The 115,343-nt window shown below is 43.6% G+C and carries 105 protein-coding genes and 1 pseudogene (2 of these 106 cut by a window edge); 50 read left to right on the top strand and 56 right to left on the bottom strand.

What is annotated here, in order from left to right:
• Window positions 1-1,009 carry the 3' end of a TonB-dependent hemoglobin/transferrin/lactoferrin family receptor gene (locus tag R7Z78_RS18530; RefSeq protein ID WP_104976090.1) on the top strand. Its footprint begins 1,130 nt before the window's first position, so the window shows 1,009 of its 2,139 coding nt (coding positions 1,131-2,139); its start codon lies off the left edge, out of view; the stop codon is at window positions 1,007-1,009.
• A 335-nt stretch (window positions 1,010-1,344) separates the two neighbouring features.
• Here the strand turns inward: R7Z78_RS18530 and galE are convergent, their stop codons facing one another.
• Together galE and R7Z78_RS18520 are read right to left on the bottom strand one after the other, a co-directional pair.
• Window positions 1,345-2,361, bottom strand: a complete 1,017-nt coding sequence (galE, locus tag R7Z78_RS18525; RefSeq protein ID WP_005376309.1) for a UDP-glucose 4-epimerase GalE — start codon at window positions 2,359-2,361, stop codon at window positions 1,345-1,347.
• A gap of 54 nt (window positions 2,362-2,415) precedes the next feature.
• Entirely contained in the window at window positions 2,416-4,374 is a 1,959-nt protein-coding gene (locus tag R7Z78_RS18520; RefSeq protein WP_017634155.1) for a diguanylate cyclase domain-containing protein, read from the bottom strand.
• Between the two features lie 319 nt (window positions 4,375-4,693).
• On the opposite strand from R7Z78_RS18520, the gene R7Z78_RS18515 reads away from it, so the two are divergent.
• From R7Z78_RS18515 to R7Z78_RS18505, 3 genes are read left to right on the top strand one after another with little or no spacing between them, the layout of a single operon-like run.
• A complete protein-coding gene (locus R7Z78_RS18515; protein WP_005386314.1) occupies window positions 4,694-5,449 on the top strand; it encodes a 5-oxoprolinase subunit PxpA in 756 nt (251 codons plus the stop codon).
• Window positions 5,449-6,132 carry a 5-oxoprolinase subunit B family protein gene (locus tag R7Z78_RS18510; protein WP_005386313.1) on the top strand — a complete coding sequence of 228 codons (684 nt, stop codon included), beginning with the start codon at window positions 5,449-5,451 and terminating at the stop codon, window positions 6,130-6,132. Before R7Z78_RS18515 ends, R7Z78_RS18510 begins: the two co-directional genes overlap by 1 nt.
• Window positions 6,129-7,064, top strand: coding sequence for a biotin-dependent carboxyltransferase family protein (locus tag R7Z78_RS18505; RefSeq protein ID WP_104976091.1), 936 nt, complete (start codon window positions 6,129-6,131; stop codon window positions 7,062-7,064). The genes R7Z78_RS18510 and R7Z78_RS18505 overlap by 4 nt, the downstream gene beginning before the upstream one ends.
• A gap of 28 nt (window positions 7,065-7,092) precedes the next feature.
• On the opposite strand, the gene R7Z78_RS18500 is transcribed toward R7Z78_RS18505, so the two are convergent.
• The 3 genes from R7Z78_RS18500 to R7Z78_RS18490 all read right to left on the bottom strand — a co-directional run bounded on the left by R7Z78_RS18500 (window position 7,093) and on the right by R7Z78_RS18490 (window position 12,033).
• Entirely contained in the window at window positions 7,093-8,532 is a 1,440-nt protein-coding gene (locus tag R7Z78_RS18500) for an FAD-dependent oxidoreductase (RefSeq protein ID WP_017634160.1), read from the bottom strand.
• A gap of 352 nt (window positions 8,533-8,884) precedes the next feature.
• Window positions 8,885-11,341, bottom strand: a complete 2,457-nt coding sequence (locus tag R7Z78_RS18495) for an ABC transporter permease (RefSeq protein WP_017634161.1) — start codon at window positions 11,339-11,341, stop codon at window positions 8,885-8,887.
• Complete coding sequence (locus tag R7Z78_RS18490; RefSeq protein WP_005376323.1) at window positions 11,341-12,033, bottom strand: ABC transporter ATP-binding protein; 693 nt, start codon at window positions 12,031-12,033, stop codon at window positions 11,341-11,343. Before R7Z78_RS18490 ends, R7Z78_RS18495 begins: the two co-directional genes overlap by 1 nt.
• Between R7Z78_RS18490 and tesA the strand changes: the two genes are divergently transcribed.
• The 4 genes from tesA to R7Z78_RS18470 all read left to right on the top strand — a co-directional run bounded on the left by tesA (window position 12,032) and on the right by R7Z78_RS18470 (window position 17,738).
• Complete coding sequence (gene tesA, locus R7Z78_RS18485) at window positions 12,032-12,634, top strand: multifunctional acyl-CoA thioesterase I/protease I/lysophospholipase L1 (RefSeq protein WP_005376324.1); 603 nt, start codon at window positions 12,032-12,034, stop codon at window positions 12,632-12,634. The two genes, R7Z78_RS18490 and tesA, sit on opposite strands and share 2 nt — an antisense overlap.
• A gap of 82 nt (window positions 12,635-12,716) precedes the next feature.
• Window positions 12,717-13,916, top strand: coding sequence for an enoyl-ACP reductase FabV (fabV, locus tag R7Z78_RS18480; protein WP_104976092.1), 1,200 nt, complete (start codon window positions 12,717-12,719; stop codon window positions 13,914-13,916).
• A 181-nt stretch (window positions 13,917-14,097) separates the two neighbouring features.
• Window positions 14,098-16,011: a sensor domain-containing phosphodiesterase gene (locus tag R7Z78_RS18475; protein ID WP_017821934.1), complete on the top strand. Its 1,914-nt coding sequence runs from the start codon at window positions 14,098-14,100 to the stop codon at window positions 16,009-16,011.
• 71 nt (window positions 16,012-16,082) lie between these two features.
• Window positions 16,083-17,738: an ABC-ATPase domain-containing protein gene (locus R7Z78_RS18470; RefSeq protein WP_104976093.1), complete on the top strand. Its 1,656-nt coding sequence runs from the start codon at window positions 16,083-16,085 to the stop codon at window positions 17,736-17,738.
• 79 nt (window positions 17,739-17,817) lie between these two features.
• Here the strand turns inward: R7Z78_RS18470 and R7Z78_RS18465 are convergent, their stop codons facing one another.
• Both R7Z78_RS18465 and R7Z78_RS18460 read right to left on the bottom strand, forming a co-directional pair.
• Window positions 17,818-18,438, bottom strand: coding sequence for a DNA-J related domain-containing protein (locus R7Z78_RS18465; RefSeq protein WP_005376328.1), 621 nt, complete (start codon window positions 18,436-18,438; stop codon window positions 17,818-17,820).
• A gap of 128 nt (window positions 18,439-18,566) precedes the next feature.
• The gene (locus tag R7Z78_RS18460; RefSeq protein ID WP_005376329.1) at window positions 18,567-19,406 is read right to left on the bottom strand and encodes an isopenicillin N synthase family dioxygenase; all 840 of its coding nucleotides are present in this window, start codon (window positions 19,404-19,406) and stop codon (window positions 18,567-18,569) included.
• Between the two features lie 242 nt (window positions 19,407-19,648).
• On the opposite strand from R7Z78_RS18460, the gene R7Z78_RS18455 reads away from it, so the two are divergent.
• A complete protein-coding gene (locus R7Z78_RS18455) occupies window positions 19,649-20,245 on the top strand; it encodes a DUF2238 domain-containing protein (protein WP_005376330.1) in 597 nt (198 codons plus the stop codon).
• Here the strand turns inward: R7Z78_RS18455 and cutA are convergent.
• The 5 genes from cutA to R7Z78_RS18430 form a co-directional block, all read right to left on the bottom strand.
• Window positions 20,207-20,539, bottom strand: coding sequence for a divalent-cation tolerance protein CutA (gene cutA, locus R7Z78_RS18450; protein ID WP_005376332.1), 333 nt, complete (start codon window positions 20,537-20,539; stop codon window positions 20,207-20,209). The genes R7Z78_RS18455 and cutA overlap by 39 nt on opposite strands.
• A gap of 14 nt (window positions 20,540-20,553) precedes the next feature.
• Window positions 20,554-20,805 carry a hypothetical protein gene (locus R7Z78_RS18445; protein ID WP_005376334.1) on the bottom strand — a complete coding sequence of 84 codons (252 nt, stop codon included), beginning with the start codon at window positions 20,803-20,805 and terminating at the stop codon, window positions 20,554-20,556.
• Window positions 20,789-22,498, bottom strand: coding sequence for an SgrR family transcriptional regulator (locus R7Z78_RS18440; protein WP_054575176.1), 1,710 nt, complete (start codon window positions 22,496-22,498; stop codon window positions 20,789-20,791). Before R7Z78_RS18440 ends, R7Z78_RS18445 begins: the two co-directional genes overlap by 17 nt.
• Before the next feature lie 79 nt (window positions 22,499-22,577).
• Window positions 22,578-22,811, bottom strand: a complete 234-nt coding sequence (locus R7Z78_RS18435; RefSeq protein ID WP_054575175.1) for a DUF3389 domain-containing protein — start codon at window positions 22,809-22,811, stop codon at window positions 22,578-22,580.
• Window positions 22,812-22,817: 6 nt separating this feature from the next.
• Window positions 22,818-23,252: a hotdog fold thioesterase gene (locus R7Z78_RS18430; protein ID WP_054575174.1), complete on the bottom strand. Its 435-nt coding sequence runs from the start codon at window positions 23,250-23,252 to the stop codon at window positions 22,818-22,820.
• A 201-nt stretch (window positions 23,253-23,453) separates the two neighbouring features.
• Between R7Z78_RS18430 and R7Z78_RS18425 the strand changes: the two genes are divergently transcribed.
• Window positions 23,454-24,242, top strand: a complete 789-nt coding sequence (locus R7Z78_RS18425; protein WP_017634168.1) for a M48 family metallopeptidase — start codon at window positions 23,454-23,456, stop codon at window positions 24,240-24,242.
• Between the two features lie 82 nt (window positions 24,243-24,324).
• Here the strand turns inward: R7Z78_RS18425 and R7Z78_RS18420 are convergent, their stop codons facing one another.
• Entirely contained in the window at window positions 24,325-25,353 is a 1,029-nt protein-coding gene (locus R7Z78_RS18420; protein WP_225452562.1) for a site-2 protease family protein, read from the bottom strand.
• Window positions 25,354-25,775: 422 nt separating this feature from the next.
• Here R7Z78_RS18420 and R7Z78_RS18415 point away from each other — a divergent pair, with 422 nt between their 5' ends.
• The 4 genes from R7Z78_RS18415 to R7Z78_RS18400 all read left to right on the top strand — a co-directional run bounded on the left by R7Z78_RS18415 (window position 25,776) and on the right by R7Z78_RS18400 (window position 30,633).
• Entirely contained in the window at window positions 25,776-27,011 is a 1,236-nt protein-coding gene (locus tag R7Z78_RS18415; RefSeq protein ID WP_005376347.1) for an outer membrane protein transport protein, read from the top strand.
• 20 nt (window positions 27,012-27,031) lie between these two features.
• Window positions 27,032-29,440, top strand: a complete 2,409-nt coding sequence (locus R7Z78_RS18410; protein WP_104976095.1) for a VolA/Pla-1 family phospholipase — start codon at window positions 27,032-27,034, stop codon at window positions 29,438-29,440.
• Between the two features lie 136 nt (window positions 29,441-29,576).
• Window positions 29,577-29,786 (top strand): YgdI/YgdR family lipoprotein, encoded by a 210-nt coding sequence (locus tag R7Z78_RS18405; RefSeq protein ID WP_005376349.1) that lies wholly within the window; start codon window positions 29,577-29,579, stop codon window positions 29,784-29,786.
• 289 nt (window positions 29,787-30,075) lie between these two features.
• On the top strand, window positions 30,076-30,633 hold the full coding sequence (locus tag R7Z78_RS18400; RefSeq protein ID WP_005376350.1) for a PhnA domain-containing protein: 558 nt from the start codon (window positions 30,076-30,078) through the stop codon (window positions 30,631-30,633).
• 186 nt (window positions 30,634-30,819) lie between these two features.
• Here R7Z78_RS18400 and R7Z78_RS18395 read toward each other — a convergent pair whose 3' ends face one another.
• From R7Z78_RS18395 to R7Z78_RS18385, 3 genes are all read right to left on the bottom strand, one after another.
• On the bottom strand, window positions 30,820-31,011 hold the full coding sequence (locus R7Z78_RS18395; protein WP_169644080.1) for a hypothetical protein: 192 nt from the start codon (window positions 31,009-31,011) through the stop codon (window positions 30,820-30,822).
• Between the two features lie 279 nt (window positions 31,012-31,290).
• The gene (locus R7Z78_RS18390; protein WP_104976096.1) at window positions 31,291-32,310 is read right to left on the bottom strand and encodes a TerC/Alx family metal homeostasis membrane protein; all 1,020 of its coding nucleotides are present in this window, start codon (window positions 32,308-32,310) and stop codon (window positions 31,291-31,293) included.
• A 622-nt stretch (window positions 32,311-32,932) separates the two neighbouring features.
• Window positions 32,933-34,675: a bifunctional metallophosphatase/5'-nucleotidase gene (locus R7Z78_RS18385; RefSeq protein WP_025767787.1), complete on the bottom strand. Its 1,743-nt coding sequence runs from the start codon at window positions 34,673-34,675 to the stop codon at window positions 32,933-32,935.
• Window positions 34,676-34,943: 268 nt separating this feature from the next.
• On the opposite strand from R7Z78_RS18385, the gene R7Z78_RS18380 reads away from it, so the two are divergent.
• Complete coding sequence (locus R7Z78_RS18380) at window positions 34,944-36,578, top strand: ATP-dependent endonuclease (RefSeq protein WP_005376365.1); 1,635 nt, start codon at window positions 34,944-34,946, stop codon at window positions 36,576-36,578.
• 154 nt (window positions 36,579-36,732) lie between these two features.
• Here the strand turns inward: R7Z78_RS18380 and R7Z78_RS18375 are convergent, their stop codons facing one another.
• A complete protein-coding gene (locus tag R7Z78_RS18375; protein WP_017634175.1) occupies window positions 36,733-37,215 on the bottom strand; it encodes a DUF1097 domain-containing protein in 483 nt (160 codons plus the stop codon).
• Window positions 37,216-37,442: 227 nt separating this feature from the next.
• Window positions 37,443-38,348, bottom strand: coding sequence for a LysR substrate-binding domain-containing protein (locus tag R7Z78_RS18370; RefSeq protein ID WP_005376369.1), 906 nt, complete (start codon window positions 38,346-38,348; stop codon window positions 37,443-37,445).
• Window positions 38,349-38,649: 301 nt separating this feature from the next.
• Here R7Z78_RS18370 and focA point away from each other — a divergent pair, with 301 nt between their 5' ends.
• Entirely contained in the window at window positions 38,650-40,101 is a 1,452-nt protein-coding gene (gene focA, locus R7Z78_RS18365; RefSeq protein ID WP_064369261.1) for a formate transporter FocA, read from the top strand.
• A 137-nt stretch (window positions 40,102-40,238) separates the two neighbouring features.
• Here the strand turns inward: focA and R7Z78_RS18360 are convergent, their stop codons facing one another.
• From R7Z78_RS18360 to R7Z78_RS18350, 3 genes are all read right to left on the bottom strand, one after another.
• Window positions 40,239-40,808, bottom strand: a complete 570-nt coding sequence (locus R7Z78_RS18360; RefSeq protein ID WP_017634178.1) for a YceI family protein — start codon at window positions 40,806-40,808, stop codon at window positions 40,239-40,241.
• Window positions 40,805-41,344 (bottom strand): cytochrome b, encoded by a 540-nt coding sequence (locus R7Z78_RS18355; protein ID WP_104976098.1) that lies wholly within the window; start codon window positions 41,342-41,344, stop codon window positions 40,805-40,807. Before R7Z78_RS18355 ends, R7Z78_RS18360 begins: the two co-directional genes overlap by 4 nt.
• 174 nt (window positions 41,345-41,518) lie before the next feature.
• Window positions 41,519-41,761 carry a DUF2164 domain-containing protein gene (locus R7Z78_RS18350; RefSeq protein WP_042520836.1) on the bottom strand — a complete coding sequence of 81 codons (243 nt, stop codon included), beginning with the start codon at window positions 41,759-41,761 and terminating at the stop codon, window positions 41,519-41,521.
• 182 nt (window positions 41,762-41,943) lie between these two features.
• Here R7Z78_RS18350 and R7Z78_RS18345 point away from each other — a divergent pair, with 182 nt between their 5' ends.
• Together R7Z78_RS18345 and R7Z78_RS18340 are read left to right on the top strand one after the other, a co-directional pair.
• The gene (locus R7Z78_RS18345) at window positions 41,944-42,576 is read left to right on the top strand and encodes a hypothetical protein (RefSeq protein WP_005376385.1); all 633 of its coding nucleotides are present in this window, start codon (window positions 41,944-41,946) and stop codon (window positions 42,574-42,576) included.
• 187 nt (window positions 42,577-42,763) lie between these two features.
• Entirely contained in the window at window positions 42,764-43,552 is a 789-nt protein-coding gene (locus R7Z78_RS18340) for an EAL domain-containing protein (protein ID WP_104976099.1), read from the top strand.
• Window positions 43,553-43,579: 27 nt separating this feature from the next.
• Here the strand turns inward: R7Z78_RS18340 and R7Z78_RS18335 are convergent, their stop codons facing one another.
• The 3 genes from R7Z78_RS18335 to R7Z78_RS18325 all read right to left on the bottom strand — a co-directional run bounded on the left by R7Z78_RS18335 (window position 43,580) and on the right by R7Z78_RS18325 (window position 45,764).
• Window positions 43,580-44,839 carry a DEAD/DEAH box helicase gene (locus R7Z78_RS18335; RefSeq protein WP_169644078.1) on the bottom strand — a complete coding sequence of 420 codons (1,260 nt, stop codon included), beginning with the start codon at window positions 44,837-44,839 and terminating at the stop codon, window positions 43,580-43,582.
• 67 nt (window positions 44,840-44,906) lie between these two features.
• Window positions 44,907-45,509: an ACP phosphodiesterase gene (locus R7Z78_RS18330; RefSeq protein ID WP_104976101.1), complete on the bottom strand. Its 603-nt coding sequence runs from the start codon at window positions 45,507-45,509 to the stop codon at window positions 44,907-44,909.
• 81 nt (window positions 45,510-45,590) lie between these two features.
• On the bottom strand, window positions 45,591-45,764 hold the full coding sequence (locus R7Z78_RS18325) for a hypothetical protein (protein ID WP_005376381.1): 174 nt from the start codon (window positions 45,762-45,764) through the stop codon (window positions 45,591-45,593).
• 314 nt (window positions 45,765-46,078) lie between these two features.
• On the opposite strand from R7Z78_RS18325, the gene R7Z78_RS18320 reads away from it, so the two are divergent.
• Complete coding sequence (locus tag R7Z78_RS18320) at window positions 46,079-47,509, top strand: methyl-accepting chemotaxis protein (protein WP_025767793.1); 1,431 nt, start codon at window positions 46,079-46,081, stop codon at window positions 47,507-47,509.
• A gap of 430 nt (window positions 47,510-47,939) precedes the next feature.
• Here the strand turns inward: R7Z78_RS18320 and R7Z78_RS18315 are convergent, their stop codons facing one another.
• Window positions 47,940-48,608 carry an HAD-IA family hydrolase gene (locus R7Z78_RS18315; RefSeq protein ID WP_047103569.1) on the bottom strand — a complete coding sequence of 223 codons (669 nt, stop codon included), beginning with the start codon at window positions 48,606-48,608 and terminating at the stop codon, window positions 47,940-47,942.
• Between the two features lie 195 nt (window positions 48,609-48,803).
• Window positions 48,804-49,313 (bottom strand): flavodoxin, encoded by a 510-nt coding sequence (locus tag R7Z78_RS18310; RefSeq protein ID WP_104976102.1) that lies wholly within the window; start codon window positions 49,311-49,313, stop codon window positions 48,804-48,806.
• A 145-nt stretch (window positions 49,314-49,458) separates the two neighbouring features.
• Here R7Z78_RS18310 and R7Z78_RS18305 point away from each other — a divergent pair, with 145 nt between their 5' ends.
• The 4 genes from R7Z78_RS18305 (at window position 49,459) to glgC (ending at window position 55,205) form a co-directional block, all read left to right on the top strand.
• Window positions 49,459-49,929 (top strand): CreA family protein, encoded by a 471-nt coding sequence (locus R7Z78_RS18305; protein ID WP_005397614.1) that lies wholly within the window; start codon window positions 49,459-49,461, stop codon window positions 49,927-49,929.
• A gap of 233 nt (window positions 49,930-50,162) precedes the next feature.
• Window positions 50,163-51,467, top strand: coding sequence for an inosine/guanosine kinase (locus R7Z78_RS18300; RefSeq protein ID WP_005376376.1), 1,305 nt, complete (start codon window positions 50,163-50,165; stop codon window positions 51,465-51,467).
• Between the two features lie 234 nt (window positions 51,468-51,701).
• Window positions 51,702-53,450, top strand: coding sequence for a formate--tetrahydrofolate ligase (locus R7Z78_RS18295; protein ID WP_104976103.1), 1,749 nt, complete (start codon window positions 51,702-51,704; stop codon window positions 53,448-53,450).
• Window positions 53,451-53,987: 537 nt separating this feature from the next.
• Entirely contained in the window at window positions 53,988-55,205 is a 1,218-nt protein-coding gene (glgC, locus tag R7Z78_RS18290) for a glucose-1-phosphate adenylyltransferase (RefSeq protein ID WP_104976104.1), read from the top strand.
• Between the two features lie 97 nt (window positions 55,206-55,302).
• Here glgC and R7Z78_RS18285 read toward each other — a convergent pair whose 3' ends face one another.
• Both R7Z78_RS18285 and R7Z78_RS18280 read right to left on the bottom strand, forming a co-directional pair.
• Window positions 55,303-58,464 carry a chitinase C-terminal domain-containing protein gene (locus tag R7Z78_RS18285; protein ID WP_104976105.1) on the bottom strand — a complete coding sequence of 1,054 codons (3,162 nt, stop codon included), beginning with the start codon at window positions 58,462-58,464 and terminating at the stop codon, window positions 55,303-55,305.
• A gap of 277 nt (window positions 58,465-58,741) precedes the next feature.
• Window positions 58,742-59,623, bottom strand: a complete 882-nt coding sequence (locus R7Z78_RS18280) for an AraC family transcriptional regulator (protein WP_053303593.1) — start codon at window positions 59,621-59,623, stop codon at window positions 58,742-58,744.
• A gap of 206 nt (window positions 59,624-59,829) precedes the next feature.
• Here R7Z78_RS18280 and R7Z78_RS18275 point away from each other — a divergent pair, with 206 nt between their 5' ends.
• From R7Z78_RS18275 to R7Z78_RS18245, 7 genes are all read left to right on the top strand, one after another.
• Window positions 59,830-60,978, top strand: a complete 1,149-nt coding sequence (locus tag R7Z78_RS18275; RefSeq protein ID WP_104976106.1) for an iron-containing alcohol dehydrogenase — start codon at window positions 59,830-59,832, stop codon at window positions 60,976-60,978.
• Window positions 60,979-61,272: 294 nt separating this feature from the next.
• The gene (locus R7Z78_RS18270) at window positions 61,273-61,929 is read left to right on the top strand and encodes a lysoplasmalogenase (RefSeq protein ID WP_005376394.1); all 657 of its coding nucleotides are present in this window, start codon (window positions 61,273-61,275) and stop codon (window positions 61,927-61,929) included.
• Window positions 61,930-62,091: 162 nt separating this feature from the next.
• A complete protein-coding gene (locus tag R7Z78_RS18265; protein ID WP_005386072.1) occupies window positions 62,092-62,826 on the top strand; it encodes an amino acid ABC transporter ATP-binding protein in 735 nt (244 codons plus the stop codon).
• Complete coding sequence (locus R7Z78_RS18260) at window positions 62,826-63,623, top strand: amino acid ABC transporter permease (RefSeq protein ID WP_104976107.1); 798 nt, start codon at window positions 62,826-62,828, stop codon at window positions 63,621-63,623. The genes R7Z78_RS18265 and R7Z78_RS18260 overlap by 1 nt, the downstream gene beginning before the upstream one ends.
• A 9-nt stretch (window positions 63,624-63,632) precedes the next feature.
• Window positions 63,633-64,451, top strand: coding sequence for a transporter substrate-binding domain-containing protein (locus tag R7Z78_RS18255; RefSeq protein ID WP_086047417.1), 819 nt, complete (start codon window positions 63,633-63,635; stop codon window positions 64,449-64,451).
• Between the two features lie 81 nt (window positions 64,452-64,532).
• Complete coding sequence (locus R7Z78_RS18250; protein ID WP_104976108.1) at window positions 64,533-65,453, top strand: amino acid ABC transporter permease; 921 nt, start codon at window positions 64,533-64,535, stop codon at window positions 65,451-65,453.
• Between the two features lie 92 nt (window positions 65,454-65,545).
• Complete coding sequence (locus R7Z78_RS18245; protein ID WP_104976109.1) at window positions 65,546-66,364, top strand: EAL domain-containing protein; 819 nt, start codon at window positions 65,546-65,548, stop codon at window positions 66,362-66,364.
• A gap of 106 nt (window positions 66,365-66,470) precedes the next feature.
• Here the strand turns inward: R7Z78_RS18245 and R7Z78_RS18240 are convergent, their stop codons facing one another.
• Window positions 66,471-67,004 (bottom strand): RNA-binding S4 domain-containing protein, encoded by a 534-nt coding sequence (locus R7Z78_RS18240; RefSeq protein WP_005376400.1) that lies wholly within the window; start codon window positions 67,002-67,004, stop codon window positions 66,471-66,473.
• Between the two features lie 226 nt (window positions 67,005-67,230).
• Here R7Z78_RS18240 and R7Z78_RS18235 point away from each other — a divergent pair, with 226 nt between their 5' ends.
• Window positions 67,231-68,184: an endonuclease/exonuclease/phosphatase family protein gene (locus R7Z78_RS18235; RefSeq protein ID WP_169644076.1), complete on the top strand. Its 954-nt coding sequence runs from the start codon at window positions 67,231-67,233 to the stop codon at window positions 68,182-68,184.
• A 17-nt stretch (window positions 68,185-68,201) separates the two neighbouring features.
• Here the strand turns inward: R7Z78_RS18235 and cra are convergent, their stop codons facing one another.
• Window positions 68,202-69,182, bottom strand: a complete 981-nt coding sequence (cra, locus tag R7Z78_RS18230; RefSeq protein WP_104976111.1) for a catabolite repressor/activator — start codon at window positions 69,180-69,182, stop codon at window positions 68,202-68,204.
• 373 nt (window positions 69,183-69,555) lie between these two features.
• Between cra and fruB the strand changes: the two genes are divergently transcribed.
• The 3 genes from fruB to fruA are packed head-to-tail and all read left to right on the top strand — an operon-like array spanning window position 69,556 to window position 73,428.
• Window positions 69,556-70,689: a fused PTS fructose transporter subunit IIA/HPr protein gene (fruB, locus tag R7Z78_RS18225; protein WP_005386065.1), complete on the top strand. Its 1,134-nt coding sequence runs from the start codon at window positions 69,556-69,558 to the stop codon at window positions 70,687-70,689.
• Window positions 70,690-70,698: 9 nt separating this feature from the next.
• A complete protein-coding gene (gene pfkB, locus R7Z78_RS18220; RefSeq protein WP_104976112.1) occupies window positions 70,699-71,670 on the top strand; it encodes a 1-phosphofructokinase in 972 nt (323 codons plus the stop codon).
• Between the two features lie 18 nt (window positions 71,671-71,688).
• A complete protein-coding gene (gene fruA, locus R7Z78_RS18215) occupies window positions 71,689-73,428 on the top strand; it encodes a PTS fructose transporter subunit IIBC (protein ID WP_005376409.1) in 1,740 nt (579 codons plus the stop codon).
• A gap of 82 nt (window positions 73,429-73,510) precedes the next feature.
• Here the strand turns inward: fruA and R7Z78_RS18210 are convergent, their stop codons facing one another.
• The 4 genes from R7Z78_RS18210 to R7Z78_RS18195 all read right to left on the bottom strand — a co-directional run bounded on the left by R7Z78_RS18210 (window position 73,511) and on the right by R7Z78_RS18195 (window position 79,590).
• Complete coding sequence (locus R7Z78_RS18210) at window positions 73,511-74,221, bottom strand: hypothetical protein (protein WP_005376411.1); 711 nt, start codon at window positions 74,219-74,221, stop codon at window positions 73,511-73,513.
• A gap of 175 nt (window positions 74,222-74,396) precedes the next feature.
• A complete protein-coding gene (locus R7Z78_RS18205; protein ID WP_104976113.1) occupies window positions 74,397-77,456 on the bottom strand; it encodes an efflux RND transporter permease subunit in 3,060 nt (1,019 codons plus the stop codon).
• Window positions 77,456-78,517: an efflux RND transporter periplasmic adaptor subunit gene (locus tag R7Z78_RS18200; protein ID WP_104976114.1), complete on the bottom strand. Its 1,062-nt coding sequence runs from the start codon at window positions 78,515-78,517 to the stop codon at window positions 77,456-77,458. Before R7Z78_RS18200 ends, R7Z78_RS18205 begins: the two co-directional genes overlap by 1 nt.
• Window positions 78,517-79,590, bottom strand: coding sequence for an efflux RND transporter periplasmic adaptor subunit (locus R7Z78_RS18195; protein WP_104976115.1), 1,074 nt, complete (start codon window positions 79,588-79,590; stop codon window positions 78,517-78,519). The genes R7Z78_RS18200 and R7Z78_RS18195 overlap by 1 nt, the downstream gene beginning before the upstream one ends.
• Before the next feature lie 160 nt (window positions 79,591-79,750).
• On the opposite strand from R7Z78_RS18195, the gene vdeR reads away from it, so the two are divergent.
• On the top strand, window positions 79,751-80,479 hold the full coding sequence (gene vdeR, locus R7Z78_RS18190) for an efflux transporter transcriptional repressor VdeR (protein WP_005376423.1): 729 nt from the start codon (window positions 79,751-79,753) through the stop codon (window positions 80,477-80,479).
• A 71-nt stretch (window positions 80,480-80,550) separates the two neighbouring features.
• Here vdeR and gcvT read toward each other — a convergent pair whose 3' ends face one another.
• On the bottom strand, window positions 80,551-81,669 hold the full coding sequence (gene gcvT, locus R7Z78_RS18185; RefSeq protein WP_104976116.1) for a glycine cleavage system aminomethyltransferase GcvT: 1,119 nt from the start codon (window positions 81,667-81,669) through the stop codon (window positions 80,551-80,553).
• Window positions 81,670-81,929: 260 nt separating this feature from the next.
• The gene (locus R7Z78_RS18180; RefSeq protein WP_005376429.1) at window positions 81,930-82,553 is read right to left on the bottom strand and encodes a helix-turn-helix domain-containing protein; all 624 of its coding nucleotides are present in this window, start codon (window positions 82,551-82,553) and stop codon (window positions 81,930-81,932) included.
• A gap of 380 nt (window positions 82,554-82,933) precedes the next feature.
• Here R7Z78_RS18180 and R7Z78_RS18175 point away from each other — a divergent pair, with 380 nt between their 5' ends.
• The 3 genes from R7Z78_RS18175 to gcvP all read left to right on the top strand — a co-directional run bounded on the left by R7Z78_RS18175 (window position 82,934) and on the right by gcvP (window position 87,654).
• Window positions 82,934-84,229, top strand: coding sequence for a serine hydroxymethyltransferase (locus R7Z78_RS18175; RefSeq protein ID WP_047103534.1), 1,296 nt, complete (start codon window positions 82,934-82,936; stop codon window positions 84,227-84,229).
• A gap of 53 nt (window positions 84,230-84,282) precedes the next feature.
• Entirely contained in the window at window positions 84,283-84,663 is a 381-nt protein-coding gene (gene gcvH, locus R7Z78_RS18170; protein ID WP_005376432.1) for a glycine cleavage system protein GcvH, read from the top strand.
• Between the two features lie 126 nt (window positions 84,664-84,789).
• Window positions 84,790-87,654, top strand: coding sequence for an aminomethyl-transferring glycine dehydrogenase (gene gcvP, locus R7Z78_RS18165; protein ID WP_017820968.1), 2,865 nt, complete (start codon window positions 84,790-84,792; stop codon window positions 87,652-87,654).
• A 239-nt stretch (window positions 87,655-87,893) separates the two neighbouring features.
• Here gcvP and R7Z78_RS18160 read toward each other — a convergent pair whose 3' ends face one another.
• The 3 genes from R7Z78_RS18160 to R7Z78_RS18150 all read right to left on the bottom strand — a co-directional run bounded on the left by R7Z78_RS18160 (window position 87,894) and on the right by R7Z78_RS18150 (window position 90,545).
• Window positions 87,894-88,295 carry a VOC family protein gene (locus tag R7Z78_RS18160; protein WP_005388788.1) on the bottom strand — a complete coding sequence of 134 codons (402 nt, stop codon included), beginning with the start codon at window positions 88,293-88,295 and terminating at the stop codon, window positions 87,894-87,896.
• A gap of 250 nt (window positions 88,296-88,545) precedes the next feature.
• Window positions 88,546-89,373, bottom strand: a complete 828-nt coding sequence (locus tag R7Z78_RS18155; protein WP_225452537.1) for an MBL fold metallo-hydrolase — start codon at window positions 89,371-89,373, stop codon at window positions 88,546-88,548.
• 266 nt (window positions 89,374-89,639) lie between these two features.
• Entirely contained in the window at window positions 89,640-90,545 is a 906-nt protein-coding gene (locus R7Z78_RS18150) for a LysR family transcriptional regulator (protein ID WP_104976117.1), read from the bottom strand.
• 93 nt (window positions 90,546-90,638) lie between these two features.
• Between R7Z78_RS18150 and R7Z78_RS18145 the strand changes: the two genes are divergently transcribed.
• From R7Z78_RS18145 to R7Z78_RS18135, 3 genes are all read left to right on the top strand, one after another.
• A complete protein-coding gene (locus R7Z78_RS18145) occupies window positions 90,639-91,550 on the top strand; it encodes a DMT family transporter (protein ID WP_104976118.1) in 912 nt (303 codons plus the stop codon).
• A gap of 197 nt (window positions 91,551-91,747) precedes the next feature.
• Window positions 91,748-92,209 (top strand): carboxymuconolactone decarboxylase family protein, encoded by a 462-nt coding sequence (locus R7Z78_RS18140; RefSeq protein ID WP_005376442.1) that lies wholly within the window; start codon window positions 91,748-91,750, stop codon window positions 92,207-92,209.
• Between the two features lie 104 nt (window positions 92,210-92,313).
• Window positions 92,314-93,054, top strand: a complete 741-nt coding sequence (locus R7Z78_RS18135) for a helix-turn-helix domain-containing protein (protein ID WP_169644074.1) — start codon at window positions 92,314-92,316, stop codon at window positions 93,052-93,054.
• A 119-nt stretch (window positions 93,055-93,173) separates the two neighbouring features.
• Here R7Z78_RS18135 and R7Z78_RS18130 read toward each other — a convergent pair whose 3' ends face one another.
• The 4 genes from R7Z78_RS18130 to R7Z78_RS18115 form a co-directional block, all read right to left on the bottom strand.
• Window positions 93,174-93,668 (bottom strand): YcxB family protein, encoded by a 495-nt coding sequence (locus R7Z78_RS18130; protein ID WP_104976119.1) that lies wholly within the window; start codon window positions 93,666-93,668, stop codon window positions 93,174-93,176.
• 223 nt (window positions 93,669-93,891) lie between these two features.
• Window positions 93,892-94,152 (bottom strand): DUF5062 family protein, encoded by a 261-nt coding sequence (locus R7Z78_RS18125; RefSeq protein ID WP_005376453.1) that lies wholly within the window; start codon window positions 94,150-94,152, stop codon window positions 93,892-93,894.
• An 82-nt stretch (window positions 94,153-94,234) separates the two neighbouring features.
• The gene (locus R7Z78_RS18120; RefSeq protein ID WP_104976120.1) at window positions 94,235-95,311 is read right to left on the bottom strand and encodes a threonine aldolase family protein; all 1,077 of its coding nucleotides are present in this window, start codon (window positions 95,309-95,311) and stop codon (window positions 94,235-94,237) included.
• A 137-nt stretch (window positions 95,312-95,448) separates the two neighbouring features.
• Window positions 95,449-96,309: an immunity 49 family protein gene (locus R7Z78_RS18115; protein WP_104976121.1), complete on the bottom strand. Its 861-nt coding sequence runs from the start codon at window positions 96,307-96,309 to the stop codon at window positions 95,449-95,451.
• A 356-nt stretch (window positions 96,310-96,665) separates the two neighbouring features.
• On the opposite strand from R7Z78_RS18115, the gene R7Z78_RS18110 reads away from it, so the two are divergent.
• The 4 genes from R7Z78_RS18110 to R7Z78_RS18095 all read left to right on the top strand — a co-directional run bounded on the left by R7Z78_RS18110 (window position 96,666) and on the right by R7Z78_RS18095 (window position 100,830).
• Window positions 96,666-97,280 carry a PolC-type DNA polymerase III gene (locus tag R7Z78_RS18110; RefSeq protein ID WP_169644072.1) on the top strand — a complete coding sequence of 205 codons (615 nt, stop codon included), beginning with the start codon at window positions 96,666-96,668 and terminating at the stop codon, window positions 97,278-97,280.
• A gap of 252 nt (window positions 97,281-97,532) precedes the next feature.
• Entirely contained in the window at window positions 97,533-98,060 is a 528-nt protein-coding gene (locus tag R7Z78_RS18105; RefSeq protein ID WP_104976122.1) for a DUF6795 domain-containing protein, read from the top strand.
• A gap of 117 nt (window positions 98,061-98,177) precedes the next feature.
• Window positions 98,178-99,938: an ABC transporter ATP-binding protein/permease gene (locus R7Z78_RS18100; RefSeq protein ID WP_104976123.1), complete on the top strand. Its 1,761-nt coding sequence runs from the start codon at window positions 98,178-98,180 to the stop codon at window positions 99,936-99,938.
• 499 nt (window positions 99,939-100,437) lie between these two features.
• Window positions 100,438-100,830 (top strand): hypothetical protein, encoded by a 393-nt coding sequence (locus R7Z78_RS18095; protein WP_005376463.1) that lies wholly within the window; start codon window positions 100,438-100,440, stop codon window positions 100,828-100,830.
• Window positions 100,831-100,870: 40 nt separating this feature from the next.
• Here R7Z78_RS18095 and R7Z78_RS18090 read toward each other — a convergent pair whose 3' ends face one another.
• From R7Z78_RS18090 to R7Z78_RS18075, 4 genes are all read right to left on the bottom strand, one after another.
• Complete coding sequence (locus R7Z78_RS18090; protein ID WP_104976124.1) at window positions 100,871-101,875, bottom strand: metal-dependent hydrolase; 1,005 nt, start codon at window positions 101,873-101,875, stop codon at window positions 100,871-100,873.
• Window positions 101,876-102,203: 328 nt separating this feature from the next.
• The gene (locus tag R7Z78_RS18085) at window positions 102,204-102,662 is read right to left on the bottom strand and encodes a hypothetical protein (RefSeq protein ID WP_005388759.1); all 459 of its coding nucleotides are present in this window, start codon (window positions 102,660-102,662) and stop codon (window positions 102,204-102,206) included.
• Window positions 102,663-102,755: 93 nt separating this feature from the next.
• Window positions 102,756-103,784: a phospholipase A gene (locus R7Z78_RS18080; RefSeq protein ID WP_064354739.1), complete on the bottom strand. Its 1,029-nt coding sequence runs from the start codon at window positions 103,782-103,784 to the stop codon at window positions 102,756-102,758.
• Window positions 103,785-103,983: 199 nt separating this feature from the next.
• Window positions 103,984-104,487: a DUF2938 domain-containing protein gene (locus R7Z78_RS18075; protein WP_025767821.1), complete on the bottom strand. Its 504-nt coding sequence runs from the start codon at window positions 104,485-104,487 to the stop codon at window positions 103,984-103,986.
• Between the two features lie 84 nt (window positions 104,488-104,571).
• Here R7Z78_RS18075 and R7Z78_RS18070 point away from each other — a divergent pair, with 84 nt between their 5' ends.
• Window positions 104,572-104,979: a helix-turn-helix domain-containing protein gene (locus tag R7Z78_RS18070; protein WP_169644070.1), complete on the top strand. Its 408-nt coding sequence runs from the start codon at window positions 104,572-104,574 to the stop codon at window positions 104,977-104,979.
• 72 nt (window positions 104,980-105,051) lie between these two features.
• Here the strand turns inward: R7Z78_RS18070 and def are convergent, their stop codons facing one another.
• The 6 genes and pseudogenes from def to R7Z78_RS18040 form a co-directional block, all read right to left on the bottom strand.
• On the bottom strand, window positions 105,052-105,558 hold the full coding sequence (def, locus tag R7Z78_RS18065; protein WP_104976126.1) for a peptide deformylase: 507 nt from the start codon (window positions 105,556-105,558) through the stop codon (window positions 105,052-105,054).
• Between the two features lie 233 nt (window positions 105,559-105,791).
• Window positions 105,792-106,256 (bottom strand): ABZJ_00895 family protein, encoded by a 465-nt coding sequence (locus tag R7Z78_RS18060; RefSeq protein ID WP_017635325.1) that lies wholly within the window; start codon window positions 106,254-106,256, stop codon window positions 105,792-105,794.
• Window positions 106,257-106,769: 513 nt separating this feature from the next.
• On the bottom strand, window positions 106,770-107,309 hold the full coding sequence (locus tag R7Z78_RS18055) for a tetratricopeptide repeat protein (protein WP_064354738.1): 540 nt from the start codon (window positions 107,307-107,309) through the stop codon (window positions 106,770-106,772).
• Window positions 107,310-107,662: 353 nt separating this feature from the next.
• Window positions 107,663-108,670, bottom strand: a pseudogene (locus R7Z78_RS18050) (AGE family epimerase/isomerase); the annotation flags it as partial.
• 107 nt (window positions 108,671-108,777) lie between these two features.
• On the bottom strand, window positions 108,778-109,320 hold the full coding sequence (locus tag R7Z78_RS18045) for an AAA family ATPase (RefSeq protein ID WP_104976127.1): 543 nt from the start codon (window positions 109,318-109,320) through the stop codon (window positions 108,778-108,780).
• A 291-nt stretch (window positions 109,321-109,611) separates the two neighbouring features.
• Entirely contained in the window at window positions 109,612-110,955 is a 1,344-nt protein-coding gene (locus tag R7Z78_RS18040; protein WP_047101467.1) for a magnesium transporter, read from the bottom strand.
• 215 nt (window positions 110,956-111,170) lie between these two features.
• On the opposite strand from R7Z78_RS18040, the gene R7Z78_RS18035 reads away from it, so the two are divergent.
• Window positions 111,171-112,046, top strand: coding sequence for a universal stress protein (locus R7Z78_RS18035; protein WP_104976128.1), 876 nt, complete (start codon window positions 111,171-111,173; stop codon window positions 112,044-112,046).
• Window positions 112,047-112,089: 43 nt separating this feature from the next.
• On the opposite strand, the gene R7Z78_RS18030 is transcribed toward R7Z78_RS18035, so the two are convergent.
• Both R7Z78_RS18030 and R7Z78_RS18025 read right to left on the bottom strand, forming a co-directional pair.
• Complete coding sequence (locus R7Z78_RS18030; protein ID WP_005376487.1) at window positions 112,090-112,479, bottom strand: MazG nucleotide pyrophosphohydrolase domain-containing protein; 390 nt, start codon at window positions 112,477-112,479, stop codon at window positions 112,090-112,092.
• 26 nt (window positions 112,480-112,505) lie between these two features.
• Window positions 112,506-112,934: a PaaI family thioesterase gene (locus tag R7Z78_RS18025; protein WP_104976129.1), complete on the bottom strand. Its 429-nt coding sequence runs from the start codon at window positions 112,932-112,934 to the stop codon at window positions 112,506-112,508.
• A gap of 211 nt (window positions 112,935-113,145) precedes the next feature.
• On the opposite strand from R7Z78_RS18025, the gene gloA reads away from it, so the two are divergent.
• On the top strand, window positions 113,146-113,532 hold the full coding sequence (gloA, locus tag R7Z78_RS18020) for a lactoylglutathione lyase (protein ID WP_005376490.1): 387 nt from the start codon (window positions 113,146-113,148) through the stop codon (window positions 113,530-113,532).
• Window positions 113,533-113,543: 11 nt separating this feature from the next.
• Window positions 113,544-114,644 (top strand): alkene reductase, encoded by a 1,101-nt coding sequence (locus R7Z78_RS18015; RefSeq protein ID WP_104976130.1) that lies wholly within the window; start codon window positions 113,544-113,546, stop codon window positions 114,642-114,644.
• 117 nt (window positions 114,645-114,761) lie between these two features.
• Here the strand turns inward: R7Z78_RS18015 and R7Z78_RS18010 are convergent, their stop codons facing one another.
• Window positions 114,762-115,037, bottom strand: a complete 276-nt coding sequence (locus R7Z78_RS18010) for a nitrogenase-stabilizing/protective protein NifW (protein WP_005376494.1) — start codon at window positions 115,035-115,037, stop codon at window positions 114,762-114,764.
• Between the two features lie 241 nt (window positions 115,038-115,278).
• Here R7Z78_RS18010 and R7Z78_RS18005 point away from each other — a divergent pair, with 241 nt between their 5' ends.
• A protein-coding gene (locus R7Z78_RS18005) for an acyltransferase family protein (RefSeq protein WP_104976131.1) crosses the window boundary here: on the top strand, window positions 115,279-115,343 show its start. The gene runs 1,834 nt beyond the window's last position; 65 of the gene's 1,899 nt are visible here — the first part of the coding sequence; its start codon is at window positions 115,279-115,281; the stop codon falls past the right edge of the window.

The raw sequence follows: 115,343 nt of genomic DNA, 5'->3' as shown, positions 1-115,343 counted from the left end.
TCGCGAGTTTAATTCCGATCCTGGCACGCCAGATACTGTTTACGTTTACACACCGGATGCAAAAGAAGAAAGCTTTGGTTTATTCTTGCAAGATGAAATTTCGCTTCTTAATGACAAGCTAATTCTGACTCCAGGTGTGCGTTACGATTACTTCTCTACTAATCCTTCAAATACTTCTGAAGAGTCATTCGAGAAGTTTAGCGACTCTGCATTAACTGGTCGTTTAGGAGCGACTTACTCTGTATCGCAACCTGGCACGATCTTCGCGCAAGTGAGCCAAGGGTTCCGAGCGCCATCGTTCGACGAGCTTTACTACACTTACGATAATCCGGCTCATGGCTATACCAACCGCCCTAACCCAAATTTGGGATCTGAAAAGAGTTTGTCTTATGAACTTGGTTACCGTCATAACACTGCAGCGTCTGCAACTGAAGTAGCGTTCTACTACAGTGATTACAGTGACTTTATTGAGCAAACGTCATCAAACAATGGTGGTTTAACTGAATTCACAAATATCAATATTAGTGAAGCAAACATTAAAGGGGTTGAGCTCTCTAACCGTCTTGATTGGCATGCCATTGCTGGTCTTCCATCAGGCGTGACAACTCGCTTTGTTGCAGCATACACAGAAGGTGAAGATGGTGATGGTAATCCTTTGAACAGTGTAAACCCATGGAATGCCGTAGCTGCTGTAAATTACGATTCACCAAATGCACTTTGGGGGACAAGCCTAAAAGTAAACTACACGGCTAAGAAATCGAACAGTGATATCAACTCTGATGGTGATAAAGGCGGAATCAAAGACCAAGTTGCTTTGCCGTCTGCGACAGTCGTTGACTTAACGGCGTACTACAAACCAATGAAAGATATAACCATTCGTGCTGGTGTTATGAATCTAACGAATGAAGAATACCATCTTTGGAACGATGTTCGCGGTAAGACTGAGTTAAGTCGAGACAAAACGCAAGCTGAGCGTAATTATAACATTAGTGTTAAATACGAGTTCTAAACCTTAAAAACACAAAAGCCAGCGTAATGCTGGCTTTTTTTATGGCTTTCATTTCAAAAATGTAAAGAAAAGTATGAAAAATGAAAGTTTACTGTTTTGCCATCTCTTTTTTCACCATTACTGCTGCTGCAATGATGAAAGTGATGATCAGACCGAGTTCCATGAACTACCCCAATAGCTATGAGAAAATTTATAACCCAAATTAAGAGTCGGGCATAGTTTAACAGCTCTATATATACTTGCTACCTTTTAACCAGTAATTTACGATTTTTTCCGATTTGGATCAAAAAAGACGCAATTACGCGCCTTTTTGTTACTATTTTGTAAATTAAAGATTAGGCATCTGGATAACCTTGAGGGTTAGTAGACTGCCAGCGCCATGTATCGCCAGTCATTTCTTCTAGAGTGCGAGTTGCTTTCCAACCTAACTCATTCATCGCTTTTGATGGATCCGCCCAACACTCTGCAATATCACCTGGACGACGCTCAACAAGTTGGTATGGGACATCTTTACCACTTGCGGCTTCAAATGCTTTCACCATGTCCAGTACACTGTAGCCGTTACCAGTACCGAGGTTATAGATATGAAGGCCAGCTTTGCTACCTACTTTTTCTAATGCAGCAACGTGACCATCAGATAAGTCCATTACATGAATATAATCACGTACGCCTGTGCCATCTTTGGTCGGATAATCACTACCAAACACAGAAAGGAACTCTCTGCGCCCTACCGCAACTTGAGAAACAAACGGCATTAAGTTGTTTGGAATACCTTGAGGATCTTCACCTAGCTCGCCTGTTGGATGTGAACCTACCGGGTTAAAGTAACGAAGAAGTGTAATGCTCCAGTCAGGGTTCGCATTTTGGAAGTCGGTTAAACACTCTTCTACCATTAATTTGCTGCGCCCATATGGGTTAGTTGCGCTAGTTGGAAAGTCCTCTGTGATGGGTACAGAAGCAGGATCACCGTATACAGTCGCTGATGAACTAAATACCAACGATTTAACTCCGGCTTCACGCATTGCATCAACCAATACTAAAGTGCCATTAACGTTGTTGTCGTAATACTCTAAAGGTTTTGCTACAGACTCACCGACGGCCTTTAAACCAGCAAAATGGATAACAGCTTCAATATTGTGCGACTTTAGTGCTTCTACCATCGCCAATTTATCTCTGATATCGGCTTTAATGAAGGTTGGCTTTACACCACATACCTTTTCAATTCGATCTAATACCGTAGATTTACTGTTGTACAGGTTGTCAAGAATCACTGGCGTCATGCCAGCTTCGATCATTTGAATACACGTATGACTACCGATATAGCCCATACCACCCGTAACGAGTACTTTCATTTTATTATTCCTTCTGACGCGAATTGGGTTAGTTTAAAGCTTTGACGTTACGATTTAAACTGTCTCTTGTAATTCGCATCCCATTAATATTGCTTGGCCTTTTCCGGCTTTCTTTGCTTGATACATTGCCGTATCCGCACTTTTTAAAACTCGAGTAGCATCGCGCTCATTTACGCCGACTAATTTTACGCCGATACTAACGCCAACTTTGAGTAAGTGACCTTTGTACTCAATTGGAGCACATATGCTCTCGAGCAACTGTTCTGCTATTCGGGTGACCACTTTTTGATTGGCGGGATTTACCAACATGACAAATTCATCACCAGAAAGTCTTGCGATTAAATCACTATGTCTCGTCGCAGATGTTAGACGCTCGGAAACTTTTTTCAAAACTTCATCACCTGCATCATGACCGTAGGTATCGTTAACTTCTTTAAATCCATCCAGATCGAGGTACAAAACTGCAAATTCGTCACGCAAGTATCCAGAGCGTTGTACTAGTTGTTCCAACTCTAAATGGAACTTAGATCGATTGGCTAACCCCGTTAAAGCATCGTGATGAGCTAAATGCTCTAATCGTTCCATCTCTTTTGCGCCGGAAAGGTCGGTAAGAACAATAACCAGATCATAGAAACCATAGTCTTCACACTTAACGATACGATTGACTCGAGCAAACATCGGTACAAACTGACCAATATGGTTCTTCTCGATAACTTCACCTTGCCAAACGCCATAATTTTCTATCGACTCGATGATACTAGGCATCATTTCCTGTAACTTGCGCCACTTTAGCGTTTGGATGAATGACTTCCCAATAAGCTGATCCACCTCTAAGCCGACTAACTTAGTGACGGCAGGGTTTGCCATCGTAATGACACCGCGATGATTAAGAACAATGAGACCATCTTGGCTGCTTTCAAAGACACGTCCCGCAACACGTTGCCGGTTTATGGCTTCTTCAATTTCGGTGATATCTTGAATCGAAAACAGTAAGTATTCATGTGTCGAGAGGCGACGACTGGTTAGGCTCAACTGCTGTTCGTTATCTGCATTTTTGAGGTGAATATCATCGCACTCTAGGCCTCGACTCAGGATCTGACTCAGCTCATTCGGTGTTTTGGTTTTAATTAGATCACGAATATTGGCGTATTTAAGTTCATCTAATTTTTTTTGAAATATTTGCTGGGTCGCCGTATTACAATGAATAACACGTCCGGAATTGTCTGTAATAACTAATGCATGCTGAACAGATTCGATAACCTCTTCTGAAAATGCGCGCTTTTGTTCTAGTGTGTCTAGCGAATGTTGCCGCTGCTTCTCACGTACTGTTAACCTATTCATCATTTGATTGAAAGAGCTCGCGAGGTCTCCAATTTCATCCTTGGCGTAATAGCGAGCTTGATGTTCCGTGTTTCGTCCGTGTGTCACATTCTCTATTACGCGGTTGAGTTCCATCACGGGCTTGAGAACAAGCCTCTCGATACTTATGTAAAAAACAGTGCCACCAGCGATCAGAAACAGAAGAAGTAAAGCGCCATCTTGAAGTGAAGATTGTATGGCTTCTACAATTGGGCGATGAGAAAGCGTAACTCTCATGCTACCAATGACATAGCCATCATGGATAATCGGCTCTAGAACATAAAGAAATTTGGTTGATAAGGCATAGCCTAGAGCGTGCAACCTACTTCTTTCGGTTTGACTTGGAACGGGTGCTAGTGCCCCACTTATCTCCATAACAGCGAATGGTTGGTCATCTTGGTCGTAAAGTTTGACCCGCGTTACATTTGGCTGGTTTAAAAAGTTGGCGAGAATAGTTTGAGCTTTTTGCTTGTCCTTTGTTGTCAGCGCATCTTTAATTGAGAAAGAAACATTGTTAATCAGCTTTCTTGTCTGCTCGACCAGTTCATGCTTAGACGATTGGTATACAGTATACGAGGTGTAACCTTTTGAGATAACAAAGATAGCCGTTAAAAAGACCAGAAGAGGCCAAATAAGCTTCGCTCGTAATGACATATATATTCCTGTCGCAGACAACCACAAAAATGACAGAAGAACCATTATGCAATCTATCACCCATGAAGGGCGACAAGATTAACACGATGCTAATGCAAAATAACCTTAAATTCTCAAAAATTGGATGGAAAAGAAACGAAATACCTCAAAATTCGGATCAACTCAAATAACGGCAACATCTTTATGGACTAACGTGATCTTTTTCGTCACCTATCTGCTCAAAAAGCCTCGTTTTCATGATAGAAGAATGAAGTGAGTCACTGAACCTAGATGCATTTTCCTGCATCGTAAACCCATTGCTTGTGTAGAAATAAAACGTATGACATTGAATAAACAGCAACTTACATTGAACTGTGATATGGGCGAGAGCTTTGGCTCTTGGAGTATGGGCGCAGATGAAGACGTGATGCCCCATGTTGATATGGCGAACATCGCGTGTGGTTTTCATGCCTCCGACCCTAATGTCATGCACGACACTATCACCCTAGCGAATGACAACGATGTTGATATTGGCGCACACCCAGGTTACGCCGACCTACAAGGCTTTGGCAGACGAAGCATAAGCATGACGGGTGATGAAATTACGAACATGGTTATATATCAGGTTGGTGCTTTACAAGCATTATGCCGGGCGCAATACACAGACATCAGTTACATAAAGCCTCATGGTGCTCTATACAACGACATGATGAAAAGTGATGCGATATTTAGAGCGGTAGTAAAGGCGGCAGCACTGTTCAAAGTACCGTTAATGATCCTAGCTTCACAGGAAAACGAAAAATACTTAGAAATCGCAGACGATTATGATGTTCCCTTGCTATTTGAAGCATTTGCAGATCGTTTATACCAAGATGACGGCTTACTGACTCCTAGAACACAGCCCAATGCCGTGTTAAAAAGCGAGCACGCGATACTTGAGCAAGTCCGGACCTTAGCTGACTCTGGGCGTGTCAAAACCGCTTCAGGCGGTTACATATTATTGGAAGCCGACACAATTTGTGTTCATGGTGACAATGAAGAGTCGATCGCGCTGATCCAAAAGATCCGCCAAAGCCTATACGCTGGAGGAAATTAATGCATAAAGAGAAATTTAATATCTCTTTGATCTCCGAGTGCAGTATTTTCATTAAGTTTGATGAGAGTATTTCTGAAAATGCAGTCGGAGAGCTTGCTCGCAGCATAAGAGAAACTTTCGCTTCAATTGTTATGAACGTTGTCCCCTCCTATCAAACTATTCTCATTGATTACTTACCTTTTCGAATCAACGAAAAGAACTTAGTCAATGAGCTGCAACAAATCGTGAGCCAGTTTGATACTCAATCACTTAAGCTTTCCCAGCCGAATCACATTACTATCCCTGTGTATTACTCTGAAGAAACCGCGTTAGATCTATCTCGTTTTCAAAAGCGAGGTCTGTCATTAGACGATCTTATTACCCTGCATACGAAAACTGAGTACGCGGTTTCTGCAATTGGCTTTGCTCCAGGCTTTGCATTTCTCTCTGACGTTGATACTCAATTGCACATGGCAAGGCTTGCCACACCAAGAACTCAAGTGCCGGCCGGAAGTGTCGGAATCGCAGACTCTAAAACGGCCGTCTATCCATCAGATAGTCCTGGCGGATGGAACATTATTGGTAAAAGCCCGCTTGCGCTCTTCTCCGACTCTCCTCCTTTTATACCGTTTGAAGTGGGTGACAAGGTCACCTTTAATGCTATTTCAAAACAAGAGTTTATCGATTTAGGAGGCGTACTATGAGTTACGGTGGATTACTGGTGGAAAAGCCAGGACCGCTCTCTTTAGTTCAAGACTTTGGTCGTTTTGGCTTAGCGCATGTCGGTGTGACTCAAGGTGGCCCGGTCGACGACTATGCTTACAGTTGGGCCAACCATTTGCTTGGTAACGTAGTCAATTGCGTTGCGATTGAAATTACTCTGGGTAACGCTTGTTTTATTGCCTTGCATAACTGCCACCTTGCTATATGTGGCGGTGATTTAAATGCAAAAATAGATGGTGAACCTATTTCAAATTGGTCTGACTTTACGTTGAAAAAAGGACAGAAGCTTCAGTTCGGAGTCGCAAGGAATGGACTTCGCTCCTACCTAGCGGTTAAAGGTGGATTCAATGTTGCTCAGCACTTAGGAAGCGCATCGACCGTCTCGAGAGAATCTCTAGGTGGTTATGATTCAAATGGTGGCGCTTTGAAAGCTGGCGATATTCTTCCCTTTGTCCCTCATAACTTACCGAAACGTAAGCCAAGGCAAATGACGTTTCGCTTTAAGCCAGATTACAACTTACCCATTAAGTTGAGAGTGATTGAAGGCTATCAGAACGAGGACTTTGATGAAGACGCTCGCCAAGCATTTTACAACAAAGCATTCATCATCTCCCCCAATTCGAATCGCATGGGCTACCGTCTTGAGGGCAATAACATTCGTCCACCTTACGAAGGCGTACTATCAGAGGGAATTGCGTTAGGTTCAATTCAAATACCTAGCGATGGTAACCCTATTGTGCTGCTCAACGATCACCAGACTATTGGCGGGTATCCTAAATTTGGCTGCGTAGCTCGTATTGATTTACCTAGACTGGCACAGGCGAAACCCGGACAAAAAGTCAATTTTGTTAAAGGAGACAGACTAGGCTTGCAAGAAGTATGGTGCCAATGGGCTCAGTTTTTTGGGTATTAATACAACCACTGAGCCCAAACACAGCCGATTATGCAGGCATACCATAACGCACTGCTAAAGCTTGAGGATAGCCTCGCTCTTGAGTGAGTTTAATCGCGTAATGCTCGACCTCTTTTTCAGACCACTTTACAGCGACCGGATGCTGTGTTTCCACATTTTGGTTAGGATCGATGTCAAACCAGAATTGAAGCATTTTTTGCGCTGCGAGTAGTGTCGATGACGCTTTTACCACCTCTATTCTCGCGTAGTGATTATCTTCAAAAGTCACATCTGCCGCTCTGAGTACTGGATCTGTTCCGGGAATTTGCTGAGCGCCAAATAATGCTTTTCCTCCTTTTACAGCAGAGTGATAGTCGGGAATGAACTGTGCCATGTGTTTGATGGCGTTGTTCGTTCGCTCTTCTAACACTTCTTCTCTCCAGCCGTTACGGATCTTCGAGAGTAAAGGCATAGGCAGTTCAGGTTGAGCAGATGAGTTCGTGCTCTCCACTAAACCATCTTCAAACAGCGTGATTCCTTTTGTCATACCATGAAGTTGAAAGTAACCATCGCCATAAGGCGTCAATTGAGCCATTCCTTTATCGGTTCCACGCGGGCCATGAAAAATAACTTCTGGCCATTGTTGTTGACAGTCTGCCCACCTCGTAACATAAGCGGCTTTAAACTCCACCAACCTGTCTCGCTTGGCACCAACTGTGTTGTCAATTGAGCCTGTTTCAAAGCCACACGCGTTAACCAAGTAGTCGCATGTCATCAGGTAATCGATACCTTCACGTTCATAGCCAAGTTGCCAGTGTTCCCCCATCCAATCGGCTTGCTTAAACGTTGCTTGTGTGAAGACCGAAGCATTAGGAAGCGTATCTAGTGTTAAGTTGGCAATTGCGGCGAGGCGAAAAACACTCCAACCATATTCTTGAACTGCGACAACAGGATACTTTAGCGCTTCAAGATCAGCATGTTGAGCAAAAGGAATGCACCACTCATCGAAGTCTGTAGGATGACTTGGTTGAGTACGTTGCGCGAGAGCTTCTAGCTCCGCTTTTGAATACAGTTTGTAGTATTCGCTTGGTTCGCCGAGCACTTTATTACTCTCATCTTTATCAACGAGCGTCTGATAAGCACTTTTCACAACCTCTAATCGCGGAATTAGTGTGGATGGGTCTCCACCATCGGAATGAGGAACCGCGATGATTGTCGGACGAATATTCAGTGAAAGCGGATACAGGCGAACAGTATCAATAGATTGTGCTAACAAGTCTAAGCATTGTTGCTCGGAAATCTCTCGATATAAATTACCACCAGCATGCAAATGACAAATGGGTGGACCATTTACTAGTGATACGCCCTTCTCTATTACGGAAACTTTAAAACCCAGCTCCGCAAAATGAATTGCTGCTGTTGCACCTGCTACACCGCCACCAACAACAGCGATATGCTTATCTTTATAACTTGGAAACTCAGACTTCATTGCTTCACTAAAAATTTTATAAGGAAAATTCTTTACTAACGGTGGATTCTACTCGTGTTTGGACTTGATTAAAATCACAAAAAGTTCATGGGTTTGCGAAATATCCAACAGCGCCTGTAAAGTGCATTAAAGTAGAAAAAATTTGCGAAAAAGTACTTGACGACATGGTTAAGAAGACACTTTTTTGTGTCTATGTGAATAAGAATTTCACTGTAAGACCCATGGCGCAAAGCCTGCAGAAACACCCCACTTTTTACCCCATTTAGTTATCCCAAAAGTTATCCACTGTTTTTGTGGATAACTAAAATAAAAGTGTCATGGAGTGTTCCAAACTTGATAACACTCGCTGCGATTAAGTGTTTACTGGCGTTAACAATCTTTTCAACAAACTCATCACTACAAGTGCCAACGTAACAAATGTTGCAAGCGGTAAAGCTATCCACAATTCGGGGTGAATTTGTGCATTGAGATCGAACCCATATGTCATGACTGCGGCCACACAAACTTCCGCAGCGAATACCGCAACACCACTAGCAATCAACGCCATAATTCCGTACTCGGCCCACAGGGTTGTGTTGATCCGTTTCTTACTTGAACCTAATGTGCGATACAAACGAATCTCTTGTTGGCGTTGGGACAAGCTTAACCTCAGTAGCGTAAAGATGAGCAGCAGACCAGCAACAACGCCTAAAAGAGCAAGGATGGTGATTGCTGATACGATTTGCTGAATCAAAGCCTGAATTTTCTCGCCCATAGTTCGGATATCTAAAACAGAGACCGTTGGGTGAGCACGTGACATTGACGTCAACAACGCTTCATTTTCTTCTTCAATCCTATAACTGATGAGGTAAGAACCAGGTAAATTAGCCATCACGTCAGATGAGAAAATAAAATAAAAGTTAGGCTTCATGTCACGCCATTCGACATAACGGATGGTATCTACTACTGCATCGTAATTCTGGCTGTTTATTACAAAGCGCAGCGTATCACCGAGTTTGATGCCTAAGTCATTTGCTACATCCGCTTCTACAGATACACTCCCTTTGTTTGTCCATTCACCCGAAAGCACGTCATTATATTCTGGTAGGGTATCTCCCCATGTCAGGTTTAGCTCTCGACGTATCGCGTCAGAACCTTCTCCTTCGTACTCAACCTCTTTAACATTTTGACCGTTAATCTCTGTTAGTCGTCCACGAATTATTGGATAAGCTTGTGACCGCGTAACTCCATTTTTATCTAGGGTTTCTAGGTAGTTATCGAGCTCATAATCACCAATGTTTAAAGCGAACACATTTGGCGCGTCTGCAGGTAAGGTTCTCTCCCAATCAGCGAGAATATCGCTGCGCACAAGCCAAATGATAGACAGCAACATCAAAGATAATGCCAAAGCACCAAACTGTAGACCGCTGGTTACTGGCGTCCGGTTGATACGACTCAACGCAAGCTTCATTGCAGGATGGGTTGACACACGTGCAAACAGCTTTGTGAGTGTGACGCTAACTGCTGCGAGTACCACAAACAGTACCGCTATACCAGTGAGCACGATCCAAACTAAGGTGTTATCTGCATACAGTAAAAGCAATGGAACAACGGGAACTAGAACAAGTAACATTCGCTTCCAGGAACGTTGCGCTTTGCCCTGCTGTAGCACTTCTAACGCGGGAGTTTTAATCAAGCCTAACAATGGTATACCGAGAGCGGGAACAGTAATCAAGACTGCAGAGATAAATGCCACCAAAAATGGTGTGACGCCGTAACTAGGGAGTGGATCGGGTAATAAGTCTTTGAGTGGAATGCGTAATAAATACTCCAACCCGCTCCCTAGCAGTAGGCCGACGACACTGGCACTAATGAGAAGGATTGTGACTTGAATAAATAACCACTTTTCAATCCATCGGCGGCTCGCACCAAGACTTTTCAACATCGCGATAGTTTGTGTCCGGCTGTTCACGTAATTTTGACAAGTAAGAACCAATGTTGTCGCCGCCATAATGATGACAATCGCTACGGTCAACGACAGATACTGCGTCGTGCGTTCAAAAACCTCATTACTACGACTGGCAGTATCTTGCGTGCGCCAGCGATCGCTCGGAGAAAGCTGCGTATCATCTTGCAAGCTCTTTAGTGTTTTGTCATCGGCTTGTAAAAACAGACGGTATTGAACTCGGCTCCCAACTTGAATTGCTCCTGTTTTATCTACGTCACTTTGATGAATGTATGCAGAAGGCATTTGCTGAAATGGATTAAAGCTCAAGCCTGGTTCCATCAATACTGCGCCTGATACAGTAAACTCGGCATCGCCTATCGTGACGCTGTCACCTGATTTTACGTTTAGTTGAGTCATAATCCGCTCATCAAGCCAGAGTTGGTTCTCTTTAACGCGACCGGCTGGATTATTTTCAAGAACGAGCTCTCCCATTAAAGGGTAATTATCATCCACCGCCCTTACAGAAATAAGCTGCATACCATTATCGCTAAATGCCATAGTGGCAAAGCGTGTCATCGTCGAACGTTCAAGGCTTTCAGTCGAGGCTAACAACATGTCCGGAATGGGATTAGCAGACACAAACACCGCATCTGCCGTTAATGCGTCCTTCCCCTGCTTGACGATCACCTGCTCCATTCGTTCTGCTAATGCAGAAAGCGCAAAGATACTCGCAATCACGAGAATAAGAGCAACGCTAATAGGCCAAAGATTCCCCTGCCTTATTTCGCCGAAACTCCAGCGTATCAAACTTTTATTCGGCGAGTGCTGTGTTGTACTGTTTTGCTCTGTGGATGTTGCTTCACTTGATGATACTGCAGACATTATATCTCCTCCTTAAGCTCACCCGCCTCCATACGATAGATACGGTCACATCGGCTTGCTAGGTGACCATCGTGTGTTACTAAAATCAGAGTTGTCCCGTGCTGTTCATTAAGATCGAATAGCAGCTCAATCACTTTGTCTGCGGTTTGATGGTCAAGATTGCCGGTAGGCTCGTCTGCGAACAACAGCTCAGGCTGTGTCATAAATGCACGCGCTAGCGCAACTCGCTGTTGTTCACCACCAGATAACTGGCTTGGTAAATGGTCGACACGTTTTTCCAATCCAACAGCAGCTAATAATTCCGCTGCTCTTGCTTCATCTTCGGCTTCACCACGTAAAAGACAAGGAAGCGTGACATTACGTAATGCACTCAAACTCGGGATTAACAAGAAACTTTGGAAAACGAAACCTAAAGAGTCAGCCCGAATTTTCGCACGTGCTTCATCGTCCAGTTTTGATAATTCATGACCTAATAAAGTAATTTCGCCTGATGTCGGCGTATCAAGACCAGCTAGCAACGTCATCAATGTTGACTTACCTGCACCGGAAGTTCCGACGATGGCGATTTTTTCTCCTTTTCGGATGTCAACATTTACGTCTTTGAGGATTGTTAATTGTTCTTGATTAGTAGAGACTTGTTTAGAAACCAAATTGGCTTGAACAATAGGTGCATTAAGTACAGGTGTTTGCATGATTCGTATACTTTCCTTAGTTCTATTTTTTTGTTTTTCCGCTACTGCACATGCGAGCGAAAAGCTACTTGTCTTGGGTGATAGCTTGAGTGCAGGCTATCAGATGCCGATCGAAGAGAGTTGGCCTAGCTTACTCCCTGATGCGTTGTCAGAACATGGTCAAGATGTAACAGTTATTAATGCCAGCATTTCTGGCGATACAACCGGCAATGGCTTAGCACGGTTACCTCAGTTGCTAACTCAGCATAGCCCTGACATGGTACTTATTGAGTTAGGTGCCAACGATGGCCTAAGAGGTTTCCCTCCTAAACTTATTACGTCGAATCTTTCAAAAATGATTACCATGATAAAAGATTCTGGTGCGGACGTTGTCATGATGCAAATTCGGGTTCCACCTAATTATGGTAAGCGCTATAGCGATATGTTTTACGATATCTACCCTAAGCTTGCACAGCATCAACAAGTTGCCTTGATGCCATTCTTCTTAGAGCATGTTGTCACCAAACCAGAATGGATGATGGATGATGGCCTTCACCCAAAACCAGATGCACAACCTTGGATCGCTGATTTCGTTGCTCAAGAATTAATTAAACATCTCTAATTTTAATGGTCTAGCTCAATAAGTTTTACGTAACTTTACGTTAATCTATTTTCAATTCCACTCATCGAGGATAGATAACAACATGCGAATAGAACCGTTAATTCAAGGTGTTGTTGCTCGCTCTGCGCACCCCAAAGGGTGTCATGCATCTATTAAAGAGCAAATTGAATACGTAAAACGCGCCCCACAGATCAAAAAAGGCCCAAAACGGGTTTTGATTATTGGTGCCTCCTCTGGTTTCGGCCTAGCGGCCCGAATAGCCCTAACGTTCGGTGGCGCTAACGCCGATACCATTGGCGTCTCATTTGAGCGTGGCCCTTCAGAGAAAGGGGTTGGGAGTGCGGGTTGGTATAACAACGTCTTTTTTAAGAAGGAAGCAAATCAAGCCGGGCGTACCGCAATAAATATTGTTGGCGATGCATTCTCTGGTTCGGTGCGCAATCAAGTGATTGAAGCCATTGAAACGTACTTTGAGGGTGAAGTTGACTTAGTCATCTATAGCTTGGCAACCGGTGTTCGACCTAAACCTGAATCTGATGAGTTTTGGCGCAGTGTCATTAAACCGATTGGTGAACCTGTCACTGGCGCTTCTATCATGCTGGAGAACGATAAGTGGATAGAAACCACCTTAACGCCTGCAACAGAAGAGGAAGCCAATGCCACCATTAAAGTAATGGGCGGCGAAGACTGGGAAAGCTGGATTGACACACTCATCAATAACGACTCTATTGCAAACGGCTGCAAAACCATCGCCTTTTCTTACATGGGCCCTGACATTACGCACCCAATTTATCTCGATGGTACGTTAGGTCGAGCGAAAATCGATTTACACCAAACCAGTCATTCATTAAACCTCAAACTCGCCAACTTTGACGGCGGTGCTTACGCAACCGTGTGTAAGGCGTTGGTGACGAAAGCCAGTGTATTCATCCCTGCGCTAAGTCCCTACCTGTTAGCGCTTTATAGAGTGATGAAGGAAAAAGGTACTCACGAACGCTGTATTGAACAAATGCAGCGACTGTTTACTACGAAGTTATACGATCAAGAGAAAGTGCCAGTTGACGGTGAACGCTTGATTCGAATAGATGACTTGGAACTTGAACCGCAAGTTCAACAAGAAGTCCACGCTCTTTTAGAACAGATGAATGCTGATAACTTTAAAGAGATTGGTGATTACAAAGGTTTTAAAGATGAGTTTATGAAGCTCAATGGCTTTAACTTTGAAGATGTCGACTATTCGCAAGACATTTCTATTGAATCGTTAATGTCGCTTAAGCCTTGATGCTTGTTACCTGTTTCAAGGATGAGATATGTGACAACTATTCCTAGTCCTGAACACTTTTCAGGACTTTTTTTTGTTTCGAGCCCTAGCCACCCTATACTTAATTAAAAAGCGAGAACAAAATAGAGCAGTCTGCATTTTTAAATTCACAGGAAGTGAAACCACGTAAAGGATGACCTATATGGGGAGATTGCAAACATTAGACTACGAAATCCCTGAGTCTATGCGAAGAAGTTGGCAAGAAATCGTCAACTTACTGGCTCAAATAACACACGTACCCACCACATTAATTATGCGTATCCATCCGGATCGCATAGAAGTAAATACATCTAGCGAAACTCTAGGTAATCCTTATCGTACTGGTGATGCAGAGCAGCTTGGTAACGGTTTGTATTGCGAGCAAGTTATAGAACAGAAAGGCGAGCTTGTAATCCCCAATGCGCTTGAAGATGAAGAATGGCAAAATAACCCAGACATCAAACTAGGCATGATTTCTTATTGCGGCTTACCGCTATTCTGGCCAAATGGGGAGTCATTTGGAACAATCTGTATGCTTGACTCTGAGAGAAACGAGTACAACGATAGTTACCGTCAGTTGCTTGAAACTTTCAAAGATTCAATCGAAGCACAGCTTTCAGTTGTGTACCAACAACATAAACTTCAGCGACTTAACACCGAGCTAAAGAGTCGAATTGAAAATCGTACCACGGATTTAGCCCAGTTAAGTTACTCCTTAACACAAGAAATTGATCGCCGTAAAGCCGCGGAAAAACAAGTGAGCTACCAAAAAACACATGATCAGGGAACTGGATTTCTAAATCGTTCTGCACTTGAGAACATTGTCCAATACACCTTACAGTCCCTTGATAGTGATCAGCAATCGCTTGTGGTCATCAACATTGGTTTTAGTAACGCTCGCAGTATTCAGACCAGGCACGGGTTCGAGGTCTTTGACAACATTTTAAAAGAATTTCACTCCAGATTAACCAGACACGGTGCTAGCGGATTTATCACTGGTAGACCAAGTTCGAATGACATGGTTTTATTGATTTGGGGAGAGGATATTGAAGCTCGGTTAAATCAACTATTAGATGATATCACTAAAATTAGCGTAGATGGATTTGTCTTCAACAAAACAGAAATACATTTGCACACGTATATCGGTATAGTTCAAGCTTACAAAGATTGCAGCAATGCTAAGCGTATCCTTCAACATGCATGTTACGCGATGCTTCTATGTAAAGAATCCGGCGAACCTTTTAGTTATTTTAGAGAAAATCATTCGGCGGATCTCAATAGTCACAATGAACTGGAAAGTTACCTTTTACAAGCAGTGCGTAACGACGATTTAGTGTTGTACTTTCAACCTCAAGTAGACTCCAAAACACGTAAATGGATTGGCGCAGAAGCCTTGCTTCGTTGGAGACATCCAATACTTGGCGACGTTTCCAACGAAGCATTGATACATATGGCCGAACAAAACGGGCTTATCTTTGAAGTTGGCTCTTTTGTTCTGCGTACCGCGATAGACAAAGCGAAACAATGGTCTGAGTTAATCGATAACTTCAAAATTGCCGTCAACGTTTCTCCCATTCAATTACAAAACGTAAATTTTGCAGAACAAGTGCAACACCTACTCGACACTTTCCATTTGCCAGCACACTTTCTCGAACTCGAAGTAACCGAGAGCGCTCTAATTGCCGATGAAATAGTAGCACGCACAACGTTAAATAAGTTGCACAAACTAGGTGTGACATTGTCACTTGATGATTTTGGTACAGGATATGCCTCGTTCAGCTATTTAAAGAAATATCCGTTTGATGCCATCAAAATTGATAAAAGCTTCGTCCAGCAAATGGAAAAGTCAGATGATGATCGCGAGATCATTTGTTCAATCATACACATTGCAAAAAAACTGGAACTCCAAGTAGTGATCGAGGGCATTGAATCCCACCAACAAGAGCAGTTTCTTATTGGTGAGGGTTGTGATATCGGACAAGGTTTTCTTTATGGTAAACCTATGCCTTGTAATGAATTTGAGCAAAGTTTGTTTAATCAGCGCCTTTCTGGCGGGCAATACGCCTACTCTTCCTAAGCATTCTCTTTACTATGAGGGCGGTGGTTTCTATAATCGCCGCCCGCTTCTATTAAAAGGCCAATATCTTCATGGATCAGTTGACTGCCACGCTTAAGAAAATTGAAAAGCAGAACTACCGAGCTTATCAGCAAATCAAAGGTCGATACGACTTCACTGATTTCACTTTGTTTATCGATCATGTACAGGGTGACCCTTATGCATCGGCGTCACGTTTTCGTGCGACTCGCGCATGGTCTTTGACTGGTCTTGAGTGGCTAAGAGACGAGTCTCCTGCATTTCAAAGAGCTGCACGTGATTTTATTGCGCGTAGTTTTGAACAGTTTGCTAAACAAGAAAACTCAGTATCAATTTCACTGACAGGCCAAACTGTATTGGATAGCACCGCGGTGTTGTTTACTGAAGAAGGTATTGAACTGCGTTTTCGAGTTAACTTACCAGCGGAAGGTCGTTCAGTATTGGGGAAAAAAGCCAACAACATACTGACTTTCCACCTGCCTAAGTTTATCCGTCGAGCAACTTTAGAGCGTGAACTCGACAAAGCCGCTTTAATTAAGCACTGCCAAGTTGTTGAAGACCAAGATGCCCTACGAGAACAGTTAGAGGCCAATAACTTAGTCGCGTTTGTCGCAAACGGCAGTATTCTTCCTCGAATTGCAGGTAATTGCGACCTTCCAATGAAAGAAGCCGTTGAGTTTAAAGCCCCTGAATCTCTACAAGTCACTTTACATGCGCCAAACAAGGGCCATGTCACAGGATTAGGAATTCCAAAAGGTATCACACTGATTGTAGGTGGTGGCTTCCACGGTAAATCTACCTTATTAAATGCAATAGAGCGTTCAATTTACGATCATATTCCAGGAGATGGTCGCGAATACATTGTTGCCGATAACAAGGCTATGAAGATTCGTGCCGAAGATGGCCGATGCGTACACCACTTGAACCTGTCGAACTACATCAACCATTTACCGATGGGTAAAGATACGGCGGACTTTTCTACTCAAGACGCATCAGGCTCAACGTCGCAAGCCGCTTGGCTTCAAGAGTCTATTGAAGCGGGTGCAAGCACATTATTGATTGATGAAGATACTTCTGCTACCAACTTCATGATTAGAGATGAGCGTATGCAGGCATTGGTGGCAAAAGGTGATGAGCCAATTACTCCTCTCGTCGACCGCATTGGTCAATTACGAGATGATCTTGATATCTCTACCATTATCGTTATGGGTGGGTCGGGCGACTACTTAGACGTTGCCGATACCGTCATTCAAATGCACGACTACCAAGCCGTTGATGTGACTGAAAAAGCGAAAGAAGTTATCGCTCAGCACCCTACTCAACGCCATAACGAGTCAGAAGAACGTTTACAGACCTTCCCACCTCGAGCACTGAACCGCGTTGCGTTGATGAATATTCTGACTGACGGCAAGTTCCGTGTGAATGCGAAAGGCAAAGAGTCACTTCGATTTGGTAAAGAGTTTACTGATCTTAGCGCTTTGGAACAGATAGAGTCAGCCGATGAAGTCAACACAATTGGCTGGTTATGGTTCCAAATTGCTCAACTTCCAGGTTGGTGTAATCATCCGGCGAAGGAGATTGAAGAAATGCTGTCTGGTGAGTGGCATGCCGCTCTTCCTAAGCAAGGCGACTTAGCCAAACCACGCACACTAGACGTTATGGCTGCCCTCAACCGCATGCGAAAATCTCAGTTTAAGTCATCATGCTAGTTTTGATACGCTGACAGAGACAGTTCAATCAAAAGGCAGCTATAGTTAGCTGCCTTCCTTTATCTTTATTCTTAGCGAATCATTCGTTTCTCAGTACATTCCACGCTTCACAAAGAACTCTAAATCTTTCTGCATCGCCATTTTCTCGATCAGGATGCCAACGAAGCGCGAGTTTTCGCCATTGTTTTCTAATTTCCGCAGGCGTAGCGTCAGTGTTAAGTTCAAATAGTGACAGTGCCTTTGTCTTATCTACGCTGGCTACTGACGAACCACCGATGAACTTTTGATAAGTTGTCCAAAATTCATTCAACAGTCGACGCACTTCATCTTCGTCCGCTTCGTAATTGCGCCAATCTAAGTAATACTCACGCAAAGGATCATGAATATCGATCTTATGCCTCAAAGCTTCCATCGAAGACATGAGCTGAATATCCATGGCTTCGACTTGAAGCCAACTATCCGGATACAGAGTGTCTTGCAGTTGATATAATGCATTCATGATCAGGAAATTTCTTTTGAATAAATCCTTATCGGGAGAGTCGTCCAGCTTTGAAATATAACCTTGTTCACCCAACGAGCTTGCCAAGGTGTGCACTTTCCAATTAGAGGGCTGTTTTCTCAGAATTTCTAGCATTGGCCAAAGCAGCGGATTTTCTATTGCATGAGGCTCAATACTATTGACAGTACGTTGTCCTTCCATTCATCCTCTCTGACACGAGTTTAGGGCCCCATTCACGGCACAAAAAACATAGTTTCCACTTTGTAGCATAAATGCAAAAAGGCCGATAGTCATTCACCATCGGCCTTTGTAAGGAGATCACGTAAAGGTTAAATAACCCCTAGCTCACGTAAACGTTCCATAAGGTAGCTATGTGCAGTGTAGCGCTCAGATAACACCACTTCCGGCTTTGGATGCAGGAACAACGGTAATGAGATACGTGACTTTTCTTGACGGCCACCCGTAGGGTTGATTACACGGTGAGTCGTTGAAGGGAAATAACCACCTGACGCTTCTTGAAGCATATCACCAATGTTGATGATTAAGTTTCCGAAGTCACATGGTACATCGATCCAATCACCCTCTTTACTCTTTACTTGCAGTCCAGGCTCATTGGCAGCAGGCAAAACCGTTAGCAGGTTAATGTCTTCATGCGCAGCAGCGCGAATAGCGCCGGGCTCTTCTTCGCCTGTCATCGGTGGGTAGTGAAGCACGCGTAGTAATGTTTTGTCGCTGTTATTGATCATTTCTGACAACGCGATAGAGAACTTCTCTTGAACGTCCTTAGGTGCGTACGCTTCAACCCAACCTAATAGCTCTTGAGCAAATGCATTGGCACGCTCGTAGTACTCTAAGATTTCAGCTTTAAGCTGCTCTGGGATCTGCCCCCAAGGGTAAACATGAAAGTACTCTTTGATGTCTTTCACTTTGTGCCCTTTCGCCACTTCAGACACTGAAGGTGGGAAGTAGCCATCTTGGGTGTCTACGTTAAAGTGAAAATCATTCTTTTGATCTGAACAGAAAAACTCATGCCAGTTTTTGTAAATTGACTCTACAAGCTCTTGTGGAATCGGGTGGTTTTTCAACACACCGAACCCCGTTTCGCGTAGAGAGGTAACGAACTGTTGAGCAGCATCGTCAGCAAGATAATCGACAGTTTCCAGTTTCATGGCTTTACTTCTTTTTTATTAGACTGAATCATGGATTCTATGGATGGGCATGTTGTAAATCAAACTTTAATGAAAACTGCACGCGCAAACGTTTTAATGTTGAGCAGTTTGCCAATAAATCAACATTTTCAGTGATCAAAAAACCCATTAAAATATCAATTGCACAGCGTTCAATTAAGTGCAATCATTAACACAATCTATGGAGTCCCACTGTAAGATAAATTGAAGGATCAAGTAACTCTATGAAAAGCACCTCGACACTCTTAGGATTAACGATTTTTTATGCCATCGTGTTTTTATTTTCTGCGTTGGAACCTAACTCACGCGCAGTTTGGTTTGCGGAGATTATCCCGGCGATTGGTATTCTTGTTGCTATTTGGGCGATTTCGATTCGCTATCAGTTCAGTAATACGGCTTACTTTTTAATGTTCATCTGGCTCTGTTTGCACACTATCGGTGCGAAATATACGTTCTCCGAAGTGCCATTTGACTGGTTTAACGACATGATTGGTTCAGAGCGAAATAATTTTGATCGCGTTGCGCACTTTTCAATTGGCCTTTACGCATATCCGATCGCTGAATACTTGATAAACAAAAAACGGTTCAACAAAGCGTTCTCTTGCTGGTTTGCTTTGTTTGCTATCATGTCACTTGCTGCTGGCTATGAGATTATCGAATGGTGGTATGCGGAGTTGGCTGGTGGCGATGAGGGAATTGCCTTTCTGGGCTCGCAAGGTGACATATGGGACGCCCAGAAAGATATGTTGTGCGATACCGTTGGTGCAGTGTTGTCGTTATTCTTAATGTCGGCTCAACGTCGATTCTCTCAACCATTCTAAATAAGGGTTAAACCCATCAACAATTGGAACCTGTACGATTTGAGCTACCTCGTATTCGTGCAGGTTTTCTATTTTCTCTTCCACCAATTCATAAAGTTCTCGACGAGTTTTGATCACCAGCAACCATTCGTTGTCAGTACAAATCTCCCCTTTCCACACATAGTGACTTTCAATAGGCATCGTTTGAATACACGCGGCTAATTGAGCATCTAGCAAACCTTTAATGATCTGATCTCGATTTTTTTCATTACTGGTTGTACTTAAAACCATGCAATAGTCATGTTTCATACTCATTTTCTAGCCCTTTATTATTTCATCGTCACTTTGCCGCCAATCATTTTGTAAGCGGGGGTTCCTCTTACTAAAGTATCTCTTGCAAACTCTTGTCCGCAAGCGGGGCAAATACATGGGGTTTGTGTGAAATCGTCAACAATGCGCTCTTTGAAGCATTTAACCAGTGCGCCTTTCCCGCCTTTACGGTACTTAAATAGTTGAGTTTTACATTTAGAGCAAAAGATATCGACGGTTTTCGTCGGTTGTTTTTTATTCGGTTTCGCCATGGTTACTTTCTATATCCGGTTTGACCCATACATTATTAAAATCAAACCAACCTAAGGCATTACACTTTGCATTTTGTAACGCACCGCTGTGGTCTTTATTCACGCCTAGCCAGCAGTGAAACATAGGAATCACCTGACAGCTTTTTACTAACTGTCGTCCTAGCTCACGCGCAGGAAAGTCTGTGTGCATGCCGGCACGCCATTGATCGACAAGTTTAGCCCATTCACTAAAATCGTAACCTGAACTGAACTTCTCAATATCACTGTAATCCAGGAGCCAGCCCGCCAACGCGTCATTTCGGTTCGTTGCAATGCCCATAGCTTTCACCCAGATATCCACTTCCTCCGGTGCGGGCGGTTGAGAATCATAACGAATAAACTCAACCTCGATACCGTGCGGTTTTAAGAGTGTCTTGATGGCCTTGGCAACTACTGGAAACATCGGATGCTTTTTCTGATACGCTACGGAAATTACCTTATTAACCTGTGGTACGCTGCCCGCTTCTGCTGGCCTAAGATCAATCCAACCGGGCTTAAGGCCAAACGCTTGCAATACTCCCAGTTCCATCACTTTATCTTGTGGAACATGCGCGTAAATCTGGTGACTGTTGAGGGTTTGCGAGAGGAACTCTGCCCAACGTGGATCTTTTGCAATCCCGGTGTTTTTGTTTAGTAATAGGAATGTACAGCCAGGGTCCAGCTCGACTTCATCGGATGAACCTTGTTTATCCATCTTCGGTTTTGACAGGCTTGGATAAACCATTGAAGAATAGGCTTCATCGATTACCCACACCTCCACTTGGTCAAGTAAAGGGCGAAAACCAAAGTAGCCATCAAAAGCAGTCAAAATAAGACGCTTATCATCATTCATTTTAACTTGGAACGGCCCTGTCCCTATCGGTTGTCTATCGAAGCTTTCAGAACGCAAAGCACTCGGTAGCAAAATTTTTGCTTGCGACTCACTCAGAGCCAGAGGCAGGTAGCGATCAGGACGGACGAGCTCAATATCAACGGTCCACTCTTGTGGCGAAGACACCCGCTTTATGTGAGAAAACAAGTTCAAGCTATTTAACGCAAGCACACTTTCAAGAACACAACTAGTTGTTAACGGTTCACCGTTATGAAAGCGTACTCCACGACGAAGATAAAAACGCCAATGTGTATCAGAAATTGCTTCCCACGTGTGGGCTAAATCTGGTTGAAGTTGTTCATTTTCATCAAGGCGAGTGAGTCCGCTAAAAATTTGTCTGGCGATGTGCTGTTCAGAACGCCGCATCGGTTTCTGCGGGTTTAACATCGACAATGGTCGATAATAAGGCAAACGCACGACCTGCTCGCCCTGTCGATGCTGAAGCCCTAAATAACCTTGGATAACCTGCGTCAATCGTGCCGCATCGTTATCAAGCGCATCTAGAGCCTGACCGATTTTCCCTTCATCGAGATAACGCCTGGCGAGGTTTTCGCTGACGTCGCTTCGATTACGTTTAAAAACGAGTTTCGAAAGTTTTCCTCGACCCGCTGCCGGATGCCACTCAATCCAGCCCTCTTCTTCAAGTTTATTTAGAACAATACGAGCATTACGACGTGTACAAAACAACGCTTCCGTGATGTCTTCGAGCTGAACGTCCGTATCGTGACCGGAAAATTTTTCAAACAGTGTTTCGAACTGAACACGTAAACGAGGGCTACTCATAAAGAGGAAATTCTTATCTTGTTGTCGACAAGCTAAGTTTCCTCATTTTTACCAAAAAGTGCAAACATCACACTATAAATTATTGAATATCGATACCAATTTCTCGCGAAAGTTCGGCCAGTTGTTCCTCGCTGTCCAGCTTGATAGACCATTTGCACTCTGCTCCATGAGATAAAACAACGTTCGCTCCTCTACCCAGCAACTGAATTGCATCGGTTTGCGCTTGCAAGGTTACCATTGCGCTGCCGGAGATCTTAATCACTATTTCACGCTGGGTTGCAATGATTTTTCCTAATGAAAACTCAATCACCATCTTAGTTTATACCGACTTTGTTTTATGTTGTTTCACAGCGATGGTCAAGCGACTGGTACACACTAAACGGCCTCGCTCATCAGTGATATCGATTTGCCACACTTGCGTTGAAATACCCAGATGAAGCGGTTTTGCCGTACCAATCACATGACCACTTCGCATGGCTCGCACATGGTTCGCGTTAATATCTAAACCGACGCAGTAGCTGTCCTCATCGACAGAGAAGTTTGCAGCCAATGAGCCTAATGTTTCTGCGAGCACGACTGATGCACCACCGTGAAGCATTCCTAAAGGTTGATGAGTAAAGCTGCATACGGGCATGGTTGCTGTAAGGGAGTCGTCAGTGAAATCTGTATATTTAATTTGTAGGTGCTCGATCAGGGTATTTTTTGACGTGGCATTCAGAATCTCTATGCTTACGGGCTTTTTCCATATACTCATTGCTTTACTCTTAGTTTCACAAACTGGTTTGTTAGGTTGTAACGATGTGCTAGGAAGTTAGCATAGACGCTACTTGGGCATAACTTCAAGACGTAACATCTCACCTTCTTTATTAAGCAGATGAATAACTTGATCCATGCATCATGTTACTATTTGGGTATATACTATTGCTTCAAAACAAAAAATTAAATGGAGCCTGTTATGAAGGTATGGATGAAAGCCTCTGCTCTTTTAACTATCGCGGGTTTAACAGCGTGTAGCGCATCACCGACGGGTCGCAACCAGATCCTGATGTTTTCAGATCAGGAAATGTCATCGCTTGGCGCTAAATCTTTCGAACAAATGAAGAAAGATATCCCAATCAGCAAAGATCGCAAAACGAATGCCTACGTTCAATGCGTTGCCAAACACATCACTGACACCATTCCCGCTCAATCTGGATTTAAAGACTGGGAAGTCGTTGTTTTTGATAGTGAACAAGTCAATGCGTTTGCTCTACCAGGTGGGAAGATCGGCGTGTATACCGGGCTTTTAGATGTCGCGAAAAACCAAGATCAGTTGGCAACAGTTATTGGTCACGAAGTCGCTCACGTCCTCGCTGACCACAGTAATGAACGTCTTTCACAAAGCCAGTTAGCAAATGCAGGGTTGTCTCTAGCAAACGTTGCCATTGGCGCTTCCGAGTACAAACAGTATCAACAAATGACGATGGCGGCACTTGGTGTCGGTGTTCAATACGGTGTTATCTTGCCATACGGTCGTACTCAGGAATCCGAGGCTGATATTGTCGGGCTGGAATTCATGGCAAAAGCAGGTTTCGACCCACGTCAAAGTGTCGATTTATGGAAAAATATGAGTGCTGCATCAGGTGGTTCTCAACCACCTGAATTCTTCTCAACCCACCCATCGCACAGTACGCGCATTAAAGATTTACAAGCAACCATAAATAAGCTGCCTGCGTATAACGCGAAAGCACCAAGATGTGGCTAATTCATTGCTACTTGCTACTATCGTCTACTACTTAAGCTTGCCAAATAAAAAAGCTCCCTAGGGAGCTTTTTAATGATTCTAATCAAGTGCCCAATATCTGTAGCGGCAAACTTAACAAACTATCTCCGAGAGTGGCAAAATACCAGATGATAGAAACAAAACCTCCGACAGAGACCAAGTACCAAGCCAGTGAGAATAGCTGCCCATAACGGGTTAATGGCAATAAATGGCTTTGATGTCGAGCTCTCCATTCCATCACCACTTCCAACATTCCCATTAACAATAAAAACCCTAGCAACGTCAGACCGAAATAGTAACTGATAAAAATGCCTAATAAAGCGGTCGCAATACTGCCAACTAACCCGACCCAAGTATTCATTGAGAAGGTAATACTTTTGAGCACATGGCCACCATCTAATGGTAAAATAGGCAGCAGATTAAATAGGTTTAGCAAGGCGTTAAACACGGCAAGCCCAGCGAAGATCACCTCACCAGTCATCCAATAAAGCAAAGTAAAAACAATACTAAGTACTAAACCGAAAAATGGCCCCATGATTGAGATAACCACATCCTGCCAGCGCGTGTTTATCTTTTCGTCACTTAGCGCCAAACCACCTAGGAATGGAATCAAATAGATTCCTTTGGTCTTCATTCCAAAATACTTCATCGCTCTAATGTGACCATATTCATGAAAAACCAAACAAGCGATCAACGCTAGCGCGAACTCGATGGAAAATAGCCAAGAATATGCAGCGAGACTTGCAGACGCTAACGCCACTTTAATAACTTTCGCACTTTTAAGTGCTTTCATCCCAAGAGATACGAGGCCTATTACACTTAAACGCTTTTCGGATGGTGGCGTAACTTCTGGCACTTGGCGCTCGATGTCTTTTTCATTTCGACAACCTTCGTTGACGAGCTCACCGTTAATTGTGACCTTGTAACTCAATTCAAACGGTTGCCATGTTAAAGAACACTCTAAATGACAGTTCAGGATTTCCTCACCCGCAGAGAGCCTAAACTGGTGTAGACAAGTCTCTGCGGTATTGTCACTGGCATCGATTTGAGACACCAACGTATTATCCCAATATAACTGCTGCCACCCAGCCATCGATCCTTCGAGCCTTAGCGAACGACCTAAAAATTCAACATTCAGTAATTCCAATGCGGTTCCTATTGCGTCTATTGAATAACTACATAGCGAGCGCGAATTATGCCTGTGAAGTGAAGAAACAGCAAAGCGAGCTATCTCTTGATTTGATCGTTATTTAACTATAAAGCTCGCAAAACAATTCTGGTCGTACCATTCTCTTCAAAAATATAACGATAATACATGCCCTTACAAGCCATCGTTTGACCTATGCATCATATTTAAAACGCAAAATACGCTCAAACTTTGACAAGTTATTAAACATACAATTAACATTACATTTACATCATCGTTGTATTTCGCGTATTAACAATTGGTGTAAGTACCACACAACAATTACAAGGACTTCGGTCCAGCATTATGACACCCTAGGAGGGTCAAGGATGAACAAGAAGCACTGCTCTCTGCTTACAATTTCAATATTGTTTGCGTGTAATGCCCACTCAGCGGGCTTCCAGGTAGCTGAACATTCGGCATCTGGTCTTGGTCGAGCATTTTCAGGTGAAGGGGCTGTTGCAGATAATGCCAGCGTCCTTGCTCGTAACCCTGCAGCAATGACACTTTTCAAAGAAGCTCAATTTTCGGGCGCGTTATCTATCATCGACCCTGAAGTCGATGTGTACGACACTGTAAACAATGAACACGCGAAAGATGTCGCCCCTTTACAGATCGTGCCAGCAGGTTATTACATCAGCCCTATCAATGATAACTGGGCTTGGGGTATCGGTATGTTCACAACATACGGTGTTGCTACCGACTATCCAAATGATATTTCCGCAGGTGATATGGCGGGTGACACTTCCCTACTTTCAGTAAACATCAACCCTAATGTCGCTTACCGTATCAACGAGTCTTTCAGTGTCGGTGGTGGTATCAACCTCGTATACGCTGAAGCAGAGCTGACTCGTCACAAAGGCGCACTCGCCGGTATTTTAGGTGGTAATAAGTCCGATAACCTTGTCGGCATGGAAGGTGAAACTTTCGCTTGGGGTTGGAATGTCGGCGCTTTATTTGAGCTAAATGAAAACAACCGTTTTGGCTTTGGCTACCGCTCTAAGGTTGATCTAGATTTTGATGACGGTGAGTTTAGTAGTTACGACTCTGGTCGAGCTTCATCACCAAAAGTTGATGGCCGTTTAAAAATCTCTCTCCCTTCAATTATCGAATTATCGGCTTTCCATCAACTGAATGAACAATGGGCTGTACATTACGGCTGGCAACAAACCGACTGGAGCACATTTAAAGAACTAAAAGCGACCAGTAACGAATGTAATGACGGAGTATGTTTCTTTAAACCTGAGAAATATGAAGACAACAATCGCTACTCCATTGGTGCAACTTACATACTTAATACAGACTGGACATTCCGTGCAGGCTTTGCGTACGACGAACAAGCAGGTGAAGCGACATTGAGTATCCCTGACAGTGACCGTTTTTGGTACAGCGCGGGCCTAACTTACGCAATGAGTGAGAATTTAACTTTCGATGCAGGCTTTGCACTTGTTAAGAGTAAATCAGGCTCTTTCACTGAGACAAATGCTCTGGGTGAAGAGATTAAGTTTGACTCAGAAGGTACTGCTTACATCAGCGCGGTACAGATGAACTACACCTTCAAATAATGGGATTACGGAGTAAACCAATGAAACACACGTTTAAATTATCAATGCTTTGTTCTGCAATCCTTCTTGCTGGTTGTGGTGATGATACCTCCAGCTCTGGTACTTCCGACAAAGTTCAATTTGAAGATGAAGTCCAAGCATTGCTTGATCGCGAAACATCCATCAGTTTTACGCTTCAAGGAGCGAACGCAGATGTACCGGCACCGTCTTACTTATTAATGGACACAAGCGATGGTACGCTTGGTCTGCCAACTGATGGCGATGATGCTTTAACCAACCCTAGAGCCTCAATGAACACGATGGATGGATGGTCAACGTCTATGCCAATCGTTCTTAACTTCAACGGCGACGGTTTTGCAACGGGCATGCTGTCGTCTGGTGTTAAAGTCATCAAGATTAATCAACGCTTAACCGAGTGGGACCGCAAATCTAACCCAATCGAAGAAGAGCTTGTTCAGAACCAAGACTACGTAGTTCAAGCAAAAGGTAACTCTCTATACATCCAGTTCTTGGCTGCACTTGATGAGTCAAGCGAGTACATTTTTGCGGTCACACAAAATGTTACTGACGTAAATGGTGAGCCAATTGGTACATCTGCAAGCTATGCAACTGGTAAATCGAAAGAGATCGTTTATGAAACTGGCGACCTTGCTTCTGTTCAAGCAGTCACTCAGGCGGTTGAAGGAATTTTTGGTATTGCCAAAGTAAACCCTGCAGACATCGTTTATTCTTCATGGTTCAGCACCCAGTCAGTAGGTGATACGTTAGCGGCAGTCAAAGGAGTAACCGCTACTGGTTTTTCTACTGGCGCAAACACACTAAATACCGTTTACAAAAATGACTCAAACGAAGGTTCAGTTGACTTATCAACGGCCTACACAATAACGCTCGGTGAAACCCAAGACTTTAGCACTGCGCTAGACTCTGACGATGACTTTAGTAAATACATTAGCGATCTAGACGCAGCTAAAACGGCAATTAAAGGCCTTTACATGCAATCAGGTGCCGATGTAAGCGTGACACAAGGTGTGGTAAGACTGCCTCATTACTTGGAAAAAGGCGCAAGCTGGAACATGCAACCAATGGTATCTGCGATGCCAAGCCTAGCGAAGCTAAGCGCAGCATTAGCGGATCCGAACGAGCAAGCAAACATGGTTCAGCAGCTATCAACAGGCGTTTTTGCAAATGATCCTGTTGATGTGACAAAGCTTGCTACAGATCCTACAGAGCAGCTAAAACTTGTTGGAGCTAAGCTTACTCTTACCGATGGTACCCAGCTTGATAGTGAGCGTATTATTACTCGCTACTCGCCTGTTCCCGTAGTGAAATCGGTTGAAGATGTCGAAGTACTGGTCTTCACACCTAAATCTGGCGTCGCGACAGACGTTGTGATTTATCAACACGGCATCACCTCTGCGAAAGAGAATGCGTACGCGTTCGCGTTCAATATGGTAAAAGCAGGTGTTGCAGTTATCGCTATTGACTTACCTATTCATGGTACGCGCAGCTTAGATGAACAACGTTCCGCAAATGCGAATGTACTGGCTTATCTAAATCTTTCCAACTTAGCCGTTGCGCGTGACAACCTACGTCAAAGTGTTCTGGATGTGTTAGGTTTGCGCGCTAGCTTGGTAGTATCTGCTCAAGGCGGTCTTTTAGCTGGAGGTCCTCTGCAAGGCTTCAACCCAATGACGGGTTCAAAAGTCAAAATGCTAGGTCATTCACTTGGCGGTATTGTAGCTACATCTGCCGTCGCAGCAGCAAACAATACATTGGGCAGCCCTACTGCGGATGCGCTGTACACCTTTAGTTCTGCATCAGTACAGAACTCTGGTGGACAAATTGGTAATTTGTTACTGGGTTCAGACAATTACGGCCCTCAGATCAAACATAACCTCGCTTATGCAGCATCAAAAGACTATGCGAATTACGCTGATGCATCATGTGCGGATCTAGAAGATAAAACATGTTACGAAGCATTTGAGGCTGCGGCAACGGAAGCTCAAGTAGCAGCGCTAGAAGCAGGTTTCTCACAATTTATCTATGCAGCACAGACTACACTAGACACTGTCGATCCGTTCACAAACGCTTCAGATTTAGTGGCATCTGGTTCGCTAACGACACCATTCTTTATGACAGAAGTGGATGGCGATAGCACAGTACCAAACAGCGTTCCAAATGCACCATTCGCGGGTACTGAACCGCTTGCTAATAAGCTAGGGTTGAAGACTGTGAACAGTACGGACACTGATGTGAATGCAACTGCGAGCTTTGTACAGTTTAATGCTACTGCATCGCACAGTACTTTTGCTTCGCCAAATGGCACTCTGTCTGATATTGATCATCATGTAGAGATGCAGATGGAAAACACTGACTTCTTAATGGATGACGCACTAACAGGTGTCACTAACACTTCTGTTTTGAAGTAATCGCAACGCCCTTCCTACCAAAGCCCAGTTTCTACTGGGCTTTTTCATTTCAATTGTATTCAAACCCACTCATATTTCCTCTGCTATAGTTAAAACGATGTCTTTGCCTAACTCACTTGTTTAAAAGGAAAACTCTATGCGCGTATTGACTGTTATTGCCACTGTATTACTTCTTGCTGCATGCGGAAGTAGCCAATATCTGATGTCGACAAATGAAGGGAAAATTATTACCTCTTACGGTAAACCAGACCTGAACGAGGAAACGGGTATGTACGAGTATGAAGACATGGATGGTAAAGAAATGAGTATTTCAAAAGAGCAAATTGTCCAGATTGTCGAACGTTAACGACAGGCCCTCTGTAAATTAGAGGGCTATGTTCTAGCCACCCTCTCTCTACATTTACCTCTTTTAGGTTTGTAATCGTTGTAGAAATTGACACAACCAATTCATAAACCAAAACAATTAATAGTGTCTTTTATACTTCCGTATTATTTATTTAGCGAATATTTTACATCTTCACCTTAATCAGGTTGGAGTATTGTAAAATCTAATCTTTAATTCGCTAACACCCTTTTATTTCTCAGGATAAAGTGGATAATACCGCCACAAAATAACATTACTAAGGTGAGTCCTTATGTCTATTGAAGCTACTCTGCTTGCGCGCTGCGAGTCAAAATGTGAACTGTGTTCTTCTGAATCTCAACTAACTGCATACGCTGTCCCACCTCACGGTAATGTGACGGTTGATACTGCCATCATGGTTTGTGATAAGTGTCTGGGTGAGATCGATGAGCCAAAAGACATTAACCACTGGCGTTGTCTAAACGAAAGCATGTGGAGCCAGGTTCCTGCTGTACAAGTGACTGCATGGCGCCAACTCACTCGCCTAAACACAGAAAGCTGGGCTCAAGATGCTCTTGACATGATGTACATGGAAGAAGAGCAAATGAACTGGGCAATGAAAGGGATGTCTGCTGACGATAAAACGGTTGACTGTAACGGCACTGAACTTAAGAAAGGTGACGATGTAACAGTAATTAAAGACCTACCAGTAAAAGGCACTAACCAAGTAATCAAACAAGGTACAGTGATTCGTGGTATTAGCCTTGGCGATGATCCAAAGCTAGTTTCGGGTAAGGCAAATGGTGGTCAGTCGATGTACGTGATCGCAGAATACTGCCGCAAGAAGTAATATCGCACTTCAGTCATGTCAAAACGGGGCACCAATGGTGCCCCGTTTTTCTATACAACACTTAATCTACTATCATGTCTACCTCCTCTAGAGTGTTTCTTTTCTAGGGCGTAGGTTGAGTAGGCATGTTTTACAAATAAAAAAAATACCGGCTCATAGGCCGGTATTTCTTACACTATTTCAATATCAACGGTACATACCGATGTCTTTTTGAATATGTGCTGACAAGTCTTCTGCGTAGCAACTGCGTGGCGCAGTGTTATCTACAAATAGAATGTCCAGTAAGTGAGCAATCAGTCCTTTGAAGTTAACCGCGTAGGTTTTCTTATCCATAGAGGTTGGTAAAGCTACATTTGTCATTTGCATTGCTTGTGCCATGATTGCCTCTCTTTAAAAGCAGTAGTCTGTTTAGTTGGTTGTATATTAGTCAGTTTCTTATTGTTTAAGAAATGACAAATTTTACCCATTCAAATTAGAATTTCTAATAAAACAAACTCATTACAAAACTCAAAAATACAAATGAATAATAACGGCATAAATAATCACAATTGCTGTAATTACATTGAATAACTGAACATTACCTGCATAATCGCCCCTTAAGCAACAACATATATTTAACAATATTTTTCGTTATTTCTTTTGATTTTAGTGCTTACTTTATATTTTTTGATTAGTAATATTAACGCTAGTTTGACGCTTCGATTTATTTTTTAGGAGTGATGCAACCACTGCCGATGTCATCACAACAACTAAAAATGTGAGAGACCATGCTGTCGGAATCTCATATTCTGTTCCAACCAATAGCATTTTTACCCCGATAAACATCATGATTACTGATAATGCTGGTTTTAAGTATACAAACTTGTCTAACATTACTTGAAGAACAAAGTACAGCGATCGCAAACCCAGTAATGCAAATACGTTCGCGGCTAAGACTAAAAATGGCTCTCGTGTTACCGCGAATATAGCTGGTATAGAATCCAACGCAAACATAACGTCCATTACTGCAATGACACCAACAACGATCAGCATCGGTGTTGCCACCCACTTACCAGCTTGCTTTAAGATTAAGCGATTTCCTTGGTAGTCATCTGTAACTGGCAATACCTTTCGAATCAACTGCTCCGGATATGGATTAACCTCTTCTGCTTCGCCTTTGTCGCGAGCTAGCTTAACACCCGTCCAAATAAGAAAAGCAGCAAATAAGTACAATACCCAGTGATACTGTGAAAGTAACTGAGCACCAACCGCAATCATGACAGCGCGTAAAACTAGCGCACCTATCACCCCCCAAAGCAATGCTCTCGGACGCAAGTGCTCCGGCACACTGTATTGTGCAAAGATGATGGCAAACACAAACAAGTTATCAACGCTTAACGACTTCTCTAGTAAGTAACCAGTTAAGAATGAAATCGTTGCTTGGTCGTTCGTATAAGCGCTATGTGGCGCGTAAAAGTCCCAGAATAAATAAATAGAACCTGCAAAAACAAAGGCAAGCAAGAACCAAAAAACACTCCAAACGATGGCTTTTTTCATCGTGATAACGCCACCACGTGTTTGATAGATATCAAGCGTAACAAGAACAAGGGTAAATAAACCAAAAGCACCATACATCGCTAATGATTCTTGAAGAGGCACCGATTGGCTCAATTGGGTGGTATTTTCGATAAGAGACATATTTCCTCCCATGGCGGAAGGACTTCGTTTGGTGACCTTCCGCAGACAATAACAACCAACAGCCACATAACGATTATGTGCTGCTAGTCAATGAATGCGTTGGTCTCGTTGAAGTGTTGATGTGAATAAACCACGTAACACCTTTACTTACCGGATAAGCTGATGCTTAACGAGATGACGATAAATAAACTTGCGCTAACTACTCCCCAAACGTCGACATAATAACGCCGAGCGTCAGGCTTTCCAACAAAAAAACCTTGTCTTATCGAAATAAAATTCTTATCAAAAATCAGGAAGCACTATAAAAAGAAAGAAATGGATTCAACCACCTGAACTTTAGTAAACAGACAAAAAGCAGCAAATGGCTCAAGACAAACTCTTCATTGGTTAGAGCCCTAACGGGGAAGATAGATACAAAAAAGGAGCATTACTGCTCCCTTTTGTAACATCCACATTCTTAGCAATTCAAAAGCCGCTTAGAGGCACAAAGTAGACCAGTGTTGACCAAATTGCGATCCAGGCAACCACGACTGCCGTATCTGCCCAATCTTTATTCCACATACTGCCATCCTCATCAACCCATGTAGTAAGTGGAGAGCAGCAAAATGAATACCAGTATCTATTATCGACGTCGCTTTGTGTAAAGTTTGTGACTTTGATTCAAACAGTTTGGCTCATCGGTCAGGAGTTCAATAAAACAATCAGCCATGGACAAACTGGTCACACGCCCTTCTCCTTTCATCTCCTGCAATGCGTCGTACCCCTCTTTCCCTTTCATCGTATAGGCAGAAGAAGTCCCTCGATACCAAACATCATCTTGAACACCTACCCATTGTTTACCATCAAAAATCACTAATGATTGAACTCTTTCACCTTTTGGGGCATCTGCGTGGTACTCGAAGTTTAAATTGTAAGTGTACGGATAACTGCCAGATCCAGTGCCTTCTACGCCATTGTTGAGTGCATTATTTATCGCGCCTTCAAGTGCACGGCGAATAGCGCTGCCTTTTACATCGTAAAAGCCGATAGGAACGGCAAAAGGCAACAGCCGTCCGGCAATGTCTGCCACTGTAATGTTGCCAGGGTTCAAAGAGGTTCGCACGCCACCCGCATTATGAATTGCAAATTGAACGTTATATCCACGTTTGTTTAAACAGTGCAGAAATGATCGGGCAACGGAGGAAGCCAACTCACTCTCACCAAATTCATCGGGAATTCTCACATGACGCTTTTTGGTGTCAACACTAGCAATGACTTGTGACTGTAACTGCCTGACCTGAGGAATATATTTATCGCTCAGGATCGCTTGAGTTTCCGGGTGTTTCTTACAAACCACGACATTCGGTTGACCATGGATGAAGTCGCACGCGGTTTCGAATACACCTTGGTCGAGCTGTTGGTTTAGCGTCGAGTCCCAAAAAATACGTCGACCCAGCAACAGTTCATTTTGTCCACTCAACATCGTTGCTTTACCGTGTTCATCAAACTCAATGACACAGTGCCCCATTGTCAAAGCATGGAAACCCGCTTGCACCACATAGGTATCATTAATTTTGATACCGTAGGGATCGTCTTGTCCTAACCCTATTGATGAAAAATCACCTTGCAACCGGTGGCTGTGTCCACCAACAATTATTCCAATACCTGCAACTTGCTCAGCTAACTCTAAATCACCTTCATAACCTAAGTGGCTCAGAAGAATAATATTTTTTATACCTGATGAATGGATTTGTTTTACGGTCGCCTTGGCGGTTTCAATTGCTGAGTGAAAAGGCGTGTCTGCATCAGGGTTTGCGATGTCGCTCATTTTATCTATGGATAATCCGAAAATCGCGACCCGCTCACCATGGAATTCTTTAACAATGTATTGAGCGCTCTGTGTATCCGGTTGGTAACTATATACATCCTTGCAATCACTGATACGGTGAGGTTTTTTAAGTGATTCATTGGATAAATCCCAGTTGCCAGCAAGCAATGGGAACTGAGTACGTTGGCAAAACAATGCAACTGGCTCATTCCCCATATCTAATTCATGGTTACCTAACGCCATTGCATCAATCTTTAATGCGTTCAATAAGTCGGCATTGGCTTTGCCTTTAAATAGTGAGAAATACAGCGTGCCTTGGAAGCAATCTCCGGCATGGAGGAACAACATCCCATGACCTTGGCGCTGAGCATCATCTCTTAACTGCTCGACTCTGGTTGCGATACGAGAAAAGCCGCCAGCACTGACATAGGGTTCTAGCGTGAGTTCATTGTTTATCTTAAGCTTTAACTGTAATGACGTTGGTTCAAAGTAGGAATGTGTGTCATTGATGTGTGCCAGTTTGATTCTCACTGGCTTATGATTGTTATTCATCTTCATCTTCTCTTTTTTCATTCCTTATAATAATAAGAAGTGAATCATGACAGAATCATGAATTTTATGAAACTGCGATTTAGGATTTCATGTTTAAGTGATCACGATGCTGTCCCCCAGCTTTGAAAGCAAGCCTCGCTTGTAACGGTCTCTATTCAGTAAGAGGCTCTCGTAATTTTGTGAACTGAGCTTAACTCAAAAATTCCGAATTCATATATGCTTAGGAGTAGCAAAATAACTCTCGATAATTCAAATAATTGCAAGGAGGATTGAGATGAGACTAGAACGCATCGAAATCTCCGGGTTTAGAGGCATCAAACGCCTTTCACTCTCTTTTGACGAACTCACCACGCTTATCGGTGAAAACACGTGGGGCAAATCATCATTGCTCGATGCCCTTTCCATCGCACTACCTGCCAATGGCTCATTGTATCAATTCAAACTGAAAGATTTTCACGTTGACTACTCAATTTCTCATCCACAAACACAACACTTACAGATCATTGTTTGTTTTAAAGCACAGGATAAAAACGAAGTAAAAGCGGGACGCTACAGACGCATAAAGCCTACATGGTGCACCAACGAAGATGGTGAGCAAGTCATTTACTATCGTATTAGTGCGTCTCGCGATGAGCACGGCATTAATACAAAGTACGCGTTTTTGGATCATAACGGCAAACCCAAAAAACTTCACCACTCAGAGAAACTCGCTATTGAGTTAATGACACTTCATCCTGTAATCCGACTACGTGACTCCCGACGCTTCCCAGATTTAAACCATGTCAACGGCGATGGTAAAAATGCTCGGATTGAAAAACGAATCAACAACACCTGTCGACGCTTATTGGCTATGCCTGGCCATGTGAATAAAGGTGAGATTCGTAGTAGCCTCGACTCAATGCAAACGCTTGTTGAACACTATTTCGCGTTCAGAAGTGTCAGTAAAGGCAACCCACGCAAACCTCGTGATGGTCTTTTCTATACAAGCCCTTCCTCTGATAAAGGCTTGAGTCAGTTCTTGAAAGAAACCAATGACAAACAAAGCCGCTTGCTTTTAATGGGGTTACTCAATGCCTATCTTCAAGCTAAGGGTCCCACCGATTTAAGGCGCTGTGCGAGACCAATACTGATCATTGAAGATCCAGAAGGTCGACTGCATCCAACTCATCTAGCGAGAGCGTGGTCCTTATTGCAATTGTTGCCAATGCAAAAGATATTAACCACCAACAGTGGCACGTTACTTGGTTCTGTTCCACTGTATTCAATCCGACGTTTAATTCGGCTATCAGACAGAACCATCGCTAAGAGTTTAAACTCAACAAAGTTTGGTCGAGATGAGTTGCGCCGAATTGGTTTCCATATTCGTTTTCATCGTTCCGGAGCATTATTTGCGCGGTGCTGGTTACTTGTTGAGGGCGAAACCGAAGTTTGGCTTTTTCATGAACTGGCTCGTCAATGCGGGTATGACTTGGCTGCCGAAGGGGTTCAAATCGTTGAGTTTGCTCAATCAGGTCTAAAATCACTCATCAAAGTAGCAAAAGAGTTTGGTATTGATTGGCATGTCGTTACCGATGGCGACCCAGCAGGGAAAAAGTACGCGCATGCAGTACGAGCACAGCTCGACCATGATCAGCAAAGGCATCGACTTACGGAATTACCCGACCGAGACATCGAGCACTTTCTGTACAACAATGGGTTTGAACTTTTCTTTAAGGACATCATCAAAGTTCCTCATGACCACCCTATCCCTGCTAAAAAAGTCGTAAATCGTGTTTTGAAAAAACATGCAAAACCGGACTTAGCTTTGGCTATTGTTTCTCATTGTGAAGAGAAAGGCATGGAGTGTATTCCTGTTCTTCTGCGCTGGACACTTAAACGCGTTGTTACCATGGCCAACGGCAATACATGAGTTAGACGTATTTTACACTCAGCGTATTGTCTTGTAATACAAAAAAAAGCACACCAATTTGGTGTGCTTGTATCAAACATCATTAATTTTGATTAAGGGTATTGAGAGGGATAAAACTCAATACACAGTGGATACCAATAAGATCGGGGGTTCACTACTGTGCTTGCTCAGCAAGCGAAGAAGAAGTAGCGGTTGATTTCGTATGCAACCATAGCCCTGTCGCTTTCATTAGATAGCCAAACACACCACCTAGCAACAACGATGGAATGACAAGTTGCCAGTTTCCGTCAGCCGCAAATGTTGCGCATGAACCAATAAAAGTACCAGGGATGTACGCGAGCCAAGCCTGTTTAGCTTGAATACACATGAAGAATGCCACAATAGCGGTAATCACATAGCCAATAATTTCCAACCCCACGTAAGTGGAACCGTGAATAATTACCATTGCCCAGAATACGCCTGTCATATTGGTGATTAAGCTGATGCCTAGTCCTTTCAATCCGCTCGTTGGCGCTGCAAAGTAGCTCGTGCAACCTAAAAAACCAGCCCAAGAAAGCAAACCTAAAGAGATGGCGATCCAACCCCATACGCCAGATAAAATTCCAGTAGTAATAGAAATAGCTAAAAGTGTCGTCATGGTAGTCATACCTACTCGGCTATTATCGTACCTATATGGTTCAATAACTGCCTTCATACATTGAAATCAAGGACACATGTTAGATACATCAGCTCAGCTTATCGGTGATATTGATCACAATAAGATATTATTATTTTCACAATTTACATTAAAAGTTTGACGCAACCGATAAATCAACAGATTTAGGGAATAAACCAACTCATCTCGTAGGCATATTTAATCAACCTTTAAAGAACTGAAGGCTTCCCTTTCATCATTCGCAGCCCCTCTCTTTTAATGCAGTCGACTAATGGGTTTTCTGCCATATCTGAACGCCATATAAATGAAAGCGTCCTTTCCATTTTTAACTCAGGTACATTTAATGCCACAAGGTGACCTGCTTCTATATATCGCTCTACATCTAAATACGGTAAGCAAGTAAGGTACTGACCATTAGCAACTAAACTACGTAACACCGGAACGTGTTCGTACTCGCGCCACACATCCAAATCTTCAATAAGGTGGTGAATGGAACTATCAAATGTTTTTCGTGTGCCAGAGCCATGCTCTCTTAGTACCCACTTCGCTTGCTCTAACTGCGCAAGGCTAACAGACTGATTACGCGCAAAAGGATGATGAGAAGCTGCGACAACAGTAAGATGATCACGACACCATACTTCTTGGTGTAAACGGTTATCATCACAGCGCCCTTCAATAATCCCTAAGTCATACTTGTAATCTAATACCCCATCAATCACCCCTTTTGTACTTTGTACACCGAGGGAAATACGCATTTCTGGAAAGTCATTATCAATGATACTGATAAGGTCGGGAACTAAGTGCTCTGCTGGGGTTTGACTCGCTCCCATGCGAATCTCACCACTCAATAAATGTTGCTCATAGAAGCCCATTTCAATCTGCAATGCATCTTGTAGCAAGCGTTTTGCTTTTGGTCGTAACCACATCCCCCAATGGGTTAACGCCATTTGCTTGCCTTGCCTCTCAAACAACGGCCTGCCAAGCATCTTCTCTAATTGCGCAAGCGACATACTCGTCGCTGATTGTGTTAAAGCCAATTTTTCTGCGGCTTGGCTTACACTGCCGGTATCTGCAACTGCGTCGAAAACCGCTAATTGCTTAAGTGAGTAGCGCAAAGTGTCCTCCATTATTAGTGGGTATTTCCCAATTCCCACAATTGTTAAAGCATGCCCCAATAAGCAATAGAGTTCATTTTACCTAGCCCCGTAAAGTTATCAATTAATTTGATGAGGTTTCTAAATATTATCAATTTTACCTTACTAACCGTTCTCCCTATTCTGAGTACGCGGTTCGGGAACACCGCAAGCCTCAATGGTTTTGAAACCGAAGTCATTGAGGCTCTTAATAAAAACAACAATTTCATTTTTGAGTTAATAACCAAGGATTTTTTATGCGATTACAAATTAAGGAGTCAATATGGCGGTGACCAGTTCTCAAAATCACCAGTATTTTTCTCCAAAAGAGATGATGGTTGAAGCGGAAAAATTTGCGTTAAGTAAGGCAAACAAAACCAGCAGTATGACATTAAGCCTCGCCATTATGGCCGGCGCGTTCATCGGGTTAGCATTCTTGTTTTACATCACGGTGACCACCGGCAGTACGGGCGCTGGTTGGGGCTTGAGCCGCCTAGCTGGTGGACTCGCATTTAGCATGGGATTGATCCTCATCGTGATCTGCGGTGGTGAATTATTTACCAGCTCCGTCCTATCCAGTATTTCTTGGGCCAATAAGCAAATCTCGTTCGGTAAGATGCTTTCGATCTGGGGCAAAGTTTACGTTGGTAACTTTATTGGTGCGATGTTCCTACTTGCGCTGGTTACTGCTGCTGGTCTTTATCAGATGGATGGCGGTCAATGGGGATTAAATGCGCTTAACATCGCACAACACAAACTTCACCACACTCTCATTCAAGCGTTTGCACTCGGTATTCTCTGTAACCTGTTGGTCTGCCTAGCGATTTGGCTGACATTTAGTTCTGCAAATGCAATGACAAAAGCAGCAATGACAATTTTGCCTGTGGCAATGTTTGTCAGCAGCGGTTTTGAGCACTGTGTTGCGAACATGTTTATGGTTCCACTTGGTATTGTTATCGCGAATTTTGCACCTGAATCTTTTTGGGCATCTGTCGGTGTGCCCGCGTCACAATACACAGACCTAAACATTAGCCACTTTATTACCGCTAACTTAATTCCTGTCACGCTTGGCAACATCGTCGGCGGAGCGGTATTAGTTGGCCTTTCAAACTGGTGTATTTTTCGCCGACCAGAACTAAAAGCAGCGAATGTTTCTTCTATCACTACAACTACAACACTGTCGTCAGTTAAGGATTTCACCATGAAAAATGCCTCTTTTGTTAAAGACATTATGAACCCAAAACCAGTCACCGTTCGTGCAGAAACGCCAATTGCAGCCGCGCTGGATGTGTTACTTGATAACAACGTAACTAGCGCACCTGTTGTAGACGTACAAAATCGATTAGTTGGCTTCTTCTCTGCTCACGATGTGATGGTAGAACTATGGTGTGAGGACTATATTCCGGTGAAAGACCAAAAAGTCGTCGACATCATGAGCCGAGATGTGGTCGCAATTGACGCTGATGATCGCCTCGTTGATGTTGTGGAGTTCCTATGTATCGATAAAGCGCAGTTGTACCCAGCGAGCAGTATGGGTATTGCCACTCGCTTGACGTCTTTGTCTCTCGAAGAACGCGCTAAAAGTATCAAAGTAAGTAAGCCACAAGTGCTTCCTGTGCTTGAAAATGGGCAGATGGTCGGGGTCGTTACTCGTACTGAAGTATTAAAAGCACTACGCCCGATTTTTGGTGAGCGTTTAAACCTAGTGGAAAAAAGCGAGTTAGAAACAGCGTAATTCGCTAAACATTTACAACGTCTATTGGCTTTCAATCGCTATCACTGACTGGTTTATCGATGTTAGTGATGTGATTAAGATAATAAAAAAGCGCTCTTCAAGTGAAGAGCGCTTTTAGTGTATCTAAAAGGAACTAATTACTTCTTAATACCTTCGATATGAAGTTCCATATCGACGTAGCTTGAAGCACCCATTACTGGGATGTCAAAGTCAGCAAGCTCTAGGCGAGTGTTGCCAACAAAGCCAGCGCGCTCGCCGCCCCATGGGTCACTGCCAGCACCAACGAATTCAGCCTCAATAGTAATAGGCTTAGTAACACCGTGTAGCGTTAAATCACCAGTTACATCTAGTTTGCCATTGCCTTTATCAACCACTTTTGTGCTCGTAAAGGTTGCTTCACTGTATTTACCAGCATCGATGAAGTCACCACTACGAATGTGTTTGTCACGTTCAGCATGGTTTGAATCTAGGCTGGTTGTATCAACAACAACATTTACTTTTGAGTCAGCAATGTTGTTTTCATCAAAAGAAAAGTCACCAGAAAATGTATTGAAACGACCTTTGATGAAACTGTAACCCAAGTGGCTAACTTTAAAGTTGATTGAAGCGTGAGCACCTTTGGTATCGATGACATAATCTGCAGCTTGCGCACCAAATGGCAGTGCCATAGCGATAGCTAATCCTGTAGCGAAAAGTGACTTTTTCATTTTGAAGCTCCTAACATTTTTCTTAATGTGTTGTCTTTATCGATAAAGTGGTGTTTTAGTGCAGCAATAGCATGTAAACCTGCAATCAGGATGACTGCCCAAGCTGCATAGAAGTGAATCTCACCTGCAATATCTGATTGGCCTGGGAATAACTCTCCCGCTCCTGGCACGGTGAACCAATTAAACACTTCGATGCCGCGTCCATCAGACGTTGAAATGAGGTAACCTGAAACAAAGATGGTGATCAATAGTAGGTACATGACACCATGCGCTGCTTTAGCAGCAAGCACTTCGTAACGTTTGCCTTCTACCTTTGGTGACGCCGTCACATGTTTCCATACGATGCGTGCCAAAATTAAAATAGCGAGTAAAATACCGACAGAGCGATGGTAATGCGGCGCAGTTCGATACCATTCGCTGTAATAGCTAAGGTCGACCATCCACAAACCCACTGCAAATAGACCAATAATGCACAGCGCTGATAACCAATGCATCACGCGTGCAGTAAGGTTGTAATTCTTTACCAGTGTATCCATCTCAAGTTCCTAGATATATTCCTAAGTTAATGCTGAGCAAGAAACACTACATTAACCTATTTACGTCATATGAAACAGATTATTTACCATCATTTACATCCAGCCAATGGTACCGTATCTATCAAGTTGTTCGAATTTTTTGAAGGAACTTTAAATCGTTTGTAAAACTGAAACTTACAGCTTAATTTCTTGTTCTATCTCATACAGCTCTTCGGAAACTTCTAACATTCTGCGTTCAACCAGTAACTTAGCATCTTCAACACCCTTGTTATAGTAAATTGGCCCTAGTTTTTCTGTAATAAAATCAATTAGAAACTCACTATCGAACTGGCCAATTTCAACATCTAGCTCGTCTTGCATGTAATCTTGAATGGCGGTGGCCAGCGCCTCTTTTTGTGCGCGTTCTAGCTTTATCATTTTTCCCTTTCAAATTTTTGTTCAACTTCTGCTTCTTTCGTGTTGTTCTATTAAAGATTAGACACGGTCATTTGTGAGAAATTTGGTGTTTAGATCAAGAAGTTGCCGAAGTAAATTAGTCTATTCTCAAAAGACTATGCTAACCTTTTGCAGTTCGTTTTGTAATTATTAAGGGATATTCTTTGCTACTCGACCTAGTTATTCAAAGTGTTAATGATTTTCAAGACGACTGTCTTAAGCTGTGTGAAAAGCATTACCCTGCGGTGCATAACCAAGGCATGAGTGAGCATCATCTTGGTCTCGCGTTTTCAAGAAGGATGGAACATACTTTTCGTCACTTTGGATACAACTGCGTGATAAAGCCAATCGAAGTGTTGGATTCTCCAGACCTTCCCCATCACTATCGAATTTCATCCGACATTGGCACTGTCTGGGTTCTGAGTCACCATATGGTCAGTGCCGGAAAATCTTGCCGGGAAAACTTACTCTCATCAATTACGGAATGGCAGAGTGAATATGGCTATGCCTTACAGCCTAATGACCTACTCTTTTTGGTTTGCGATCATTGGATAAGTCGCAGCAAAACGAGCCGAGAATTGCTTCATTGGTGGATGGGTGAACTACCCGATCAGATCAACGAATACACAGAACAAGGAATCACACTGTACACCAGCGAGTCGCAACTCACGCAATCGTTGGACACTCGATTCGGTATTAGCCCTTGTTACATTAAGTTTGGGCATCCTTTACGGCGTTCGAACAAACAGCAGTTAGTCAGAAAATATTTGCAGTTGTATGCCGTACTGCAATGGTAGCATCAAATTGAAGTGCTGAGATTATCAATTATTTCATCAATTTGTTTGATATCACTCGACAAAACTACCCATCCATTACCATCGTTCTTGCTTGAGTTAATGAGCACACTTAGATTCATTGCCAATGAAATAGAAAAATTAGCGCGATAACGCTGATGTTGAGACATTGATTTAGGTTGTGGTAACAATGATGAGCATCTCGCAACTACTTAGTTGCATCCGGAAAGAAGCCGACGGGCAGTATATTGCGAAATACGCGAACTTCACTCTCCGCAGTGTCTTTCAACCCATATATAAGAACGATATTTCCATCGTTGGCCTTGAAGCACTGGTAAGAATTAGCAATGCCAATGGCACCATGGTTAGGCCAGATCAGTTTTTCCAATCCAAAGCGACTCCCACTCAAGATTTGCTCAATGTTGAACGCTTAAGTCGCCTAATCCATATCAAAAATTTCTCTCAGTCTCGCTTTCACACAAAACAATTGTTTCTCAATGTATTACCGGTAGCGGCAGAGATACTAGTCAAAGACGTCACTTATAACCGACTGCTAAAACAAACCATTTATGAATCGCATTTGATGAATGAACAAATCGTCATGGAGTTACTTGAATTGAAGGTGGAGGATGAACTCTCTTTGTCTCAAGCTACTCGGGAGTTAAGTCTTGAAGGATTTAAATTAGCGATTGACGATTATGGCGTCAATGCATCGACAACTGAGCGAGTGAGAAGCGTTTGCCCAGATATAATCAAGATGGATCGCTCTTTATTGCTAAGGTATGAAAACGGTGATTTTAAAGCGCTTAACGATGCATTATCACTCGCAAAAGCGTTATGCTCTAAAACCGTTATCGAAGGAATTGAAACCGAGCATCAACTTCGCTTAATGAAAAAGCTCGGTTTCGATATGTATCAAGGGTACCTACTTGCTATCCCCCAAACGTTAGACGTCTATGAAGAGGCAAAAACAGCCTGACTATGTAAGAACAAAAGTTTGCGCGGTTTAGCGAGAGCTACGTGATTTACCACGATTCTTATGAATCGCCAATTTTGCTTTTAGCTTACGCTTCTCAGATGAACGACTACGACGACGCCCACCCCCATTTTGTTCAGGCTCAACTTCTTCTACAAGACTTGGTTCGAAACCTGCCAGCCATTCTTGGGGTAAGCGTTGATCAAGCAGGTTCTCGATAGCTTGCAACAAGTACTCCTCATCTCTACTCATAAGAGAAACCGCCAAACCTGACTTTCCTGCTCTTCCAGTGCGGCCAATTCGATGGACATAATCTTCTGCTTTGAATGGCATATCAAAGTTCACGACTTGTTCTAGCTCTTGAATATCTAACCCTCGTGCTGCCACATCGGTTGCAATCAAAGCACGTACCTTACCTTGTTTAAATTCATCCAAAGCTCTTTGGCGGGCGCCCTGTGATTTATCACCGTTGATAGAAACCGCTTTGATGCCATCTAACTTGAGCTCTTTCGCTAACTCATCACTGCCTTGCTTCGTTTTTGTAAATACAAGCACTTGCTGCCAATTCCGCGAGCCAATTAAGTACGCTAGCAATTCCCGTTTCCGTTTTTTATCCACTGGATAAACCATTTGTGTTACCGTGTCAGCAGTCGTATTTGCTGGTGAAACTTCGACTTCAACTGGCGATTCCATGAGTTTATACGCAATAGTTTTGATTCGCTTCTCAAATGTCGCAGAGAACAATAGGATCTGTTTCTCAGCAGGCAAACGTCGGAAGATGCGCTGCAAGTCAGGCCAAAATCCCATATCTAACATACGGTCGGCTTCGTCTAACACGAGCATACCGGTTTTAGAGATGTTTACGTTACCATTAAACAGGTGATCCAAAAGGCGGCCTGGCGTGGCAATCAAAATATCAGCGCCCTCTTCTAACTTTCTCTTTTGTACGCCAATGCTTGTACCACCATAAACACACACGATGCGAAGTTCTGTTTCTGCCGAGTACTGATTCAAATTATCAAATACCTGCTGTGCAAGCTCGCGTGTTGGAACCAAAATCAATGCTTGAGGTGTGCCATTAAGTTTCTTTTGCTGAACGGTTTGTATGATAGGTAAACCAAATGCAGCCGTTTTTCCCGTACCAGTTTGTGCAGCAGCAAGTAAGTTTTTTCCTGCAAGGACGTGTGGAATTGACTTTTCTTGCACTGGTGTTGGCGTCACGATATTTAGATTGCCTAGCGTCTCGATTAGCTTTTGTTCGATGCCTAAATCAGCAAAATTAACAGACATGTGTAACCTCATTATTTTTGGAGCGCAGAGTTTACCAGAGCCCCTAAAGCCATACTACTTTTCTATCTCATTGAGTTGAGTCATTAAGCTGTTGCTGAAAATCATACGACTGGCGCAAAACATCTCGATAAAGTGACGAGAACTTCTCTTCTAATTCGGTGTAATCACTTTCAATCACTTTAAATGTTGTGGTTAAGTCTGCCATCCTAGGACTTCTTTGCGACATCCGATGTAGTGCAAATTCTATATTGTCTAGATCTTGATAGGATTGAAGCCATCGGCCATGCCACATTCTGCTGTGGAGCACCAAAAAACGTGGCGGCAAATGTTCATGAACCTCTCGGTTTACTCTCTCGTATGCCGTTTTTACAAAGTGTTCGAGAGGCTCGGAATGAAAGTCGTTCCAGTGTTTTGCGAGGCAATGATCCCAAAACATATCCAAAGCGATAGGTGCAAAACGTCGCGCAACACCAGTGAAATGAGGCTTACATTCGTTGACGATTGGATGATGATCAGTAATACGGTCAACAAATCTATGTAATCTGATGCCGTTTGAGATATCGCGATCATACAGCTTGCTTGGATCTCCTTTTACGAAGTCTCCAAGCAAGTTTCCCAATAAATGGCTGTTACTGTGATCTGCGATATGCAGGTGGGCTAGAAAGTTCATTCGACGCCAATTTTGGCCTCTAGGGCTTGGTGTGACATGAACCTAGTATAACGTCAATTACGACGAGATGAGAGTGTTCCGCTATTCGGCTTCGTTGTCTGAGCCAACGTATTCCGACAAGATAATGCCAATTTCAAGCGCATCTAGCAGCTCTAAGCTCTCATCGTTTTGGTATTGGTCGCTCATTGTGACCTCCTTTATTTTAAGCTCTCTTGCTTTTACTTGCTGACGGCCTGACTCTTGCCATATCCACATCAGCAACTCCTTTTTATAGTCTTTATATGACACATTCATGACAGCGAGAAGTAAAGATTTAAAAACCTATGAGCATAATCAAAAGTAAACGATTGCAATTAGATTTCATATCCGCTTAACACTTTAGAGAAATGACTCTTTTATCAACATTCATGTCAATTTAAAGATATAACATACTGTTATAGGCGTCCTTAGATCTCATTTCTTAAACTAAATTTAGTATTCGTTACATATTTTGCTGATTAACTTCGCATATTTTGTTTCGATATAGCAATAGATTTGGTCAATATCTTTTATCTCTAATGGAGCTTTAAATGAGAGAAGTTGAGTTTAGAACGATAGACAGGCTGTTTATCAAGATGTCTATCAACGACAAAATGTGGGTTATATTCCTACTATTTTTAGTAGCCCTCACTTCAGTGGCTGGAAGCCGCTACTTCAATGAAATACAACAATTTGAGCAGCAAGCCATCTCGGCGAGCGAAGCGAAGCTTTCTGGTATCGTTGATGCTCAATCAAACCGCGCTACAGAAATTGACGGCGTATCGAAATCGAACCGCGTAAGCGAGAGTTCTTTTGTCGATGGGTCTGTCACCGCTTATGCCAAGTTGCATTCTGGAGAAGTGATTAAGCTGACTCAAAATGTGTCCACACAATACGAATCGGTAAAATCATCAGCTCTATCGTCACTATTACTCAGCTTCTTATGGGTTATTCCTTTTGCCCTATTCTCTTACTGGGTGGCAACGTTTATCGGAGGAGCTCTGTGGGTTTTATATACAACAACCGAAAAAATTGGTGACGGTGACTTAACCTCTCGTCTTGGTTTTCACCCTGGTCGAGATGAATTCGGTACCATCGGCTGTGCGCTAGACAAGTCTATGGATACCTTAAGTGAACTGGTTAATAGTGTTAAAAATAATGCAACGATGTTGAGCGAGACATCTTCTGCATTCGAAAAAGATATGCAGTTGAGTGAAACCCAGATATCTCATCAATATCAAACGCTTGATTCAGTCGCGACGGCAATGGAAGAAATGACAGCCTCTGCAAAGGAGGTATCAAGTATTTCTCAACAAGCAACGACGCAGTCAGACCAAGATGCCCAGAAGATCGAACTAAGCAGAAGCCGTGTACAAAACGTGATTGGCGAGATAGAGACGTTATCTAGCTATATTGAACAAGCCTCTACGTCAGTAACCAATTTAAACGAGAATACGACGCAGATTAATGACGTGATCACAACGATTAACGCCATTTCAGAACAAACTAATCTGTTGGCACTAAACGCAGCAATCGAAGCAGCCCGTGCTGGTGAACAAGGTCGTGGATTTGCAGTGGTTGCCGATGAAGTACGTACATTAGCAAGCAGAACTCAACAGGCAACAGTAGAGATCCAAGCCATGATTGAGAAGCTTCAAATAGAGAGTCAGAACATTGCTTCAATCACCAACCGAACCGTTCAGCAAGCTCAAACCAGCAGCCAGCTTATTGATGAAATCGGCCATGATGTTACCTCTATTGCCGAGTCAGCACGCTCATTAATGGACATGAGCATTCAGATTTCCACATCTGCTGAAGAACAAAGCGCAGTGGCTAACGATATTGCATCGGAACTTTCAGAAATTCGTAGTCAATCAAGCACAATCAGAGAAGTGGCGGAGCAATCTACCGCTGGCGTCGCTAATCTCACGCAAGCCTCCGTTTCTCTTGGTGAGATATTACAACGCTACCGCACCGCATAACGTTGTGAGGCTTATGATCAACAAGGGCTCCTTAAGGAGCCCTTTTCTTTAAACCGTGTTCAACTATTACCTTCGATATTTTCTACGACATCCAAGTGGATATTTGAAGTGAATCTCAAGTTCTCGCTGTACCGGATGAAATAATGTTCTTAAACAAAGCGTTCCGCTATGCTTGATCTTGCCAATTCCAATTTGCTGCTGGAAAACAATATGAATAATTACAAAGACACAAAAGACATAGAGAACCTGAACTGCCCACTCTGCCAAGGAGATGAATATCTCATTTCATCGGATGGCGAGAAATTCACATGCGCTGCTTGTGGATTTCATACAAAAAACTTCTCATCTATCCAATGTCTACATCAAACGCCTTACCTACAGTCTAAACTTAAGCACATCCACAGCTTGAGTCCGGTTTGCCATTAGTAGGTCAAACAGAGCAGCCACACAGCTGCTCTTTTAATTCATCTAAATGATGGATGCGAATTACACGCTCGTCATCAACACGATTGATAGCTTCACCATTAAATAACTGCACCGTTTTGATACCGGCGTTTAGTCCCGCCTCAACTCCTTTAGGAGTGTCATCAATATAAAGACAGTCACTTGGTAAAAAGCCCATGCTCATAGCACTGTACATGATTAAATCGGGCTCAGGCTTCCAACTATTCGCATCGAATGCCGAGAACACTTTCCCTCGGAAAGCATCGAGTAAACCGGTTAACTCCAAAGCGTATTCAATTTTATCTTTAGGTCCATTAGACGCCACACAATATTCGATATTATGCGAATCCAAAAACTGAATTAATCGTTTTGCGCCATCCATCGGCTGTAAGTGACGCACAAAAAGAGACTGGACTTCTTCTCGGTATTGCGGCTCTAAAACATCAATTGGGACTTTGATATCTTTCAATTCTTTAGTATCTAAAAGGATGTCAGCGAGCTTTCCTCCTTTAAAGTGAGAAACGCACTCTTCCATCGTTAACTCAGCCCCATGCTGGTTAAATACATTGACGAGCGCTTGGCAACACAGTCTTTCGCTGTCGACCAACGTACCATCACAGTCAAATATCACGCACTTAATATTGGTAATTGCCATAGCCATCTCCAGACGTCTTAAAGGCTTACGCCCAAGCTGATTTTAAGAATGTTTGGATTAATCTTATTTGAGTTTGGGATTGTTGAAACGACGAGCTTGGCATTTCATGGAAATAGAAGGGAGCAATTACAGTTTTTCTAAGCAAGATCACCCAACGTCATCTTGCTTTACTTTTTATGCACATTGATGTGTAAGTTAGTTTTCGATAACCACTGAGTCTAACAGTTTTTGCTCGGTGCTTAGTCTTTTAGCCAGATCAGCCACAAACGAGCTTTTGTAGTTTGATTCAGAAACAGCAACATCAGAGATGAGTGTATTTCCTTCGAGATGGCTAACAATAGCAGCACCAATTGGGACTCCAGATTTAAAACCAACATATAATTCAAAATCTGGCGTGAGGATAATCTGTGTCAGATATTCAATGATCATATCTTTATCATACTGCTGTTTCCAGCGCTGAGATTGCAAGATAGAGAACATAATGGTCAGTCGATGAAAATCGACCAGAAAAATATCGTCGGGGTTAAATTCAGAGTCACTTTCCAGTAGTGTGTCTTTGTCGACTACTTGATACGTTGCTTTTTCTAGCGTTTTGAAATAGACATCGCGCCCTTTCAAACTCTCTGGTGTCGGAAATTCAACTTCGACCAGATCATACAGCCATGTATTTTTACGCTCGATACTGGCTAACTGTTGTTCATTCATCTTGATACCTTCGTTTAGAGCAGTACATTAGCATGAAGCCCGCAACAAACCTAGCGCACATAGACCTTTCCGTGGCTAAATTTTGTTTTAGGTGCAAACCTCTGATAGATTTCATCAATATCTTTCCTAGTTAAGGACAAAAATAATGAAAAAGATGCTGTTAAGTGCATTGCTTGCTACTACTCTAGTTGGTTGTTCAGATAACGATGTTGCTGACGTGGGGCTCGGTTGGTTTACTTTGAAAGACATCAAAGTCGGTGAGTTGAAAGACGAGGTGGTAACAGGTGTCACATGTCACATCGCCTCTATCGAAGCGGATTTCAGCTTAGCAGATCCAAGTGATAGCTCAATATCATGTCGTCAGACTGGCGAAATCACACCGGAAATGATTGCAAAAATAGATAAGAGTAAGTCCGGTGAAATTGTATTTAAGAAGTCAAAAAGCATTTTCTTCAAAACAATGAAGGTTCGCCGTATTTATGATGCCGATAACCAAACCTTACTCTACTTGTCTTATACAACAAAAGAGACCGATGGTAGTTTTAAGCATAGCCTTTCGACAGTCCCACTTTGGGGTACCAAGGCTTACGTTGAGCCAACTGAAGTGAAAAAGTAACGCGGGTAAATTTAGTTAGCGCGGAGCGGGCTCTTTCCGGGCGCTGCTGAGCAACAAGTTTAAAAAACAACCCATTGCAATACGACAAGCCTCATAAATTGCAGCTGCTTTGGTTGCTATTTACTCAGCTCGCTGATTTTTTCAGCGAGCAGACTTCTTTGTAATAAATCGCCACGATTTTCATTTTTTTGTGATATAATCCCGCCTCTTTTTTTTCTCACTCAAGAACAAGCATGAAGTTTCCTGGTCAGCGTAAATCTAAACACTACTTCCCAACTCACGCTCGAGATCCATTAGTAAACCAAATCCGACAGGCACCTAAGCTATATCGCCCAACTATTGTTGGTGTCGGTCAAACCATTGTAGATATCGAAGCACGTGTAGATGACGCGTTTTTAGAGAAATACAACCTGAGTAAAGGACATTCGCTCGTTCTTGAAGAAAGCAAAGCAGATGCACTTTACGAAGAACTGGTTGAGCAAGGCCTGATCACACACCAATACCCAGGTGACACGATTGGCAATACTCTTCACAACTACTCAGTTTTAGCCGATAGCAAATCCGTTTTGCTCGGTGTGATGTCTAAGAACATTCAAGTCGGTTCTTTTGCTTATCGCTACCTTTGCCGTACGTCTTCACGCATGAACCTTAACCATTTACAAACGGTAGATGGCCCTATTGGTCGCTGCTACACCCTAATTTCTCAAGACGGTGAGCGTACATTTGCTATCAACGAAGGTCATATGAATCAACTACTTCCGGAAAGCATTCCTGAAGAGATCTTTGAGAAAGCATCAGCCCTGGTTGTTTCTTCTTACCTAATGCGTGGTAAAGAAGAAGATCCAATGCCTAAAGCGGTACAAAGAGCGATCGACTTTGCTAAGAAGCACGATGTCCCTGTTGTACTTACGTTAGGGACAAAGTACGTTATCGAAGGTAACGCACAGTGGTGGCAAGAATACATTCGCGAAAACATTTCTGTTGTCGCTATGAATGAAGAAGAAGGTGCGGCGCTAACAGGTGAAACAGAGCCGCTAGCTGCTGCTGATAAAGCACTTGAATGGGTTGATCTCGTACTGTGTACGGCAGGACCAAATGGTCTGTACATGGCTGGTTACACCGACGAGAAAGTAAAACGAGAAACCACACACGACATCCTTGAAAGCTCCCTCGAAGCCTTTAACCAGTACGAGTTTAGTCGTGCGATGCGTAAAGAAGACTGTCAAAACCCAATGAAGGTCTACTCTCACATCGGCCCTTACCTTGGTGGACCATTAGAGATTAAGAACACTAATGGTGCAGGTGATGCAGCCCTTTCAGCCTTACTGCATGACATGGCAGCAAACTCTTTCCACCAAAAAGAAGTGCCTAACTCAGAAAAGCACGAAGTACGATGCTTAACCTACTCCTCGCTTTCTCAGATCTGTAAATACGCAAACCGAGTAAGCTATGAAGTGTTGACGCAGCACTCTCCTCGCCTATCGCGAGCGCTTCCTGAACGAGAAGATAGCTTAGAAGAGACTTATTGGGATCGTTAAAACGACAGCTTTAAAGCTAAAAATATATCAAGGTCACCATTTGGTGGCCTTTTTGTTTTTATCTAGCACTATAACGAGTAGATTTCGTTAGTATGTCGCACAATACGAAGCAGTAAACTCTTTACAAGCCTAACCGAAACAGTACCATCACCAAGCAGACCTTTGCCTCACAATAATACTCGTTATAACTCAGGTAGTTTTTCAACGCTACCTGTGCCACTTTGGGGATTCTCCATGCAGTCAGATATCGAAATTTGCCGAAACACACCACTTTCTTCTATTGATGTTATCGCGGAAAAAGTAGGACTATTGCCCGAAGAGTATGACACTCACGGGAAGCACAAAGCCAAAGTCCACCCAAAATGTTTGGAACGACTCAAAGCAAATGATGACGGTAAACTTGTACTCGTCACTGCGATCACGCCGACTCCTCTTGGCGAAGGAAAAACCGTTACGACGATAGGACTGGCGCAAGGTTTAGCAAAGCTTAATCAATCTGTTATTGCATGTATAAGGCAACCTTCGATGGGACCCGTCTTCGGTATTAAAGGTGGCGCAGCGGGCGGTGGTTATTCTCAAGTAGCTCCAATGGAAGAGTTAAACTTACACCTTACTGGTGACATTCACGCAGTGACAGCGGCGCACAACCTTGCTTCAGCCGCTCTTGACGCTCGCTTGTTCCATGAGCAACGCGAGGGTTATGATGCCTTTGAATCACGCACCGGGTTAAGAGCACTTAAAATCGACACGGCAAGTATTACTTGGAAACGAGTGATGGACCATAATGATCGTGCACTACGTAAAGTCAAAATTGGCCTCAATGATGCAGGAAAAACCATCAATGGTTTCGAGCGTGACGAAGGGTTCGATATTTCAGCCGCTTCTGAGTTAATGGCTATCATTGCACTAGCCAAAGATTTAAAAGATTTACGTCAACGTATTGGGAAAATTGTCGTAGCGTACGATTTGAACGGAAACCCCGTCACTACGGAAGATCTACAAGTTGCAGGAGCAATGGCAGTAACACTAAAAGAGGCGATTGCACCAACACTGATGCAAACTCTAGAAGGTGTTCCTACGTTGATCCATGCAGGTCCATTTGCAAACATCGCCCATGGAAATTCATCCATTATCGCGGACGATATTGCGCTCAAACTGTCAGGTTACACGGTAACTGAAGCCGGTTTTGGTTCGGATATGGGATTTGAGAAAGCGTGTAACATTAAAGCTGCTGCCGCCAACAAAGCCCCGGACTGTGTAGTGATCGTAGCAACATTACGCGGCCTCAAAGCGAATTCCGGACACTACGATTTACGACCAGGTATGGCTATTCCAGATTCCATTTTTAATCCGGACCAAGCAGCATTGGAGGCTGGGTTTGAAAATTTAAAATGGCACATAAATAACGTTCATAAATACGGTTTACCTGCTGTCGTTGCCATTAACCAGTTTCCACAAGATTGTGTGAAAGAGCTTAAAGCTCTTGAAGATCTGATTCACCAATTTAATCCCGAAGTTAAAGTAGCCATCAGCACCGCTTTTTCGCAAGGCGGACAAGGCGCAACGGAACTAGCTCAACATGTTATTGATGCGTGTACCACGCCTGTAGAGTTTTGTCCGTTATACAACAAAGAGCAATCATTACTCGAAAAGCTCATGGCAGTATGTGAAGCGGGCTATGGAGCAACCAATATAGAAATGACTCCTATCGCGACTGAACAGCTCAAACATTTTGAGCAATTAGGCTTTAACAACTTAGCGGTTTGCATCGCGAAGACACCACTATCTATAACCACGGACTCCGCAGTCAAAGGGGCACCAACTGGTTTTACCGTCCCAATCCGCGAGCTGCGCTTGTGTGCGGGCGCAGGATTCGTTTATGCATTATCTGGTACCGTGATGACGATGCCAGGCTTACCTGATAAACCCGCATTTATGAACTTAGATCTTGATGATGAAGGAAATATCGTCGGTCTCTCTTAGTGCAGTGATAACGTATCGCTATCAGTGAAGTGAGCATATTCATTGAGTGAGTGGTCTACTTACCTATCCACTCACTCTCAACAACTGTGAAAAGAGTTGTCTCAGGCCTTCTACTCTTGAATTGTTGATACAAAGCTCTCCTGCCTTACATCAACGCGCCTGTTTTAGACCTTTAGAGTTAAGGCGCTAACCCTAAGCCTTGTTTAGCCATAGTTATTAAGCTAGAAAACCCTATTTATCTTCTTGTTTTGTCGCCACTTTACATTGTAAATCCATACTTGTTGACTTCTCCTTTCTACAATTTTGCGCCAATTTGATGCACGGGCTATTTAGCGCTTCACTAATATGGTGCAGTTGTCTTACAGTGAAATTTTAACCTCCTTGATTTTTAAGGAGATATTCTATGGCTCGATTCTTGTAGTAGACTTTTCACTAATAAGCACATTAGCACATGCTTTTCAAAACCTCTGCGTTGCATACCACCTCCTTCAGGTTAGCACCGTTTTGATGCATGTCAGAAAAGGGAAAGGGAATACTATGGAAGACGCACTCGCCGTAATTTTAGCAGGAGGGATGGGGTCTAGACTCAGCCCACTCACCGATGACAGAACCAAGCCAGCCGTACCTTTTGGCGGAAAATATAGAATTATAGATTTCACACTAACCAATTGTTTACATTCGGGTTTACGCAAGATCCTTGTTTTAACCCAATATAAATCTCATTCACTTCAAAAACACTTACGAGACGGCTGGTCGATATTCAATCCAGAGCTAGGCGAGTACATTACTGCTGTTCCACCACAAATGCGCAAAGGTGGTGCATGGTATGAAGGAACCGCCGATGCGATTTATCACAACATGTGGTTGCTATCGCGAAATGATGCAAAGTATGTGGTTGTGTTATCCGGCGATCATATCTACCGAATGGACTACGCCGCAATGCTTGAAGAGCATAAAGAGAAAGGTGCTAAGCTCACCGTTGCCTGTATGGATGTTCCCGTAGAGGATGCTTCAGCATTCGGTGTAATGGGCACCGCAGAATACGGGCTAGTTACTTCGTTTATAGAGAAACCTGAAACCCCACCTACCCTTCCTGGAAGCGCGACCAGAAGCCTTGTTTCTATGGGAATATATATCTTTGATATGGATGTTTTGAAAGAAGCGCTTGAAGAAGACTCAAAACTCGATTCATCAAGCCATGACTTCGGAAAAGACATCATACCTAAGCTGATTGATACCGAATCCGTTTACGCTTATCAATTCTGTGGCAGTAAAGGGCGCGTCGATAAAGATTGCTATTGGCGCGACGTGGGTACCATTGATTCCTTCTATGAAGCGAATATGGATCTACTAGAACCTGTGCCGCCAATGAACCTTTATCAGTCCAATTGGGCGATTCGTACTTACGAGCCGCAGTTTCCACCAGCTCGTACCGTTTCTTCTGCTACAGGCAATGAAGGTATTTTTATTAACTCCATCATTGCTACCGGTGTCATCAATTCTGGAGGCTCAGTACAGCATTCCATCATTTCCTCTAACGTACGCATTCAAGACAGTGCAACGGTAGTCGATTCCATCATATTTGATGACGTAGAGGTTGGTGAAGGAAGTCAGTTGGTCAACTGCATAGTTGATAAACATGTTCGTATTCCGCCACATACTCAAATTGGCATCAACAAACTTGAAGATGCAAAGCGATTTAAAATCTCAGACAAAGGTATTGTCGTCATACCCGAAAGTTACCAATTCGATTAAACGACAAACTATCACAACAAAAAAGCGCACGATAATCATCGTGCGCTTTTGTTCAAGTGCCCGTAAACATTAGGCTATAACAAATAATCCATAATAATTAGATGTTACATACCGTTGACCAGCTACCATCTGTACCCGGTTCAGCCGCTGTCCACCAGTTCGCTTGGTAAACCACATCGTTGTGGATGATCTTATCACCTTGGTTAGCGTGGCTTGGATTACCTGCCCAATCCGTTTGTGGCAGAGCTGGGTATGTCACTAAACCTGTCGTATCACACGTACCTGGTTCAGTGGTACCACCACCCGTGCCCGCATTGAGATCACCAATTGGTAGATCTGGCTGTTCAAACTTAAACGCAAACTCTTTACCACCAGAAATCACTGAGTAGTTAGCCGGACCAGAGATTGGTAGGTAGTAAACCATATCAAGCTCGTAAGTGCCGCCCGCCGGCAAGTCTTTCCATGCTGGTAGAGAGAACGACACACGGTGCATTACGCCATCTAAGCCACCAATGTTGTTTGCTCGAGTATGTCCAGAAGCAATCACTTTCAAACCACCACCTGATTGGTCTTTCGCGTTGTCCGGCGCAGATACTGGGATATCGAATTGGAATTCAGTACCGCCAGGGATCGCTTGACCAGTGTTGTTCGTAAACGTGATTTTCGGGTTAATTGGATAGTTTTGGTCGCCAACTTTGAAGCCGCCAACACTAACAGTAATGTCTACTGCTTCAGTTGGTGTTGGACCAGTCGCTACTTTGTTACCGTAAGGCGTCGCAGACTTAAACTTGTCGTAGATAGCTTTGGTCATAGTGTTACCCATGTGGTATTCACCATTACCCGCCGCACAAGCTTGTTCAGTTGCATCTACTGCCGTACGATTACCATTTGCATCCAGTACGTAACAGTTGTAGTCACCTGCTAGTTCCCAGAACATGATACCGCCGATCTCTTTATCGATAACGTAATCGGCTTTCACCTCGATAGAAGCTTTATCTTCCGTAGATAGGAATACGCTCTTCTCTGCGTTCCACAACCAAGGTGCCACAGCAACGCTATCGTAATGACGAGTATAAGTACCAACAAACTTATCTGAAGGATCGTTGACTGGGTCGAGACCGTAAGCAGCTGCGTAAGAGCCCCAAATACCGTTTTCTAGGTTCTTAGCATGCCACATTGGGTTAGAACCAGCGCCCATTTCGTTTCCTTTAGGGTCGGTATCATGCCACATGTTGTCGATACCAATAGCGCCGTGACCACAGTTGTTCTTCTCACCTTCACCTGTGCCCGGTTGGCACTCTGCTTGGTTTGGTAGTGCCGCTCGGCCCCAAAGGCCATTTTCGCCACCAGTAACACCTTGCCAACCACGGGTGTAGTAAGGAACACCAATGTTGATACGACCTGCTGGCATAGAACCACGGAAGTAATGGTAAGCCCAGTCTGTGTTCAAGTAACCGATACCACCGTATGCAGCAGTGCCGTATACGTTCCACTGCGCTAGCTCCGAGTCTTTACCTGTATCGAATAAAGCCGCGTTATGACCAACGTGATCATTCCAAGCCCCATGCAAGTCGTAAGACATGATGTTTACGTAGTCTAGGTACTTAGTTACATCGAAGGTTTCCATCCCACGTAGCAAGTAACCTGAAGATGGTGCTGCGATAGTCAGCATATAATGAATACCATCTTGCGCGGATGCCGCATCAAGTTTCTCACGCAATACTTTCATCAGCTCTTGGTAAGACGCCCATAAATACTGACGACGTGGTTCCATGAAGTCTTTGTCGTAAGGGTTACCAGCACCAGCCATTGACGTCGGGTATTCATAGTCAATATCCAGGCCATCGAACTTGTACAGACGCATCATTTCAACGGCAGAAGTTGCGAACTTCTCAATACCAGCATGATTAATAGAACCGTCCGCATTCGTCGTCATGGTGTAGAAGCCACCATCAGCTACACGATCGCCGTTCGTATCGAAGTGACCGCCCGTTTCAGCCCAACCACCAATCGAGATTAGCGTTTTAACATCATGTTTTTGCTTGTAAGTTGCTAGTGCACCAAAATGACCTTTAAAACCAAGAGCAGGATCTACCTCAACGCCTGGCCAAGTTTTACCTGTAGCAGGGTTGTTAGGATCATTAACGTCGCCAACGTTTACTTTGCCGTCAGAACCAATACTCACAAACGCGTAGTTAATGTGAGTAAGTTGTTCCCAAGGAATGTCTTTAACAAGGTAAGTCGATTGTGGGTCGTCACCTGCTCGCCAACTGGTGAAGTAGCCGATTACACGACGTGGGTGATCAGCCCCCATTTTCTCACGGCCTTCTTCGTCATAAATAGAACAGTAAGGAACATCTACACCCGTTGTTTGATAAAGACCATCAGGACGACAATTAGATGTCACTGCGCCGCCGTTTACCGTTAACGTTGCAAGTGCAGAATCTGCTGTTGCTCCAGCATCATCGGTTGCTCTCGCATAAACACTTAATGAGCCAGCTTGTGAAGGGGTTACATCCAGCGTGTATGGTGCTGTTGTAGCAGTGCCAGCAAGCACACCTGCAACATAAAAATCAACTTTAGCAACGGTACCATCCGCATCCGTAGCATTTGCAGTCAGTGTGACGGAACCACCCAGGTCAATAGAGTTCGCAGAAAGCACGACATCCACTGTCGGCGCTTCGTTACCAGGTTGCGCTGATGCCACAGTTAACGTCACAACACTTGCCGTACTAACGGCACCTGCATCGTCATAGGCCTTGGTAGAGAACTCGTGCTGTCCTTCAGTTGCTGTCCACGATGCAGCATACGGCGCAGACGTTGCCTGACCAACTAATACACCATCAACAAAGAACTCTACTTTGCTAACAGTCCCATCAGTATCTGCCGCATCTGCAGCTAGGTTAACAACATCACCCGCAGTCACAGAAGCCGACGCAGAAGGCGATGTCAGAGTAACCGTCGGGACTTCATTCTGAGGTGGATCAACCGGTCCAGTGCCATCACAAGCGCCAAGTGTTTCCCACTCGCCCCACTCACCAGATTGCGCTGGATTGTTGTTTTGCGTCCAGTAACGCGCTTTATAAGCATTACCTTCATGCTGAACTTGGTCGCCACCGTTATAAACTTTTGATGATTGCCAAGTTTCTAGAGGGGCACAGTCAACTGCTGCGTAGCTATTGAAGGCCATAAGACAAGAAGCGGTGAGTGTGCTTAGTGTGAACACGTTTTTCACTGCGTTGCCGTTTTTAAGGTGCATAATCGCTCTTCCTTAAGTTATTGTTAAAACAATACTAAATGCGCTAAACGAAGCGCATCTATACTTTTATTTCGACGTAAAATAACTTAAGTACAAGTTGGTGATTTCACACTATCTATTTACGAGTTTTCCACACCGCCTCGCAACAATCCACTAAATGATTGCAACAACGTACCTATTATTTGGCACCAGTAACTAATTTTATAACTTAAATAAATATGTCACTCGCAAATTAATAAAAAAGGTAAAAAAAGTCGCCATTTTGAAATAAAGATCACTAAGCCTTTGTTGACCTTGGCGTTTCATTAAAATGCCGCTTGTACTCGCGACTAAACTGTGATGGGCTCGTGTACCCAACCATTCTCGCTGCATCATTAACACGTCGCCCCTCTAACTGGATCAATTCGCGCGCTTTGTTAAGTCGAACTTTCTTAATATATTGCAACGGAGATTCAAGCGTGACATTGCGAAATGCTTGATGGAAAGCAGACACACTCATGTTGGCTTCTTCAGCCAATGCTTGTACGTTCAACTGTTCGTGATACGCTTGATGTACACGATTTAGTGCTTTAGCTACCCTCGCGTAAGAACCTTCTTGATGTGCTAGGTCAAATAAAACATACCCCTCTTTGCTCACCAAAGTACGATACACAATTTCCTCAAGAAGCAGCTCGCCAAGCATGATGACATCAAGCTCGTCACACATTACTTTCATTAACCGCTTGCACGCATCCAACATACCTTCATTCATACGTACCGACTTAAGGCCGCAACGGGTAGCATCCAGACACTTATTACTGAATTTCTCACCCTCTAATTTTTTAACGAGTTTATGAAGAAGCGTTGGCGAAATATCTATCGAAATGCCAAGTAAAGGCTCATTGTTTGTCGCAAACGCTTCGCACTCTAGTGGCATGGGAACCCCGACAACAAGGTAATCATCGGGCCCATATTGCACTGGTGTATCACCAATATGAATGTTCTTATGCCCTTGACCCAATACGATGATGCCGGACTGATAGACAAACGGCTGGCGATGATTCCCTTTGCTACTGCGATAAAACCATACGCCATCTATCGCTGTTTTCTTCATACCTTCTAGGTCATGCAGCCCCTGCTTTTCAACATATTGCTGCATGATATCTGCGAGAGTGTGCATTAGAGCGCTCCATCAATGACCAACGAGTTTGGTCTCTATTATCGTTTCGAGCACTATACTTCCTCTCGACTTTAACTTTCTAGCTCAAGAGCATTAATTTTGTAGAAATAGGCAAATTATTTGCAGAAATCGACCTGTTAACCATCGTTAATCAGGACTAATATGCATGTATTCAATCTCCTTCACTGGAAGCAAGAGGGCTAGTAATGAACTTTTCTTATGTAAACCCAACCAAGATTTTCTTTGGTCAAAAACAAATCGCAGCAATCAAAGAAGCTATCCCATCCGACCAAAAAGTTTTAGTGGTATACGGTGGTGGCTCCATCAAAAAAAATGGCGTGTACGACCAAGTAGCAGAAGCTCTTGAGGCACATGAATGGCTAGAGTTTTCAGGTGTTGAACCAAACCCAACCAAAGAAACACTCGATAAAGCAGTCGCAATGGTAAAAGAGCATGGCGTTGACTTTATTTTAGCGGTAGGTGGTGGTTCAGTCATCGATGGCTCCAAATACGTAGCAGCGGCATCAAAGTATGATGGTGATGGTTGGGATATCATGATTGGTAAGCACCAAGTCACTGAAGCGACGCCTCTAGCTGCAATTTTGACATTGCCAGCAACAGGCTCAGAGTCAAACATGGGCGCAGTTATCACTAAAAAAGAAACTCAAGACAAACTTCCGTTCATGTCTCCAGCAGTGCAGCCAAAATTTGCCGTGTTAGACCCAGATGTAATGAAAACACTGCCAGAACGCCAGCTTATCAACGGCATTGTTGACGCATGGGTGCACGTATGTGAGCAATACTTGACGCTTCCTACCGGTGCAATGGTTCAAGATGGTTACGCAGAAACACTGCTGAAAACTTTAAAAACACTCGGAGAACAGTTTGCGGAACGAGACGACGATATGTGGCGCGCAAACTTAATGTGGTCTGCTAACCAAGCATTGAATGGGTTAATTGGTAGTGGCGTTCCACAAGACTGGGCAACACATATGATCGGCCATGAATTAACGGCTCTATGGGGCGTTGATCATGCGCGTTCTCTTGCAATTGTCCAACCGTCGTTACTTCGTAACCAAATGCAGTTTAAGCGCCCTAAGTTAGAACAAATGGGTCGCAACGTATTTGCTCTTGAAGCAGGTGAGGATTTAGCAGAGCGCACAATCGAAGCTATCGAAGCGTTTTATCATCAACTTGATGTCGCAACTAAGCTCGAAAACTATGGTGAGAGCCGTGAACAAGCTATCGATGCCATCATTGATCAACTAAACAAACACGGCATGACTGTTTTAGGTGAAAACCAGGCGATCACACTTGAACGTAGCCGAGAAATCTTAGAGTTAGCTGTCTCATAACTGCAGCAATTCTTCACTGCCCTTCCTAGGGTTTAACGGTATTGTGACTTAACAGTCACAATACCGTTTTTTTATGCTATTTTGTAAGCCACATCACGTTCAAAACGAGGAGGCTTCTAAAAACAACGATTCCCTCCAGACAAAAAATCGGCCGTGTTGGTTAGTAAAGAGACAACTGTCCAGCTTTACACAAATAAAAATAATTGAGATCAAAGAACGAGTTAACTCGTTAATTAAGTTTTGATTTGTTGTAGTGATGTACTACATAATTTTGTCTGTTCGAGAAAACACTTTATGTGGCTAGTTGTTGTCGTATTAGCATTCATACATATCATCAGTATCCGTAAAGGCTCTAAATGGCTCTTTTACGTTTCTAAACCATTACCAGTGCTCTGTATGCTTGGTATTTTAATTCAGTCCCCGGCTTACCCAATGCCATATGCGCATTGGATTTTGATTGGCTTATCGCTCTCGTTGCTTGGTGACGTGTTATTAATGCTCCCTAGAGACAAGTTCATTACAGGATTAGTGCTCTTTTGCTCTGCCCATCTCTCCTATAGTTATGGTTTTGCCATCATGTCAGCGTGGCATTTTACACCTTGGCTCCCAATTGCCTTGTTCGGACTCGGTATATGCGTCTACTGGTTGTTCCGACCGGATCTCGGTAAAGAAAAACGGCCAGTTGCTAGTTATATATTGGTACTGATGACTATGTGCTGGGCTTCGATCGAGTATTATTTGAGTGGGAAAACACAATCCTCCTCCTTTGCAGTGCTCGGAAGCTTTATCTTTATTATCTCTGGCATCGTATTGGCTTTCGAACGCTTTGGAGGACGGTCAATATTTTCACGACAAGTTGTCATGGTGACCTACTATTCTGCACAGACATTAATGGTTATGTCTGTTGTTGCGATTGTTGTTCGTTATCCGTATCTCGTTGAACTGAGTTAGTCATACTCTAGACTGCACCAACATTAAAGAAACATGGATGTATCTTGTAAGCGATCTGAATAGAGTCTTAAAATCATCGCCTAAACATTAGCTTATTCTTAATGAAATTACGCGCACAACTTGCTATTGTAAAAGGATATTTTTCCGTTATAGCGTGCCCCTTTGAAAGAGAATACTCCCGTCGTTGAGTTTAGCGACGTAAATAAGTGGTATGGCGATTACCACGCTCTAAAAGACATCAACTTCTCCGTGCATTCTGGCGAGATCGTCGTGGTGTGTGGCCCTTCAGGTTCCGGAAAATCAACGCTCATTCGTTGCATCAACCATCTTGAATCGATTCAAGGAGGCCAGCTTCATGTGTTCGACCAGCCTTCTCACGCAAAATCTCTCAAGCCCGGTAAAATCGGCATGGTGTTCCAACACTTTCACCTTTTTCCTCACTTGACTGTACTGGAAAACCTCACCTTAGCGCCGATTCGCACACAAAAATTGTCAAAACAAGAAGCTGAAAAACGCGCAAAACATTACCTAAAGCGAGTCAATATTGAAGAGCAAGCGAGTAAGTATCCTATCCAGCTTTCTGGCGGTCAGCAGCAACGCGTCGCGATTGCCCGCTCCTTGTGTATGGAACCGGATTTACTCCTGTTTGACGAGCCAACTTCGGCGCTTGATCCGGAAATGATCAACGAAGTGTTGGATGTCATGGTTGAGCTGGCTCAAAGCGGAATGACGATGATTTGCGTCACGCATGAAATGGGATTTGCCAAAAAAGTAGCGAACCGCGTGGTATTTATGGATGAAGGCCAAATCGTGGAAATGAACTCTCCAGTCGCCTTATTTGAGACACCACAGCATCCACGCACCCAAGCATTTTTGAACCAAATTTTAAGTTACTGATGATAGTTCGCGTAATCAAACCAGTCCTTCAAGCTTTACTGCAAATGACGCTCCTCTTTATCGCGATTGTGTGGGTGTTGGACTCTGGTGCCGACGCTATGGGCTATCAATGGCAATGGGAGCGCGTACCTGATTACATCGCTTTTTATGAAGATGGCGAATGGTGGCCGGCAGAACTTATTGATGGGCTATTAGTAACGCTTAACATCTCGGCTATTAGTCTATTTTTTACCTTAGTATTAGGGTTGGTTACCGCGTTACTAAGGCTTAGCGATTCGAAAGTCGGCAATGTTATTGGTACCACTTATGTCGAAGTAATACGTAACACGCCGTTGTTGGTGCAAATCTATTTACTCTACTTCGTGTTTGGCCCCGCGATTGGTTTGGACCGATTCAGCACCGCCGTTTTGGCATTGTCCCTTTTCCAAGGTGCCTACACCGCGGAAATATTCCGTGCAGGTTTAAACAGTATTCCTAAAGGGCAATTCGAAGCAGCACAAACTCTCGGGCTATCACCGTTTTATACCTACAAAGACGTAATTTTGCCTCAGGTTTTACAGCGCACATTACCGCCATTAACCAATGAAGTGGTTTCTTTGATCAAAAACTCTTCCATTGTAAGCGTGATGGCGATTTTTGATCTAACAACACAGGCACGCAACATCGTCTCAGAGACGGCGATGCCGTTCGAAATTTGGTTCACCGTGGCAGCAATTTATCTTGCTCTCACTCTGTCACTTTCTGGCTTGTCTGCATGGCTAGAACACAAACTCGGAGCCAGTTGGCGCAAATTATAAGGAGATAACATGAAGTTATTCAAAGCGACCATTACTGCATTATTAGGGCTAGCCATCGCTATGCCTACAATCGCGAAAGAAGATGTCGCCACACCCAATGTAGATCAAATCAAAGAACGAGGCACTTTGCGCGTTGGTATGTCAACATTTGTACCTTGGGCAATGCGTAACAAGCAAGGTGAGTTAATCGGTTTTGAAATCGATGTTGCCAAACGCTTAGCACAAGATTCAGGTTTGAAAGTGGAATTCGTACCGACTGCATGGGATGGCATTATTCCCGCACTACTGGCGAAAAAGTTCGACGTGATCATCGGTGGCATGTCGGTTACGCCTGAGCGTTCCAAAAGCGTCTTGTTTACTGAGCCCTACTCGCACTCAGGCGTTCAAGTAGCAGCAAACAAAGAACTCGCCTCTGGTTTTAGCGAATTTTCGGATTTTGACTCACGACGCGTAAAAATTGCGGCTCGTCGCGGCGCATTCACCGTTCAAGTAGCCAGAGAAACCTTCCCGAAAGCGAAGATCCTGCAATTTGATGACGACGCGCAAGCGTTCCAAGAGGTGCTGAATGGTAACGCCCACGCGGTCATTGCTTCTAGCCCAAAACCAGAACATGAGACAGTGAAACACAGCGACAAACTATTCCTTCCATTCTCTGAGCGACTATCACAAGGTAACGAAGCCTTTGCAGTTCGCTTGGGGGAAGAAGATAAAAAGGCCTTTTTCAATAAATGGATTGAAGCAAGAACCCAAGATGGATGGTTAAAACAACGTTATGAATACTGGTTCTCGACATTAGATTGGCAAGATCAAGTCGCGCAAGGCCAGTAATCTAAATGGCTCGTGGACGCCGCGAGCCTATACTCTCCAATCATCCATTTTACTTTTCCATAACTTATCGGAGTCAAATTTTTGGGCGAACACACTACCACTCGCACAGCACCCGCGAAATCCAGCACAGGCTACCTTTTACCGCAATTAAACACACTAGACTGGGTAATACTTGTTATGTGCGGTATCGGTGGTGTTTGGCTGTACCATCGGTCCGCTGTTGGTGTGCATTATTTGTGGCAGTGGAAAGAGGCGCTTGAATTACTTTTCACGCCTAGAGCAGATGGTGGTTTGCCCTACTTCTTCCAAGGTTTGATTTCGACGTTAAGGCTCAGTATTTGGGGCATCAGCTTCGCATTAGTGTTTGGCACTTTGTTAGGCTTAGCACGCTTCTCTCGTTCCGTTTGGTTGCGCACACCTGCCAATGCGTTTATCCAGTTAGTGAGAAACATCCCTCCGTTGGTGTTTGTTTTTATTTTCTACTTTTTCATTTCTAACCAATTGATCCCGTTACTCGGTTTGGAAGATCTTCTACGAAACTACAACGGCGAACCAAATGCGCTACAGCGCTTTCTGTTTGGGCCTTCAAACCTTTGGGAAAACCTTGCCTCTGGCGTGTTATGTGTCGGCTTACTCTCTTCTGCCTACATTGCAGAAGTTGTGCGCGGTGGTTTACAAAGTATCGACCAAGGTCAGTGGGAGGCGGCTGACTCATTGGGCTTGTCTCGGTGGGTGAAATACCGATTTGTTATCGCGCCACAGGTGCTTAAATCAATAACACCTGCACTTGCCGGTCAAACCATCTCTTTGGTGAAAGACACCTCTATTGTTTCACTGATTTCGATACAAGAAATGACGTTTGTTGGGACAGAGATGGCAAATTCATCAGGGTATATATTTGAAATTTGGTTGATTGTCGGCCTCGCTTACTTCTTAATTTGTTTTGGTCTGTCACTTATTTTTCGCCATATTGAAGCAAAATCGGAAGCCATTTCAAATTAACTCAACCGCATATGTAATTAGGCACATTTGATTCTTCAAATCAGAATTGCACCCTGTTACATTGGCAAGATGCTAAATTTTCGGCGTTTTTCATGGAGTTAAAGAATCAATCCGACTACGAGCGATACATAAAACAAGATAATCTTGGTGAATATTACGTAGCTCTCAATCAATTCACTTTTCACAGTGTTTATCAGCCAATTTTTGATAGACGCCAACGTATTATTGGTATGGAAGCCTTACTGCGTATTCGTGGCATTGATGGTTCCCTAATTCGTCCTGACGTGTTTCTGGCCAATAATGGTCTTGATCCCTACTTTCGCTTATGTGTAGAGTTTTTATCCAGAGCAATGCACATTCGAAATTTTGCACGCTATTTCGCGGGGACGCCGATCAAACTGTTTCTTAACGTCATGCCTCAAACGCTACTCACACTAACCAAAGACATGGGCTTTAAAGATAACGGCCTGCTTTACAAACGCCTTTCCGAACTTGGTATGAGCCCAACAGACGTAGTTTTTGAAGTAGTCGAAGAGTCATGCGGAGATACGGATTTGTTAATCAAAGCCGTACAGTTAATGAAAGCGAATGGTTTTATCTTTGCTATCGATGATTTTGGCGCCCAACATTCTGATATCGCACGTGTTCAGCAGCTCTGCCCTGACATCATCAAAATCGATCGTTCCTATTTGCTAGACTACTGCGCCGGAGAAACCTTTTCCATACATAGCGCTGTTGATCTAGCGGATCATATGGGAGCAAAAGTCATTATAGAAGGGGTTGAAGAAGACGGGCAGCTACAAGCTATGTATCAACTTAATTTGGATTATTACCAAGGCTTTTACTTAGGAAAGCCTTGCGCCATTCATCACTGGACAGATAGCCTAAACATCGAGACGACAGTGCATTAACACTGCCCACTTACAGCACAGTGAAACCAAAAAAGCGCCGATATAATATGCTCGGCGCTTTTTAGTTTTACTCAGATGTCACTTATTTAGTTAAGCGTTCATTTCCCTAGAAAAAATCAATAGAATTACGTCCGCTCTTCGGATCACGAGTGGCTTGCGGTTTGTCTTCTTTTTTGCCTTTCTTAGCAGACTGAGACAACGCTTCTTTCTGCGCTTTACGCTCTTTATGTGCCGCTTTACGGCCTGTTGATTTAGGCCCAGAGGCTTTGGGTGACTTACTTTGACGAGACTTATCTTTACGAGAAGACTGTGCTTCTTTTTTCGCTTTCTTTTCTGCTTTTTGCTCTGCCGTTTCAGGTTCGGTTACTGGCGCATCGCAAACCACAACATAATATTCCTGGTTAAACTCAAAAAAGTCACCATCATACATCTTGCGGCGCTTACGTGTTTCTAGTTCACCATTCACCGCGACATAGCCTTCCTCGATGATATGTTTTGCTTCGCCGCCACCGCTGACCAAGTTTGCGATTTTAAAAAGCTTGTATAGTTCGATTGGATGCGCATCAACATCGATGCCAATCGCTTCGATCTCAATCTCTTCGCCTTCTAAATACTCTTCGTGGTCGTAATCTTGGGTCATGTTACTTACTCTTACTATTTGATGCCCTGAAGTTTAAACGCAATGCTTAAAAATAGAAACCTCTGCCGATGTTCAATCACCGATTCGCCTTGGCATTTGAGCACCTCTTAACCCATTTAACTTGTCGCTTGTTAGCTTGTATACCGATGCGTAGCTCAAACGAAGCTGCAATTACGCAGCCTGAAGGTATATACTCTCTAAGTTATTGTTGAAAAGAGCGAATACTTTGTCTCAACCAAGTAGAATTACCTTTGTCACTGCGAACTTGTTTAATTTTGTCGCACCGCCTAACGCCTACTATGATTTCGAGAACATATACTCGTTAGAGCAATGGCGAGACAAACTTTCGTGGACGCAACGTCAAGTTGAAAAACTGGAAGGCGACGTGATTGGCTTACAAGAAGTATTCAGTATCGAGAAGACCCAGGCATTCTTTTCAACCATCGGCTACCCCTACTTTGCGACCGTTGACACCCCACATGTTGAGGATGAGTACATTTACTCAAGCCCTGTTGTGGCAATCGCCTCTCGGTTTCCAATAGAAAAAGTACAAGCGGTAGAGTTTGACTTAGCAACGCTTGAGCCTTTTGGAGTAAGTGTTGCTCCAGAGTTCAGTCGCAAACCTATCTATGCCCAAGTAATACATCCTGTACTTGGTCATATCGCCGTTTACGTAACGCACCTGAAATCTCAACGCCCGGCCGACTCAGAACAACCAGAAACGTCCAGCACGATTATTGGGCGCTGGTTATCCACCCAGCAAAGAGGCTGGGAAGCATCGATGTTAAGAGACGCGATGCAAAAGAGGTATCGAAAAGAACCAATGCCGACAGTGTTAATGGGCGATATGAATCAACCTATCACTCCTATCAGCGTTAATAGCGCATTGGTATCCAACACTGGTGACAGTGTCACTGAATTACAACTCAAAGATGGTTGGATATTGCAAAGTGACGCTCAGAAGGATGAACGCCCCGTCACGCACTATCATTTTTCCACTGGGAACGTACTCGACTATATCTTGCTCTCACAAGAGTTTGACACCTTATCAGATATATCGGTTGCCGAGGTTGTTGACTATCAGGTGTCTAACCAACATCTGATCAACCCGATTTATGACAGAGATAAAAACGCCAGCGACCACGCATTTGTGGCGCTGACGGCTGAAGTAAAGCTTTGAGTAACCTATTTAGTTACTCAGTGGCGTTTCACAATTTTACGTGGGATAAGTTCTACGCCAGGCTTGTAACGCTTAGCGGAAGCGTTGAGTGCTAACTCCATTGCGCTGTCCGCGATCAACTCAAATTGTTGAGGTAAAGAGTTGATTTTCACTGGCAAGAAGTCCAGCAGTCGATTATCACCAAACGTCGCTAGGCGAACTTTGCTCATGAGTTCTGGCTTTTCGAGCATCACATCCAACACGCCTTCTAACAGTGTGTATGACGTTGTGACAATGGCATCTGGCAATGCGTTCTCTATTAACCATCTCTCTAAGACTTTCTTGCCTTCTTCCCGGGAGAAGTGTTGTCCATAACCCACTGTTGCCGTTTTACCACCTTGTTGAGAAGCAGATAGAAAACCGAGCTCACGCTCTTTTGAGACTTGAAGATCTTGCAATGCACCGATTAAGCCAATGGACTTAATATCCTCTGACAGTACTGACTGAGTGAGTTCAAGTGCGGCATCAAAATCTTCGCTGATGACACAACAAAAGTGCTCATCATCCATTGGACGGTCTAGCGCGATAACTGGCGTACCAGAATTTTGCAACTTAAGATAATACTCGTTTGCAGTGGGCATACCACTTGCCACAAACAACGCATCAATACGACGACTGACTAATGCTTCCGCCACCTTTTGCTCTGTATCAGGATCATCATCAGAGCAGCCAATCAAAATTTGGTACCCCGCTTTCCGAGAGTTTTGCTCTATCAGCTTTGCAAGACGCGCATAACTGGTGTTCTCTAAGTCTGGGATGATAAGCCCAAATGAGCGTGAATTACCTGCCCGCAAGGAAGACGCCGCATGATCTGGCTTATAATTGTACTCTTCTACAACGGCCATCACCTTTTTCTGAGTCTTCTCGCTGATGCGGTATTTCTGCGCTTTTCCGTTAATCACATAGCTTGCAGTTGTCTTAGAAACACCCGCTAATTTGGCTATTTCATCCAGTGTCATATTCTAAACCTTATTCTGTGCGCGCGATCATATTAATACATCAACGATCTTTCGATAAGTTGAATTATAAGCTGAACCGATTCAGTATAAAAGCTGAAAGGATTCAGCAAAACTTAAAAATTGACGTAAATCACCTGAATACACAACAAACCAATTTGTGAGCTAGGCTATAGGACAGCGGCAAAGGCTCGTTTGTTAACGTCAGTTTTTAAAACAGTTTTTCTGAGTCTTTTAAAAAATTTACCAACAAGCTGAATCGATTTAGCTTGAAATATAAAAGGTTTGAGGAGTGATAAGCGCTCAGAAGAAGCGGCGTTCAACTTCTCACACAGAATACATTTTTAAATTGATACCTTAAGGCTGGAGAAGCACCATGCTTAAGCTAAATAAGAACGACATTACCCTCTCGCAATCAGCGACAGATAAGTTTGAAGCAATAAAGAGTATTGCTCATAGCCTGACTGATAAAGGCCTAGTTGAGCAAGGTTACGTTGAAGGCATGCTAAACCGTGAAAACCAAAACTCTACGTTTTTGGGGAACGGTATTGCAATACCGCACGGTACAACCGACACTCGTGCAATGGTGAAAACAACGGGTGTTGCTGTGCACCACTTCCCACAAGGTGTCGACTGGGGTGATGGCAATACTGTGTTCGTCGCTATCGGTATCGCAGCTAAATCTGATGAGCACCTTGGCATTCTTAAACAGCTCACCAAAGTGCTAGGCGCAGATGGCGTAGAAGAACGTCTGCGTAATGCAAAAAATGAAGACGAAATCATCGCCCTACTGCACGGTGATGTTCAGCTTGAAGCAGACTTTGACGCTTCTTTAATTCAACTGATGTTCCCTGCGAGCGACATGCTACAGATGAGTGCTGTTGCTGGTGGTCTGTTGAAAAATACGGGATGTGCTGATAACGAATTCGTTGCAGATCTCGTTACCAAACAACCAACTCACTTAGGTAATGGCCTGTGGTTAATTGGCAGTGACAAACATGTCACTCGCACAGGTGTGTCATTTGTCTCGACGGCAAACGACTGCGAATATGAAGGTCAAAAAGTGCGTGCACTTGTCGCGTTCGCGGCATGTAACAATGCTCACCAACCTATCCTAAAAACGCTTTCTAATATTGTGTTTAACAATGAACACGGCAAGCTTTTAGATGCATCAGTAGAACAGATTCTTGCTTTGTTCAAAGGTGAAGAAGTCACAGCTGCATCTTCAGAAGAAGGCAATACCGCTGTATTTAAAATCAAAAACTCTCACGGCCTACATGCTCGTCCGGGGGCAATGTTAGTCGCAGAAGCGAAAAAGTTTGAATCCACTATACGTGTTTCCAACCTAGACGGAGATGGAAAAGCAGTAAACGCGAAGAGCCTAATGAAAGTCATCGCGCTGGGCGTTAAGCACGGTCACCAACTTCAATTTACAGCAGAAGGCCCTGATGCGCCGCAAGCCTTGGAGTCTATCGGAAATGCAATCGCTTCTGGCCTTGGTGAAGGTTAAGGATCCGATATGACAAACAAAACAAATAAGGTTGTCACTATTACGCTCAACCCGGCATTGGATTTAACAGGTTCAGTAAATGAACTAAACGTTGGTTCCGTGAGCTTAGTACAGCAAAGCAATCTCCACGCTGCAGGTAAAGGTGTCAACGTAGCAAAAGTGTTGAGCGATTTAGGCGCAGATGTCACGGTTACCGGCTTTCTTGGTAAAGATAACCCTGAGCTATTCCATCAGCTTTTCAATGACATCGGCGTTAAGAATGAGTTTGTAGAAGTACAAGGTGCAACTCGTATCAACGTCAAGCTCGTTGAGGCTAATGGAAACGTTAGTGACATTAACTTCCCTGGTGTTCAAGTTACGGCAGAAGAAATCGCGCGCTTTGAAGAAACCCTATTCCGCCTTGCTGAAACACACGATTACTTTGTATTGGCAGGCAGCCTACCGGGCGGTGTTACTGCAGAGAAATGCGCTGCATGGATAGAAGCACTGCATCAACAAGGCAAAAAGGTGTTGTTCGACAGTAGCAAAGCCGCATTGAAGTCAGGTATTGATGCTCACCCATGGTTAATTAAACCTAACGATGAAGAACTTGGTGATTTTGTTGGCGAACATCTAGCAACACCTGAACAGTGCCAAGCTGCAGCGCAAACACTGAGCGACAAAGGCATAGAAAACATCGTGGTTTCTATGGGACCTGACGGTGTTATGTGGCTCAACCAAGGCGAATGGCTTAGTGCAAAACCGCCTCGAATGCATGTCGTGAGCACCGTTGGCGCAGGCGATACGCTGGTCGCTGGCTTGTGTTGGGGCCACATGCAACTGATGCCTAAAAACGATTTATTGCGCTTCGCTACAGCACTTTCTGCTTTGGCAGTTAGTCAAGTTGGCGTAGGGCTAACCAGTCAGGAAGAACTGGAAAATATCAAGCGACAAACTGAAGTTAGCGCGCTTTACCCTATTACAAACTTAGAACAAAACTAAGGAACAGAAGGTTATCGTATGAATATTGCCATTATTACTGCCTGTCCGAGCGGTGTAGCAAATAGCATCCTTGCGGCAGGATTACTAGAACAAGCCGCCGCAAAATTAAACTGGAATGCCAAAATAGAATGTCAATCAAGTGTGGTTGAACCAACACTATTGACGGAAGCTGACGTTGAACAAGCAGAAGTCATTGTCATTGCGGCAAATACTAGCGTCGACACTTCTCGTTTTGTAGGAAAAAAGGTTTACCAAGCGGAAATTAGCGAAGTAGCAAAAGACGCAACTGCGTTTCTCCAGCAAGCGGTTGAAAACGCCACTTTACTTGAAAAAGCAACCACACTTGCAGCCCCTATCACTACAGATACAACATCAGCATCAAAGAAGATTGTTGCAATCACGGCATGCCCTACTGGCGTTGCGCATACCTTTATGGCGGCAGAAGCTTTAGAAGAAGAAGGCAAGCGTCGTGGCCATCAAATCAAGGTGGAAACTCGTGGTTCAGTTGGCGCTAAAAACCAACTGACTGAGCAAGAAATTGCAGATGCCGATCTGGTGATCATTGCTGCGGATATTGAAGTGCCACTTGATCGCTTTAACGGCAAAAAGATGTACCGCACGAAAACAGGTCCAGCTCTGAAGAAAACAGCCGAAGAGATGGACAAAGCATTCGAGCAAGCCACGGTGTATCAACATTCTGGTTCAGCTAACTCTTCATCTTCCACCGAAGAGAAAAAAGGCGCTTACAAACACCTAATGACGGGTGTTTCGCACATGCTTCCTGTCGTCGTTGCAGGTGGTTTGATCATCGCTCTATCTTTCGTGTTCGGTATTGAAGCATTTAAAGAAGAAGGCACACTAGCAGCAGCCTTGATGAACATTGGTGGTGGCTCTGCATTCGCATTGATGATTCCTGTACTTGCTGGTTACATCGCGTTCTCAATTGCTGACCGTCCTGGTCTGGCTCCTGGTCTTGTTGGTGGTATGCTAGCAAGTTCAACGGGTGCTGGTTTCCTAGGTGGTATCGCAGCTGGCTTCATTGCCGGTTACGCAGCGAAACTCCTCGCAGATAAGGTGAAACTGCCACAATCGATGGAGGCGCTTAAACCGATTCTGATCATTCCATTTGTAGCAACATTGTTCACTGGCCTTGTCATGATTTACATCGTAGGCGGCCCAGTTTCAGGCATCATGAACGGCCTGACTGACTTCCTAAACAACATGGGATCTGACAGTGCAGTACTACTGGGTATTATCCTTGGCGCAATGATGTGTTTCGACCTAGGAGGCCCGGTAAACAAAGCCGCTTACGCATTTGGTGTTGGCCTTTTGGCTTCACAAACTTACGCGCCAATGGCGGCAATCATGGCCGCAGGTATGGTTCCTGCGCTAGGTATGGGTTTAGCGACCTTCATTGCGAAGAACAAATTTGAACAAAATGAACGTGAGGCAGGTAAAGCATCATTTGTCTTGGGCCTTTGTTTCATCTCTGAAGGCGCAATTCCATTTGCTGCGAAAGATCCAATGCGCGTGATTCCATCTTGTATGGCAGGTGGCGCACTTACTGGTGCCCTATCGATGCTATTCGGTGCGAAATTAATGGCACCACACGGCGGTCTATTCGTGCTGCTAATTCCTAACGCAATTTCACCAGTATTAATGTATTTAGTGGCTATTGCAGCAGGTACAGCGGTAACTGGCTTTACTTACGCATTCTTAAAAAGCAAAGCAGAAGCGAAACAAGAAGTCGCAGCTTAATTAGAGCGACTCCGGTTAACAATGCCACCCTCGAATTTGGCATTTAGCACCTCCCTTTAATTCCGGTTAAGGGAGGTGTTTTTTATTCCGCAGCCGGAACGGCTACAATGTCTACTTCCCCACTGCTCATATCCACCGTTGCTTGATAAGCGCTATGCGGGTCACCGTAGTGCTTGAAGGTAAAGTGGTAAACGTTAGCTGGCGTCCACAAGGTTTTTGACTCTGCGGGCAGAATGTCATAGCCGTCTTGCTGATAAAGCTCTGTCGCCATTACATTTGCGATTGCCGCCTGCTGGTTAGCGTCTCGATCCACCTTTGGCTCTAGTGACGGGTTACTTGGATAAGACTCACCGTTGTAACTCATGAGTCGATATGAGCCATTACTCCAAACGATAAAGTCCTGCCAACCATTACTGTAACTGTCGGCTAGTACAATAGGCGTGCGAGTTACCGACATTCGATTAATAACGTTTCCCTCATTATCAAACATATATGCAGAGCAGCCACCACTACCACAGAAATAGCGATCTTGAAGCAACACTATGTGTTCTGCCTTTCCGTCGCTGTTTAGGTCGGCGCTACCCGATAGATAACGTAGATTGTCTTGCTCGAGCGACAGCCCTTCAGGGGCTAAAACCTTACTATCAATCCAACTGGAAATGACTTCAGCACTAACACTGTTGACTTTAGGGGCAGGTTGTTTGGTTTCTGTCGGCATGCTATCCGTCGCGGTGCAGCCAACCAAGGTGAAAGAACCAACGAAGAAGAGTCCGTTTAATATGCGCTTATTCATGTAATCTCAATCTTTGATGTGTCGTTACATCAGTATACGCATGATTTGCATTGTAATCGTAAGAAAATCATTAAAATCAAGCAAATGAATGGTTTGGTATATATTAGTAAGATCAAAAAAGCCCCGAAGAAAACCTTCAGGGCTAGGCAGGAAGCTGGCAAATAGCCAGGAGTCCCTATGCAGTGGTCAGTTTTACCCTAAACAGAATTGCAAACATCACTGGCACCACTATCAGTGTCAGTACAGTAGCAAAACCAAGACCTGCCATAATCGTTATTGCCATCGAGCCAAAGAAGGCGTCGAAGACCAGTGGTATCATCCCCAAGATAGTTGTTAGGGCAGCCATACTTACCGGACGAACGCGGCTTATCGCACTATCGACAATCGCGAGGTAAGGATCTTTACCTGACTCCAACTCAAGGTTAATTTGGTCAAGCAACACAATACCGTTTTTCAAAATCATGCCACTTAGGCTTAACAAACCAAGGAATGCTGTAAAACTGAACGGCATGTTCGTGGTAAGCAAACCAAAAGCAACGCCAATGATCGCTAACGGAACGGTGAACCAAATGACCAACGGCTTTTTTATTGAGTTAAACAGTAAAATAGTAATGATGAACATCAACAAGTAACCCATCGGCAATGAACCGAATAGGCCTTCTTGTGCATCTTTGGATGATTCGTACTCACCACCCCATGTGATTTCGTACCCTTCTGGAACATGCAATGCCATCACTTTAGGCTGTACACGAGCAAATAAGCTTGCTGCCGTGTCGTCACTCAACACATCATGGTCCGCGAGAACGGTTAACGTACGCTTACGGTCACGACGCTGAATTAGCGGCTCACTCCAATCCAGTTGAACGCCATCAATCACTTGATCAACCGGAATATACGTTTGCAACGAAGGACTCCAAATGGTCACGTTTTGTAGTGATTCAAAATCTACGCGTTCTTCTTCAGGAAGGCGTGTCATAATTGGCAACGTATGTGTACCATCACGCAAGTAACCTAAGGTGCTACCACCAAACGCCATTTGCAGTGTGCTTGAAAGATCTTCTTTCGAAATACCTAAGCGACGAGCTTTAGACTCATTGAAAACGGGTACAAGTTCCTTGGTGCGCTCTCGCCAATCGTGACGAATGTTTCGGGCACCAGGATCGGTATGAAGGATGTCTTCAACTTGCACCGCCAAGTCACGTAAAACTTGTGGATCAGGGCCAGTAATACGCGCTTCGATCTTAGACGCTGGTGATGGACCAAATTCCATCAATTTAAACTGGAACGTAGGCGCATCAAATGTTTTCGCCAGATTCTCATCTAACTTATGCAGTAAACCAAACATTTTCTCACGATCAGTCGCGCGAACTTGGAACTGCGCGTACGCTTCGTAACTTTTTTCTGGTTGATAGGTTAAAGCAAAACGCTGTAGGCCCTGCCCAATCGAAGCAGAAACAAAGTCAATATCATCTTGCTGACGAATGTAGCTTTCGACCTCTTCAGCTTTTTTAATCGTTTCACGGATGTCAGTACCCTCTGGCATCCACATATCCACGTAGAACATCGGCGTATTCGATGGTGGGAAGAACTGCTGTTTTACATTACCAAATGCCACGACAGCACCCACTAATAGCGCCACCATGCCAGCAACGGTAAGCCAGCGGAATCGCAATGCAAATTTCAGTGATGCCCCAAATACGACAAACAACCAGCCTTTATAAGGATCATCTTCGCTAGTACCCTGCTCTTTGTTTTCCTCTTTCAACAAAAGATCGGCAAGGAAAGGCGTCAGTGTAATAGCGGTAATCCAGCTTAAAAATAGTGAGAAACACAGCACCCAGAATAGAGAGCCCATGAACTCACCTGTCGCATCTTGCGACAAACCGATAGGTGCAAAAGCCGTAATTGCAATAACAGTTGCGCCCAGCAAAGGCCATTGTGTTTGCTTTACAATATCGACAGCCGCTTGAACTTTGGTACGCCCTTTCTTTAGGCCAACCAATATGCCTTCCACGACAACAATCGCGTTATCAACCAGCATACCCAAGGCAATAATTAACGCGCCAAGAGAAATACGATGCAGTTCGATGTTGTTGTAATTCATCAAAATGAAGGTACCAAATACCGTCAATAACAACACAACTCCAATGATGACACCACTGCGTAAACCCATAGTAAACAGCAACACAATGATTACGATCGCCACTGCCTCCGCTAGACTAATTACAAACGCTTTAACAGATTCATCCACCTCATTGGCTTGGTTGTAAAAGTAGTTCATATCGATGCCAGCAGGCTTGATAGACTCTAGGCTCGCGAGCTCCGCATCCAAACGTTCACCAACCTCAACCACGTTCACACCCGATGCAAACGAGATACCGATATTAATCGCTTTTTGACCGTTAAAGAGTACGACGTTGCCTGGCTTCTCTTGAATACCGCGAGAAATCGTTGCTACGTCTTTTAGACGAATTAGATTTCCTGTGTCACGGCCATGAATGATCAGATTTTCTAGTGCTTCTACAGTGTTTAAGGTGCCGCTTGGGCGAATAACAAGGCTTTCGCCATTGACCATCACTTCCCCTGCTGAAACCACATTGTTTTGCTGGTTCAACAAGCTCGAAACCACATTCATGTCTAAGTTCAGTGCAGCAAGGCGATCAAGTGAGATCTCAACGAATAGCATTTCTTGCTGATCGCCCGTGATGTCTACCTTACCAACACCATCAACAAGCTCGATTTCACGGATCAGGTAATCCGCATAACGTTTCAGCTCTACATAGTCGTAATCGTCACCAGTGAGCATTAACATCACGCCATAAACGTCACCGAAATCATCAATGATCTGTAAAGACTGAACACCTTGAGGCAATGATGGTCGTAAATCATTAATTTTACGGCGCATTTCATCCCAAATTTGCGGCAGTTCATCAGGACCATAGTCCATTTCCATGCTCACCGTTATTTGAGACATACCATTAGAAGACGTAGAGGTAATTTTGTCGATATAAGGGAGTTTTCGAATCTCTTTTTCTAGAGGATACGTCAGCTCTTCTTCAACTTCTTTTGACGTCGCGCCAGGGTATGTTGAGATGATCATGGCATCTTTGATCGTAAATGCCGGGTCTTCTAATCGTCCAAGCTCCAAAAATGACGTTAAACCACCAACAGCAAGGATAATAATGAACAACCAGCTGATGACTTTGTTTTTTATTGAATACTCAGCAATGTTCATTATTGGTTATTCTCCACAACATCCACATGTTTACCTTCGCGTAATTTACGCAGATTTGAATTAATCAGAATATCGCCCTGGCTAACACCTGACGACACAATGGCTCCATTGCCATTCACTTGAGAAATCATGACAGGCACTCGTGTGACAATGTCACCTTCTTTTTTCCACACAAAGAACTCATTCCCTTCACCGCCTGCTTGAAGCGCCGTGACAGGAACACTGTAACCATCAATAGAGGTAATGCCCGCCTTCACCATATCGACCAAAACGCTTACGCTGGTTCCCGGCAATATCTCTGTTTTGGGCTGTGGCATCGTCAAGTACATTTCGTAGGTTTGAGTTTCAGCGTTGGGTTCACTTGTGTGCTCTAAATAGTCCAAAGCAAATCTGCCATCGATGCCGGAGAAGGTTGCTCTAGGCTTGTAGCTCATTCTGTCTGAGTTTGGGTCTACCATCGCTAAAACATTGTCGGAAAGCTCAATACGCACGTAAACCAAATCGTTTTGGTATAGGTTTAACACGGGTTCACCAATTGCCACACGCTCAAAACGTTCTTTGAAAACATCAGATACTTTACCGGCGAACGGGGCGAATAAACGGGTGTAATTCAATTGATTGGTCGCGTTATAGAAAGTAGCCTCAGCTAGCTCTTTATTGGCGGTTAGCTCATCAAGTTCCGCTTTTGAAATCATTTGACGTGCATGCAAGTCTTCACCGCGTTTAAGCTGACGAATTGCAAGTGTGTATTGTGCTTCTGCGTCATTCACGGCTTGCTTCTCTTTGCTATCATCTAGCTTTGCGATCATTTGCCCCTGCTTCACAACGTCACCCGCTTTAACCAATACGTGCTGAACTTCCCCAGCGCGGCGAAATGCCATTGGCGTTTGCTCTGCAGGCACTACTATGCCTTTGAACGCGCGATGTTGACTTTGTACTGGTGCATCCACCGAGATAGTCGACACAAAAAGTGACTGCTCGACGATAGCTTGGTTTTCATTTTTGCACCCTGTTAAAACTGCAAGTGCAATCGCAGAGATCGTAAGTAGAGAACGTTTCATTAAATGCCTCCCTCACGAACCCAAGCTTTCACCACTTGTCCTTCAACCAGTCTCTCAACACCAGCAATAACAACGTAATCATTGTTATCAAGCCCGGCTTTCACACCACCTGCTGCGTCAAGTGACACAGTGACTTTATTGACCTGCTGCGTGCTTCTGTCCATTACCCAAACTTCACCTTGCGTCCCATTTTTGTTGACCCAAGCAGACTGAGGTAACGTCATCGCGTCCGATACATGTTGTTTAGCAATGTGTACCTGCCCTGTCATACCTGTCAGCAAATTGCGATCTTCTGGTCGAGTGATGGTCACGATCGCCTCATAACTATTGGTATCGATGTTTGGCTGCGTCGAAATTTCTTTAAATTGCCCAGGAATACGTTTTCTTGGCTCGCTATCCATCGTCACCCACATATCGGAGTTTTGCAGTGACTCAAGTGATACAGATTCCGCATAACTTACTGGCAAGGTGAACGACACATCCAACGTCGTGTTATCAATGAGATTCAAGATCTCCTGCTTCTCTGCTACTACCTGAAACGGGTTGACATAGGTATATGACACAATGCCATCAAACGGTGCATGAATTTTGGTATAGCTCAAATCGGTTTTAGCTTGTTCGTAGTTCGCCAATGCCGCTTTATATTGAGTTTCTTTCTGATCGTACTCATCAGTACTAATGAGTTTTTTTCCGTAAAGGTTTTTCGCGCGGTCCCATTGTGTTTTCGCTAACGCGTACTGCGCTTGAGCGGCATCTAACGCAAGCTGAAGATCTTTAGGGTCTAACGTTGCGAGCACTTCACCTTTTTGGACTTTTTGACCCATGCGTACACGTAATTCATCAACCTCTCCACCAACCTGAAAAGAAAGCTGCGCGCGATGTGTTGCATCAATACGCGCTAAAAAGGCGTGCGAGTCTTCAAGTTCTAGGTCTTTCACCGCCAGTAATTTTACAGGTTTGATTAAAGGTTCAGACGGCTCAGAAATGGCTTTATTACACCCAGTTAGCATCCCAGAAAGACTTAATGTCACCACTGCGCCAACTAAAGTGCGCTTTAAATATTGTTTTCGCACCCGCTTTCTCCGTAGGTTTTATATATTACACAGCCGTGCAGTATAAGCAGAATTTGAAATTGATCAACATATTTTCCAGGTGGATAGCAAATTAATTAGTCAATGCGTTCGGTTTCTGGTAAAAGTAAGCGCGTGATTAATATTCGGGAAAATTCGAACTATGAATGAAAGAAAGCAGGGGCGTAGAAGTGCTGAAGCAGCAGAACAAACTAAGTGTCTGATCCTTAAAGTGGCAGCAGATATGTTTTGTGAACTTGGTTACGAGCGTGTCTCGCTGCGCAATATCAGTGAAAAGGCTGGTGTTTCACATAGTTTGATCCGTCACCACTTCGGCAGCAAAGAGAAAATCTGGCAAGCGGTTAGCGATGCAATGGACGAGTTCATGCAGTGCTATATGGCTGAACTCATCAATGAAATGCCGGAGAACACACCTTCGAATAGAAAAATTTATCTGTTTATGGTTCGCATGCTAGCATTTGCTCTCGTCAATCCTCATCCAGTACAGATGATCGCCGATGCCATTCGACAAGGCGATGACGGTGCTCTACTGCAGTATTTCTTAAAGTCAAAAGATGAGTTCGCTGCAATATTTACCGGAATTTTCGAGCAGTACAACAGCGAAAACCCTAATGCACAATTTGATCAGTGGGAATCAAAGTGGCAAATGTTGATCTTCGCACATGGTGCTGTCAGTCTCGCGCCAATGATGCAAGAAACATGGCCGGATATTGCAGATAATCGCGAAAAACTGCTGATCAAGCATTGGGAATTGTTTAATACCATTATGGCCTCTCAATTTGGGATCCCAAAAGAAGAGATGATTCATCCGGAAAAGCTTGAAGATATCGTTATTGATATGTGCTGTACTATTGATGAAGCAGTAAACTAAAAGTAAACAAGCGAAAAGAAGACATAAAAAATGCCGAGCTACAAAGCTCGGCATTTTTGTTTCAATTCGTTTTAACCACGGTAGTAACGTTGTGGTACGAACGGCATTTTTTCAACGGTCATTGGTAGCATTTTACCACGCACTTCAGCGAACACTTCAGTACCAATCGCCGCCAAATCCGCACGAACATAACCCATTGAGACTGGCTTACCTGCATTCGGACCCGCCGTACCGCTGGTTACAACGCCAATTTTAACGCCGTCAGCATCAAACAGTTCAACACCTTCACGCACTGGCGCTTTGGTTTGACCTACTAGACCCACACGCTTACGCGCCACATCTTTAGTCTCAATCTGCTTAAGAATAATGTCTGCGCCAGGGAAACCACCTTCACGTTCACCACCAATACGACGAACTTTTTGGATACCCCATAGCAAGCTCGCTTCAACAGGTGTTGTTGTTGTGTCTAGGTCATGACCGTATAGACAAAGGCCACACTCAAGACGAAGTGAATCACGAGCACCAAGGCCAATCCATTCAACTTCATCTTCCGCAGTCAGTTTACGTGCTAGCTCTTCCGCTTTGTCAGCAGGAACCGAGATTTCGTAACCGTCTTCGCCTGTATAACCACTACGAGAAACAATGCACTCGGCGCCTAAAATATCGACTTTACGAATATCCATGAACAGCATTTCAGAAACTTCTGGTGCAAAACGCGCCAATACAGCCGCCGCTTTAGGGCCTTGGATTGCAAGTAGAGCTCGGTCTTCGATAGTTTCTAGCTCAACACCAGATGGTAAATGCGCTTGTAGGTGTGCGATATCTTGCGCTTTACATGCTGCGTTCACAACCATAAACAGATGATCGCCTAGGTTAGCCACCATCAAGTCGTCCATGATGCCGCCCTCTTCATTAGTGAAAAAAGCGTAACGCTGTTTACCAGACTCAAGATCCACAATATCCACTGGGACTAATGTTTCTAGGAACGCAGCTGCACCGTCACCAATTAGGCGAAGCTGTCCCATGTGAGAAACATCAAACAGACCTGCCGCATCACGAGTATGTAAGTGTTCCTTCTTTACGCCTAGAGGATACTGAACAGGCATATCGTAACCCGCGAACGGGACCATTTTGGCACCAACTTCAACGTGAAGTGCGTGTAGTGGTGTTTTCAGTAGTTCTTGAGTCATTTTCGTCTCCATTTAGATAGACCCGAGAATGCTATCGGCATTCGATGTGTTTCCAATAATAAACATGGCTCATTCTATTTTGCACGAACAAGACGTAGATCGACTTGCAAAAGTGTGACTCTTAACATTTTAATCACAACAAATCGTACAAAAAAAGCGCTTTAATGAGCAAGTTCTCATCAAAAAAGCGCTTTTTCATCATAACGACCACCAACAGCAATCGTTTGCTTTCACTATAGGAAATTTACAAGTATTTATCACTATTTGGCTGTCACCCACAAAATGAGCGCATCTTCCTCGCTAACACTGGTCAACATATGTCCCATATTTGCATCGTAATAAACGCTGTCTCCCTCGCTTAAAACAACAGGTTCGTAAAACTCAGAATAGAACATGACCTCACCAGATAAGATAAGTAAAAATTCTTCGCCGTCATGACGAACCCAGTCTTTATATTCATCAAAACTACGAGCTCGAATTTGGCTCTTAAACGGCATCATTTTCTTATTGGAAAGTTGAGTAGCGAGCAGTTCATGTTCATAAGTTTGTGTTGGGTGTGGTTTACCTTCATTCTTCTTGGTAACATCCCTGCGCCCTGTCGCTACCTTTTTTCTAGGTGGTTCAAAGAGTTGTGGCATGTCAATTTGTAAGCCTAGTGCCAATTTTTGCATCGCTTGAAACGTCGGGGAGATCTGCTCATTTTCTATTTTGCTCAGTGTAGATCGAGCAAGCCCGGTTCGCTGACTCGCTTCTTCTAATGTGATACCAAGTTTCGAGCGGATATCCTTAATACGCTGGCCCAGTTTTAACGGCTCGATATTTTGGTCATGTTGCTCTTTTGCCAACGTCATCGATGGGTATTCATCGTAAATACTTTCTGCCATAAATCCCTCTATAGATATCCATATTTTTTGTCTTACTCGCATTGTGCATGAAGCACATAGTGGATAGAAGTCCACCAAGTGAATTAAAGCGTGCTCTTGTTAACAAATTTTGAAATCTTGTTTCCTATAGGAAATTTTTGGTTGATTGTTCCCGCCACAGGCGCTATGTTACCAACTTGTTAGATGTAGAGATGCATATTTCCGTAAGAGATTGGTAAAGGAAACACGCAATCCAACGGAGTTTTTTGCCCAAATTTAGGGCCGGATGTTCACTCTGTTCTGCTACGCAGTTCAGCTGTTTTTGAGGACAAATGAACCACAACCGCAAATCATAACTCATCTATTGCGGGTTCATTTTCAGATTTGGAAGGTCAACTACCATGAATAAGAGTTACCCTAACCACAGCTTGGAAAACTTTTTCTCTACCAACCTCTCTGCGACAGATGATGCTGTCTTTGCTGGAATTCAAGCGGAATCCGCTCGCCAAAACGAACAAATCGAACTTATCGCTTCTGAGAACATTGTTTCTAAAGCGGTAATGCAAGCTCAAGGCACATGCCTAACAAACAAATACGCTGAAGGTTACCCAGGTCGCCGTTACTATGGTGGTTGTGAGCACGTAGATACAGTGGAAGCCATTGCTATCGAACGCGCAAAAAAACTTTTCAATTGTGAATACGCAAACGTTCAACCACACTCAGGCGCACAAGCAAACGGCGCAGTAAAGCTGGCACTGCTTCAACCTGGTGACACCATTCTTGGTATGTCTTTAGACGCAGGTGGTCACCTGACGCACGGCGCACGCCCTGCACTTTCTGGTAAATGGTTTAATGCAGTTCAATACGGTGTTGATCGCGAAACACTAGAAATTAACTACGAAGATGTTCGTGAGCTTGCACTTGAGCACCAACCTAAAATGATCATCGCAGGTGGTAGCGCTATTCCACGTACTATCGACTTTGCAAAATTCCGTGAAATCGCAGACGAAGTAAATGCAATTCTTATGGTCGACATGGCGCACATCGCTGGTCTTATCGCAACAAGCGCACACCCTAGCCCACTGCCACACGCACACGTTGTTACGACTACAACACACAAAACATTGCGTGGCCCTCGCGGCGGTATGATTCTTACTAACCACGAAGACATCATTAAGAAAATCAACTCAGCCGTATTCCCTGGCCTACAAGGTGGCCCACTGATGCACGTTATCGCAGCCAAAGCGGTCGCATTTGGTGAAGCGCTTGGCCCTGAATTTAAAACTTATATTGATTCGGTGATCAATAACGCAAAAGTCCTAGCGGAAGTATTGCAAACTCGCGGTTGCGACATCGTAACTGGTGGCACAGACACGCACCTAATGCTGGTTGACCTTCGTCCGAAAGGGTTGAAAGGCAATAAAGCAGAAGAAGCTCTAGAGCGTGCTGGGATCACATGTAACAAAAATGGCATCCCATTCGATACAGAGAAGCCTATGATTACATCGGGCATCCGTTTAGGAACGCCTGCGGGTACAAGCCGCGGCTTTGGCGCTGAAGAATTCAAACTCATCGGTAATTGGATTGGTGACGTACTGGACGGTTTAGTGAACAACCCTGAAGGTGACGCAGAAGTTGAAAAACGCGTTCGCAAAGAAGTAAAAGAACTTTGCAGTCGCTTTCCTCTATACCAGTAAACGATTTTTTTGAAATCATAATAATTCCTGACAAGTTATTCGGAGATTAAGCAATGGACAAAACACTGAAGTTTGCAGATAGCCACGAGTGGGTACGTGACAACGGTGACGGCACAGTAACAATTGGTATTTCTGAGCATGCACAAGAAATGCTAGGTGACGTGGTATTCGTTGACCTACCAGACGTAGAAGACGAAGTTGAAGCAGGTGAAAGCTTCTCTCTCGTTGAATCTGTAAAAGCAGCGTCAGACATCTACGCACCAATCACTGGTGAAATCGTAGAAATCAATGAAGAACTAGAAGACAGCCCAGAGCTAATTAACGAAGAGCCGTACGAAGGTGGCTGGATCGTAAAAGTGAAGATGTCTGATGTATCTGAACTAGATAACCTGAAAGACGCAGACGAATACCTAAACTCTATCGAAGAAGAGTAATTAGGATGTGACGAAAGCTGTTCCCTAGCCTGTTTAGAGAACAGCTTTTTTTCTAGGTTCGGACGTATAATTTAATTTATCAGTAACGCAAATCCGTTACCCGAACCAAGGAGTAGGTAAAGGACAATGACTGAATTACTTCAAAGCCTCAGCACACAAAACGAGTTCGTTGCTCGCCACAATGGACCAAACAAATCTGACCAACAGAAAATGTTGGAAGCGATCAACGCAGTTAGCCTAGATTCGCTTATCGACGAAACCGTACCAGCACAAATTCGCCTAGAGCAACCAATGAGCTTGGCAGAAGCGAAAAGCGAAGCAGACATGCTGGCAGCAATGCGTAAGTTCGCCGATCAGAACCAAGTTAAACGTACATTCATTGGTCAGGGTTACTACAACACCTTCACGCCGAACGTGATTCTACGCAACGTGATGGAAAACCCGGGCTGGTACACCGCTTACACCCCTTACCAACCAGAGATCTCACAAGGTCGTTTAGAAGCACTTCTAAACTACCAACAAATGGTGATGGATCTTACTGGTATGGAAATCGCGAACGCGTCATTGCTCGATGAAGCAACGGCAGCAGCAGAAGCGATGACACTTTGTAAGCGTGCGGGTAAAAGCAAGAGCAACGTATTCTTCGTTGCTGACGACGTTCACCCACAAACCATCGAAGTGGTAAAAACTCGTGCGAAATTCATCGGCTTTGAAGTCTTGGTTGGTTCTTTAGAATCACTACCAGAGCAAGACGTGTTCGGCGCACTAGTTCAATACCCAAGTACAACAGGTGAAGTTCGTGACCTAACGGACATCATCGCTAAAGCGCAAGCAAACAAAACACTAGTGACTGTAGCAACGGACCTTCTTGCTTCTACCCTACTTAAACCTGCAGGTGAAATGGGCGCAGACGTAGCAATCGGTTCAGCACAACGTTTTGGCGTGCCGATGGGTTACGGCGGTCCACACGCTGCTTTCATGGCAACGCGTGATAAGCACAAGCGTACAATGCCTGGCCGTGTTATCGGTGTTTCTATCGATACCAATGGTAACCAAGCACTGCGTATGGCAATGCAAACGCGTGAACAGCACATCCGTCGTGAAAAAGCGACATCAAACATCTGTACTGCTCAAGCACTGCTAGCGAACATGGCGTCTTTCTACGCGGTTTACCACGGCGCAGAAGGTCTACGCACTATTGCTCGTCGTACACACCACATGACAGCCATCCTAGCCGCTGGCCTAACTAAAGGCGGCTTCGAGCTTGCTCACAACAGCTTCTTCGACACCATCACTATCAACACAGGTGCACAAACTGAAGACCTATACGCGAAAGCACTAGCCGCAGACATCAACCTACGTAAGTTGGGTACTCAGCTAGGTGTGAGCTTCGACGAAACCACAACCGTGGCAGATGTAGAAGCCCTATTCGCAGTATTCGGTGTGAAAGAAGAAGTCGCAGCACTATCAACTGAAATCGCAGGCAACGAGTTTGCAGCCATTCCAGAAGCATTGCGCCGCACAACAGAATATCTAACACACCCTGTGTTTAACACGCACCACAGCGAAACACAGATGATGCGTTACCTAAAACAGCTAGAGAACAAAGACTTCTCACTCACGCACGGCATGATCCCACTGGGCAGCTGTACGATGAAGCTGAACGCAGCAGCAGAGATGATTCCAGTAACTTGGCCTGAGTTTGGTTCGATCCACCCGTTCGCACCAGCAGAACAAGCAGCTGGTTACGCAGCACTCGCAAAAGATCTTAAAGAAAAGCTATGTGAAATCACTGGCTATGACGCATTCTCACTACAACCAAACTCTGGTGCATCGGGTGAGTACGCTGGTCTTATCGCGATTCAACGCTACCACGAAAGCCGTGGCGAAGGTCACCGCAACGTATGTTTGATCCCAAGCTCTGCGCACGGTACTAACCCTGCGACAGCATCTATGGTGTCAATGAAAGTGGTTGTGGTTAAGTGTGATGAAGAAGGCAACATCGACATCGACGACCTAGCAGCGAAAATCGAGAAACACAAAGACAACCTATCAAGCATTATGATCACTTACCCTTCTACGCACGGCGTTTACGAAGAGAAAGTGAAAGAAGTGTGTGAAATGGTTCATGCCGCTGGTGGTCAGGTTTACCTAGACGGCGCTAACATGAACGCGCAGGTTGGTCTAACATCACCAGGCTTCATCGGTTCAGACGTTTCTCACCTAAACCTACACAAAACCTTCTGCATCCCGCACGGTGGTGGCGGTCCGGGTATGGGTCCTATCGGTGTGAAATCTCACCTAGCTCCTTTCCTACCAGGGCATATTGAAGACGGTGTAGAAGGCGCAGATTTCGCAGTATCAGCAGCAGATATGGGTAGCGCTTCTATCCTACCTATCTCTTGGGCTTACATCGCAATGATGGGCGAAGCTGGCCTAACAGATGCTACAAAAGTAGCTATTCTGAACGCAAACTACGTGATGGAAACACTTCGCCAACACTACCCTGTTCTTTACCGTGGCAAAAATGGCCGCGTAGCGCACGAATGTATTATCGACATTCGTCCGCTGAAAGAAGAAACAGGTATCAGCGAAGAAGACATCGCGAAGCGTCTAATGGACTACGGTTTCCACGCACCAACTATGTCGTTCCCTGTAGCGGGCACGCTAATGGTTGAGCCAACGGAATCGGAAGATCTAGAAGAGTTGGACCGCTTCTGTGATGCGATGATCGCTATCCGCGAAGAAATGGAGAAAGTGAAAAACGGTGAATGGCCACTGGATAACAACCCACTTGTTAACGCGCCACACACTCAAGTTGATCTTTCAGCTGAAGATTGGGACCGCCCTTACTCTCGCGAGATTGGCTGCTTCCCGTCTAAAGCGACCAAATCTTGGAAGTACTGGCCAACGGTAAACCGCGTAGATAACGTATACGGCGACCGTAACCTAATCTGTTCATGCCCAAGCATCGATAACTACGAAGATTAATTTTTGTAGTCTCTAAATCGACAAAGGCGAACCGTTTGGTTCGCCTTTGTTTTTGGTGTGCCGCCCTAACATTTGTTGATACATCGAGAAGGAATGATGGCTAGTTATTGTTTGCACAAAAGTGATTTAGAAATACAGTGACTTCTGAGAACCTTTGAATTAGCACTAATATCTCAGAGCCTTAAAAGCTTGTTGGAAACTCCTCATGAACACTATGTTATGCAGGTGCTATGTAGTTTCTAGTTCAGTTGCAGTAAGTCCCATTTATTACCATAGAGATCTTGGAACACCACCACTGTCCCGTATTCTTCCACACGAGGCTCTTCATTAAATACAACACCATTTTTCTTCATCAACTCGTAGTCACGCCAAAAATCATTAGTTTGCAGAAACAGGAAAACACGGCCACCTGTTTGATTTCCTACTGCATGCGTTTGCTCCGGTGTACTCGCTTGAGCTAAAAGTAGGTTTGTACCATTGGAGTTTGGAGGAGAAACTTGAACCCAGCGTTTACCACCACCTAGGTTGGTATCTTCAACCAGAGTGAATTGAAGTTTTTGAGTATAGAATTCGATAGCATCGTCGTAATTTTCAACGACTAGAGCAATGTTTCCGATTTGCTGCTGAACAGTTTTGGCCATGATGATTTCCGCTGTGTCAAAACGCTAATTGTACGCTATTTTGAGACTTTTCTAGAAAGCACGTAACGCCTTGCAAATGTTTAAGGCACACAATACGAATGTTTACGCACAGCGCCTTTGCCACTAGAACCTACAAACAATACAGCTACCACAAGTGTCGAATCTTGATTGAGCAACTCATCAAAGCCTTAGCTATAACTCAAGAGCAAATCTCTAACCTAATAACGAAGGCTGCTCGTATACCACGGTATTATAGTTCTTCTAGTTTTCCCTTAGCTAAATCTTCTTGTTGCTTAAGGAACATGAAGAAGTTTGCCTCACTGATAAACGGGTTACCGCTTGTACCGAGCTTCTTCCTATTTTCAAAAAGGAAATTTTTATGTGGATGGTTCGAAAGGTTAACGTTCACAATAGGTGCCTGTAGTGAAATTTTTCGAATTTTCTCCATGCTAGTCAGGAACTGGCCAATAACTTCTGGATCATTGCTACTTACGCTATGCCCACCAACGATAAAAGCACGATATTGTTCGCCATTATCTTCAACAGTGAAGTCTAAGGAATAATCACCTTCCGTGTGGCCAGGTGTGAGATAGAACTTAAACTCATGTCCACCAATAGCCATAGAGCTATCGCTTTTTATCTCTATGTCTAAATTTGGAGGAAGGAACTTGTTCTCACCTTCGCTTTTGTTTGATTGCTGTATAGATAGTTCATGAGCGCTTTTGGTCATCACGACTTTGGAACCATACTTCTCTTGAAGTAACTGGGCGCCCCCAACGTGGTCAGAATGCCCATGAGTTACCAATATGTGCGTTATTGGCTTATCTTTTAGCCCTAGCTTCTCTAGGTTGATAGGTATCCACTCAGAGTAAGGGAAGTCAAGCGTATCAATGATAACGAGTCCGTCGTCTGTAGCAATGGCATATGATGAGACCCACTTGTCTCCTACATAATAGACATTATCAAACATCTGAAATGGTTCTACATAACCGTTCTTATCATTCATTGCTGGAACATATTGACTTAAGGAAGCAAAAGACGAAGCACTGAAAAGTAAACCTACAATAATTTTTTTCACGAAATCACACACAAATATATCCTTAATAATTTCTTATAGAACCTCGCGGATGAGAAAGCTCTAAACGATTTTCAGAGGCAAATACAACTGCAAATACTTTCTACTTAGCTTGAATTTTAGCTGACCGAATCACTTGTAAACTCGAATCCCATTAACTGCCTATGTATTCATGATTCTTTTAGAGGTTAAATAAATGAACTCAATTGAAGCAGAGTCATGAAGCTTCACTTGAGGTTACCGGCACAGCACAATGTGATAAACCTCTTTCAAGCAAACATTTGAATGCGATTTTTCCAATTTAAGACATGTTCAATAAATGCATCAACTCTTGCAGGCCTTTTATCGCGGTCTCGATACATAATGAATACTTCTTTACCCGAGCATTGCCATTCTGGCAACAAAGGCAGCAGGTTATGTTGATCATGATTTAGCTCATGAAAGTAATAGGTTGGAATCCACGCAATTCCTAAACCATGGATGACGGCGTCTCTAACTAGTAGTACATCATTTGAAGTGAATTGAAACTTTAGCGGATGATCAAATGTTTCATTGGTGATTTGATTAACTAATTTCCATTGGCTGTCGTTGTTTACCGTAATTAGGCGATGATGAACAAGTTGTTCTGGATGGGTAATCGGTTGGTGTTGTTCTAAATAGCTTCGTGATGCACAAAGCGCAAATGGAATCGACCATAATTTCTGAGCAATCCAGTCTTGTTCAATAAGATCACCAAGACGAAAACTAACATCGACACGGTTAGATACAAGATTGATTTTTTCATTCTGTACATCTAAATCGATACATATCTTCGGATGTTGCTCTGCAAATTCATAAACGCACCGCTTTAACCACATCTGTGTCATGTTAATTGGCGCTGATATTTTGAGCGTTCCGCTTAAAGACTGACGCTCAGTCGCAATTCTCGATGTCACATTATTTAAGCTAAGAAGTAACGGCTCACAGAGTTGATAATATTTTTCGCCATCAGTTGTTAACGCAAAGTGGTGTGCACTGCGGTTAAATAGTCTGCAATTTAAGTTTGTTTCCAGCCTTTTTAACTTCCGGCTTAGCGTAGCTAACGGGACATTAAGACGCTCAGATGCTTGTGTTAGGCTTTGATAGCGAGCAACAGAAACGAATAACAAAAGGTCATCCAAAGAGTGACGTTCCATATTTGGGATTAACCCTCTTAAATTTGGCTATTAAAAATCAAATATGAAATATATAGCATTATCGCGTCAAGTTAATTTTTATCAGGAAGATCTATGTCTAAGCATTTATCAATTTGGTGCGGTGTTGTTGTCGCTATCTTTTTTTGGTCTAGTAACTTTAACGTAATAAAGGCTATTAATAGCGATGTCTCTCCTTTGGATTCAGCGACGTTACGTTTTTCCGTTGCAGCTTTAATACTCTTACTGATAAGAGGTACTAAACGCTCTCCATATGGAGCCAAACTCACACGAAAAAGTATGTTGTCGTTGTTTGTTATAGCAACCGTGGGTGTAACTATCCAAAACTTCTCTATTTTCTCTGCAATGAGATTTACTACCCCAGTTAACGCAGCGGTTGTTCAGGCAAACCTACCACTTGTCACTATCTTGTTGTCGGGCTTTATTCTCAAAACTTCCATTTCGGTTAAAACTATTTTAGGTGCACTAATCAGTTTTTGTGGAGTGGTAATCGTCATTACAGGGGGAAATATTCATTCTATTAGCAGCAATAGTAATATTGGTGATCTATACATGTTATTTGCTTTAATTAGTGGGTGTTTATACACAATTCTAGCGAAGCGTTTAACATCTCATATCCCAGTAACTCAGCAGTTACGTTGGGTGTTAAGTATTGGTGCCATTCAAATGGTCGCTATAGCGATGTACCACGGCGACTTTAGCCGTAGCTTAAATGCCATAACATTTAAAGACCTATCACTAATAGCGTACATGAGCCTGTTTGGCACTTTGATCGCTTATTACTTTTGGATGAAAGGTGCTATCGTTCTTGGTCCAGATAAAATGTCTCCATTATTTAATATTATGCCGGTATTCACTCTACTGATTTCGTTCATTTCTGGTGAGCAGGCTCAATGGGAAAATGTTTTAGGCGTCTTTATCGTTGCGGCTGGTGTGTATATAGGTAACTCAGCACCTTTTGCTCGTTTACGGAAGGTGGTGGAGTAAAAATAGACGCCAACCTTAAGTCGCATTATTTAGAGCAATACTTTGTTAATTGGCATAAGTTTTCTTGGTTTCCAATAGGTACATTTTTTCGCTTTCGTCGTTCACTCTTTTATCTAACTTTATTGAGTGCATGTCGAAAATCTTCAATCTTTTGCTAAGAGCGTTTTTTACTATGTAAAAAACAGAGGAGAATGACCATGAAAAAACGACTCAACTATATTGAAGTAGCGCCAAAAGCAATAGAAATCCTATACGCTCAGGAAGCTTACTTCCATGAACAATTTAGCCAATCAGAAACTATGAACATGATCATATGGGAACTGGTTAAGTTACGCATATCGCAAATCAATCAATGTGCATTTTGTATCGACATGCATAGTAAAGATGCGCTTAAGTTAGGTGAAAAGCCGGAACGCATATGGGGGCTTAGTGCATGGAAAGATATGCCATTCTACAGCGATGCAGAACACGTTGCGCTTGGCTGGGCTGAATTACTAACTGCTGGCCTACCAGTAGATGATGATACCTATCAGCTGACCTTGAATACCTTTGGAGAAGAAGCTATGGTCAACCTAACAATTGCGATCAACGCGATCAATAGTTGGAACCGAATAGTTAAGGCATTTAAGCCAAAGGTTGGAGTCTATAAACCTCGATAATTCTATTTGACGGTTCTTACTTGTAAGCCACTGCTTATACCTCAACTTAATAGGATGAAAAGTACATGTGTATCACTTTCTCATTTAAGTTGAGGTTAAATAGGATGATTCATTTGAACTTAGAATTTGATATTTTAAAACCTCAAAAGGCTTTAGCTGGCTATGTTCAAGCCATTTGGTCAGCATCCGTCAAACCTGATACGACGCAAACCGTACGTAAACAATTACTCAGTGATGCTGGTACAGGTGTGGTATTCATTTTACAGAATGAAGTACAAATGGATGGTGAGTGGCAGACGCCGGGGGTTGTCCTACTGCCTATAAGCATTCTGGCACATCAGGTCTGCCTACCGCCAGGCGCGGTGATGACTGGCGTACGCTTTCATCCTGCTGTTGGTTATCAACTATTTGGTAAACGTCTAGAACAGCTATTGCGGATTCAAGACGACCACCCTTTGGCTTCTTCTGCACTAGCAACATTTGAGTCTCTGCAAATAGCTCGTTCGCCATATGCAAGGATTTCTACGTTATATCGCTGGGTTCAAACACTGATTGAGGAATATGAACCGCAGTATGTCGGCCACATTATTGACCAACCTACAGGGACCATCAGTCAGCGCCAGAGAGAGCGCAATTTTCAGAAATGGTTGGGGATTACTCCTAAACATTACCAACGCATTAAACGAGTGAAGCACACTTTAGAGCAACTCCGAGCGCAACCCGATCTTACTTTATCGGAGTTGGCGCTGGAGCAAGGTTTTTCCGATCAAGCACACATGACTAGAGAGTGTAAGCAGATTGCGCGCATGACACCGAAGCAGTATGTCCGAAAGAGAAACCTCTAAACCTTATTAGCTTTCTACATCAAACCCCATTGATTCAGAATCGACCATATACTTGTTACAATGTTCGATCATATATCACCTACTTTTTCGATCGCTCATTCCAGCTTGATGTGAGTTGGTTAGCTCGCTTTTGATGCCGCGTGCCGCTCTACCATAAACGCGATCACTTCTTCGCTTAAGCAAGATTTGCTGATGTATTGGCGTTGTTTACCAAGGTGAAGGATAAAGCCCAAATCAGTTTGTTCGAGTTGGTCGATATCACTCCAAGCGAGGCTGCGATCGATTTTACCGCTTTTATAGCGCACGCCATCTGCATTAACTTCAAACACTACTTTGCTGCCACGGCTTGAACTGATGGTTTGACGCCATAGCCACCAGGTTCTTTTGAAGTAAACGCTACACGCTTCAATCACACTCAATACGATAAAGAACCAACCGACATAACCGTTAGGTAGCAGTTCAAACTCCAATAAAACCACACCAAAGATAAGAAACAGCATCCCTTTTAGGTACGCTTGTGGGAACTTCGTTGGCTGGCTAGTTTGATCATAACACTCAGCAAAGAAAGGTTTGTCGAGTATGTATTCTGTAGTGAATTCGAAATCTTTAGACATGTATGGTTACTTCAAGGCTTCTGTAAATGAGTAATCTTGGTTGCACTCTCGCAACACCTGCATTGTGGCGCTTCTCGGGATTTATCTTTAGTCCTTTTGATTTTGTTTTGTAAATCAATGATACCGCCACGCCAAAAGACCTCGGTGCACTCGCCAAGATCAAACAAGGCGAACCATTTGGCTCGCCTAGTTAATTAATGACCTATATGACTTATGAGGTTTTCTACTTTAGAGGGTCATTGTCTGGCAATGCACTGTGTATCCAGACTGCCAGTCGGTGTTTGATGCTTGCGCCGTCTAGCTTGCTTTCCGGTAATGGGGTGATCTGTTTGGCATCAACCAAGAATAGGTAAATCGCTTTTACTCTTAGAGGTTGTGGTGACTGAGGAAGGTCAAAGCCTTGTAGCTTCGCCATCTTCCCACCAATCTCTAGTGCCTTCTTAACCAGTTTGTCTTCATTGTGAAGTTTGGAGCTTTTTGACATTGATAAATCCTCTTCTTCGCTTCAATTAAGAATACATGAAGTGCCACGTATGGCGTGTTAGTAAGCTCGCATATTGATAAGTTTATGCCTTATTACCGAGTAACTGATTGAAAAACGACCTTAATTCGTCATCACCAAGATTGAGCAGGTAGTCACCAACATACCATTCAATGATCGATTGATTTGGATGTGCCGTGACTTGCGGGTTACCAAACCAAATGCCCTTTTCCGTGGCAAACGTATATTGGAGTTCTTTCAACTCTTCGCAGCTAAATGGCAGGATAAGGTGCAACATGTTTGCTTGAGGCTGGGTTGGTCTTACCGCCAAAGTTGGGAACTCTTTAATGATCTTGTAGATCTGCTTTGTTCGCTCAAACAGAGCTGGCATTTGTGCCAACCTTTCATCAAACTGCATCGCCGCAGACACCACATAAGGTGTTCTGTGATACAGGTTGCCACCTTGGCGCTTCATCCACATTGAAGCCAGTTCAATGAACGACTTTGAGCCAAGCAGCATAGAGCCGCCCATACCGTTGATGCCTTTGTAGAGTGAAACATAGGTCGTATCAAAACCAGCGGCGATCTCGCGGTATTCTTTCTGATAGTAAGCTGCGGTTTCCCAAAGTCTTGCGCCATCCATGTGGAGATGAATGTCATTTTCGGCGCAGTACGCTTTGATTTCTTCCAGTTCTGACCATGAAGGTAGCTGACCACCAATTTCTCTCATCGGGAGTTCATAAAGAACGGCTGCGATTTCATCCGGCCACGCAGTGAGATCCTCAAGCTTCCATGTTTGATAAGGGTTCCCTACTGGCAAAATACTAAAACGATGTTGAAGCTGGTAGCCTTGTTTTTCATGCACAGGAATATGGCTAGATGCGTGCATAGCGACAATAGGATTACGCTTTTGTCTTGTGACAATTTCGAGCACTGTTGGCTGCGTCATCGTCCCTGTTACAACAAAAAGCCCTGCCTCGTAACCCAGCAGATCGGCAACCTTTTTCTCGAAGGCCTGAACCGTTTCGCCCTCGCCGTAGACATCGTGATTGACGTTGTTTTCTTCGCACCACTTTGCCATTTTCACAAAGTGTTCGGCTGGAGAATCTTCTTTATTACCAGGGAGATGGGTATGACAAAGCTGTTTTAGGTGGGCACTCATTGTTCTGTCCTTTGAATCAAAGTTTCAACAATGTAACTTGTTAAAACGGAGGCGTAAACTGCATTTTCGCGATGCATTTTCTGCTTATGCTTCCATGCTGAACCTCCGATTGGACATAGATTTAACTTAAGAGTGATTTACGCAGAACGAAGATCATGCTCACCGTAAACAAGCCATTTCGGTAAATATGCGGCTTCTGGAATCGTCCAGCCATACTTATCGTATGCTAATGCAGCAAGACCAGTCAGTTTCAGAGAAACATTTCCTTTTGGCGAATAGCGAACATCTTCATTCATGTAGAACTGGTAATGCGCCTCTAACGCATCCCTCAGTGCCTCTTGATAATGTGCCTCATCGCCATCGATAATGGCAACAAACACATTCACAAATGGAATAAACAAAGAGTGTACATATGGCACTCTGGTTGATTCTAAGTATTGCGGGGAGGATTTCTCCATCACAGTTTGCAATAACTCTGGTAACGCTGATGAATTGCTAAATACACCGTTAACGAACTCGACTAGCGCAACATCGAATGGATCTTTTAAACGCACTAACGACTCATCCATGATGGTCATCAGCTCTACGCAGCGCCAATCTCTCGCGGCCATCGCTAAACAGATTTCATCCAACCAAGCATCCATCGTTCCCCCTGCAATAGAACGGTTACCTACTTCCGAAAAATGTCGTTGCCCAACGGAGAATTCAACCACTTTGTCTGAATGATTGGCCAGCAAGTACACGTTATTCAGTAACTCAAGCGCTCTTTTTATATAAGCTGGTGAGGCCTGATGTTGTCCGTATTTTGAAGCAGTGAAGAATGCATCAAGCGAATACCAAGCGTCGCCTTTCATTCTTTTGAGAGGTTGTTGATAAAAGGACTGCTTTTCATCAAGCATTTTTTCCCAAAAGCTGTAGAAACGTTCGTCTTCTTCACGAAAAATACGCAATTTTCTTTCTTCAGGTATCTCTAAATAGTGATTTTTCATTTGTTCCATCGTTCCCTAGCCTCGCATTATAAGTTGTTCTAATTTTTTGCCGTGATGACATTCATCTTTAAAATCAAGCCGTGAATGATGCCGAAGTGGATTTATAAAATCAATTTATAATCAGTATTTTATATCGAAAGTTAATGCTTAATTGAAATGAATCGAAAAGCCGAAAAACATTTGAAATATAAGGCTACCGCACAAGCCGCGATGGGTAAGCCAGAACGTGCCTGTCCATAAACAGTGGACGACGAACACTGACTTTGTGGAGTAAAGATAGACAGATATTCACCATTGTGTTCGCCTTTCTTTTTCTGTCGCTTTCAATAATACTCTTGCGCAATATTACTCAGCTGGAAAATTTTATGCCTCAAGCAAACTCTGTGGTCGTACTCGACTTTGAAACCACAGGTCTCTCTCCTACTTTAGGTGATCGCGCAATAGAAATTGGTGCAGTAAAGTTAGTCAATGGCGAGGTTGTCGATAGTTTTCAGCAACTCATGAATCCCGGTTTCAGAGTGAGTTCTTTCATTGAGAACTACACCGGCATTACCAACAATATGTTGCGATCGGCACCAAGCTGCGAAGAGGTAATGGCGTCATTTAGTGAGTTCATTGCTGGCGAGAACCTTGTCGCTCACAACGCGTCCTTCGATAAACGATTTTTAGATGCAGAGCTTGAACGAATCAACTGTGGTTATTCGGGTGAGTTTGCTTGCTCCTTACTGGTAGCAAGACGGCTCATTCAAGAAGCCCCATCACATAAGCTAGGTGAACTTGTTCGCTATAAAAATATCGACAACGACGGTGTTTTCCACCGTGCACTAGCCGATGCGCAAATGACAGCCAAGCTTTGGCTCTTAATGGTCGAAGGGATAGAAAACTCAGGCGTCGAAAAACCAAGTTTTCAGTTGATGCAAACGGTCAGTAAAACAGCCAAAGGAAAAGTCGACCTGCTACTCGCCAAAAGCCGTGCGTAACACCCTCCGAACTAAAAGCTGATTCTAGTCTCTTAGACGTTTAAGTGATTTTCGATATACATGCGATATTGGCTATATCTGTCACTATCGCAGTGCTTCTTTTTCAAAACAAAGATCGCCTGGGTCACTCTATCCTCCAAAACTTCTAAAAAAATCGTGAATTATGTCTCACCGATTTAGATACTCGCTATAGTCATTCGAGACAATACGCAACAATTCGAGGTGTATTCACTGACTACTGATTTGTAAGCGATGATCAACAATGTTTTTCTGTTCTTAGAACAGTTTGCAGCTTTACTCATACTCGTACTGATTTCTGTTTTTGCTGTTGGCTTTTTATTTTTTGGTAAGGAAGCTCAAGAGTTTACACCAAGCATAAAAGGACGTATTACGAAGAACGATACTCCCATAAAGAATGCAAATGTAGTACTTAACATTCGGTCAGCAAATCGTTCTTTCGAACGTAGCTTCACCACGAATACAAATGGGGAATTCAAGTTTGATCCTGTTTTCAGAAAAAGGAACAAAGTTCTAAGTATTTTCGATGGCCTATTTCAAACAATATGCAGTGTAGAAGTGACCACAACCGTTGCCAATCAAAAGGTTGTTATTTGGAAAGGAATTTTCAGGCATCATGTCATCGGTATGAAGGAAAGAGTAAATATGTCTAATTTAAACTGCGAAGCCACCAACCCCATCAGAAAGTTTGAATTTCAATCCTATGGGGATTCCGTAAGTAGTCAATGTGACTTAAGTGATTACTTAAAAGTAAACAGATAGAGTAATGTTTACTCTATCAAACTCCTCAACTTCCTAATCCGAACGCGGTAGATCGCTGGTCTCACCAACCAAACTGGCTTACTATGCCAGGTACCTAAAACGCTTTGTGAGTCACTCATGAGCCGAAAAAATAACAAAAATCTCAGCATTCTTCTTAAACTCAACACCTTTATTGCGCCTTATAAATGGCGGGTTGCAGCGGCCTTAGTTGCACTTGTCGCGACGGCAAGTTTAACGTTATCCGTTGGCTATGGAGTGCGCATTCTTATCGACCAAGGCTTTGCTCAGCAATCACTGCAAGAGCTTACCAATGCGATTCAGTTTATTGTCGGTGTAACATTGTGTATTGCCATTGGGACTTTCTTTCGCTTTTACCTTGTCTCTTCCGTAGGTGAGCGCGTTAGTGCGGATATTCGCCTTGCGGTGTTTAACCATGTGATTACGCTGCATCCGAGCTATTTTGAGACCAACAGTAGTGGCGACATAATGTCGCGCCTGACTACCGATACCACATTGCTGCAAAGCATTATTGGTTCATCGTTCTCGATGGCGATGCGTAGCGCTTTGATGTGTTTTGGTGCCATCATTATGTTATTCGCTACCAACGTTAAGCTCACGCTGATTGTGCTTGCTTCTGTGCCTTTGGTTTTGGTGCCAATTTTGTTTTATGGGCGACGCGTGCGTGCTCTCTCTCGCCAAAGTCAGGACTCAATGGCCGATGTCGGAAGCTACGCTGGAGAAGCGATAGAACATATTAAAACCGTGCAAAGTTTTAGCTCAGAGTCGCATGAACGAGCGGCTTTCGCTGTCGAGGTGGAAAAAGCTTATGAAGTAGGCAGACAGAGAGTAAAACAGCGCGCGATCCTGATATCAGGCGTTATTGTGATTGTGTTCAGCGCGATTGCAGGCATGCTTTGGGTAGGCGGCAGCGATGTGATTCAGGGAAAAATGTCTGCGGGTGACCTAGCCGCATTTGTGTTTTATGCCATTATGGTTGCCTCATCGACTGCAACCATTTCCGAAGTCATGGGTGAATTGCAAAGAGCCGCAGGTGCTACCGAACGGCTGATTGAGATCCTTCAAGTAGACAGTGATATTAAAGCGCCAAGCAACCATTTGCCTGTCCGTGCCGACATGCCTGCTGAGGTTAACTTTAATTCGGTGAGTTTCAACTACCCTTCTCGCCCAAATCAACCAGCAATCAAAGAATTAAATCTAACCGCTGAACAAGGAAAAGTACTGGCGTTGGTCGGCCCTTCTGGTGCAGGTAAAACAACACTATTCGAACTGCTGCAACGATTTTATGACCCACAGCAAGGGCAAGTGTTGTTTGGTGGTGAAGATATTCGACAGTTCGACCCAAACGAGCTTCGACGTCAAATGGCGCTCGTACCACAACAACCAGCGCTGTTTAGCCATGATGTTTTTCATAATATTCGCTACGGTAATCCTGAAGCGACGGATGTACAAGTTATCGAAGCCGCGAAAAAAGCCCATGCCCATGAGTTTATTGAGAAGCTTCCCGAAGGCTATCACAGCTTTTTAGGGGAGCGCGGCGTTAGGCTATCAGGCGGACAAAAGCAGCGCATTGCGATTGCTCGCGCGATTCTAAAAGATCCAAAAATCTTACTGCTAGACGAAGCTACCAGCGCCCTTGATAGTGAAAGTGAACATCACGTTCAGCAAGCACTTGAAGCTCTAATGAAAGGACGCACAACGCTGATCATTGCTCATCGTCTTTCGACTATCCAACATGCGGATAAAATTGCGGTGCTCGACAATGGCGAATTAGTCGATGTTGGTAACCACCAATCATTAATACAAAGCTGTGAGTTGTATCAGCGACTTGTGGCATTGCAATTTAAGCACTTGGAGTAACGCCTAGTTAAGCGCTCAAAAATAAGCAAAGGCGGACCAAATAATTTAATAACAGGAGTTTAACGATGTTTTTGTGTCAGTCCAGCGAGCCCTTGCGAGACTAGGAATCTAATAGCAGCGCTCTGAGTGGTTAATGAGATAATTTAGACCATGAAAAGCTAGGATAGAAGATCCCACATCATATCCCATCGTCGCTGTACAAGGTGACGAAATACAAAAGATGCCACTCGCAGTTAAACGAGCGGCATTAAACCAAGCAGCTCGCCTTTTAACAAAGGAATTCCAGTAAGAGTCCAGTAACCAGCGTATTCTTCCTTCAACTAGAAACACCGTTCACAACCACCATATAAAAACCATTCAACTTCATTTGTAACAATCTAGGTTTCAAAAATAGGAAATCATTGCTGAAAAAGTTTACCGCGTTTTGTGTTGCTATCTATGGTTACAATGTTTGAGACATCAATGCCTTTAAACCAAGCAACACAAAAGCGGCACCGATATGAACAGCGAAGCGAAACAACTATTTTCTTATCTATGTCAGCGATACGATGCGCTTTCTCAAGAGCTTGAGTCTCGCCCTTTTCCTGAATTTTCTGAGACTATTACTCATCCTCTTGGGCACTGTTTAGTCCGTTGCCCAGCAGGTAGCCAACGCTTTTCTATTGTAGCAGTCAACTTTGCACCCTCCGTTCGCGGGCAAGGCGTGCTTACTGCATTTATCGACTACATCAAAAGCAATCCATACCACTACCAAGGTGTTGAGGTTGCAATCATTGAAAACAAGAACTTAGCTAAACGGCTTTTGTCTCTTGGCTGGAAGTACAAGTCCCTGTTTGGCAAAATTTTCTTCGCCAGCAAGCCAACCCTAGTAAAGGACTTTCAGTCTGCGTAATGGTTATTACGAAACCGCATCGACATCCAAAGTAAAACCATCACTCAAAATCCGTAAGCATGTTGAAAAAAACTTGGCGATCTTCTGCAGTACTTCCTCGATGAGCAGTGTATTCAACGTGCGCCTCTGCGTTGGCTTTTGGGGATAGATTGATGCCCCATAACGCATTAATTTGGTTTGGTACGATGGAATAACGCATATCAACAATTCGCAATTCATTATTCGGATCCGTCGCTACAAAACCGTTTGAAAACCAACGGAAACGTTCGATGTCTCTTGCTTGTTGCGATTGCGGGTTTAGCCACGGAAATTGCTCTTTTATATTTAACTTTGGAGTTGATTCGCCAGGGTAAATTTTTATTGAACGCCCCACCCTTACGGCATCTACATAGTAGCTCTCTTCCGTTTCATAAATTAGTTTCCAAACCAAAAGATTGCTGAAACTTGGTTTGGCTTTTAATTGTATAGCGTTGTGTTGTCGCTCTTTGACGATTTCCCAACCAGCTACTTCTGCTCTATCTCGTTGTATCGTTCCAAGACTTAGGTAAGCCAGGCACCATAAAAATGCAATGCGGGCATAGTTTGGGCTTCGCTTCAGTGCAACAAACAAAAGCAATATTAAAATAGGGAGTGTGAACGCGGGGTCGATTACCGAAATAGTGTTCCAAGCATAACGCGTGTTGCTTATCGGCCATAGAAGCTGTGTTCCATAACTGGTGCATGCGTCTAATAACGCATGGGTACTATAACCAAGCGCGCAGTAAAACCAACTCTGCCGGAAGCTTAGTCCTCGCTTTTTTGCGAACAATGGATACAACACCAAAGCACAAATGAAACTACCAAACGGGATAAACAAGAGCGAGTGAGTAAATTGGCGATGGTATTCCAAATACAGCAAAGGATCAGTTGAAGAACGGATGAGCACATCTAAATCCGGAGCCATCCCAGAGACCACGCCCAACACGCCAACAACTGCAAGGTTTCGCTTGTTGCTCACGGCCAGTGGCAAAGTTGCACCCAATAAACCTTGCGTTAACGGATCCATCGTTCACTTCCTTTAGATAGATGAAGCTCAGCTGGAAAGCGTACACGCTCAATAGTCGGTTCCAATTTAAAAACCAGAAGGTTCTTCGACATAAATTATCCGCATTTAAGTGGAAAACAATACACGACTTAGTCATGCATTTGCTTGTTTAGCAACAAACACCTTGATTTAGTGTAAGAAGGAATCACGCCGTTCGCTAGTGAACGAACAAATCTGAGTCTAGGCTTGTTTGGTATTTCAAACCCGAAGGTTTATCTGACGCGAAAAAACAAGGCGATCCAAATGGCTCGCCTTGTTTCTAATTTACTGAACGATAAACGACAGGGGTTTAGTCTTGAGGATTCTCTTTCGCGTTGATTTCAGCGTAAGTGTGCAGCAGCTCCGTCAATGTTTTTACCCACGCAAAAACATCCGAAGGTGCATTTTCGATTAGTTTTTCCACTAGAGCACAGTGTGTTTCTAGCGTGATGGCCTCTTCCAAACGGAATGAGATCGCGTAGAAATGCCAAAGCACCAATCGCGTCATTCGCTCGCTATTTTGCTTTGCGTTGTCTGAGTCATCAAACGCTTGTTGAATTTCACTCAGTGCGATTGCTGTCATGCGTAGCATTGCATCAAGACGTGCAGACAACATGCGGTCTTCACTATCCACTTCTTCTTGATCAAAAGTGAACAGCTCATTCATCACGTCTTCTGGCACCATTTTACTGATCATACGAGCACTAAACTCTTCCAGCTCATGGCGAGGCATAGTTACAAGACAATCGAAGGTGTAATCACGAAGCATAAAATCACTCTAGGTTAGAAATCAATTTCAGCCTCGCATTCTAAATATTGAAATTTCAATTGCCAGTGTTAATTTCTATCCATCTACGAAAAACTACAAAACACCGTTGATTGCAATACCAACACCAATCCGCTGCTGATTATGATCATAGTCGATCAAGCTCTTACCATAACCCGCTGAGTATTGTGCGTACCCCTGAACTTTGCCCCAAATCGGAAATGACACACCCAGTTCTGCAAAACCCTTATGTGTTTGAAAGTTCTGGCGACCTAAAAAGGTAAACTCGTAACCATTCCACTTGTAAGCACTCGATAGCTCAAAGTGTCCCATATAGTCTTCGATATCCGGGTTATCATCACCTTTGGGATCATTAGGCGATGTCTTTTCATCTTCAGGTATACGCCACCAAGGCTGGATAGAAACCGCAAAATTGTCTTTTGCAAAGGTTACGTTGGCATAGACACGGTTCCAACTGCGCGATAGCTCCTGTCTCTGACCGTTAGACTCATGTTCAATACCAAAACCTAACCAAGTCGAACCATCAAGTGGTATCCAGTCAGTTGGGGTGTAGTAAAAAAGCTCTGGACGATAATTGGTTTCACGGAATGGACGAGATGCTGCACCCGTGTATACCTGCCAAAATGATTTAAGAGTCATTCCAAAAAACAGACCATCGCCATCAAACAACAAGTCATCATAGTTCATTGGTACTTTAAAACTGATTTGGAACTCCGCCTCTTCCTTACGCAGTTCATCGCCGTATTTGGTGTCGGCATACGCGCGTTTATTTACTCGATCACTGTACGTAAACGGAAGAATATAGTTAACGCGATGCGCGACTAGGCTAAACGGTTCGAACGCGTTTTCTCGTTCTGATTCCAAACGCTTGTCGACCAAGCTTTCCTGAAGTTCTTCAGGCTCTTCAATTTCTGGATCTGCGGGCACTGTGCTGGTTACTGTGTCAAGCTCACACTGCACGCGAATGCTCTTTATGGTTTCCTCACCTTTGCTTTGCTTTATTTTGTCTAGCAAACATAAATCATAAGCACTGGCTGTTTCTCCCATCGCAACTGGCGCTGCCAATAAACTCAGTATTGATATCCCTGCCACTTTTGAAGCCATCTGAAACCCTTAATATTCTTTATGTCAAACCAGATAATTTTAGTTTTTCTTGGTAAACCGCTTGCCATTCTGACGTTAAGGCAATGTTAAATGTCCGCCGACTTTAGACATATCGGTCAACTATGATCAAAGCGCAAAAAACAACCAAGAGTTGAGCATCATAGATAAAAACCACTCGTTTGCATGATGCTCATGTTCTCTATGCAAAATACTGGCTCGTAACTTTGATTGCAAACCCGGCTATGAATAAACCCAAACCATAACCCAAATGCGCCAATGTGCTAAGAAAACGGGCTTTCCAAGGTGTTGGGGTTTTACTCGCAGCAAAACCAAATCCTAGACAAGGTTGAATGACCAAAAATGGGAAGATCAACGTTACCACGCCTGTAATTAAGCTGGGCATTAGACTGGGCTCTACCAACCAATGATGACCAAAAACAGTAACGTGAGCCAAAGCGAAAGTAACGCCGATGGCATAATGCAAAAACCAGCCAAGTGACTTTTCTCCCGGCATCGCCTCTGACGCCATAATTGGCGCATGCATAAACTTTCCTTGGGGCATGTACAAAACCCAGCGCGCAACCAACGCATAGTTTAATGAAGGAATACCAAACACTCTCCTTTGTAACCATGCCCATAAATCCATTATCAAAGTGGCACCAATCCCTATTAGCACAGCTTGCAATCCCATTAAAAGCAGCATTTTTCTCTCCTCAAGTTTTTGATTTGTTAAGGTCTTAGTTGCATGCTACAACTTAAAGCCAACTTGAAGTCAATGGGGAATAATATGGATATTGCAGAAGTGGTTAGAAAATCAGGATTGCCGACTTCAACGCTAAGGTATTACGAACAGCTGGGGTTAATTCGCTCGATAGGAAGGAATGGATTGAGACGCCAATATTCATCAGAGGTACTCAATACACTCAATTTAATTAGTTTGGGGCGTATCGCTGGAATATCGCTTAACGAAATGGCAGAAATGTTGAATCAATCAGAAGTTTCAAAGCCATATATCGATCGTGACTTACTAACGAAAAAGGCACTTGAGATTGATGAGCAAATAAAACGTTTGAAAGCGGTGCGAGACAGCCTAAACCATGTTGCCACCTGCCCTCATGAGTCACATATGGACTGTTCTTCATTTCAGAAGCTTATGAAGGTCGTAAAGCGTTATGTCCCCCAAAAACAGAGATAAACCGCTCTCACTACCTTCCTATTCTTGATTTAAAAGGAAGTAACTCGCGGTTGTGAGTTACTTCCTTTCATATTACTTAGCTTTCGCTTTTAAGTACTTCTTCACTTTTTTCATCGCCATTTTTTGCTTTAACGGTGAAAGGTAATCAATGAACAAGTTACCAGATAGGTGATCAATTTCGTGCTGCATCACAATCGCCAAGAACTCATCGCTCTCGATTGTAATCGGGTTGCCATCACGGTCTAGTGCAGAAACAACAACTGACGTGTAACGCTCTACATCTGCGTAGTACTCAGGAACAGAGAGGCATCCCTCTTGACCAAGTGCTTTGTTTTCTCCGCTCACCACTTCTGGGTTAACCAAGATTAAAGGATCATTGCGTTCGTCAGAGATATCGATGACAACAACCGCCTCTTTTCTGCCTACTTGGGTTGAAGCTAAACCGATACCATTGCCCGTTGCGTAAAGTGTTTCTAGCATATCGTCTATCAGCGTTTGTACTGTCGATACATCAGTGACTTTTTCTGCTTTTACTTTAAGCCTTGGGTCTGGAATGGAGAGAATTTCGAGGACTGCCATACTTACCTTTCATATCTATAAATCGTAATTCGTGGCGAATTATACACACGTTTCTCGATACATAAACCTGCTAAGCTATCTTGCGTACAAGGCATAAACCATTAACTCAAACGACAACACAATAAATGGGTTTGCCTTTTAGATAAAAATCCTACAAACAGGAAACTAAAACGCCAGCACATTATGGCTGACGTCTTGTCATGATCCTAATTGAATCGTTTGTTGTATTTTATCTACTGACTTTCCTTGGCTTTGAGTAATACTCTAATCGCCATTTTCTCACCACTTTTTAAAATTAAGTAGGCGATGCCAATCGTTATTAGCATTATGATAGCAATAAAAATACTTACCCCACCGAGCTCAGATAATAAATAAAACGGAGAAATATCTAACGACATTAAGATAAGAGAGAACACTACCAAACTTGCTAAAGTCCACAGTAAAACAGCATACCATCTTGTTTTTGATGGCATTACATCTCCAGTCTTGTAGCCGAAGTAATAACCAACACTCATGGCTGGGATTAACGTGCTAAGAAAGCCTGTACCACTCATTTCTATCCCAACAATATATTCAATGGCCAACAGCAATGCAGCCCAACAAACGGACGCCAGACACAACAGAGACGTAACAAGAAGTACCGATGGTGGCTGGTTTATTTCTGATTCTGAATAGTTATTTTTTAATTCCACTTTCATTTCTTTCCATTTATTTGAATAAAATAAGCGTTTTAGATCATGCTTCCGCTTGGACAACCTAGAGAAACAACACCACAAGAAATACAACTTGTAGCTTTTTAAATAGTTTTATTTTCATTTAACCTAGATTCCAACTAACTGTTATTTTTTAAAACTAAACCCTCTCTCTCAAATTGTATATTCAATAAGTTTACTCATATGGGCCTAGTGCAACCATGTTAATACGTTCTATGTATCAGAAACAATTCATTTATTTCCAATGACACTAGTGAGATTATGCGACGTGATTGGAATCTCACTTAAGTTTTCATGGACCTATCGCGCTGAAAATTGAATCCTCTACCTGTCATAGAATAAAAAGCCGTCAAAACCAGTTGGTTCTGACGGCTTTTTATTTTCTATTACACACTCGATTATTGTTGCAGATTCGCTGTGGCTTCTACTGCTTTGTAGAAGTCCAGCACTCTCTGTTTGAGGTTCGATTAAAACCCTATAAAACATTAAGCCGCAATATTAATTGAGTTGTTCTATATAGCGATTCAGCTCTACCGCATATGTTTTTTGATCAATCGCAGTGTCACCTATTTCTTCATCTAGAAATCCAAGTAGCATTTGTGCACCACCTTCACCATTATTTAACGCTTGCGTCAAGTAATAGGCTGAAAGCACCTTATTTTCAGGTAAACCACAGCCATCATCATACAAACATGATCCTAAATAAAATTGTGCACTAGCCAACCCATCATCAGCAGCCTCTGAGATTAAAGAAAAGCCCCGCTTAACATCCATGACTTTTGGCTCTTTCAGAAGGATTACCCCTAAAAGCTCTTTACTATGAACATCATCCACTTCGATAGCTTTGATCAATAAAGACTTTGCTCCTTGCACATCACCTTGTTCATAAAATTTATTTGCTTCGCTGTACAACTGCTCTGGAGCTTCTCGGTTCTTAGTTAGGAGGCTTTCTGTCGTTTTAGTTGCCTCAAACTTTGACGTAGTATCGTTACATGCCGTAACAAGGAGCACTACGAATAAAACGTTAACAATTCTCATGTTATTCCCATGTACATTTGATAAACAAGACTGCTGTCGAGTATGAATCGTCATACTGACCGCTTACAATTTGAAACTTTGTATTGATCGGAGCTTTAGCACTAGCTTCACACATATTGGCAATTTGACCACGAACATAAGCACTCGAATCAAAGTTATACTTGTCTTCTTGAGAAATTATACTTGCTAATGAAACTCTAGATAGTTGAGGAGCTTTCCCATATTCCCTTTCGACTTTCAAATACTTCACATTAACAATCAAAATGCAGCCAGATGATTCTAGATTTGCATTGTGTACTCGATTAGCTAGTACTCTAACGTTTTGTCGGATAATATCAAAGAGAAGCATAGCTCTGCCTTTCTGGTGAGAAGCGCGCTTTGACTTGCTCAAAGTTTTGCTGGTATTGCGCTTGTTTAAGTGTGTGTTTCATTCCTTTGAAGCCAAACTCTGTCCAATTGGAATTCTCCAACAACTGACCAGTGAGATACGTCATCCAATACGCTTTGATGGTGTGTCCAAAATCATTGTGTTTCGCATCTGGCATCATTACCGCTTTGTGGTGTATCGCGCCATAAAAACGCCGCTCTTTGTTGGAGTGGTAGTTATCCAGCATCACTTGCGTCAGCCACTCCAGATCTTGTTTCCACTTGGCTTGCGCTGGTTCTGGTAAAAGTGGCGCCGTTAACAACAGATAGCCATTGATCTGGTCAAGTTGAGCGACTAGCTCTTGCTGCTTCGCACTTTCCCCATCACCGTCTTTCAAAACCCACGCCAGACCGCGATCATCGCTTCGTCGGTATTGTTTAAATATAAACGCTTGCTGGTCGATAAGCGCTTGTTCGACCTTTGGATCTTGAGTCAAGTAGTAGTACATCGCCAAACCCACTAAGGCGTATGCTTGGTCTTGAGAAGTTCGTTGTTGTCACTCCATCCCCGGTTTCCCACTACGCGTAAAGCTCACAAAGCCGCCGTTTTTCTCATCTTGTAGATGATCAATCAGGTAATAAGCCCCTTTCTTTGCCAGCTCTAATGCTTGCTTGTCACCCGTAAGATGAAAAAGCACGCCATAAGCGTAAGTTTGGCGCGATTTCATGCGGGTGTATTCGCGATCGAAGTGCGGGCTAATCCACCCTTTGTTTAATTCTCCACACGGCTTTTGTGGATCGAGAATGACACCGTTATCACAACGAAAAGTCGGAAAATTCCCCGCAGGTTGTCCATGCGCGCTTTCCATCATCCAATATGGGGCTAGGCCATTCGTCACATGGTTTAACCAATCATCCCCCGAAGGCAGGCCTACATCAGCAAAGCTGCTCATGCTCGTCGTTGCGAGCAATAAGGTAAGATATTTAAAAGACATAACACTCAATTAAGTTATTGAATTTTATCCAGTATAAATAACTCCCTTTACGCATATTGTTGTCGTGCTCACAATAGCCTTACTCATTTGTTTGCATCAATCATCTTTCAGCCTTGTTCGATGACTGAGCCGAGAATAAACGCTACTCTGTCTTCGACTGACATTTTGGGCACTTCGATCAATTGATAACCAAATTTGTGATAAGCGTTGGCCATCTGTTGATACGTAGCCACCGCTTCAGAAAAATCTTGCTTTCGCTCTTCGTCGTTGCTGAATATCGATACCCAAGGTGGAAAAATGAACACTTGAGAATGATAACGAAGCGTCTGGCAATGCGTGATGAGCTCATGCGAGATTGGCAGTTGTTCCAACTTGCTGTAGCCATATACGTCCACAATACTGCGATCAAAAAACACGTCCCCTTGGTGGGCATTGAAAGCTCGGTAATTGCTCACTTCTGCCTTCATCATTTCGTCTCGAAAAGCTTGTTTGTCATTCCAAGGTAATGCTGAACCGTGATTGGCAACCTGCGTTTGTATTATTTGACGGCCGGTTTCTGGCGCGCAGATAAAGCCTTGTGTTTTTAGTTGTTCGATAACCGAGGTTTTTCCTGCACCGGGACCACCAGTGAATACAATGAGTTTTTTCAAAATCTTTTCCTTATTTTTTTGTTTGAGTGAAGTAATGCGTGTACAGCCAAGAAAATGGGCATCATCTGGCGTTTGAAATTGGAATTTGGCACGCTAACGTTAAGCGAGGATCGGTAGTGGGAAATTTGGGGAATAGAACTGAGCAGTGAAGAGATTTACAAAGTAAGAACCGAAACGACGTGTTCATCGGTTATGGAAAACGGAGGAATGCTGAGCGAAGCAAGCTCGCCCAAAATACTGGGTTGGGAAATGGTGCGATTGGTTCTGCTGGTTAACGCGTCAATTGGATATCTATATCAAGAAAATGGCACCTAAGCCTAAGAACGCAAAGAAACCGACGACATCGGTAACGGTCGTCAATACTACCGAGCCAGCCACGGCGGGGTCAATGTTAAACTTCTTCAACGTGAATGGTATCAACGTACCCGATGCCGCGGCCGCCAAACTATTGAGGAAAATGGCACAGCAAATAATAAGCGCCAATGGCAAAGAGTCAAACACCATGTAAACGACACCCGCGATCACCAATCCCATAATTAAACCATTAATGGTGGCGATTTTTAATTCCTTATTCACCAATAGCTTCAAGTTACTTTGGTGCAAGTGGTTTAGTGCGATACCTCGAATGGCCACCGCTAAGGTTTGGCTACCCGCGATGCCGCCCATGCTCGCCACGACAGGCATTAAGATCGCAAGCGCAACGACTTGCTCGACCACATTATCAAAAAGCCCAATGATGGCGGAGGCTACGAAAGCGGTCAGCAAGTTAATCACCAACCAAAGTGCTCTTAGCCTTGTCGCCACGCTTAATGGTGTGAACAAATCTTCTTCGCTTCGTACGTTTTCTGCCACTACAGCTTGTAGGCTGAGTTCGCGCAACGTAATCGCAATGGTCGCCATCGACAAGACGCCCATAATTTTGCCACCAGCCATGATAGGAAACCAATGTGCTCCACCATCAATCGAGACTTGTTTGCTGACGCTTTGAATCGTTTGAATATCTTCTAGAATTGGCGTAACTACGGTCAAGTCGGTAAGTTTGATATGATTTTCGTGCAGCAACAGGGTATGCGGCTCTATCGTACCAATCACACCACTTGCATCACGCACAATAATCAACCGCACAGGACTTTGCCCGCGTTTTAGCAGCTCGGTTTTGATGCCTCCTACGCTGTTTTTAGGGTTTGCGACCAGAAAGTGAGGCTCGGCATAACGTCCAACTTTGTTGTCTTCATACGACAATGCTTGTTGGATATGCGCGACCGACTCTTCACTTTGGTCGATAAGGTACTCATCCACAAACTCGGTCGGTAGAAAGTCTGCAAAGATGATCAGTTCCGAATCCGTGATGTACGCTAAGCGTTCATGTTGCAGCTCTTTGTTGAGTGATTGATGAATGTGCTTGGCGGTGTCGTATCGCAGCAAATTTAATACCGTCCAGTACTTCTCTGGCGGCACTGCTTCTATGACACGCTTACGGTAAGCAATGTTGACCGATTCCAAAATGTTCGCAATCTGTGCTTCTTGATAGTCTTTCAAAAAGCTCAAGTCTTCGGTCGATTCTATCGCTTTAATGATCTCAGCAAGCAAATGTGGCACTTTGCGGTTAATTTGCAATTGGTTGGAATCTATCATTACTTTTACCTATAGCTTTCACTACCACATTCGCCGCATTGACGATATGTGCTATCCGAAGGCATGAATTCTTGATGTTAAAATTCTAGGCGATAGTTGACTTAATTGCGGAATTTATATTTCGCTCGCAGAAACAAAACGCCTCTGCATCAGTTCATGGTATAGACTTGAATGTGTGTCAGGCTCATTCGCCTTGTTTGATAATGGAGTAATCAATGGCACCTGTATTTTTTCTGACTCAGCAGGCCGCCTTACCAAGTCGTAAGGTGCTTCGTAAAGTGATTCAATTTTCGACAGCGTTGGCTCAGCCTATTGTGGTTTTAGTGGAAGACCATCGCCGAAGTGAAGATCACGCATTCGCTCATTTTCTCAGTTTCAACTCTGACCATATAGAAAAAAGACAAGCTGAGTTTGAAGCTTGGACCTTAAAGTTCAACGCATTAATTGTCGAACTTTGTGAAGAAGAAGAGCTTGAAACACCAACGCTCTCTTACGAGCATTTCAAAGGGAGCCATTGGGTTGAGCAAGTTACGAAACGGCTTGTTGACCACACTGACTTACTGCTCGTGGGACACTTTAACAAACACGAGATTCAAACGATGCTCACAGAACTAGCACAACAAGATTGCGACTTGTTGCTACTGAGTGAGCGTTCATGGCCTTCTCACGCCAACATGCTTTGTGCAATCGACCCACTTCATCGAGGGGATGAAAAGTCGATAGTAGATAAAGCCATCGTCTCGCGAGGCTCAAAATTAGAACAAACCTTAAGCGGGAAAATGACGCTCGTTTACTGCCGATACGTCGCGCCATACCTCTCTCGCTATCGTGCAGAGATATTAAGCAATCAAAAAGCAGGCATTACAGATTTTATTAGTGCGCAAAAGTTAACGCGAGTTCCATTACTATTACCGGAAGGAAACCCTGAAACGGCGTTACCAAAAGCAGTTAAGCAATCACAAGCAGCGATTTTGATTATGGGGGCATGTAAACGAAGCATGTCATCTCAATTTTGGTCTGGCAGCACTGTAGACACGTTACTTGACCAACCACCTTGTGACCTACTGTTGGTCAACAGCTCCAAGGGCTGACTAGGTATTCCCTATTAACCTATCCTTTCAATACCAAGCGCAGTTATTGGCTCTTTACATCTTCTAACTGCGCGGCTTCATGCTCTGCGTTCAAGGCTTGTTTCTGCTGCTGTTTTATCTCATCCCAACTGCGTCCCGACTCAATCGCAGATACACGCTGATCGTATTTGTTGCAGGCTCTTTCGAGTACTTTCTCAGGATCTATACCCTTTTCTCTTTCCAGCGCTTTTAATACGTTAAGATAGTTCCACAACACATCGCCTAACTCGTCTTCCAAATGACAAAGGCGATCCTCACGAATCTCTTCGCGGACTTCATCAACTTCTTTGCCAATGGCCTCCAGATAAGTCTCTACGCCTTTAAACCAAGTATTGGTTTGGTCATATTGAGATTTTCTCGTCGCAATTGCATACAGCTCATCAAATTTCTTCATTGCCTCTCCGTAGAACACGTTTTTATTTATGCCTTTTTAGGACGAATAAACTTCCCTTTAGCCGTCACTCTAACTTCGCTATTGACCCGTAATTGAGCCACCAGTTGATATATACCGCGTCGTTCACCTTCACAGTGTGCAGTAATCGTGACTCGATCATCTAACTGAATAGGTGCATGGTAGCGCACATCCAACTGCGCCGTAAGGGCTTGAATGTCTCTAGATAACAAACAATGCGTCATTGCACCATCGAGAAGCGAACTGGCAATACCACCATGTAACAGGTCTGTGTAACCTTGATGACGCGGTAAAACGTGAAACTCTCCGACAACAGAGTCATCGGCTAGGTATTGGTAGTTCACGGCCAAAGAGTTCGGATTCACATTAATTGAAGAACAAACCGCACATTGATGATGAGATTCGTGAGTGTAATGACAGTAGCTGTTTGTGGACATGATAGTTACTCGGTTTCTCAAAAGAGTAATTAGCATATGCCAACAATTAAAAAGAAACGGCGAGTAATCTTTGTTTGCATGTTGCAGGGCCAGCAACCTCGCTTTTCATAACACTAAATAATCATTTTAATAATTAACGATAATTTCCAGTTTATTTAGAGTGGCGATATGGTTTGCATAGTGATTACGCAACGTTATGAAAAGGCGACTTATGAAGTTTCTCCACACGATGATCCGTGTAGCTGACCTAGACAAATCTATCGAATTTTATACAAAAGTTCTGGGAATGAGTGTTTTGGATCGTTTTGAAAACCAAGAATACCGTTACTCACTGGTGTTTGTTGGTAACCCTGATCAACCAGATGGCGCGACCATCGAGCTAACTTATAACTGGGATACCGACAGTTACGACTTGGGTAACGCATTCGGACACATGGCACTGGGGTCTGAAGATATTTACGCCGCTTGCGAAAAAATTAAAGCGCTTGGTGGCAACGTTACTCGCGAGCCAGGTCCAATGAAAGGCGGAGAAACTCACATCGCGTTCATTAAAGATCCCGATGGTTACCAAATCGAACTCATCCAAACTCAAAAATAACGAGGTTTCCTATGACAGATGCATTATTTCAACCCATTCAACTTGGCTCTCTCTCATTAAAAAACCGTATCGTTATGCCTCCGATGACGCGTTCTCGTGCTTCTCAACCAGGTAATATCGCTAACGACATGATGGCGACCTACTATGCTCAACGTGCTGAAGCGGGCCTAATCGTTGCTGAAGGCACACAAATTTCGCCAATGGGTCAAGGCTATGCATGGACACCAGGCATTTACAGCCCAGAGCAAATTGCTGGCTGGAAAAAAGTAACTGATGCAGTGCACGAGAAAGGCGGCACTATCTTCGCGCAATTGTGGCACGTTGGTCGTGTGACTCACCCTGATAACATTGGCGGTGAGCAACCTATTTCTTCTTCTGCGCTAAAAGCAGAAAACGTGAAAGTATTTGTCGATAACGGCACAGACGAACCGGGCTTTGTCGACGTGGTTGAGCCACGTGAAATGACCAAACAAGACATCAAGAACGTTATTGAAGAGTACCGCCAAGCCGCACTAAACGCGATAGAAGCCGGATTCGATGGTATCGAGCTTCATGCAGCGAATGGCTACTTGGTTAACCAGTTTATCGATTCTGAAGCGAATAACCGCACCGATGAATACGGTGGCTCTATTGGAAACCGTCTGCGTTTTCTTGGTGAAGTGATAGAAGCGATGACGCAAGCCATTGGCGCTGAGCGTGTTGGTGTTCGTCTTGCGCCATTCACTTCGTTAAATGGCACCGTTGATAGTACGCCAGTCGAAACCTACACCGCCGCTGCAGCGCTGCTTGATAAACTCAATGTGGTTTACATTCACATTGCAGAAGTGGATTGGGACGACGCGCCAGACACTCCGCACAACTTTAAAACCGCAGTTCGTGAGGCGTACAAAGGTACACTGATTTATGCCGGTCGTTACAACGATGAAAAGGCGCAACACGCGATCGAAAGTGGTTTAGCTGACATGATTGGCTTTGGCCGTCCGTTTGTTGCAAACCCCGACTTACCAAGCCGCATCAAGCATGGCTATCCACTGGCAGAACATGACCCTGCCACATTGTTCGGCGGCGGTGAAAAAGGCTTAGTGGACTACCCTGCGTACCACGCGGGTTAATTCATCTACGTAAAGCTGATTCGCAACTCGCGACAAACCAATAGCGAAACCAAAAGAACCTTGCTCTTCCCCCTGTAACGCCAAGATGCAGGGTTCTTTTTAGGCAAGCCATCAGAATTAACGTCTTTGACAAGATGTACAACCTCGACACGCAGAGCGCGTCTTTTTACTGAGCAAACTGCGTTGTACTTTACAGTAAGCATTTTTTAAAGCACGACGACCTGAAAACCAATCATCCGGTTTAGTGAGGATTAAGTAGCCGTTAAACCTCTTAACCAACTCGGTTCGGTTGTTTTCGATAAATCGGCTATCAAACTCGATGTCGAAGTAATCCAAAGCCTCTTCGATACAAGTAAAGCTGGCAATTTTTTCCTGAATCGTATTCTCTGTCATCGTTTCTTTAGCGTAATCATTTTCAATGAAGTCTAAGTGCCTCGCGCTTTACGTTCTTTGATTTAGCGCTTCTTAAGATCATTCTTTATGGGTTTTCCATATTGAAATTCAATTTGGGAATTCGTTAACCCACCTAGCATTTTCATTTTGACAATCACTTTAAGGCACTGATTTAAATAAACATTATTTCTGGTTCATATTTTGCTCTACTTCATTAAACGGAATGTTGGAGCAACACGATATGACTTACAGAGCAGAAGTAGACGGATTAAGGGCGATTGCTGTCACGTTGGTGATTTTGTTTCA

The organism is Vibrio sp. 1167 (genome assembly GCF_033340375.1).
In the GTDB taxonomy this organism is placed as follows: Bacteria; Pseudomonadota; Gammaproteobacteria; order Enterobacterales; family Vibrionaceae; genus Vibrio; species Vibrio alginolyticus.
The sequence above is the reverse complement of the archived record's forward strand: the minus strand, read 5'-3'. Positions and strand labels throughout refer to the sequence as shown.

Bases quoted from the DNA above. Each gene is read 5' to 3' on its own strand.
- def (WP_104976126.1), bottom strand. From the start codon at position 105,558: ATGGCAGTCCTCGAAATTCTCTCCATTCCAGACCCAAGGCTTAAAGTA.
- R7Z78_RS18025 (WP_104976129.1), bottom strand. From the start codon at position 112,934: ATGTCCACAAACAGCTACTGTCATTACACTCACGAATCTCATCATCAA.
- R7Z78_RS18505 (WP_104976091.1), top strand. From the start codon at position 6,129: ATGAGTTACGGTGGATTACTGGTGGAAAAGCCAGGACCGCTCTCTTTA.
- gcvH (WP_005376432.1), top strand. From the start codon at position 84,283: ATGGACAAAACACTGAAGTTTGCAGATAGCCACGAGTGGGTACGTGAC.
- R7Z78_RS18350 (WP_042520836.1), bottom strand. From the start codon at position 41,761: ATGATAAAGCTAGAACGCGCACAAAAAGAGGCGCTGGCCACCGCCATT.
- R7Z78_RS18175 (WP_047103534.1), top strand. From the start codon at position 82,934: ATGAATAAGAGTTACCCTAACCACAGCTTGGAAAACTTTTTCTCTACC.
- R7Z78_RS18500 (WP_017634160.1), bottom strand. From the start codon at position 8,532: ATGAAGTCTGAGTTTCCAAGTTATAAAGATAAGCATATCGCTGTTGTT.
- R7Z78_RS18200 (WP_104976114.1), bottom strand. From the start codon at position 78,517: ATGAAACGTTCTCTACTTACGATCTCTGCGATTGCACTTGCAGTTTTA.
- tesA (WP_005376324.1), top strand. From the start codon at position 12,032: ATGATTCGTATACTTTCCTTAGTTCTATTTTTTTGTTTTTCCGCTACT.
- R7Z78_RS18310 (WP_104976102.1), bottom strand. From the start codon at position 49,313: ATGAATGAACAACAGTTAGCCAGTATCGAGCGTAAAAATACATGGCTG.
- R7Z78_RS18040 (WP_047101467.1), bottom strand. From the start codon at position 110,955: ATGATAGATTCCAACCAATTGCAAATTAACCGCAAAGTGCCACATTTG.
- R7Z78_RS18275 (WP_104976106.1), top strand. From the start codon at position 59,830: ATGAACTTTTCTTATGTAAACCCAACCAAGATTTTCTTTGGTCAAAAA.
- R7Z78_RS18460 (WP_005376329.1), bottom strand. From the start codon at position 19,406: ATGAAACTGGAAACTGTCGATTATCTTGCTGACGATGCTGCTCAACAG.
- R7Z78_RS18090 (WP_104976124.1), bottom strand. From the start codon at position 101,875: ATGGATCCGTTAACGCAAGGTTTATTGGGTGCAACTTTGCCACTGGCC.
- R7Z78_RS18455 (WP_005376330.1), top strand. From the start codon at position 19,649: ATGAAAAGCACCTCGACACTCTTAGGATTAACGATTTTTTATGCCATC.
- R7Z78_RS18315 (WP_047103569.1), bottom strand. From the start codon at position 48,608: ATGGCAATTACCAATATTAAGTGCGTGATATTTGACTGTGATGGTACG.
- R7Z78_RS18210 (WP_005376411.1), bottom strand. From the start codon at position 74,221: ATGAATAAGCGCATATTAAACGGACTCTTCTTCGTTGGTTCTTTCACC.
- R7Z78_RS18150 (WP_104976117.1), bottom strand. From the start codon at position 90,545: ATGGAACGTCACTCTTTGGATGACCTTTTGTTATTCGTTTCTGTTGCT.
- gcvP (WP_017820968.1), top strand. From the start codon at position 84,790: ATGACTGAATTACTTCAAAGCCTCAGCACACAAAACGAGTTCGTTGCT.
- R7Z78_RS18130 (WP_104976119.1), bottom strand. From the start codon at position 93,668: ATGTCTAAAGATTTCGAATTCACTACAGAATACATACTCGACAAACCT.
- R7Z78_RS18390 (WP_104976096.1), bottom strand. From the start codon at position 32,310: ATGTCTCTTATCGAAAATACCACCCAATTGAGCCAATCGGTGCCTCTT.
- R7Z78_RS18425 (WP_017634168.1), top strand. From the start codon at position 23,454: ATGAAGGTATGGATGAAAGCCTCTGCTCTTTTAACTATCGCGGGTTTA.
- cra (WP_104976111.1), bottom strand. From the start codon at position 69,182: ATGACACTGGATGAAATAGCCAAATTAGCGGGTGTTTCTAAGACAACT.
- R7Z78_RS18405 (WP_005376349.1), top strand. From the start codon at position 29,577: ATGCGCGTATTGACTGTTATTGCCACTGTATTACTTCTTGCTGCATGC.
- R7Z78_RS18410 (WP_104976095.1), top strand. From the start codon at position 27,032: ATGAAACACACGTTTAAATTATCAATGCTTTGTTCTGCAATCCTTCTT.
- fruB (WP_005386065.1), top strand. From the start codon at position 69,556: ATGCTTAAGCTAAATAAGAACGACATTACCCTCTCGCAATCAGCGACA.
- R7Z78_RS18330 (WP_104976101.1), bottom strand. From the start codon at position 45,509: ATGAACTTTCTAGCCCACCTGCATATCGCAGATCACAGTAACAGCCAT.
- vdeR (WP_005376423.1), top strand. From the start codon at position 79,751: ATGAATGAAAGAAAGCAGGGGCGTAGAAGTGCTGAAGCAGCAGAACAA.
- R7Z78_RS18055 (WP_064354738.1), bottom strand. From the start codon at position 107,309: ATGAGAATTGTTAACGTTTTATTCGTAGTGCTCCTTGTTACGGCATGT.
- R7Z78_RS18205 (WP_104976113.1), bottom strand. From the start codon at position 77,456: ATGAACATTGCTGAGTATTCAATAAAAAACAAAGTCATCAGCTGGTTG.
- R7Z78_RS18260 (WP_104976107.1), top strand. From the start codon at position 62,826: ATGATAGTTCGCGTAATCAAACCAGTCCTTCAAGCTTTACTGCAAATG.
- R7Z78_RS18240 (WP_005376400.1), bottom strand. From the start codon at position 67,004: ATGACCCAAGATTACGACCACGAAGAGTATTTAGAAGGCGAAGAGATT.
- R7Z78_RS18060 (WP_017635325.1), bottom strand. From the start codon at position 106,256: ATGAAAGTGGAATTAAAAAATAACTATTCAGAATCAGAAATAAACCAG.
- R7Z78_RS18515 (WP_005386314.1), top strand. From the start codon at position 4,694: ATGACATTGAATAAACAGCAACTTACATTGAACTGTGATATGGGCGAG.
- cutA (WP_005376332.1), bottom strand. From the start codon at position 20,539: ATGAGTATGAAACATGACTATTGCATGGTTTTAAGTACAACCAGTAAT.
- R7Z78_RS18145 (WP_104976118.1), top strand. From the start codon at position 90,639: ATGTCTAAGCATTTATCAATTTGGTGCGGTGTTGTTGTCGCTATCTTT.
- R7Z78_RS18245 (WP_104976109.1), top strand. From the start codon at position 65,546: ATGGAGTTAAAGAATCAATCCGACTACGAGCGATACATAAAACAAGAT.
- pfkB (WP_104976112.1), top strand. From the start codon at position 70,699: ATGACAAACAAAACAAATAAGGTTGTCACTATTACGCTCAACCCGGCA.
- R7Z78_RS18380 (WP_005376365.1), top strand. From the start codon at position 34,944: ATGAGACTAGAACGCATCGAAATCTCCGGGTTTAGAGGCATCAAACGC.
- R7Z78_RS18115 (WP_104976121.1), bottom strand. From the start codon at position 96,309: ATGGAACAAATGAAAAATCACTATTTAGAGATACCTGAAGAAAGAAAA.
- R7Z78_RS18095 (WP_005376463.1), top strand. From the start codon at position 100,438: ATGAACAGCGAAGCGAAACAACTATTTTCTTATCTATGTCAGCGATAC.
- R7Z78_RS18305 (WP_005397614.1), top strand. From the start codon at position 49,459: ATGAAAAAGATGCTGTTAAGTGCATTGCTTGCTACTACTCTAGTTGGT.
- R7Z78_RS18180 (WP_005376429.1), bottom strand. From the start codon at position 82,553: ATGGCAGAAAGTATTTACGATGAATACCCATCGATGACGTTGGCAAAA.
- R7Z78_RS18030 (WP_005376487.1), bottom strand. From the start codon at position 112,479: ATGAAGAAATTTGATGAGCTGTATGCAATTGCGACGAGAAAATCTCAA.
- R7Z78_RS18100 (WP_104976123.1), top strand. From the start codon at position 98,178: ATGAGCCGAAAAAATAACAAAAATCTCAGCATTCTTCTTAAACTCAAC.
- R7Z78_RS18110 (WP_169644072.1), top strand. From the start codon at position 96,666: ATGCCTCAAGCAAACTCTGTGGTCGTACTCGACTTTGAAACCACAGGT.
- R7Z78_RS18160 (WP_005388788.1), bottom strand. From the start codon at position 88,295: ATGGCCAAAACTGTTCAGCAGCAAATCGGAAACATTGCTCTAGTCGTT.
- R7Z78_RS18300 (WP_005376376.1), top strand. From the start codon at position 50,163: ATGAAGTTTCCTGGTCAGCGTAAATCTAAACACTACTTCCCAACTCAC.
- R7Z78_RS18385 (WP_025767787.1), bottom strand. From the start codon at position 34,675: ATGAAGATGAATAACAATCATAAGCCAGTGAGAATCAAACTGGCACAC.
- R7Z78_RS18105 (WP_104976122.1), top strand. From the start codon at position 97,533: ATGATCAACAATGTTTTTCTGTTCTTAGAACAGTTTGCAGCTTTACTC.
- R7Z78_RS18490 (WP_005376323.1), bottom strand. From the start codon at position 12,033: ATGCAAACACCTGTACTTAATGCACCTATTGTTCAAGCCAATTTGGTT.
- R7Z78_RS18320 (WP_025767793.1), top strand. From the start codon at position 46,079: ATGAGAGAAGTTGAGTTTAGAACGATAGACAGGCTGTTTATCAAGATG.
- fruA (WP_005376409.1), top strand. From the start codon at position 71,689: ATGAATATTGCCATTATTACTGCCTGTCCGAGCGGTGTAGCAAATAGC.
- glgC (WP_104976104.1), top strand. From the start codon at position 53,988: ATGGAAGACGCACTCGCCGTAATTTTAGCAGGAGGGATGGGGTCTAGA.
- R7Z78_RS18475 (WP_017821934.1), top strand. From the start codon at position 14,098: ATGGGGAGATTGCAAACATTAGACTACGAAATCCCTGAGTCTATGCGA.
- R7Z78_RS18335 (WP_169644078.1), bottom strand. From the start codon at position 44,839: ATGTCTGTTAATTTTGCTGATTTAGGCATCGAACAAAAGCTAATCGAG.
- R7Z78_RS18135 (WP_169644074.1), top strand. From the start codon at position 92,314: ATGATTCATTTGAACTTAGAATTTGATATTTTAAAACCTCAAAAGGCT.
- R7Z78_RS18355 (WP_104976098.1), bottom strand. From the start codon at position 41,344: ATGGATACACTGGTAAAGAATTACAACCTTACTGCACGCGTGATGCAT.
- R7Z78_RS18430 (WP_054575174.1), bottom strand. From the start codon at position 23,252: ATGAGTATATGGAAAAAGCCCGTAAGCATAGAGATTCTGAATGCCACG.
- R7Z78_RS18085 (WP_005388759.1), bottom strand. From the start codon at position 102,662: ATGCTTCGTGATTACACCTTCGATTGTCTTGTAACTATGCCTCGCCAT.
- R7Z78_RS18080 (WP_064354739.1), bottom strand. From the start codon at position 103,784: ATGGCTTCAAAAGTGGCAGGGATATCAATACTGAGTTTATTGGCAGCG.
- R7Z78_RS18125 (WP_005376453.1), bottom strand. From the start codon at position 94,152: ATGTCAAAAAGCTCCAAACTTCACAATGAAGACAAACTGGTTAAGAAG.
- R7Z78_RS18015 (WP_104976130.1), top strand. From the start codon at position 113,544: ATGACAGATGCATTATTTCAACCCATTCAACTTGGCTCTCTCTCATTA.
- R7Z78_RS18295 (WP_104976103.1), top strand. From the start codon at position 51,702: ATGCAGTCAGATATCGAAATTTGCCGAAACACACCACTTTCTTCTATT.
- R7Z78_RS18340 (WP_104976099.1), top strand. From the start codon at position 42,764: ATGATGAGCATCTCGCAACTACTTAGTTGCATCCGGAAAGAAGCCGAC.
- R7Z78_RS18325 (WP_005376381.1), bottom strand. From the start codon at position 45,764: ATGTGGATATGGCAAGAGTCAGGCCGTCAGCAAGTAAAAGCAAGAGAG.
- R7Z78_RS18440 (WP_054575176.1), bottom strand. From the start codon at position 22,498: ATGAGTAGCCCTCGTTTACGTGTTCAGTTCGAAACACTGTTTGAAAAA.
- R7Z78_RS18415 (WP_005376347.1), top strand. From the start codon at position 25,776: ATGAACAAGAAGCACTGCTCTCTGCTTACAATTTCAATATTGTTTGCG.
- R7Z78_RS18520 (WP_017634155.1), bottom strand. From the start codon at position 4,374: ATGTCATTACGAGCGAAGCTTATTTGGCCTCTTCTGGTCTTTTTAACG.
- fabV (WP_104976092.1), top strand. From the start codon at position 12,717: ATGCGAATAGAACCGTTAATTCAAGGTGTTGTTGCTCGCTCTGCGCAC.
- gloA (WP_005376490.1), top strand. From the start codon at position 113,146: ATGAAGTTTCTCCACACGATGATCCGTGTAGCTGACCTAGACAAATCT.
- R7Z78_RS18255 (WP_086047417.1), top strand. From the start codon at position 63,633: ATGAAGTTATTCAAAGCGACCATTACTGCATTATTAGGGCTAGCCATC.
- R7Z78_RS18280 (WP_053303593.1), bottom strand. From the start codon at position 59,623: ATGCACACTCTCGCAGATATCATGCAGCAATATGTTGAAAAGCAGGGG.
- R7Z78_RS18400 (WP_005376350.1), top strand. From the start codon at position 30,076: ATGTCTATTGAAGCTACTCTGCTTGCGCGCTGCGAGTCAAAATGTGAA.
- R7Z78_RS18435 (WP_054575175.1), bottom strand. From the start codon at position 22,811: ATGGTGATTGAGTTTTCATTAGGAAAAATCATTGCAACCCAGCGTGAA.
- galE (WP_005376309.1), bottom strand. From the start codon at position 2,361: ATGAAAGTACTCGTTACGGGTGGTATGGGCTATATCGGTAGTCATACG.
- R7Z78_RS18140 (WP_005376442.1), top strand. From the start codon at position 91,748: ATGAAAAAACGACTCAACTATATTGAAGTAGCGCCAAAAGCAATAGAA.
- R7Z78_RS18395 (WP_169644080.1), bottom strand. From the start codon at position 31,011: ATGGCACAAGCAATGCAAATGACAAATGTAGCTTTACCAACCTCTATG.
- R7Z78_RS18035 (WP_104976128.1), top strand. From the start codon at position 111,171: ATGGCACCTGTATTTTTTCTGACTCAGCAGGCCGCCTTACCAAGTCGT.
- R7Z78_RS18445 (WP_005376334.1), bottom strand. From the start codon at position 20,805: ATGGCGAAACCGAATAAAAAACAACCGACGAAAACCGTCGATATCTTT.
- R7Z78_RS18075 (WP_025767821.1), bottom strand. From the start codon at position 104,487: ATGCTGCTTTTAATGGGATTGCAAGCTGTGCTAATAGGGATTGGTGCC.
- R7Z78_RS18010 (WP_005376494.1), bottom strand. From the start codon at position 115,037: ATGACAGAGAATACGATTCAGGAAAAAATTGCCAGCTTTACTTGTATC.
- R7Z78_RS18465 (WP_005376328.1), bottom strand. From the start codon at position 18,438: ATGGAAGGACAACGTACTGTCAATAGTATTGAGCCTCATGCAATAGAA.
- R7Z78_RS18375 (WP_017634175.1), bottom strand. From the start codon at position 37,215: ATGACGACACTTTTAGCTATTTCTATTACTACTGGAATTTTATCTGGC.
- R7Z78_RS18270 (WP_005376394.1), top strand. From the start codon at position 61,273: ATGTGGCTAGTTGTTGTCGTATTAGCATTCATACATATCATCAGTATC.
- R7Z78_RS18510 (WP_005386313.1), top strand. From the start codon at position 5,449: ATGCATAAAGAGAAATTTAATATCTCTTTGATCTCCGAGTGCAGTATT.
- gcvT (WP_104976116.1), bottom strand. From the start codon at position 81,669: ATGACTCAAGAACTACTGAAAACACCACTACACGCACTTCACGTTGAA.
- R7Z78_RS18120 (WP_104976120.1), bottom strand. From the start codon at position 95,311: ATGAGTGCCCACCTAAAACAGCTTTGTCATACCCATCTCCCTGGTAAT.
- R7Z78_RS18070 (WP_169644070.1), top strand. From the start codon at position 104,572: ATGGATATTGCAGAAGTGGTTAGAAAATCAGGATTGCCGACTTCAACG.
- R7Z78_RS18495 (WP_017634161.1), bottom strand. From the start codon at position 11,341: ATGTCTGCAGTATCATCAAGTGAAGCAACATCCACAGAGCAAAACAGT.
- R7Z78_RS18285 (WP_104976105.1), bottom strand. From the start codon at position 58,464: ATGCACCTTAAAAACGGCAACGCAGTGAAAAACGTGTTCACACTAAGC.
- focA (WP_064369261.1), top strand. From the start codon at position 38,650: ATGGCGGTGACCAGTTCTCAAAATCACCAGTATTTTTCTCCAAAAGAG.
- R7Z78_RS18420 (WP_225452562.1), bottom strand. From the start codon at position 25,353: ATGGCTGGGTGGCAGCAGTTATATTGGGATAATACGTTGGTGTCTCAA.
- R7Z78_RS18360 (WP_017634178.1), bottom strand. From the start codon at position 40,808: ATGAAAAAGTCACTTTTCGCTACAGGATTAGCTATCGCTATGGCACTG.
- R7Z78_RS18470 (WP_104976093.1), top strand. From the start codon at position 16,083: ATGGATCAGTTGACTGCCACGCTTAAGAAAATTGAAAAGCAGAACTAC.